The sequence below is a fragment of the Lysinibacillus sp. RC46 genome, assembly GCF_041262385.1.
Classification (GTDB): Bacteria; Bacillota; Bacilli; order Bacillales_A; family Planococcaceae; genus Lysinibacillus.
On the sequence record NZ_JBGCCF010000008.1, the window covers coordinates 1 to 115,343 of the forward strand.

The window sequence follows — 115,343 nt, forward strand, 5'->3', positions numbered from 1 at the left end:
TTGATGTCCAAAATTTTGTTTCGTTCACTAACTCAAGGTTAGCTACTAAAAACTTTATTGATTACGTTTTGCTTGTTCAGTTTTCAAGGTTCATTTTTTTAATTACTGCGTCACCTCTTGGCGACTTATACATAATAACATCGATTATTCATGAAAGTCAACATTAAATCATAAGTTTTTTTAAGAACTTTATTTTTCCGTATCAATTATGCCTCGACATTGCGTCCGGAATCGGCTTTTTACTTGCACAAAGAACTCCTTTCCGATTCCGTGACATCCGCCGGAGGCATTAACTTCTGTAGCTGACGCTTTGCTTTCGCTACAAAAGACATTTGTAGCTGACGTTTCACTTTCGCTACGAAAACATTTGCTGAAAGAAGTTAAAAATATAGAAACGAGGTCGTTATGATGGTTCGTAAAACGTTGATTTCACTGTTTTTAATCTTAATACTGTTTATCTTTATAAAGCCGATAAATTCTACTATGATTTCTGTATTCAACATTGCAGATGCTCCAGCAGTTGTAACAAAAGGGCATTATGGTACATCACTTATTGTCGAAATTTCTTTCTCTGATGACAACCTGGTGGACTGGCTTAAAACTGTAAAAGAACCTTATCCGCTTCTATTGTTAGATGCTGCATGGATTGAACGTTCACCTGAGCACCTAAAAATCATTCAAGAGCGAAAACTACCTACAGGATTATTAGGGCCTGAGGATTCAGTGGATAAGCCAATTGATCTTGCCGTCGTTCAGAAAGATATTAAAATTTACGAAAAGCATTTTCAAGAAACACCACTTTGGTTTGCAACACAAAATCACCAGTATTCGCAGGATTTACAAAATAACTTATTTCAACAGCAGATGAATATACTTTCTCCCTCTCTAATCTGGAAAGGTGAAAAGACACCTAAATTACAAAAGGGAGATTTTGTTTTTATGTCTTTACACCAAAATAATAAAATCTCGTTTAAAGAGCTGAATACATTTCTACAACAAAATAAATTTATGTCGATTGAGGAAAATATATTCGGCTATAAAATTCAAACTAAAAAATCACCATAAAGTGAAACTTTAATCAGTGGGGATTTTCTTCATCCCCACTGATTATTAGTCTTCACCAATCGGACTTTTACGGGCAGTTGATCTCCCACCTATCTCTTTACTTTCGCTAAATTTTGCGACAGGAGTCTTGTACCTGACGTTTCACTTTCGGTAATTACTGCCCGTTAATGCGGGATAAAAAAGAAGTTGCCTCAACTAATAGAGGCAACTTTTTTTATGCGTTTTTAGCTTGTTCACGACGTGCTTTGCGGCGTGCTTCTAATTTTTGACGATCTACTTCGGATTTTGCATTATATTTTGGTAATACTAATAATTGATAAGCATTTACAGCGAGTAATGGGAATAGTAAAAGTGCAACATACTCGTTAATATTTTCATCGCGACCCATTAATGCAATTGTCCATTCCAGTGTTGTAACGACAATCATAAAAAATAAAGCCGAAATGAACACATGTTTTTTCCCTGTTAATTTTACTTTTTGAATAGCTGTTGCTATAGCACCTACTATTAATACAATTAACAAACCAACATAGAATAACCAGCTTTGTCCATCTTTTACACCTGGTATAAAGCGGAAGAATATAATATCAAAAATAGTAAAAGCAATTAATAATAGCTGTACCCAATTCCATAATGTAAGTGTTCTAAAAATATTTACTCCCACTTGATGGAGCGTTAAATAAGCAAAAAAGCCCGCTTGTGCAATAACACTCATTGTAAATCCTAAGAAAACCATCCATAAAAGTCCTGCTAAAAATTCACCCCAGTGACCGTTTGTTATGTATGGTTGAAAGAAGTCCCATCGAATAAATAAACTGCAAATTCCGTTGACTGCGCCACCAACGAGCATTGCAAAGAAGAAAAACTTTGCCCAATTTCGTATCGTCACAACTAAAAGTCCCCCAATTTCTCAATATAATCTGTACTTATTTTAACAATGCATTGTTAAAAAAGCTATTTCTCATCGTAACCAATACATAAAGTCATCATAAATGTGAACAATAATTGAAAGAGTCTATTTATAGAAAGGACTGATGATTGATGCGAAAATTCTTCTTACTACTAATCCTAATGCTTTTTCTTTCTGCCTGTTCACAAGATAAAGCCACTACCATGTCCTATGATGAAATAAAAAAAATAATGATTGACTCTTTACAAACCGAGGATGGTAAAAAGGCGTTGCGAAAGCTTTTAGAGGAACCAAGCTTCCGTGAATTATTGGTGTTGGAGCATGATGAAGTCAAGAAAGCTACCGAAGCTACCTTGCTTTCCAAAGAAGCAGAAGACTTTTGGAAGAAAACATTCGAAGATCCAAAATTCAAGGAAACTGTAGCTAAAAGTATGCAAAAACAACAACAGGATATTATGAAGGAATTAATAAAAGACCCCTCTTTCCAAAAAGATATGGAAGCTTTCTTTGGCCAGCCAGATATGCAAAAGCAGTTAGAGACTATTCTAAAATCCTCCAATATGAGAAAACAAACAGAGGAAATCGTCAAGGAAACGATTGAAAGTCCGCTTATGCAGACAAAATGGCAGGAGCTTATTAGGAAAAGTGGTGGCGAGGCAGGTAAAGCTAGCGGCGGCAAAAAAGAAGCTGGCGGTGGTGAAGGTAATGAGCAAAAGGGCTCTGAGTAACCATTCATATATGCAAAAACGGATTTCCTCCATTGTTCGAGGAAATCCGTTTTCATTTATTTATTTAATTTATTAATGATGTTCGTCGCGATATCTAAATATATTTGTCCTGTTGTATGTTTTTCAGCATAAACAGAAGGTGCAAAATCTTCCTCTGACCAGTCAGGCTGACCAAGAGGAATTTGACCAAGTAGCTCTGTACGTAGTTCTTCTGCTAACTTAGGACCTCCACCTTGACCGAATACGAATTCACGGTCACCTGATTTCGATTCATACCATGCCATGTTTTCAATAACACCTAAAATTTCATGATCTGTTTGTAAAGCCATTGCACCTGCACGAGCTGCAACGAACGCTGCAGTTGGATGCGGTGTTGTTACAACAATTTCTTTTGAAGAAGGAAGCATTTGGTGAATATCTAATGCAACGTCACCTGTACCTGGTGGTAAATCCAATAGTAGATAGTCTAGTTCACCCCATTCTACATCACGGAAGAACTGATCTAACACTTTACCTAACATCGGTCCACGCCATACAATCGGTGCGTTATTTTCAACAAAGAAGCCCATTGAAATCATTTTCACACCTAAACGATCAACAGGGAAAATTCGATTATCTACCACTTTAGGCATATCTGTAACACCCATCATATCAGGCACACTGAAGCCATAAATATCAGCATCAATTAAGCCAACCTTTTTACCTAGACGAGCTAATGCAACAGCTAAGTTAACTGATACTGTAGATTTCCCTACACCGCCTTTACCAGAGGCAATTGAAATAACTTGTACTGTGCTAAGTGGAGATAAAATATCTTGTGCCTCAGCCTCAGTTGCTACGCCACGGAAGCCCTGTAGTTTTTCTGCTGACAGCTCTTCGAAACGAATACCAACTGTATTTGCACCTGCTTCTTTCAAAGCTTCAACAATTTTCATTTGTAGCTGTAATTGTTCAGGTGTATTTGTTTTAGCAATCGCAATTTTTACACTAACGTGATTCTTCTCTTCTTTTATTGCTACATTTGTAATACCGCCTGTTTCTGCAAATGATTTATGTAAAAATGGATCTTGTAGTTGTCCTAATATTTCTCGTACTTGTTGTTCAGTTATCACGACGAACACTCCCCTTATATTATCTCAATGTTAGTATATCATAATGACTTGATTTACGTTGTGTAGTTGCTCTATTCAATTTTTGCTAATAAATACTCTTCTATACCTTCAACAATAGCATCTCCCATTTTTTCTTGGTATTTCTTATCAGTTAATAGTGCACGTTCCTCATCATTACTTATAAATCCTGTTTCTACTAGTGCAGCAGGTACTTCAGCTTTTTTCAGTAAATATATTTGTTGTATAGACATTGCTTCTCGGTCTGTATTTTTCAAATTAGTGCGAATGGAATCTTGAATGCTCTTTGCTAATAATTCACTTTCAGCATGTCCTTCTTTATGATAAAACACCTGTGCTCCACGCCATTTTGTTTCAGGAATGGCATTTGCATGAATTGTAATAAAAAGATCCGGTTTTTCATTTTCTACTATGTCTTTTCTTAAAAAGATGTCCTGCTTTTTTCGTTCTCTCAATGTTCCATACTTTTCTGATGACGCGTGCTCATCGATAACATCGCCATCTTTTGTTCGTGTCATTACGACTGTTGCGCCTTTTTTCTTTAATTGCTTCTCCACATGCTGCGCAATTGCAAGTGTAATATCCTTTTCAATTACTTCGCCCTTTGAAGCACCTCCATCCTGACCTCCGTGTCCCGCATCAATGACAATTTTTATGCCACCAAGTGGGTCCGGTAAGAAGAAGTTACGGTTCGAAGCATTCGTTTCATATGCCACGACCACTATACTCATTAGCATAATTACTCCTAGTGCAAGCCAGCGCTTCACCCATATCCACCACCCTTTTACAGATAGTGTACGAAGTTAGTGATTGAACTATGCCAGAAAGTAAAAAAAACTCTCAAGTATTAAGATTGAGAGTTTGAGCTTGTAATGGAAGATACTTTTTTAGTAATACTAAAACGGCATTAATCCATTAATAATACATGGATTAAAGCCGTTAATTTTTATTTTAGTGTAAATTCTGGTTTAAACTTACCTGCATAAGGTTCATGCTCAACAAATACTGTTGTATCCTTACCGTCTTTATCTTTACCAGTTCGGATATATGTGAATTTCTTATTATTTAGCTCAGTAATTTCGAGCACAGCCCCATATTTATTGTCACCAATTGAAACATGAGCTCTTAATTTATTTCCATCGATCACATTAAAGTATCCATAGTCTCCACGACTTTTACCTGTTTCAGGATTGAAAAATTCATATTTATTCGTATTAGCATCATATTTCGCAATGCTAATAAAATTTGTATTATATGATGTTACATCATTTTTGTTTGCATCTAATACAACTGTTCCTTGCCAAAGCGTACCAGCTAAAATTTTATCTCCATCTACGTCCTGAACAATAGGGCCCGTAGAATTATTTAATTTTTTATCTGGTGCAGTAAATGTTAAGTGTCTTTCCTTATAAGGGACATGATCAACGAATACCTCTACATCGCTACCATTTGCATCTTTCCCCATTCGTTTATAAGTAAACATTTTATTTGTTAGCTTAGTAATATCCACAATTTCTTGGTAATTTTTCGTTTCTGAGATCAATATTCTATGCTTTCCATCATTCGTAAAAAAGAAAATCCCTTTATCGTCGATGCTTCCAGCTGTATTTGGATCGAAGAATTCATAGCGTCCTGAATCAGCGTCATATTTCGCAAGGCCCATTAAATTTGAATTTTCTGCTGTTAAGTCTTTATTATTTTTATCGTAAACTTTTGTGGCTTGCCAATCTGAACTACTAAGAATTTTAGCCTTTGCTTGACCGTCTGTTATTTCTACCTGTCTTTGATTTGCATTATTTCCTGTTCTTACTTCTTCAGTTTTTTTCACGTCAGTTTTATTCCCACATGCACCAAGAAGCGCCATTGCCGTAATTGATAATATTAATAGCCTTTTCATATACTGACCTCCATTTTCAGAATAAACAACCTGAAAATAGTATCAGCCATTTCTATATAAAATACACATCGCAATTGCTATTTATACAACAACAGTGCAGTAGGATATTTTGAAACACTTGAACTTGAAGTATCAAAGCATTTGCCAAATAAAAAAAACCCTTCTCGAAAATTCGAGAAAGGGCTTGTAAACGTTGATATAACAACGATATTAACGTTTTGAGAACTGAGGTGCACGACGAGCGCCGCGTAGACCTGGTTTTTTACGTTCTTTCATGCGTGAATCACGAGTAAGTAATCCAGCAGATTTTAATGCAGCACGGAAATCTGGGTCTACTTGAAGTAGAGCACGAGCGATACCGTGACGTACAGCACCAGCTTGACCAGTGTATCCACCACCGTTAACGTTTACGTGGATATCGTAGCTTCCTGTAGTTTCAGTTGCTACTAATGGTTGTTTAATTACTTCACGTAATGCAGCGAATGGTACGTATTCTTCGATTTCACGTTTGTTGATAACAATTTTACCTGTACCTGGTACTAAACGTACGCGAGCTACAGAGCTTTTACGGCGACCAGTGCCGATGTATTGAACTTGTGCCAAAGTAATATCCTCCTCTTAATTTATATTATCCGCGAAGCTCGTAAGCTTCTGGTTTTTGTGCAGCATGTGGATGCTCTGTTCCAGTGTAAACGTTAAGTTTAGTGAACATTTTGCGACCTAAAGAGTTTTTAGGAAGCATTCCTTTAACTGCTAATTCGATCATTCTTGTTGGGTACTTATCTAGCATTTCACCAGCAGTACGAGTTTTTAAACCACCCGCAAATTGAGTATGGTGACGGTAAAGTTTACCCTCTAATTTGTTACCAGTTAAATGGATTTTGTCAGCGTTGATGATGATTACGTGATCACCTGTGTCAACGTTTGGTGTGAATGTTGGTTTATGTTTACCACGTAAGATAGCAGCTACTTCAGAAGCTAAACGTCCAAGAGTTTGGCCTTCTGCATCAACTACTAGCCATTTACGGTCTACTTCGTGACCTTTAGCCATGAATGTTGTACGCATGTATATATCCTCCTAATCGATTCGATTACCGTTATTTTTCATTAAACTACACTATAAGTTTTCGGGGCTTATTTGTGGTGGTAATGAAAATACCATCTGTTATCATATAATGAATGACTTTTAAAGTCAAGCAATTTCAATAAACACCTGGAGAAGTTGTTCAGATTCCTTGATTGTTTAAATTAGGGCATTTGAGAGCCTTCATTTTGTTAAATATACAAAAAATTCCCCATCAAGAATTCTATAACATTCGCCAACTGTTCTCCTTCATAACTTGTCATCAAAAGCTGGGGATGACATTTGTTAAAACCTATTCAATTTATATAAGTTGATTGGAGTGGAGGCTGGGCGACTCCTTGGGGATTAGCGTCACAGATGAGACCCTGGAGCGAGCAACGCGAGTGAAGCGGCTCATCGGACGCCCCCAGGAAGCTTTGCTCTGTGCGAAAGCGAAGCGTCAGCAACAAAGCGCCCAGTCGGAACGGAAATCAACCACACGTTATGGTGATAAACCTTTTTAATAAAAGACTTTCTCAAGATACAGACCTTGTGGAGGTGCAGTCTTGCCCGCCTTATCGCGATTCATAGATTTAACGACTAACTCCACGTTCTCAATGTCACGACGTCCTATACCAACTTCCCAAAGTGTGCCTGCAATGATACGTACCATATTATATAAGAAGCCATTTCCTTCGATCACCATATGAAGCTCTTCACCGTACCATTCAAATTGTAGTGTAGTCACTGTACGGACCTTATCTTTGACACTTGTATTGGCTGCACAAAAGCACGTAAAGTCATGTGTACCGATAATAGCCTTTGCTGCCTCCTGCATTGCCTCAACATTCGGTTTCACACCATTTGTCTCTACAGTGTATTGTCTGCGGAATGGACTCTGTACAGGCTCACATGACCATATATATCGGTACCGCTTTCCTGTTACACTGTAGCGCGCATGAAAATCAGCAGCTGCTTCTTCTATCGACATTACCCGAATATCTCTTGGCAGTTGAACATTTAACGCCTTCATGTATTTATCTACTGGAATCGCGAGTGGTGAATCAAAATGCAATGTTTGGCCTGTTGCATGCACCCTTGCATCTGTACGTCCACTAGCTGTTACCTTTATCTTTTCCCCTTTATGCATAATGGCTAAAACACGCTCAATCTCAGCCTGTACTGTGCGTTCTCCAGGCTGTACTTGATACCCAGAAAATTGCGTTCCATCATAACTTATAATTGCTTTTAATCGTCGCATAAAGCTTACTCCTTTTAACTTCTATAGAAGAATAGTAAAACGGCCATCGCTACTAATAACACAAGTGAAAATGTATCACTCATATCCCATTTTAGCTTTCGATATCTCGTACGCCCTTCGCCTCCACGGTAGCCTCTTACTTCCATAGCTGTTGCTAAATCTTCGGCTCGTTTAAAAGCACTTACAAAGAGAGGTACTAGTAATGGCACAACCGCTTTAATACGATCCTTTATTGGTCCAGAAGATAAATCCGAACCACGTGCCATTTGTGCTTTCATAATTTTATCTGTCTCATCCATTAATGTTGGAATAAAGCGCAATGAAATAGACATCATCAAAGCTAACTCATGTACTGGCACTTTCACCGCTTTTAATGGATTTAGCAGCACTTCAATGCCATCCGTAATGGAAATTGGTGATGTTGTAAGCGTTAAGATAGATGTCATAAACACTAGCACTAGGAAACGTATCGAAATAAAGACCCCTTGTCGAATACCTTCTTCGTAAATGGTAACAAACTTCCACTCAAATATTAGGGCACCTTCTTTCGTCATAAAAATATGAATTAAGAAGGTAAATACCATTAAAAAAATTACTGGCTTTAGACCATTAATTAAAAAATACAGACGAATATTTGATATTAGCACAATGAGTAAGGTAAAAGCTAATAGCAAGGCATATGTCACTGTGTTGTTTGCTAAAAAAACAATAATAATGAATGCAAACACAAATATAAGCTTTGATCGTGGATCGAGCTTATGAACTGGAGAATTTCCGGGAAGGAAACGACCAAATATCATTTTCTCCATCATGACTGTCCACGCTCCTCTCTTAGTAACCGGGCAATTTCAGTTGCTAGCTCCTCTTCGGTTAAGCAGATCTTTGAGAGGGATTTGTTTATCATTGTTTCGATTTTTTGTTGAAAGCGTACGATACGAGGTGGTTCTAAGCGGAAATTTTTTAATGTCTCTACATCTTTGAAAATTTCTTGTGGTGTGCCACTTAGTACATTTTTCCCTTCATGCATAATGACAATATTGTCTGCATAACGAGCTGCGTCCTCCATACTGTGCGTTACAAGAATCGTCGTTAGGCCGCGTTCCTTGTGAAGCTTATAAAACATATCCATAATCTCTTTCTGACCGCGTGGATCAAGCCCTGCAGTTGGTTCATCTAAAACAATAACTTCAGGTTCCATCGCTAAAACGCCAGCAATTGCTACCCTGCGCATTTGTCCCCCTGATAAATCAAAAGGTGATTTTTCAAGTACGTTCTCTGGTAAGCCAACTAAGCCTATAAGTTCTTTTGCTCGTGCTTCTGCCTCTTGCTCTGATACACCAAAGTTCATAGGGCCAAACATAATATCCTTTAATACGGTTTCTTCAAACAGCTGATGCTCCGGGAATTGAAACACAATACCAACCTTTTGACGTACAGCCTTTAAATCCTTCGCCTTTTTTCCAGCTACAACAATGCGTTCTCCAATATGTACTTCCCCAGAGGTTGGTCTTAGAAGTGCATTAAAATGCTGAAGAATTGTCGATTTACCAGAACCCGTATGTCCGATAATTGCCTGATACGTATGTGAAGGGATTTCAAAATCTACATCGAATAATGCACGTTTTTCAAAAGGTGTACCCTGTGAATAGGCATAGCTTACTTGTTGAAGTTTGATGTCCATAAATCATTCACCAACTCTTCTTCTGTCATATGTTGTCCCATTAATGGAACACCTTCCTTTTGCAATAACTTTGATAACTTCATGGCAAATGGTAAGTCTAGTCCAAACTCAACTAGCTTGTCCCCAAGTGCAAAAATTTCACCAGGTGTACCCTCAGCAAATTTCTTTCCATCATTCATAAAGAGAACACGATCCGCAAGCATAGCCTCCTCTAAATCATGCGTAATAGATATTACCGTTAACCCTGTTTCAGCACGTAAAGTTTGCACAGTGTGTAATACCTCAGCACGCCCCTGTGGATCTAACATAGAAGTAGCTTCATCTAAAATAAGGAGCTTTGGTTTCATTGCAAGTGCGCCTGCAATGGCAACACGCTGCTTTTGACCACCAGATAAGTGGTGTGGCTCATGGTCTAAAAAATCGCTCATTTTTACTTGCTCAAGTGCTGCATGTACACGGTCTACCATCTCTTCAAACGGTACTCCGTTATTTTCAAGAGCAAAAGCAACATCATCCTGCACTGTCGCTCCGACAAATTGATTGTCTGGATTTTGGAAAACCATGCCTATCTGTGAACGGCTTTCCCATAGGTTTTCTTCACTTAATGGTTCACATAATATACGTACATCGCCTTGCTGTGGGTATAACAAACCATTCATAAGCTTTGCAATGGTGGATTTACCAGAACCGTTATGGCCAACAATGGCAATCCATTCCCCTTCCTGAACCGCAAAACTTACATTTTCAACAGCATTGCGGCTTTCATTTTCTTCTGGTGTATATGAAAATGTCACATTATTTAATGATAAAATTTCTGGCATTTCTAGAACTCCTCTCTACATGCTCAGCTCTACTAACTAACTTACACTTTTTTATGTATGAATTCTACTACAATCATTATGTCGATAAAAGAAAAGTGCTAAAATCACTTTTCATTATTTTTTTAAAACAAATAGGCTAAATATAATTTATAGAATACATCAAATATTGGAGTGAAGCACCCAAAACATTCCAGTGACTGCCATTCTATAAATCAGCCTATAAAAAAAAGCACCACTAAATTGGCGCTATCATACTTCCCTAAAAAATAAAAAAGCGCGCACCTCATTCGATAGAAATGCGCTAGTCGTTACATTTTCAAGAAACACGGGTGCTCAAGCCCTTGTTCCATTTGAATGAGGTGCGGAGAGCTAAACGAGACGCCACACAACAGTGTCCGCTCATCATAACGCTCAGCTTAATTATTTGTCGTATAAATCGTTTATAAAAGAAAGAGGGTGGTGATTCCACCCTCTTCACCACTTGTCTTCTCTTATGATTAAACTAATTCAATCACTACAACAGGTGCACCGTCACCACGACGAGGACCTACTTTAAGAATACGAGTGTAACCACCTTGACGCTCTGCATAACGTGGTGCAACATCATCAAATAACTTTTGAAGTGCAAATGAAGTTGTTTCGTTACCTTCTGCATCAGTAGTTGTTACTAGTTCACGACGGATGAATGCAGCAGCTTGACGGCGTGCATGTAAATCACCGCGTTTACCTAAAGTAATCATTTTTTCAACAGCTTTACGTACTTCTTTAGCGCGAGCCTCAGTAGTTTCGATACGCTCGTTGATGATTAAATCAGTAGCTAAGTCACGTAACATCGCTTTACGTTGAGAACTTGTACGACCAAGTTTTCTGTAACCCATGGATGTTTCCCTCCTTTATAAAAAAATATCTGATCTTATAAGTTTTGTTTAAATCGCTTAGTCTTCTTTGCGTAACCCTAAACCAAGCTCTTCTAACTTCGCTTTTACCTCTTCAAGTGACTTACGTCCAAGGTTACGAACTTTCATCATATCGTCTTCTGACTTATTCGCAAGTTCTAGTACTGTGTTAATACCAGCGCGTTTTAAGCAGTTGTAAGAACGAACAGAAAGATCAAGTTCTTCGATAGTCATCTCTAAAACTTTTTCTTTTTGATCTTCTTCTTTCTCGACCATGATTTCAGCTGTTTGAGCCTCGTCTGTCATGCCAACGAAGATGTTTAGATGCTCGGTTAAAATTTTTGCTCCGAGCGAAATCGCCTCTTTCGGACCGATGCTACCATCTGTCCACACATCAAGAGAAAGTTTATCGTAGTCAGAAGACTGACCTACACGAGTATTTTCCACTTGGAAATTGACGCGTGATACTGGAGTGTAAATAGAGTCGATCGGGATCACGCCGATAGGAAGATCCTCACGTTTGTTTTGATCAGCAGGAGTGTAACCACGGCCGCGTTGTGCGTACATACGCATACGTAAATGACCGTTTTTAGCGATTGTTGCAATATATAGATCCGGGTTTAAAATTTCTACATCACTGTCATGTGTAATGTCAGCAGCTGTAACTGTACCATCGCCTTTTACATCAATCTCAATAACTTTTTCTTCGTCAGAGTAGATTTTAAGAGCTAGTTTTTTCACGTTCAAAATAATTGAAGCTACATCCTCTACAACGCCTTCTACAGTTGAGAATTCGTGAAGAACACCGTCAATTTGAATTGAAGTGACAGCAGCTCCTGGTAATGAAGACAGAAGGATACGACGTAAAGAATTACCCAAAGTGTTTCCATATCCGCGTTCAAGCGGTTCTACAACAAACTTTCCATATTTGGAATCTTCGCTGATCTCCACCGTTTCAATCTTTGGTTTTTCAATTTCGATCATTTTATTTACCCTCCTTCAAAACATCGAATGTATAGGTTCTTTCCATCATAGATTCGATCGTCAATGACGTATCGTTTATTATCTGCACAAGACAGTCTGTACAAAAAATGATGTTCTCATACAATATGAGACGCACCCATTACACGCGACGACGTTTTGGCGGACGGCAACCATTATGAGGAACTGGAGTAACGTCTTTAATAGCAGTTACATCTAAACCAGCAGCTTGAAGTGCACGAATTGCAGCTTCACGACCTGCACCAGGACCTTTAACAGTTACTTCCAACGTTTTCAGACCATGTTCAAGGGATGCTTTAGCAGCAGTTTCTGCAGCCATTTGAGCAGCGAATGGTGTAGATTTACGTGAACCACGGAAACCAAGAGCACCAGCACTTGACCAAGATACAGCGTTACCTTGCATATCTGTAATCGTTACGATTGTATTGTTGAATGTAGAACGAATGTGTGCAATACCAGATTCGATATTCTTTTTCACACGACGTTTACGAGTTTGTTGTTTACGAGCCATGTTAAGAAGGAACCTCCTTTACTGATTATTTTTTCTTGTTCGCTACTGTTTTACGAGGACCTTTACGCGTACGCGCATTGTTCTTCGTATTTTGACCACGAACAGGTAAACCACGACGGTGACGGATACCACGGAATGAACCGATTTCCATCAGACGTTTAATATTTAATGAAGTTTCGCGACGTAAGTCACCTTCAAGTTTGTATGAGTCTAATTGTTCACGGATTTTGTTTAACTCATCTTCAGTTAAGTCGCGTACGCGTGTATCTTCTGAAATACCTGCGTCAGCTAATACTTTCTGAGCTGTAGTTTTACCAATACCGTAAATGTAAGTTAATGAAATTACCACGCGTTTGTCGCGAGGAATGTCAACACCAGCAATACGTGCCATGTACGTTGTGCACCTCCTTTAGAATTAACCTTGTTTTTGTTTGTGTTTAGGATTTTCACAAATTACCATTACTTTACCGCGTCGGCGAATTACTTTACATTTTTCGCAGATCGGTTTTACAGATGGTCTCACTTTCATCTAACCTAACCTCCTTAGTAGTCCGGAGCGCAAAAGATTATTTAAAACGGTATGTGATACGACCGCGAGTTAAATCATAAGGAGATAACTCGATAGTAACCTTATCTCCAGGTAGAATACGGATAAAGTGCATACGAATCTTACCAGAAACGTGTGCTAGAATCACATGTCCATTTTCTAATTCTACCTTAAACATCGCGTTTGGCAAAGTCTCAACAACTGTCCCTTCGACTTCAATTACATCATCTTTCGCCATCTACTCTGTCTCCTCTCTATATGCAAATTAAAGTTCTCATCGTTACATCAAACGGATATCTGCTGCAACTATAGAAGCAACCTCGTTTCAACATATGTTTGGATTGTATGAGAGATGTTTGAAAGACGCTCGTCTGGTTTCGCTTCACACAATCCACGGAACATACAGAACCATTAAGGGAACTGAACCTCCCATGTTTACACGAATACCGGAATGTCTTTGATGAGATATTCATACCCGTTACACAGATGCTTCCACGAAACCCATTATACTCTTTCAAAAGTAATGTTGCACTTTTTAAAAGAAATATATACCGGGCACAATATGCTTTTGCAACTCTCAAAAAATTATGTTTCGTTGTTGCTCCCGCATGCCTCCCGCGGAAGCAGTATTCTGCGCCCGGAGCCGGGTATCAGCTGCGGCTGCCCTGTAATAGAGCATCAAGATCAGCAAACACTTTGTTAATATCTTGCTGTCCATCTATATTTGTTAACACACCTTTTACTTCATAGTAGTCAAGTAAAGGTTGTGCTTGTTTCATATTTACTTCCAGACGGTTTGCAACCGTTTCAGGATTATCATCCGCACGCGTATAAAGCTCGCCACCATCTTTATCACATTTTCCTTCCTCAGCTGGAGGATTGAAAACAAGATGATAAGATGTACCACAAGTTTTACAAATACGACGACCTGATAGACGAGCAACTAGCTCATCTTTTTCAACTTGGATGTTAATTGTATGTTCAATAGCTTTACCAAGATCAGCAAGAATGCTGTCTAAAGCTTCAGCTTGAGGAACAGTACGTGGGAATCCATCTAATAAGAAGCCCTTTTCACAATCATGTTTAGCAAGTCGTTCACGAACAATACCAATCGTTACTTCATCCGGCACTAGAGCACCTTGATCCATAAACGATTTAGCCTGCAAGCCTAGTTCTGTACCATCTTTAATAGCAGCACGGAACATATCGCCTGTAGAAATATGAGGAATCGCGTACTTCTCAACAATTTTATCTGCCTGTGTACCTTTACCAGCACCTGGCAGACCCATTAAAACGATATTCATACGGAAATAATCCTCCCACAAAAGGTTTGCTGATTTCAGGAAACGATAGAACGTTCCCTAAAAACCAACATTACTTCATAAAGCCTTTGTAGTGACGTTTAACAAGTTGAGATTCTAGCTGTTTCATCGTTTCCAGCGCTACGCCGACTACGATAATAATACTAGTACCACCGATCTGCACTGTGGCAGGTAGTTTCATAATGTTCATGAGTATAATCGGCATTACTGAAATAACAGTTAAGAAAATCGCACCGACAAATGTCAGACGATATAACACGCTTGTTAAATACGTTTGCGTACTTTCACCCGGACGAATACCCGGAATGTAAGCACCTTGCTTTTTCAAGTTATCTGCCACATTTTCTGGATTCACTTGTACGAATGCATAGAAATATGTGAACGCGACGATCAATACAATGTAAATAACCATCCCAACAGGATTAGCATTATTAAACGAGTGTTCAATGAATGATGCTACAGCACCTTCACCAAAGAATGGAGCTAACACACGTGGTGTCGTCAGAAACGCTGATGCAAAGATTACCGGAATAACCCCTGCAGCATTTACTTTTAACGGTAAATGCGTTTGTTGAGCACCTGTTTGTTGGTTGCGTCCAGTAACTCGTTTAGCATACTGAATTGGAATTTTACGCAGTGCTTGTTGCACGTAGATAACTCCAACAACAACTGCAAGCATAACTAAAACAAGCAATCCAAGAATAACTAGATTGATAAATAGTTTATCCCCAGCACCCTCGATTTGCTGTGCATAGATTTGGTTAACGGCATTCGGTAATGCCGCAGTAATACCTGCGAAAATTACAATAGAAATACCATTTCCAACGCCATGTGCAGTAATTTGTTCAGCAAGCCATACTAGGAATGCTGTACCCGCCGTTAATACAATAGAAATCGTAACATATGTTAAAACTCCTTCTTCTTTAATCAATGATCCGCCGTACATTCTGTTAAAACCAAATGACATTGCGAAGGATTGGATAAAAGCAAGAATAATTGTAAAGTAACGAGTAAATTGTGCAAGTTTTCGTCTTCCGACTTCACCTTGCTTTGCCCACTCAGCAAATTTCGGTACTACGTCCATTTGCAATAACTGAACAATAATTGAAGCAGTGATGTAAGGCATAATTCCCATCGCAAAGATAGAGAAGTTACTCAAAGCACCACCGCCAAAAGTATTTAGGAAACCAACGAGACTGAACTCATCAGTTGCCTTTAATACATTAGCGTCAACGTTTGGTACCGGTACAAACGTACCAATACGGAAAACGATTAACATTAAAAGAGTGAAAATGATTTTATTTCGTATATCTCGAACACGCATAAAGTTAGAGATCGTCTGAAACATTAAATCACCTCAGTAGTTCCGCCGGCATTCTCGATTGCTTCTTTAGCTGAAGCTGAGAATTTATGAGCTTTTACTGTAAGCTTTTTATCAAGAGTTCCGTTTCCAAGAACTTTAATTCCAGCTTTTTCATTGCTCACTAAACCTGTTTCAAGTAATAATGCAGTTGTTACCTCTGCACCATCTTCAAAACGATTTAATGTGTCAAGATTAACGATCGCGTACTCTTTACGGTTAATGTTAGTAAAGCCGCGTTTCGGTAAACGACGGAATAAAGGGTTTTGACCACCCTCGAATCCTGGGCGTACACCGCCGCCAGAACGAGAGTTTTGACCTTTATGACCTCTACCTGCAGTTTTACCGTTACCAGAACCGATACCGCGACCTACGCGGTTACGTACTTTACGGGATCCTTCTGCTGGTTTTAACTCATGAAGTTTCATATTGGATGGCACCTCCTTGTTCGTTAATTAAAAATTAGTTTTCTTTTACAGTAACTAAGTGAGCTACTACATCAATCATACCGCGAGTTGCTGCATTGTCAGCTTTCTCAACAGTTTGGTTTAATTTACGTAAACCTAGAGCTTCTACAGTTTTACGTTGTGCTGGTTTAGAACCAATCACAGATTTTGTAAGGGTGATTTCTAATTTGTTAGCCATTATCTTTCCCCCCTTATCCTAATATTTCTTCCACTGATTTACCACGTAATTTAGCTACGTCCTCTACGCGTTTTAATTCAGTTAAACCTTGAATAGTTGCACGCACCATATTGATTGGTGTGTTAGTTCCAAGTGATTTTGAAAGAATATCAGTAATACCAGCAAGTTCTAGTACGGCACGTACTGGACCACCAGCGATAACTCCTGTACCAGGAGCAGCAGGTTTAATTAGGATTTCTCCTGCACCAAAGCGACCTTGCACTAAGTGTGGAGTTGTTCCACCTACGCGTGGCACTTCGATTAAGTTTTTCTTCGCATCTTCAACAGCTTTACGGATAGCATCTGGCACCTCTTGAGCTTTACCAGTACCGAAACCAACGTGACCGTTTTTATCGCCAACTACAACTAATGCTGTGAAGCGGAAGCGACGTCCACCTTTAACAACTTTAGCAACACGGTTAATAGTAACTACGCGTTCTTCAAGTTCTCCAAGTTTGTTTGCGTCAATTCGACTCATGAAATGTGTCCCTCCTTTTTATTAAAATTGTAAACCGTTCTCACGTGCAGCTTCAGCTAAAGCTTTTACACGTCCATGATATAAGTAACCACCACGGTCAAATACTACAGCAGTAATATTTTTTTCCGTAGCGCGTTTTGCGATTGTTTCACCGACTTTAGTTGCAGCATCAACATTGCTACCAGCACTTTCAAAACCATTTTCTTGAGAAGATGCGCTAACGATTGTTACGCCTGCTACGTCATCGATAAGTTGAGCGTAGATGTTCTTGTTAGAACGGAATACGTTTAAGCGTGGACGCTCAGCAGTACCCGAAATTTTAGAACGTACGCGTGCATGACGTTTTTTACGAACCTGATTTTTATCTTGTTTCGTAATCACAAGGGTCACTCCTTTCTAATGCTTAAGCAGCATTATTTACCTGTTTTACCTTCTTTACGACGAACGTATTCGCCTTCATAACGGATCCCTTTACCTTTGTAAGGCTCTGGTGGACGCACGTCACGGATGTTAGATGCAAGAGCACCAACACGTTCTTTGCTGATACCTTTAACGATGATTTTAGTGTTTGAAGGAACTTCAACTTCTAGACCATCTTCAGGTGTGAACTCAACTGGATGTGAATAACCTACGTTAAGAACAAGTTTTTTACCTTGTAATTGCGCACGGTAACCAACACCGATAAGTTCTAATGATTTTTCGAAACCTGCAGAAACACCAGTAATCATGTTCGCTAATAGCGCACGAGTTGTACCGTGGTTTGTGCGGTGTTCTTTTGAGTCAGAAGGACGTGATACAGAGATTACGTTACCTTCTTGCTCAATTTTCATATCTTGGTGGAAAGAACGAACAAGTTCGCCTTTAGGACCTTTAACGGTAACTGAGTTGTCAGCTGCAACAGTAACAGTTACGTTAGCTGGTACCTCGATAATTTTTTTACCTACACGAGACATTTAGTTGCACCTCCATTCATTTATTGCTAATTACCAAACGTATGCTAGAACTTCGCCGCCAACTTGTTTAGCGCGAGCTTCTTTATCTGTTAATAAACCTTGTGAAGTTGACACTAAAGCGATACCAAGACCGTTCAGTACTTTAGGAACTTCATTTGTTTTTGCATATACTCGTAGACCAGGTTTAGAAATACGTTTTAAACCAGTGATAACGCGCTCGTTATCTTTACCGTATTTTAAGAAGATACGGATGATACCTTGTTTGTTGTCTTCCACGTATTCTACGTCACGTACGAAACCTTCACGCTTTAAAATTTCAGCGATTTCTTTTTTCACGTTGGAAGCTGGTACTTCTAACTTCTCGTGACGAACCATGTTCGCATTACGAATGCGAGTAAGCATATCTGCAATCGGATCAGTCATTGTCATTACATTTACCTCCTTCCCAAATTAGGGGATTACCAGCTGGCTTTTTTCACGCCAGGAATTTGTCCCTTATATGCAAGTTCTCGGAAACAAATACGGCAAAGTTTGAATTTGCGATATACAGAGTGTGGACGACCACAGCGTTCACAACGTGTATATTCTTGCACTTTAAACTTTTGCTTACGTTGTTGTTTAACGATCATAGATTTTTTAGCCACGTTTTCGCCCTCCTTGTTTAAATTACTTTTGGAACGGCATACCGAATTGTGTCAATAACTCGCGAGCTTCTTCATCAGAATTCGCTGTCGTTACGATCACGATGTCCATACCGCGTACTTTTGAAACTTTATCGTAATCGATTTCTGGGAAAATTAATTGCTCTTTAACACCTAAAGTGTAGTTACCGCGACCATCGAATGCTTTTTTAGAAACACCACGGAAGTCACGTACACGAGGTAGTGAAATTGAGATTAATTTGTCCAAGAATTCATACATACGCTCACCGCGTAATGTAACTTTTGCACCGATAGGCATACCTTCACGTAGACGGAAACCTGCAATCGATTTTTTTGCTTTAGTTACAACTGGTTTTTGACCAGTGATAATTGTTAATTCTTCTACAGCTGCGTCTAATGCTTTTGAGTTTTGAACTGCGTCACCAACACCCATGTTGATAACGATTTTCTCAACTTTCGGCAATTGCATAACTGATTTATATCCAAACTTGCTCATAAGAGCAGGAGAAACTTCATTTAAATATTTTTCTTTTAGGCGGCTCATTTGTGTACCTCCCTTCTTTTATAGAAATTAGTCGATTACTGCACCTGATTTTTTTGCAACACGAACTTTTTTACCGTTTTCGATTTTATAACCTACACGAGTCGGCTCGCCAGATTTAGGATCGATTAGCATTACGTTCGAAATGTGAATTGCAGCCTCTTGGCTTACAATACCACCTTGTGGATTCAATTGGTTAGGTTTTACGTGTTTTTTCACGATGTTCACACCTTCAACAAGAACGCGATCTTGTTTAGGGTAAGCAGCAAGAATAACGCCTTCTTTGCCTTTATCCTTACCAGTGATAACCTTAACCTTGTCACCTTTTTTTACATGCATGCTGTCGCACCTCCTTGATTGGCACTGTCATGAAATTAAAGAACTTCTGGAGCTAGAGAAACGATTTTCATGAAGTTGCTGTCACGTAATTCACGTGCAACAGGTCCGAAAATACGAGTTCCGCGTGGTGATTTATCATCACGAATAATTACACAAGCATTTTCATCAAATTTGATGTACGTACCATCTTTACGACGTACGCCTGATTTAGTACGAACGATAACAGCTTTAACAACGTCACCCTTCTTAACAACGCCACCTGGTGTTGCTTTCTTAACTGTACAAACAACGATATCACCGATGTTAGCAGTTTTACGGCCAGAGCCACCAAGGACTTTAATTGTAAGAACTTCACGTGCACCTGAGTTGTCAGCAACTTTCATACGACTTTCTTGTTGGATCACTTAGGTTACCTCCCTTCGGAAATTGGTTGTTCCGAAATAGTTATTAAATAATAACCGCTTTTTCTACAACTTCAACTAGACGGAAACGTTTAGTAGCTGATAGCGGGCGAGTTTCCATGATACGTACGATATCACCGATTTTCGCTGTGTTTAACTCATCATGAGCCTTAAACTTTTTTGAGTATTTTACACGTTTACCATAAAGCTTGTGCTTTTTGTGAGTTTCAACTAAAACAGAAATAGTTTTGTCCATTTTATCTGAAACAACGCGGCCCGTGTAAACTTTGCGTTGATTACGCTCAGTCATACTTGAAAACCTCCTTTATCAGTTATTTGCACTGATTTCTCTTTCACGAATAACAGTTTTCATACGCGCGATTGCTTTACGCACTTCACGAATACGAGCTGTGTTTTCTAATTGACCAGTCGCCAATTGGAAGCGAAGGTTGAAAAGCTCTTCTTTCAGTGATTTCACTTTCAATTCTAATTCAGAAGTGGCAAGGTCACGGATTTCATTAGCTTTCATTAGATTCACCACCAGTTTCTTGACGTTTTACGATCTTACATTTAACAGGAAGCTTATGTGATGCTAAACGAAGTGCTTCACGTGCGATCTCTTCAGATACACCAGCGATTTCGAACATTACTTTTCCTGGTTTTACTACTGCAACCCAACCTTCAGGAGAACCTTTACCAGAACCCATGCGGACTTCTAGAGGTTTTTTAGTGTAAGGTTTGTGCGGGAAGATTTTAATCCAAACTTTACCGCCACGTTTCATGTAACGAGTCATCGCGATACGTGCAGATTCGATTTGACGGTTAGTAATCCAGCTAGCTGTTTGAGCTTGTAAGCCCCATTCGCCGAAAGATACTTCTTTACCGCCTTTCGCTTCGCCACGCATGTTTCCGCGGTGTTCACGACGGTATTTTACGCGTTTAGGCAATAACATATTATTTGCCTCCTTCCACAGATTTCTTCGTAGGAAGAACTTCACCACGGTAGATCCATACTTTAACGCCTAATTTACCGTAAGTAGTGTCAGCTTCTGCGTGTGCATAGTCGATGTCAGCACGTAGAGTATGAAGTGGAACAGTTCCTTCACTATAGTGTTCAGCACGCGCGATATCAGCGCCACCTAAACGACCAGATACTTGTGTTTTAATTCCTTTTGCACCAGCACGAATTGTGCGTTGGATCGCTTGCTTTTGCGCACGACGGAATGATACACGGTTTTCTAATTGACGAGCGATGTTTTCAGCTACTAGACGAGCGTCAAGATCAGCACGTTTGATTTCGATAATGTTGATGTGTACACGTTTACCAGTTAAATCGCTAAGGTATTTACGAAGATTTTCAACTTCAGAACCACCTTTACCGATTACCATACCTGGTTTCGCAGTGTGAATTGTAATGTTTACACGGTTTGCAGCGCGTTCGATTTCTACTTTAGAAACAGAAGCGTCTTTAAGAGCCGTTTCAATATATTTACGCACTTTGATGTCTTCGTGAAGTAGAGTTGCATAGTCTTTTTCAGCGTACCATTTTGACTCCCAGTCACGAATAATACCAACGCGTAGTCCTATTGGATGTACTTTTTGACCCACGGATTAACCCTCCTTCTTCTCAGATACCACTAGCGTGATGTGGCTTGTGCGTTTGTTAATTGCGCTTGCACGTCCTTGTGCACGTGGACGGAAACGTTTTAATGTTGGACCTTCATCAACGAAAACTTCAGAAACTACTAAAGAGTTGATGTCAAGATCGTAGTTGTGTTCAGCGTTAGCAACTGCAGATTTTAATACTTTTTCAACGACTGGAGACGCCGCTTTTGGAGTATGACGTAAAATTGCAACTGCCTCACCAACTTGCTTGCCTCGGATTAAGTCTACAACTAGACGGACTTTACGAGGAGCAATGCGAACAGTACGAGCGATAGCTTTAGCTTGTGTCATTAGGATTTACCTCCTCTCAAAATTAGCGTCTTGTTTTCTTGTCGTCTGCACCGTGACCTTTGTAAGCGCGTGTCGGTGCGAACTCACCAAGTTTATGGCCTACCATATCTTCTGTTACGTATACAGGAACGTGTTTACGTCCATCATAAACAGCAATAGTTAAACCGATGAATGTCGGGAAAATTGTAGAACGGCGAGACCAAGTTTTAATAACTTGTTTTTTCTCAGAAGCCTCTTGCGCTTCCACTTTTTTCATTAAGTGGTCATCGACAAAAGGTCCTTTTTTCAAGCTGCGACCCATGTAGGAACCTCCCTCCGTGATTCCACCACGGCTCTCACATAGAACCGTAGTTTAACCACTTTATTTTTTACGACTACGGATGATGAATTTATCCGATTTGTTTTTCTTCTTGCGAGTTTTGTAACCAAGTGCTGGTTTACCCCAAGGAGTCATCGGTGATTTACGTCCGATTGGAGAACGTCCTTCACCACCGCCGTGTGGGTGATCGTTAGGGTTCATTACAGAACCACGAACTTCTGGGCGTTTACCTAACCAACGGCTACGACCTGCTTTACCGATGTGTACTAGTTCGTGTTGTTCGTTACCAACTTGACCGATTGTAGCGCGGCAAGTAGCTAACACTAAACGTACTTCACCAGATTGTAGACGAACGATTACGTATTTGTCTTCACGACCAAGTACTTGAGCAGAAGTACCTGCAGAACGTACTAATTGTCCACCTTTACCAGGTTTTAACTCGATGTTATGGATTGTAGTACCCATTGGAATGTTTGCTAATGGTAATGCGTTACCTACTTTAATATCAGCATCTGGACCAGATACGATTGTTTGACCAACCTCTAGACCTTTTGGTGCTAAGATGTAAGCTTTTGCTCCATCAGCGTAGTTGATTAATGCGATATTCGCAGAACGGTTTGGATCATATTCAATAGTAGCAACTTTAGCCGGAATGCCATCTTTTACACGTTTGAAATCGATAACACGGTATTGCTTCTTATGTCCACCGCCATGATGACGAACAGTGATTTTACCTTGGTTGTTACGACCAGCTTTGCGTTTAGTTGGTTCAAGCAATGATTTCTCAGGCTTGTTAGTTGTAATTTCCGCAAAGTCTAAAGACGTCATATTACGACGACCATTAGAGGTAGGTTTATACTTTTTAATCGCCATTGTGTTTCCCTCCTTCTTGATTGTTCAAATCATAAATCCATAAAGGATTACATTTCGAATAATTCGATTTCTTTGCTATCAGCAGTTAATTTAACAATCGCTTTACGACGTTTGTTAGTGTAACCACCGTAACGGCCTACGCGTTTGAATTTACCTTTGTAGTTAAGAACGTTTACTTTCTCAACTGTTACACCAAAGATTTCTTCTACAGCGTCTTTTACTTGAGTTTTGTTAGCGCGAGTGTCTACTTCGAAAGTATACTTTTTCTCTGCCATAAGTTCTGAAGAACGCTCAGTAATGACCGGACGTTTTAAAATATCACGTGCTTCCATTATCCAAGCACCTCCTCAACTTTTTCTACTGCAGATTTTGTGAATACAACTTTTTCATGACCTAATAGATCAAGAACGTTGATTCCATTTGCAGTTAAAACTGTTACACCAGGGATGTTACGAGCAGATAATGCTACGTTTTCATCTAGGTCAGCAGTTACGAATAAAGATTTTTTCTCTAAAGAAAGATCTTTAAGAATTTTTGTGAATTCTTTTGTTTTTGGTGCTGCTAATGTAAGAGCATCAAGAACTAAGAAGTTTTGTTCTACTACTTTAGCTGATAAAGCTGATTTAAGAGCTAAGCGGCGAACTTTTTTCGGTAATTTATAAGAGTAGCTACGTGGAGTTGGACCGAATACGATACCACCACCGCGCCATTGTGGAGAACGGATAGAACCTTGACGAGCACGACCAGTTCCTTTTTGACGCCATGGTTTACGACCACCACCAGCAACTTCAGAACGGTTTTTAACCTTGTGATTACCTTGACGAAGAGAAGCACGTTGAGCTACTACAGCGTCGAATAATACTGCTTCATTTGGCTCGATTCCAAAAATCGCATCGTTTAATTCGATTTCACCAACTGAAGCACCTGTTTGACTAAGTACAGATACTTTTGTCATTCCTGTTTCCTCCTTTCCTTAGGTGATTACTTAGCTTTAATTGCAGTTTTAACTGTAACTAGAGCTTTTTTAGAACCAGGAACATTACCTTTAACAAGTAGTAAGTTACGTTCCGCATCAACTTTCACGATTTCTAAGTTTTGGATTGTAACTACAGTGCCACCCATTTGACCAGGTAATTTCTTTTGTTTGAATACGCGGTTCGGAGCAACTGGACCCATTGAACCAGGACGACGGTGGTAACGAGAACCGTGGGCCATAGGACCACGAGATTGACCATGGCGTTTAATTACACCTTGGAAACCTTTACCTTTAGTAACACCTGTTACATCAATTACATCGCCTTCTGCGAAAATTTCTACTTTGACTTCTTGACCAACTTCGTATTCTCCAACGTTTACGTTGCGGAATTCACGGATGAAGCGCTTAGGAGCAGTGTTCGCTTTTGCTACGTGACCTTGTTCTGGTTTGTTAGAAAGCTTAACACGCTTGTCTTCAAAACCAACTTGGATAGCTTCGTAGCCGTCTGTTTCAACAGTTTTCTTTTGAAGTACTACGTTTGGAGCAGCCTCGATAACTGTTACCGGGATTAAATCGCCGTTTTCAGCGAAAACTTGTGTCATACCAATTTTTCTACCTAAGATTCCTTTAGTCATTTGTCACACCTCCTGTAAGTTTTAAAAAAGTTATATTTTTTACCATTAAAGTTTGATTTCGATATCAACGCCAGATGGTAAATCAAGTTTCATTAACGCATCAACAGTTTGTGGTGTTGGGTTAACGATATCGATCAGACGTTTATGCGTACGCATTTCGAATTGTTCACGAGAATCTTTATACTTGTGAACAGCACGAAGAATTGTGTACACAGACTTCTCAGTTGGAAGTGGAATCGGACCTGATACACTTGCACCTGAACGTTTTGCAGTTTCCACAATTTTCTCAGCAGATTGATCTAAAATACGGTGATCATACGCTTTTAAACGAATACGAATCTTTTGTTTTGCCATTATTTTCCCTCCTTCTCGCCTATTTTCTAGACATTCTCCACGAAAATTTTCCCACACACCGCCATGGCAAAGCGGCCGGGTGTGTCGGCAACCTCTCGTTTCATCGCAGTCAAAGACCAACATTCAACATTATACACAATAAAAAAAGAATAAGCAAGGCTTTTCGCTAAATTCTTTTAAATGTTGCAGATATTCTTACTACTAATATTTCTCGCTTATCTAAGCCGTTTACTAGTATATAAAATTCCCATGAACATTGCAACACATAAGGTTGTTATATCAACGTTTTCGAATATTTCTAACAATAATCAGCTGCAAGAACGTGTTCGCTAAAGCACTGGTGAACTCAATTTGTAGATGATGCACTTTATCCTAGACGAAAACGATGCACTTAATTATGCCACCATTAAGAATCTATAATTTCATAATGACAATAAAAAAAGCAGCCTCTAATAGTTAGAAACTGCTCTTTCTATTACTTATAAGAAAAACACACATGCAATCCAGCCAAATATAATAAGTGGGATGTTAATAAAAATAAATGTTGGCACACATGTATCCCAAATGTGATTATGCTGTCCATCTACATTTAAACCCGCAGTTGGTCCAAGAGTAGAATCTGAAGCAGGAGAGCCTGCATCACCTAAAGCACCTGCTGTACCTATTAGACAAATAATCGCCAAAGGACTCATTCCTAACCCTTGTGCAAGAGGAACAAATAAGGTCGCGATGATAGGTACCGTCGCAAAGGAAGATCCGATTCCCATCGTCACAATTAAACCAATGACCAACATAATCAATATAGCTAGACTCTTATTTCCTTGAAGAATTGTTAAAGAGTTTAAAATTAAGCTATCTACATGACCCGTAGCGTTAATAACAGATGCAAAACCATTTGCAGCGATCATAACAAAACCAATAAAGGCCATCATCTTCATTCCCTCTGAAAGAATCTCATCTGCCTCTTTCCATTTAAGGGCACCAGTAAAATACATCATCATAATTCCTGCAAAAGCACCTACAATCATCGAACCTGTATAAATTTGTGCACCTAGAGAGACAATTAAAGCCACAGTCGTAGAAAAAATAACGAACTTACTGACATGAACATTTAAAGATTCTGTCTCAATATCATTGTTTTGATATTGTCGAGGTTTTCGATATACGAAAAAGGCTACACATAATCCAATTAACATCCCCAGAACGGGTATAGCCATCGCTACTGGTACATCACGTGAAGATGCTTCCATACCTGCCTTGGTTACTTGAGTAGAAACGATATCTTGGAAAATTGCTCCGAAGCCAGCAGGTACGAAACTATACGTCCCTATTAAACCAACAGCAATTAATGTAGCGATAATTCGTCGGTCTACCTCTAGCATATTTAATACCTTTAAAATCGGAGGGATCAATAGTGGGATAAAGGCTATATGAATTGGAATTGCGTTTTGTGAGAAAATAGACATCATAAAGATCAGTAGGAAAATTAAAACCTTCATTAAACCTTTTCGATTACTTGTACCGTTTTTATTTAATATCTTTAAAATCCCTGCAATCATTAATTCAGGAATTCCTGTTTTTGAAATGGCGATAGCAAAACCACCAAGCAACCCATAGCTTAAAGCAATAGTTGCCCCTGCTCCTAATCCTTCTGTAAATGATTTTACAGTTGCTTCAATGCCCATGCCACTTGTTAGACCTCCCGCAAAGGCCCCCAACACAAGAGAAAGAACAACATTGATACGGAGCAAGCTTAATATTAACATGACAGCTACTGCCACAATTACTGCGTTCATTTCAACACTTCACTTTCGTACACTAGATTACTAATACGTTAAACTTTAACCGTCTAATAATTGAAAGTCAAGATATTTTTATGCCCCTATAATAATCTTCCTAATTTAAACGACAAAAAAACAGTATGATCTTAAATAATCATACTGCTTTTAGGTTTCTTCCTATTATAATGATTCACGAATGACTTTTTTATAATAGCCAACGGAAAGTATAGCGAAGATAGCGTATAACGCTATATAGCAGCTCATAGCAATCCACAATGGCGCAGTTAACTCTGAGCCGAATAAAAACCAGCCCGACTTTACAGCAAAGTAACTATGGAGCAGCCCTATTATTAATGGAACACCAAAATTAAAAGCTTGTTTCATATATATGCCTTTCATAATATCTTTTTCAGCAAAGCCAATCTTTCTTAATATCGTATAAGAACCTCGCTCCTCTTCAGCCTCAGACATTTGTTTAAAGTATAAAATACTACCTGTTGTCATTAAAAACGCTAAGCCTAAAAATGCTACTGTAAATATCGTTATTCCTAACGTTTCGATATTCACCTTACGCTCTTCTTCATAGGATTGTATAAAGTTTTCGCCATTTGATTGCATATATAATTTCTCTGCTAGAGCTAAATCACTTTTATTCTTTAGATTTATAGTAGTTTGATTTTGCCACATATCAGGTACATCATGAGCAGCTAACTTTTCAAACAGTGCATCTGGAACTACAAAAATTGGCCCCCCCGGCCCAGAAGTCACAGTACCACTTATAATACTTTCATCTCGAACCTCTTTAACATGAAGCGTTTCTTCCTTAGTCCCCTCTGGACCTCTTGGTGTGACAACTACATCACGATCCTTTTCAAGCGGAAACATCTCTGCCATATAACCACCATAGTTTGTTAATATAACATCATTATCCGAAACGGAAGCTTCAGGAACTAATTGTTGATAATCAGAAAGTGGAATTGTATAAATGATTCCATCTAAACCAAAAAGGGGATTATCCTCATTTTGCTGACTATCAGATAATAATTGTGTAAACGAAGCTGAAACGCTCTGTAATCGGTAATCTCTTTTATCAAAAGCAATATTATTTTCTTCTAGCTTCTTTAAAAATTCCTGGCCCTTATCTTCAAGTAATACATAATCACCAGGCACTTGGCTATATGCCGACGATTCTGATGAATAATACGAAATATATGCTAAAGTTGTAAGCCCAAGTGAAAAACCCGTTAAAACCGTAATAAGCGTTAAGGATTTCGCATTGCCTTTCATACGATGCATAATCGGTGTTAATGCTAATACATCACGGACAGTTAAATGTCCATTTTTCTTAAGACGAATTGAATTTATAATAAATGCTACAGAGAAACGGAAAACAAGGAATGTTCCACCAATGGTAGTTGTTAAAATAATAATCATATTAAGCGTTAAATTACCCTGAGAGTTAATATCGAAAAGCTTCGTTGATGCATAGTAGCCATATGCAATAAATACAAGTCCTAAAAAACCAATAACCATTTGTAATGGGTTGAAACGCTTTACGCGCTCATCGGCTTGCTTGGAAGCACTGAATAATGATAGTAATGATACGCGATAAATCATCCAAGCCATTTGCACAAGTACAATTACTAGCAGAATGGCAAATACTACGATAGACTGCTGTAATGCCTCTGTACTAAATGTCATCGTCACAAGCGCCTCTTTTTCGAGTACCCGCAGTAATATCATTGCAAATAAGCGCGAACTAAAGAACCCTGCAAGCATCCCTAAAACGATTGCTCCTACAAATAAGAGGATACTTTCTACCGCTAATAAGCGTACGATGAGCCCCTTTGTCATCCCTATTAGCTGATACAAGCCTATTTCCTTACTGCGACGCTTCATAAATAGATGGTTGGCATATAGGACGAAAAACAAGACAATAAAGTACAGCATATAGGTTGCCGCAGCAAATCCCGCTTTGGCGGTACCGCTCTTGTCTACTGTAGCCAACACTTCAGCATTATTTTGCAATGTCACAAAAGAAAAATATAAAGTAACACTAAAAATAAGTGCGAAAAAATATAAATAATAATGCTTCATATTTTTCTTCATACTGCGTAGTACGAGTTTACTAAGACTCATAGCCGTCACCGCCTAGCACACTTTGCGTATGCATGATCTCTTGAAAAAATGCTTGTCTCGTTTTATCTCCTTTATATAGCTCACTATAAATAAGCCCGTCCTTCAAAAATAAAACACGTGTACAAAAACTCGCTGCTACTGCATCATGCGTAACCATCATAATCGTTGCTTTTTTTGACTCATTAATACTTTGTAGATTTTTTAAAAGTGCAGTAGCTGATTTTGAATCAAGTGCGCCTGTAGGTTCATCAGCAAATACAAGCGAAGGATTTGTAATTAGTGCCCGAGCCGCTGATGTACGTTGCTTTTGACCACCTGATATTTCGTTTGGATATTTATTTAAAATCTCAGCAATACCTAATAAATGTGTAAGCTCCTTTACACGGCTCTCTGCAACAGCCTTTGGTAGCCTCCCAATAGCTAATGGTAGTAAAATATTTTCTTTCACCGTTAGTGTATCTAATAAATTATAATCTTGGAAAATGAATCCCAATTGTTCACGACGGAAATTAGCTAACGCCTTCTCCTTCATACCACGTAAGTTTTGACCATTTATTTCAATAACACCTTCAGTTGCAAAGTCAATTGAACACAGAACATTTAAGAGTGTTGTCTTCCCAGAGCCTGAAGGTCCCATAATGCCAACAAATTCACCTTGATTCACTTCTACATCAATACCCTTTAACACCTCTTGGGCTGTTGATTTTTTACCATATACTTTTTTTACTTTACGACCAATTAAAACCGCCACTTGTAAACGCCCCTTTCTATAGTTCAAGTGTACCCTGTCTATGTCGTTAATTCGTGCGTTTTACATGACAATATAAAAAGGTAGGTGACAATTTCGTCATCTACCTGTTAGTTTGACATATTCATTTTGCAATGGAAAACGCAATGTAAATATCGAGCCTTCACCAACACTGGATTGAACAGTAATACGAACACCGATTTTCTGCGCCACATTATAGGCTAAATATAAGCCCATACCTGTCGATTGTGCTGATTCTCTTCCGGCTGTCCCAGTATACGATTTATAAAAAATTCGAGGTAGATCCTCCTTACGAATGCCAACACCTGCATCTTTTATATGTAGTAGTGTTGCTCCAGTTACATCTACTTCCGTAAAAATCGATACCTCTGAGTTTGTAGGACTATATTTAATGGCATTAGACAGAATTTGTCGGATTATAAAGGCTAACCATTTACCATCCGTCATCACTGCCTCTGTTAACTCTGCAACATCGAAACCAATACCTTTTTCAATACACCATGCCTGCATAGCTCTTATTTCCTTATAGACCACAGTTCTTAACTCGACCTCTGACATATAATTATCTTTTTCAATAGAAGCTAAACGTGTTTGGTGCAGCTGCTGATCAACTAATAAATGTAGTCTTAACCACTCAGTCTCCAATTTACGACGTAGTGTCAAATCTTCTACGTGATCCAGCATTAAATTAATTGAAGTCAAAGGTGCCTTTACTTCATGAACCCACGCTAGGAGTTCATCCGAATATTCCTGCAGCTGTACCTTCGCTTGATTTAACTCTGTGTTCTTGTCGTAAAAAACATCTTCAATTTTCGTCAGGTATGCTGTTTGAAAAGGTGATAACGACATACTATTGCTATGCACATCATCGAGTTGACTTTCCACATTTCCCAGGAAATCCTTTAGCTGCCTTACTTCTAGTATATATCGCCAAATAAGAAAGACCATAAAACTAATAAGCACACTAACATTCATATACCAAATAGATATTCCCTCTAATCCAGCGTCTAAAGAAAATAAAACATTGATCATAACGATGATAAAAGCGAAAAAGCCTATCCAAGCGAGCCGTTCTCTTAAAAATAGAATTAGCATTGTCACTCACGTCCCTTGTGTTACAGCCATATAACCAAGTCCCTTTTTAGTTAAAATCGCTTCTTGTAAACCTATATCCTCTAGCTTAGTGCGTAATCGATTAACATTTACCGACAATGTATTATCATTGACAAAGCGCTCATCATCCCATAACTTTCTCATTAAATCATCTCTAGAAACTATTTGATCGGCCTTCTCCACTAAAATGCGTAAAATAAAGAGTTCATTTTTTGTTAGCGAAGCAAGGTTACCTCCATACATAATTTCACTGCGTGCATAGTCAATAACTGCACCATTAAACCGTGTGACATCCATGGATTCTTCTATATAATCATATGTACGGCGTAAAATAGCTTGTACCTTTGCTAGTAATACTTCCATATGGAAAGGCTTTTGTACAAAGTCATCCGCACCCATTTGCATTGCCATAACCATATCCATTGGGTGGTCTCGTGAAGATAAAAAGAGAATTGGCACCTTTGAGATATGACGTATTTCACGACACCAATGAAAGCCATCATAGGCTGGAAGCTGAATGTCAATCAATACAAGCTGCGGCTTTTGTTCAATAAAATCATCCATTACCTTTTGAAAGTCTTTAGGACCTACAACTTGGAGTGACCATTGTGCAAAACGTGTCTGAATCATTTCGAAAATTGATGGATCGTCTTCAATCAGCAATATTTTCATCTCCATTTGCAAATTCTCCTTTCATGAAATGTTTATATGTATTAAATAAGCTCATCGTCATAACCTGAGGCTGATTTCCGTTCCGACTGGGGCGTCCGATGGTATTAGCTTTCATCTCTAGCGGTGTAAAAAACGCTATTTGTATTTTTTCGGTATTTCACCCATTATGTATACATAAAATAATCTAATTCAACTAAGATTACCAAATATTCTTTACATATTTTAACACAAAAAAACCAATCTGTAAGCGTCCCTACAGATTGGTTTGAAAATTAGCTTGCGCTAAAATTATTTTTGGATAGAAGCAACTACGCCAGCGCCTACAGTACGGCCACCCTCACGGATAGAGAATTTAGTACCTTCTTCAAGAGCGATTGGAGCGATAAGTTCTACTGTCATTTCGATGTTATCGCCAGGCATTACCATTTCAACGCCTTCTGGTAAGTTACAGATACCTGTTACGTCAGTTGTACGGAAGTAGAACTGAGGACGGTAGTTAGAGAAGAATGGAGTATGACGGCCACCCTCTTCTTTTGATAAAACATAAACTTCAGCTTTGAAGTTAGTGTGTGGAGTGATTGAGCCTGGTTTAGCTAATACTTGACCACGTTGGATTTCTTCACGAGCTACACCACGAAGTAAAGCACCGATGTTGTCACCAGCTTCAGCGTAGTCTAATAATTTACGGAACATTTCTACACCAGTTACAGTAGTAGATTTAGCTTCTTCAGTGATACCGATGATTTCAATTACGTCACCAACTTTAACTTGACCACGTTCAACACGGCCAGTTGCAACTGTACCACGACCAGTGATAGAGAATACGTCCTCTACTGGCATCATGAATGGTTTGTCAGTTTGACGTTCTGGAGTTGGGATGTAAGAATCTACAGCGTCCATTAATTCAACGATTTTTTCTTCCCATTCTGCTTCGCCTTCAAGAGCTTTAAGAGCAGAACCTTTGATTACAGGAAGATCGTCACCTGGGAAGTCATATTCAGAAAGTAGGTCACGGATTTCCATTTCTACTAATTCTAATAATTCTTCGTCGTCTACCATATCACATTTGTTCATGAATACTACTAAGTAAGGAACACCTACTTGACGAGATAAAAGGATGTGTTCACGAGTTTGTGGCATTGGGCCATCAGCAGCAGATACTACTAAGATACCGCCGTCCATTTGTGCAGCACCAGTGATCATGTTTTTAACATAGTCAGCGTGTCCTGGGCAGTCAACGTGTGCATAGTGACGAGTATCAGTTTCATATTCTACGTGAGAAGTATTGATTGTAATACCACGTTCTTTTTCTTCTGGAGCGTTATCGATATCAGCGTATGATTTAGCTTCCCCACCCATTTTTTTAGAAAGAACTGTTGCGATAGCAGCAGTTAAAGTAGTTTTACCATGGTCAACGTGTCCGATTGTACCAATGTTAGCATGCGTTTTTGAACGGTCGAATTTTTCTTTAGCCATTAGAGATTGCCTCCTCAAAATTATATGTTTTAATTTTAAAATTTATAGAATGAATGCTGATAGAGAACGGGCCCATCCTCTATCCCACAATCATAGCTTACAAATTAGTTATACTTTATGCAAGATGAAAATTCAATTATTCACCTTTATTTTTTTTGATGATTTCAGCAGCGATTGATTTTGGTACTTCTTCATAATGATCGAATGTCATTGAGAATACACCACGACCTTGCGTTGCTGAACGAAGAGTTGTTGCATAACCAAACATTTCCGCTAAAGGAACCATTGCACGAACAACTTGAGAGTTACCGCGAGCTTCCATACCCTCTACGCGTCCGCGACGAGAAGTAATGTTACCCATGATATCACCAAGGTATTCTTCTGGAATTACAACTTCTACTTTCATCATTGGTTCTAAAATAACTGCATCACATTGCTTCGAAGCTTCTTTAAGAGCCATAGATGCAGCGATTTTGAACGCCATCTCATTCGAGTCAACGTCATGGTAAGAACCGAATACTAATTTCGCTTTAATGTCGATAAGTGGGTAACCAGCTACTACACCGCGGTCAAGAGAGTCACGAAGACCAGCTTCTACTGCAGGAATGTATTCACGAGGTACTACACCACCAACGATAGCGTTTTCGAATTCAAAGCCTTTACCTTCTTCATTTGGAGAGAACTCAATCGTTACGTCTCCGTATTGTCCACGACCACCAGATTGGCGAGTGAATTTACCTTGAACTTTTGCAGAGCTACGGAATGTTTCACGGTAAGATACCATTGGAGCACCTACGTTAGCTTCTACTTTAAATTCACGGCGCATACGGTCAACTAAGATATCAAGGTGAAGCTCACCCATACCTGAGATGATTGTTTGACCAGTTTCTGTGTCAGTATGAGCACGGAAAGTTGGATCCTCTTCTTGAAGTTTTTGTAAAGCTTGACCCATTTTATCTTGGTCAGCTTTTGATTTTGGTTCTACAGAAAGAGAAATTACTGGCTCAGGGAATTCCATTGATTCAAGAATAACTAGGTTTTTCTCGTCACATAGAGTATCACCAGTAGTAGTATCTTTAAGACCTACTGCTGCTGCGATGTCCCCAGCGAATACTTTAGAAATCTCTTCACGAGAGTTTGCGTGCATTTGTAGGATACGGCCTACGCGTTCACGTTTACCTTTAGAAGAGTTTTGTACGTATGAACCTGATTCTAAAGTTCCAGAATACACACGGAAGAAAGTTAATTTACCTACGAATGGGTCAGTCATAACTTTAAATGCAAGAGCTGAGAATGGCTCCTCATCTGAAGAATGACGTTCTAATTCCTCGTCACCATCAACATCAGTACCTTTGATTGCTGGTACATCTAATGGAGATGGTAAGTAATCGATAACTGCATCTAACATTGGGCGTACGCCTTTGTGTTTGAATGCTGTACCACAGATTACTGGGTAAAATTCTACTGCGATCGTAGCACGACGGATAGCCGCTTTAAGTTCAGCAACAGAAATTTCTTCACCTTCTAAATATTTTTCCATGATTTCTTCATCAACACTTGCAACAGCATCGATTAATTTTTCACGGTATTCTTCAGCTTGTGCGCGGTGTTCTTCAGGAATTTCACCTTCAGTTACTGCTGTACCTTTTTCGTCGCCGTAGAAAGTAGCTTTCATTTCAACTAAGTCAATGATTGCTGAGAACTGATCTTCAGCTCCGATAGGTAATTGGATAGGATGAGCGTTTGCTTGTAAACGTTCGTGTAGAGTTCCTACAGAATATAGGAAATCTGCTCCTGTTTTATCCATTTTGTTAATGAACACGATACGTGGAACGCCGTAAGTTGTAGCTTGACGCCATACTGTTTCAGTTTGAGGTTCAACACCAGATTGAGCATCAAGAACTGTTACAGCACCATCAAGTACGCGTAATGAACGTTCAACTTCTACAGTGAAGTCTACGTGTCCAGGAGTATCGATGATGTTTACACGGTGGCCGTCCCATTGAGCTGTTGTTGCAGCAGAAGTGATTGTGATACCACGTTCTTGCTCTTGCTCCATCCAGTCCATTTGAGAAGCGCCTTCGTGAGTTTCACCGATTTTGTGAATCTTACCTGTGTAATAAAGGATACGCTCAGTAGTTGTTGTTTTACCAGCATCAATGTGAGCCATGATCCCAATATTACGAGTATTCTCAAGAGAGAATTCGCGTTTCATAAGGTATTTCTCCTTCCATATTGGGCTTATGCGATGTTTAGATTACCAACGGTAGTGAGCGAATGCTTTGTTCGCTTCTGCCATTTTGTGCATATCTTCACGCTTTTTAACTGATGCACCAGTGTTGTTAGAAGCATCAAGGATTTCGTTAGCTAAACGCTCTTCCATTGTTTTTTCACCACGAAGACGAGCGTAGTTAACTAGGTAACGAAGACCTAAAGTTGTACGACGTTCTGGACGTACTTCTACTGGCACTTGGTAGTTAGAACCACCAACACGGCGAGCACGAACTTCAAGAACTGGCATTACGTTGTTTAGAGCAGCTTCGAATACTTCAATTGGATTTTCACCAGAACGTTCTTTAACTAGATCGAACGCACCGTATAAAATCTTTTGAGAAGTACCTCTTTTACCATCAACCATCATTTTATTAATTAAACGAGTTACTAGTTTTGAACTATAAATTGGATCTGGTAACACGTCACGTTTGGAAACAGGACCTTTACGAGGCATGTGTTTTCCTCCTTTCGAATAATTATCGATTTATTTTATAAGAATTACCTTGTCATAGTTGCCAGGCAAATTTCCAATCTGCTAGGAAGGTTGGAAATTTGCGACTACTACTTCACGTCCATTATTAAGCAACGCTCAATAATGTTAAATTATTTTTTTTCTTTAGGGCGTTTTGTTCCGTATTTAGAACGTGATTGTAAACGACCGTTTACACCAGCTGTATCAAGAGCACCACGTACGATATGGTAACGAACACCCGCTAAGTCTTTTACGCGTCCGCCACGGATAAGAACAACACTGTGCTCTTGTAAGTTGTGGCCTTCACCTGGGATATAAGCTGTAACCTCAATTTGGTTAGTTAAACGTACACGAGCGTATTTACGTAACGCTGAGTTTGGTTTACGAGGTGTCATTGTACCTACACGAGTACAAACACCGCGTTTTTGTGGAGATTTAACATCAGTTAAAGATTTTTTAAATGAGTTATATCCTTTGTTTAACGCTGGTGATTTTGATTTCGTGATTTTAGATTGACGAGGCTTACGTACTAATTGGTTAATTGTAGGCATCGGTATTTCCTCCCTTCATTTATTCCTTGTTAATACCACACATCCAGGTGGTTCATTTTTTGGGTAAAAACAAAGTCTTTGTGTTCAATACACAAAAACTACTCTACAGTGATCGCAACTACCGCAGCTCCAACGTGGATTCCACAGGCCTTGCCCAGTTCCTTTTTGGACTCAACAAGAATAACTGGTATACCGATTTCTCTCGCGAAAGATATGGCCGAATCGGTTACCCAATTGTCTGCATCAAGTGCCACAAAAAGTTCTTTCACTGAACCAGCTTGCATTGCTTTTACTGCTTGCTTTGTACCTATGATTGTTTGACTATCCCTTACTCTATCATAAGACATTTTCATATCCTCCGAAGTACAGACAGTTAACTATCAACCTTCAATATATTATCATTACCAATTTCGACTGTCAACTAATATCTTTAAAAAGCCCGAAGAGATGATTAAAATACATCTCTTCGGCACTTATTTTAATGATTATTCAGCAGAAATTAGGTCTTCTGTGTCAAGCTCATCTTTTTCAATACGGATTTGACGGTAACGTTGCATACCAGTACCTGCAGGAACAAGTTTACCGATAATTACGTTTTCCTTCAGACCAAGAAGTTCATCACGTTTTCCTTTAATAGCAGCATCCGTTAACACACGAGTTGTTTCTTGGAATGATGCAGCGGATAAGAATGATTCTGTTTCAAGAGACGCTTTTGTAATACCTAGGATAACAGGACGACAAGTTGCAGGGTTTTTGCCATTTAGCACAGCATCTGCATTTGCTTCTGAGAATTGGTGAATATCTAGTAATGAGCCTGGTAATAATTCTGTATCACCAGCTTCGATTACACGAACTTTACGAAGCATTTGGCGAACCATTACCTCGATATGTTTGTCTCCAATTTCTACCCCTTGCATACGGTATACTTTTTGTACTTCTTTTAACAGGTATTCTTGAACTGTTGAAACGTCTTTAACTTTTAATAATTGTTTTGGATCAATAGAACCTTCTGTTAATACTTGACCACGTTCTACAAAGTCGCCTTCTTGTACTTTTAGACGAGCATTGTAAGGTGCTGCGTATTTACGTGTTTCTACTTCACCTTCAATTGTAATCTCTTTTAGACCTTCGCGGATTTCAGTGATGTCTGAAACAGTACCCGCGATATCAGAAATAACTGATTGACCTTTAGGATTACGTGCTTCAAAAATCTCTTGGATACGTGGAAGACCTTGTGTAATATCATCCCCGGCAACCCCACCTGTATGGAATGTACGCATTGTTAATTGTGTACCTGGTTCACCGATTGATTGAGCCGCAATAATACCAACTGCTTCTCCAACTTCAACCTCTTCACCTGTTGCTAAGTTCATGCCGTAACATTTTTTACATACACCATGTTTTGTATTACATGTGAATGCTGAACGGATTGTTACTTCCTCGATACCAATCTCGATAACCGCACGCGCGATATCTTGATCGATTAAGCCATCTTTTTCTAAGATAACTTCACCTGTTTCTGGATGCATGATTGTTTTCTTCGTATGACGACCGATAATACGTTCATCTAACGCTTCAATTAACTCTGTGCCTTCCATTAACGCACCGATTGTTAAACCACGGTCAGTTCCACAGTCATCCTCACGAACGATAACATCTTGTGCTACGTCAACAAGACGACGTGTTAAGTAACCTGAATCGGCAGTTTTTAGGGCTGTATCGGCAAGACCTTTACGAGCACCGTGAGTTGAGATGAAGTACTCTAATACCGTTAAACCTTCACGGAATGAAGATTTAATTGGAAGTTCGATGATACGACCAGCCGGGTTGGCCATCAGACCACGCATACCAGCTAACTGTGTAAAGTTAGATGCGTTACCACGGGCACCTGAGTCAGACATCATAAAGATTGGGTTTGTTTTCTCAAGCGACTTCATCAGCTTTGATTGAATTTCATCTTTCGCAGCACTCCAGCTTGAGATAACGCGATCATAACGCTCCTCTTCCGTGATGAAACCACGACGGAATTGCGCTTGAACTTTATCTACTTTTTCTTGAGCTACCGCTAAAATTTCACCTTTGTCTGGTAATACGACGATGTCAGATACACCTACAGTGATACCAGCACGTGTTGAATATTTGAATCCTAAGTTCTTCATGCGGTCAAGCATTTTAGATGTTTCAGTGATGTGGAAACGTTTAAATACTTCAGCAATGATATTACCTAAGAATTTTTTGCGGAATGGGTTTACAACTGGTACTGATGCAAAGTGTTTATGCAGTACAGCTGTGCGTTGTGCATCAACTTTACCTTTTTCATCAAGCCCATTATAAGTAGCATCTGCTTCAAGTTCTTTTAACGTTTCTTCATCAATTGTTAAATTAACAAAGTATTTGTCTGGTGTTTCTTGTTCTAAGTTGAATGCAGTTGGCTCATTAATGTATGGGAATGATTTAGGCAAGATTTCGTTAAAGATTACTTTACCAACAGTCGTTAATAGGAACATATTATTTTGTTCCTCAGTAAATGTTGGGTTATTTAACGAACTTGCTTTAATCGCAATACGAGTATGCAAATGTACATGACCTGTATCATATGCAATTAATACTTCGTTTGGTCCATAGAAAGTTGTTCCTTCGCCGCGAGCTGTTTCACGCTCAAGTGTTAAGTAATAGTTACCTAATACCATATCTTGAGATGGTGTTACAACCGGTTTCCCGTCTTTCGGGTTCAGGATGTTTTGTGCAGCAAGCATTAGAAGACGAGCTTCTGCTTGTGCTTCTGCTGATAATGGTACGTGAACCGCCATTTGGTCACCATCGAAGTCAGCGTTATAAGCTGTACATACTAATGGGTGAAGACGAATAGCACGACCCTCAACTAGTGTTGGTTCAAACGCTTGAATACCAAGACGGTGAAGCGTAGGTGCACGGTTTAGTAATACTGGATGCTCACGAATTACATCTTCTAAAACGTCCCATACATCGTTGTTTAAACGCTCGATTTTACGTTTAGCAGATTTAATATTATGAGCAAGACCACGTTCTACTAACTCTTTCATTACGAAAGGCTTAAATAGCTCAATTGCCATTTCTTTCGGTAGACCGCATTGATACATTTTTAAGTTTGGACCTACTACGATAACCGAACGACCAGAGTAGTCAACACGTTTACCAAGTAAGTTTTGACGGAAACGACCTTGTTTACCTTTCAGCATATGTGAAAGTGATTTTAATGGACGGTTACCAGGACCTGTTACAGGACGACCACGACGACCGTTATCGATTAATGCATCAACAGCTTCTTGTAACATACGTTTTTCGTTTTGTACGATGATACTTGGAGCACCAAGGTCTAGTAAACGTTTTAAACGGTTATTACGGTTGATTACACGACGATATAAATCATTTAAGTCAGAAGTTGCAAAACGACCACCATCTAATTGCACCATCGGACGAAGCTCTGGTGGAATAACCGGTAATACATCTAAAATCATCCATTCAGGAGAGTTACCTGAGTTACGGAATGATTCAACAACTTCAAGACGTTTAATTGCACGTGTACGGCGTTGACCTTGTGCTGATTTTAACTCTTCTTTTAAAGAATAAGTTTCATCTTCAAGATCAATTTTGCCTAATAATTTTTTAATTGCTTCCGCACCCATAGATGCTTCGAATGTGTTGCCGAATTTTTCGCGATATGCACGGTACTCTTTTTCAGAAAGTAGTTGCTTACTTTCTAAGTTTGTAGCACCTGGTTCGATAACAACGTAAGAAGCAAAGTAAATTACTTCTTCTAGTGCACGTGGGGACATATCTAAAATAAGACCCATACGGCTAGGAATACCTTTGAAGTACCAGATATGAGATACTGGTGCTGCTAATTCGATGTGGCCCATACGTTCACGACGAACTTTGGCGCGTGTTACTTCTACTCCACAACGATCACAAACTACGCCTTTATAGCGTACACGTTTGTATTTACCACAATGACACTCCCAGTCCTTAGTTGGACCGAAAATACGCTCACAGAATAAACCATCTTTTTCTGGTTTTAAAGTACGATAGTTGATTGTTTCAGGTTTTTTGACTTCACCGTATGACCAAGAACGGATCTTGTCAGGAGAAGCTAAACCGATTTTCATATATTCAAATTCATTAACGTCTATCAAGGAGCCTACCTCCCTCTAGTATAGGTCTTTATAAAGACTCTTTTACGCAGCTCGATAATCGTTTGCAAGAATCATGTCTCTTTGGCAAAAGATTAAAAATAGAATGATTTATTGAAAGAAAAAGCCGGGCAGGGCATTAAATCCTGCCCGACTAATTTGAAAAATAACTTTGACCGTGTTCACAAAGGTGTGAACTAACGTTTTCCATTATTCAAAAGACTCTACTGGCTCTTCTTCTTTTTCTTGCTGTGGTGCAATGTTAAGTGCGTCAGCTGGTTGAAGATCTTCTTCTTCGTCTAAGTCGCGAAGCTCTACCTCTTCATCATTAACTGTTAACATTTTCACATCCATACCAAGAGATTGAAGTTCTTTAATCAATACTTTGAATGATTCAGGAACGCCTGGCTCTGGTACACTTTCACCTTTAACGATTGCTTCGTATGTTTTCACACGACCAACAACATCATCGGATTTAACTGTTAAGATTTCTTGAAGTGTGTAAGCAGCACCGTATGCTTCAAGTGCCCATACTTCCATCTCACCAAAGCGTTGTCCACCGAACTGTGCTTTACCACCAAGTGGCTGTTGAGTAACAAGTGAATAAGGACCAGTTGAACGTGCGTGAAGTTTATCATCAACCATGTGAGCAAGTTTGATCATGTACATGACACCAACTGATACACGGTTATCGAATGGTTCACCTGAACGTCCATCATACAGGATTGTTTTACCATCGCGGTTCATACCTGCTTCTTCCATCGTTTCCCAAACATCTTCCTCGTTGGCACCATCAAATACTGGAGTTGCCATATGAACGCCTAAGTAACGAGAAGCCATACCTAAGTGTAGCTCTAAAACTTGTCCGATGTTCATACGAGAAGGTACGCCAAGTGGGTTTAACATGATATCAACAGGAGTACCGTCTGGCATGAATGGCATATCCTCTTCCGGTAAGATACGAGAGATAACCCCTTTGTTACCGTGACGTCCGGCCATTTTGTCCCCTACGCGAATTTTACGTTTTTGAACAATGTAAGCACGAACTAATTGGTTAACACCCGGTGGTAATTCATCGCCATCTTCACGGTTAAATACTTTAACGTCAAGAATAATACCGCCAGCACCATGTGGTACACGTAATGAAGTATCACGAACTTCACGAGCTTTTTCACCGAAGATAGCATGTAATAAACGTTCTTCAGCAGTTAATTCTGTAACCCCTTTAGGTGTTACTTTACCTACAAGAATGTCACCATCACGTACTTCTGCACCGATGCGGATAATACCGCGTTCGTCTAAGTTACGAAGCGCATCTTCCCCAACGTTTGGAATATCACGAGTGATTTCTTCAGGTCCTAATTTTGTATCACGAGACTCTGATTCATATTCTTCAATATGAACAGATGTATAAACATCGTCTTTTACAAGGCGTTCGCTCATGATAACAGCATCCTCATAGTTATAGCCGTTCCAAGTCATGAACGCAACAAGTACGTTACGACCAAGAGCAAGTTCACCATTTTCCATAGATGGACCGTCTGCTAAAATGTCACGAGGTTTCACACGTTCGCCAACTTTTACAAGTGGACGTTGGTTGTATGAAGTACCTTGGTTAGAACGAATGAATTTTTGTAATTTATATTTTGTTAAATCGCCTTTTACCTCTTTACCGTCAACGACTTCAATGCGGCGAACACGGATAGAGCGAGCTTCAACGTGCTCAACAATACCATCATATTTCGCTACTACAGCCGCACCTGAGTCACGCGCATCAACGTGTTCCATACCAGTACCAACGAATGGTGCTTCTGGGTTAAGAAGAGGAACTGCTTGACGTTGCATGTTGGCACCCATAAGTGCACGGTTCGAGTCATCGTTTTCTAAGAACGGGATACATGCAGTCGCAGCTGACACTACTTGTTTAGGAGATACATCCATGTAGTCCATTTGCGATTTGTTAAATACTGTATTGTCCCCACGGAAACGACCTACTACTTCGTCTTTAGCAAATGTACCATCAGGATTTAATAGTGAGTTCGCTTGTGCTACATAGTAGTTATCTTCTTCATCTGCTGTTAAGTAATCAATTTGATCCGTTACTTGACCTGTTTCATGGTCAATACGACGATAAGGTGTTTCAATGAATCCAAATTTATTTACTTTGGCAAATGAAGATAAAGAGTTGATTAAACCAATGTTTGGACCCTCTGGTGTCTCGATTGGACACATACGACCATAGTGAGAATAGTGAACGTCACGTACTTCGAAACCAGCACGCTCACGTGTTAAACCACCAGGTCCTAATGCAGATAGACGACGCTTATGCGTTAACTCTGCCAATGGGTTTGTTTGGTCCATGAATTGTGATAATTGAGAGCTACCAAAGAACTCTTTAATTGACGCAATTACCGGACGAATATTAATTAATTGCTGTGGTACAATCGCAGCTGTATCGTTAATAGACATACGCTCACGTACTACACGTTCCATACGGGATAAACCGATACGGAATTGGTTTTGTAAAAGCTCACCAACAGAGCGTAGACGACGGTTACCTAAGTGGTCGATATCATCTGTTGCCCCTACTTGGTAAAGTAAGTTGAAGAAATAACTTACTGAAGATAATACGTCAGCAGGCGTAATATTCTTCACTTCTTCATCGATGTACGCATTACTAATAATATTGATTTCTTTTTGCGCTTCATCTTTTGGTGCATAAATTTTAATAGACTGGATTGTTACATCGTCTTCAAGTACTCCGCCAACTTGTGATAAAGTGCGGTAACCGATCCCTTTTGATGAATCTTCTAAATACGGTAAGATTTTATCTAAAGTACGACGATCAAGAACTGTACCCTTCTCTACTAAAATTTCGCCTGTTTCTGGGTCTACAAGCGTTTCAGCAATCGTTTGGTTAAATAAACGATTTTTAATATGAAGCTTTTTATTCATTTTGTAGCGACCAACATTCGCTAAATCATAGCGTTTTGCATCGAAGAAACGAGAGTATAATAAACTCTTCGCACTTTCAACTGTTGGTGGCTCACCTGGACGTAAACGTTCATAGATTTCTAAAAGTGCTTTTTCAGTACTTTCAGAGTTATCTTTTTCTAACGTATTACGTAAATATTCGTTATCACCGATAATATCGATAATTTCTTGGTCTGAACCGAAGCCTAATGCACGAAGTAACACTGTTACTGGTAGCTTACGAGTACGATCAATACGCACGTATACTACATCTTTCGCGTCAGTTTCATATTCTAACCAAGCACCACGGTTCGGAATAACTGTCGCTCCGAAACCTTTCTTACCGTTTTTATCAGTTTTATCATGGAAATACACACTTGGTGAACGAACTAATTGTGAAACGATAACACGTTCAGCACCATTGATAATGAACGTACCTGTCTCTGTCATTAATGGGAAGTCACCCATGAAGACATCCTGTTCTTTCACTTCGTCTGTTTCTTTGTTGTAAAGACGTACTTTCACACGTAATGGAGCTGCGTAAGTAACATCTCGCTCTTTACACTCATCAACATCATATTTAGGATCTCCTAATGAATAATCGATGAATTCTAATGAAAGATTGCCTGTAAAGTCCTCGATCGGCGAAATGTCACGGAACATTTCACGTAAACCTTCTTCAAGGAACCACTCGTAAGACGCCGTTTGAATCTCAATCAGATTTGGAAGCTCAAGCACCTCGTTAATACGCGCAAAGCTTCTACGCTGGCGGTGTTGTCCATACTGAACTAGTTGACCTGTCAACTCATTCACCCCTCAATAAAGCGATATTAGGTCTTTGCAAAATCATACAAATAGTGTATGATTTCGAAAGACAAAAAGAAAACGAGTCTTCAAAAAGATCTCATTTTCGGTTAACTAAACTTATCTTGGCAAGTATACCCACATTATAACAATCATATTCAAAAAGGGCATACGACCTCAAAATAATATTTTTGCATTGTATCATGTTATCATAGCCGATTTGTCAAGTCAATAATTTATGCATATTTCACTTATTTTTTCGCGCGTACTATCCAGTACCCTTTTTTCTTCTCCACAACATCGACTTCAGAAAATTTTTCTTCTAAGTAACTTACCGTTGATGGTGCACCTTGCTTCTTCTGTATTACTACCCACAGCTCACCAGATGACACTAGCTTATCATAAGCTCCATCGTAAAAGCGGAAAATTGTTTCCTTTCCTGCGCGAATTGGAGGATTGGTTAAAATAGCTGCGGCGTTTACATCATTGTCAACCATCGATAGTCCGTCACTCACAAATATCCGTACATTTTGAACACCGTTTACTTGCGCATTTTTTTGCGAGAGTGCAACAGCACGTTCATTGATATCCATCATAAGAACGGTACGGTCTGGGTTTGTTTTGGCAATCGATAATCCGATCGGTCCGTACCCGCACCCCACATCAAAAATCGCACCATCAATATCAGGCATTTGAAAAGCATCTATTAAAACACGGGATCCAAAATCTACTTCGCTTTTACTAAATACACCTGCATCCGTTTCAAAGGAAAACGTATGCCCTAACAACTTGAATGTCCAGTGACGAGGTTTACTCTCGGTTTGAGGCTTACTCGTATAATAGTGATCTGACATTTCCACGCCTCCTCAAAATGAAGAAAAAAGCCCGCCACAATGACGAGCTTTCCTTTTGTTTAAAAGTAACGCGAGATTACTTAACTTCTACAGATGCGCCAACTTCTTCAAGTTTAGCTTTGATTTGTTCAGCTTCATCTTTAGAAACGCCTTCTTTAAGAGCTTTAGGAGCGTTATCTACTACTTCTTTAGCTTCTTTAAGACCTAAACCAGTGATTTCACGAACCGCTTTGATTACTTTGATTTTTTCAGCACCAGCAGATGCTAATACTACGTCAAACTCAGTTTTTTCTTCAGCAGCGCCAGCAGCAGCACCTACTACTGCTACAGGAGCAGCAGCTGTTACACCGAATTCTTCTTCGATAGCTTTTACTAAATCGTTTAATTCAAGAACTGTCATAGCTTTGATAGCTTCTAAGATTTGCTCTTTATTCATTATAATTTCCTCCTAATTGGATAATGTTTTATTGTTGCGGTCAGGCCGCGGAAGTTATAGTGCGTATATTACGCGCCTTGTTCTTCTTTTTGTTCTGCAACAGCTTTTGTTGCAAGTGCGAAGTTGCGCACTGGAGCTTGAAGTACAGATAAAAGCATAGAAAGAAGACCTTCGCGTGATGGAAGTTCTGCAAGTGCTTTAACATCTTCAACAGATGAGATTGTACCTTCAATAATACCCGCTTTAATTTCTAAAGCTTCGTTTTTCTTAGCGAACTCGTTGATGATTTTAGCAGGAGCTACAACATCTTCATTTGAGAACGCAATTGCGTTAGGACCAACTAATACGTCATTGATTCCTTCAAGACCAACAGCTTCAGTAGCACGACGTGTTAAAGTGTTTTTGTAAACTTTGAACTCAACGCCAGCTTCACGAAGTTGTTTACGAAGTTCAGTTACTTGCGTAACGTTAAGACCACGGTAATCCACAATTACTACAGAAGCAGCATTTTGAAATTTCTCAGTAATCTCTTGAACTTGTGCTTGTTTGTTTTCGATAACTTTGCTCATGATGACACCTCCTATTAGAATGGGTCATTTATACCGACAAAAGAAAAGCCTCTGGGTCAAATAGACACAGAGGCTGAAAGTCATCATCTTTAAAATAAGATTCCGAATTCCGCTGTCCTCGGTAGGATCATTAAGTGACAAGTCACTCCTACTGTCTACGGTACAAATGGATGATTCACAACAGCAACCATCTTATCATAGATAGACAGCGCCGTCAACAGATTTACATAAAAACTTAAATTATTTTACTACTACGCTTGAAGCATCAACTTTAAGAGCTGGACCCATTGTAGTTGTAACGTTTACAGATTTCATGTAAGTACCTTTAGCTGCAGCAGGTTTCGCTTTTTGCACTACATCGAATACAGTTAAGAAGTTTTCAACTAATTTTTCTGTAGAGAAAGAAACTTTACCGATAGGTGCGTGGATGATACCAGCTTTATCAGCACGGTATTCTACTTTACCAGCTTTAATTTCTGCGATAGCTTTTGTTACATCGAAAGTAACTGTACCAGTTTTAGGGTTTGGCATTAAACCTTTAGGTCCTAATACGCGACCAAGTTTACCAACTTCACCCATCATGTCAGGAGTTGCAACGATTACATCGAAATCAAACCAACCTTGTTGGATTTTTTGGATGTATTCTGCATCGCCTACATAGTCAGCACCAGCAGCTTCAGCTTCTTTAAGTTTTTCACCTTTAGCGAATACTAATACGCGTTGAGTTTTACCAGTACCGTTTGGTAACACTACTGCACCACGGATTTGTTGGTCGTTTTTACGAGTATCGATTCCTAGACGGAAAGCAACTTCTACAGTAGCGTCGAAGTTCACTGAGCTAGTTTTTTGAGCAAGTTCGATTGCTTCTTGAGCGCCGTATAATGCGTTACGGTCGATTAATTTTGCTGCATCTTGCAGTTTTTTACCTTTTTTAGCCATTATATAATTCCTCCTTGATTGTGGTTATAGCGGATTTTACCTCCCACGAATAAAGGTTGCGCGTTCACAAAGAAACTCCGCAACCTTCCAAAAAACAAATACATCATCAAGTAATGGGATTAGTCTTCGATAACAATACCCATGCTTCGTGCAGTACCTTCAACCATTAACATTGCAGCTTCTACTGAAGCAGCGTTAAGGTCTGGCATTTTAGTTTCAGCGATTTCGCGAACTTTATCACGTTTAACCGTTGCCACTTTTTTACGATTTGGTTCACCAGATCCAGATTGGATACCAGCTGCTACTTTAAGTAGTACTGCTGCGGGTGGAGTTTTTGTAATGAAAGTGAATGAACGGTCCTCGAATACTGAAATTTCAACTGGAATGATAAGACCAGCTTGATCTGCAGTACGCGCGTTGAATTCTTTACAGAATCCCATGATGTTCACACCTGCTTGACCTAATGCAGGACCAACCGGTGGAGCTGGGTTTGCTTTACCAGCAGGGATTTGAAGTTTAACAACTTTAATAACTTTTTTAGCCACGAGACACACCTCCTTAAGTCCGTGATGTGGTAATTGGGTTGCCCCTCCCACTCAATATCTGTCTGTCAGCTAATTGCCGATAACATTAAAATTATCATTGCAGACGTCAAACCAAAGTATGACAATCTGACCTAGAAATGATACCACTTTTAATTTTTTTAAGCAAGTAGTAATTAACAAAATCTGCGACATACGTCTTAGACATATGTACTTTAGTTACTAGAACTACATTTTTTGTATTTGCTCAAAATCTAGTTCCATAATTGTTTCGCGACCAAACATATCGACAGAAACTTTCACTTTTCCTTTTTCAGTGTCAATTTCTTCAACACGTCCTTGGAAGTGAGCAAAAGGCCCTTCCAATACTTCTACTGCTTCTCCAACAGAAATATCAATCTCGACAATTTTGTCAGTCATTCCCATTTGTTGAAGTAGACGATCCGCTTCTTCAGGTAATAAAGGTGTCGGTTTTGCACCACCACCAGATGAACCGATAAAGCCAGTTACACCTGGCGTATTGCGTACAACATACCATGAATCATCTGTCATAATTAGCTCTACTAAAACATAACCAGGGAAAACTTTGCGCATCATAGTACGCTTTTTCCCATCCTTCATTTCTGTTTCTTCATGTTCAGGTACAATAACACGGAAAATCTTATCCTGCATACCCATTGTTTCTACACGTTTCTCTAGGTTTGCTTTTACACGGTTTTCATACCCTGAATACGTATGAACAACATACCAATTTTTCTCCATAACTACTAGGACTCCTCGTCCGTCCCTCCCTTACAAATAAGAGTGAAAATGATTCACGATATGCTAAGTGCATTCTTTACTCTTTTCACAAACTGCTCATTAGAAAAACATAGCTTTCGCTAATAGCTAGCGAAAGCCTGATGATATATACCAAATCTAGCATAGTCATCTATCGCTACCCTCATACTATCCCTAGTAGCTTACTTATCATATTGAGAATATTTTACTGCTGTCCACTTCTTCAATTTCGCCTTGGCGTAATTGCCGCTGACGCGCAGATAAACAATGCGTTCGGAGGCTTTATCTTCAACGAAGATAAAACAAACGAAAAAACCCGTTTATTGTAATGACGGGCTATTTCAGAAGTATTAACATGCTATTTACTAAATTATAACTCTAAGTACCAGCGGAATAATGATGAAATACCTAAGTCTACTAACACAAAAAATAAAGCCATAATTACAACAGTTGAAATTACAACGACTGTATATTTCGTCAGTTCTTTACTTTTTGGCCAGCTTGTTTTGCGCATTTCCGACATTACATTGCTGAAAAAGCCTTTAATCTTGCCCATTCTAGCCTAACCTCCGAATCAATCATATCTGTCTATTTACAAATTATTTTATAGCGTTTGTTTATGCACTGTATGTTCATTGCAATGCGAGCAAAATTTCTTTAATTCGAGGCGTACAGTTGTATCTTCCTTAGCTGGAAACGTATAATTTCTCGATCCGCATTTTTCGCAATTTAGAACGACTTTTTTTGCCATATAATCACCTTTTCGGCACTTTGTCTTTTCAAGACTAACACCTATATTTGTCAATGTCAACAAAGGCATACAACCGCTAAGACATTTCTTCAAGAACTAAATGTCGCTCTAATTTACGCTTTACTCGTTGCAAAGCATTGTCAATAGACTTCACATGACGATTTAATTTCTCAGAAATTTCATGATAAGACTGTCCATCTAAGTAAAGCGCTAACACTTGTAGCTCTAATTCACTTAAAATCTCACCCATCTTTTCTTCTAAGTAGCCAAACTCTTCTCTATGAATCATTAATTCTTCCGGATCATCCATAATAGCACCGGTTAACACATCCATTAATGTACGGTCTGACTCTTCATCAAAAATAGGCTTGTCCAAAGAAACATAAGAATTTAGTGGTATATGCTTTTGTCTTGTAGCTGTTTTAATAGCCGTAATAATTTGTCTTGTAATACATAATTCAGCAAAAGCTCGAAAAGAAGCAAGTTTATCTCCCTTAAAATCACGAATGGCTTTATACAAACCAATCATGCCTTCTTGCACAATGTCTTCTTTATCTGCACCAATTAAAAAATAAGATCTAGCCTTCGCTCTCACTAACAAACGGTATTTCGTAATTAAATAATCCAACGCATCTGTATTACCTTGATGCACCATTTCAATAAGTTCTTCATCATTGAATCGTTCAAAATCTTGTGTCACTTGTACAATATTATTTTTAAACATGGTATCACCTCAGCCACAACAGATAATAGGAACAGTATAACGGAATTGGAAAATATGAGTCAATCAATCATTTCAAACCACGCCGCCACTTTTCAAAGGCTAAAGCAACATCCGGCTTAAGCTCCATGCGAGATGGCGGTTTGCTATCATGTTTTTGTTTCACATCATGAGAAATTTTATGTTGGATAATACCCATCTCAATTTCTAGCTCTCTTGCCGATTTTCGCAGAGCACCATTACCAAAAATAACATTTTGCTCTGCCATATCAGAGGTTGCTACGTGAATCTGTACATTTCTAGCTTTTAGTTCATGTGTCATTTTTTCAATACGTTCATCTGCTGTTTCGTTTTTCCGTGTATAAATGATTTCGACATCGTTTTCTAAATAAGTTTGCTCCACACCCGGTACAAGATGCGCGTCAAAAACTATAATTACGCGCCACCCCATAGCTGCCTTATACTCAGCCATAAGCTCAATCAACCTCTTACGGGCATCTTCAAAATTAGTATCACGTAATGGTCGTAGCTCTTTCCAAGCTCCTATCATATTATAGCCGTCAACAAGCAAAATATTGTTCATTGTCAATCATTCGCTTCTTGACGTTTACGATACACTTCGTACATTAAAAGTGCAGCAGCTACCGATGCATTTAGTGATGTGACATGCCCAACCATCGGTAGATGATATAAAAAGTCACATTTCTCTTTTAATAAGCGGCCCATTCCTTTGCCTTCACTACCAATAATAATCGCAAGCGGCAATGTTGCATCCATTTTACGATAGTCTGCAGAACCTTTGGCATCTGTACCTGCAATCCATACCCCTCGTTCTTTTAGCTCATCTACTGTCTGCGCTAGATTATTAACACGCACAACAGGTACATGCTCAATTGCTCCAGTTGATGCCTTTGCCACTACAGCTGTCAAACTCACAGAACGGCGCTTCGGAATAATAATACCATGCGCACCTATCGCATCAGCAGTTCGCATAATAGAGCCCAGATTATGAGGGTCCTCTAGCTCATCTAAAATTAAGAAGAATGGATCTTCTTGTTTTTTTGCCGCTACAGCAAATAAGTCCTCTAGCTCTGCATATCTATATGCTGCAACAGAGGCAACTATTCCTTGGTGGTTGGCATCTGATAATTGATCCACCTTTTTTTTCGGGACAAATTGAACGATGACGCCACGTTCTCGTGCTAAATCTAGGAGTTCATTAACCCCTGATTTTTTCACACCTTCTGCAATCCATACTTTATTCATATCGCGGCCTGAACGAAGTGCTTCTAACACTGGGTTTTTACCGGCAATAATTTCACCATTTTGCTCTGCCATTAATTCGACACTCCTTTTGATTCCTCGATGATTTGAATAGCGTATGCAATGATTGCATAGACGCGTTCTAATTCATTTAATAAATATAAACTACCGAGCACAGCCTCAAAACCTGAGCTATTACGGTATGTTTGAACATCTGTATTTTTGGGCACAGAGCCGGATTTGGCATTGCGTCCACGACGGAACACAGCCAACTCCTCCTCTGTTAAAAAGCCTTCATCCATCATTCGATGTACAATCATAGATTGAGCTTTAGCTGATACGTAACGCGTCGCTTCTCTATGAAGTGTGTTAGGTTTGACACGGCCGGCACGTAATAAATGCTCTCGTATCTTTTGTTCTAAAACTGCGTCTCCCATATAGGCTAACGCTAATGCATTCAATTGCTTAACATCTTCGTTGCGGAGTTTATCCAAGTTGCTTACCCTCGTTTCCATCTAGTTCCTTGTCGCGTATCTTCTAAAATGATACCTTGCGCTTGCAAATGGTCACGAATTTCATCCGAACGAGCAAAATCACGATTTTTACGTGCATCTACACGTTCCTGTAACAGTGCTTCAATTTCTTCGTCTAATAGCTCTTCTTCTTTTGCAAATTCAATACCTAAGACGTCACCTAACACCTCAAAAGTTTCAGTAAAACTTACTAATACTTTTTCATCAGTATTCGTTTCATTTAGATAAATATTTGCGATGCGCGCTAATTCGAATAATACAGAAATGGCATTGGCTGTATTAAAGTCATCATCCATCGCTTCTTCAAAGTAAGCTTTTTGTTCAGCAATTTTTTCAAGCCATTCTTCTGAGTGATCACCTAAGCTCGCAGTTGCTGTTAAACGGTGTTTCACATTGTTGTAGGCAGTACGAATTCGTTCTAACCCATTTGCGGCTGCATCTACTAAATCCTTCGCAAAGTTAATCGGATGACGGTAATGCACAGAGAGCATAAAGAAGCGTAAAACTTGTGGGTCAATTTGTTTACGAATATCATTAACGAGTATAAAATTACCAAGGGATTTGGACATTTTTTCATTATCAATATTAATATACCCATTGTGCATCCAATAACGCGCAAATGTTTTATCATTATGAGCTTCAGATTGCGCAATTTCATTTTCATGATGCGGGAATGTTAAATCTTGCCCACCTGCATGAATATCAATAGTATCTCCTAAATGCTCACGTGCCATTACAGAGCACTCAATATGCCAACCCGGACGTCCTTTGCCCCAAGGACTTTCCCAGTAAATTTCACCTGGCTTTACAGCTTTCCATAGAGCGAAATCTAACGCATCATCTTTTTTCTCGCCTGCTTCTATACGAGCACCAATTTTTAAATCATCCACCGATTGGTGAGATAATTTACCGTAACCATTAAATTTACGAGTTCGGTAATAGACATCACCAGCTGACTCATAAGCATAGCCCTTATCGACTAAAACTTGAATGAATTGAATGATATCATCCATATGCTCTGTTACACGCGGATGTACATCTGCTTTCTTGCAACCTAGCGCTGAAACATCTTCAAAGTATGCGGCAATAAAGCGCTCCGTTAATTCATGAACTTCTTCTCCAAGCTCATTTGCAGCCTTAATAATTTTGTCGTCCACATCTGTGAAATTTGAAACAAATTTCACATCATAGCCTTTGTATTGGAAATAACGACGCACTGTATCGTAGACAATTACAGGACGTGAATTCCCAATATGAATGTAGTTATAAACTGTTGGACCGCAAACGTACATTTTTATTTTGCCTTCTTCCAGCGGTACGAAAGTTTCTTTTTGTCGTGTTAATGAGTTGAAAATTTGAATACTCATTGTGTTTCTCTCTCCTTTTGTAAGCGCTCGATTTCCTGATTCAATGCTGCAATCTGCTTCTCGAAAGCTTGACAACGTTCTTCTACAGGGTCAGGTATATTTTGGTGGTCTAGTTTTTTCTCTAGACGAACCCCATCCTTAATCACTATTTTACCAGGAATACCGACAACTGTAGCATTTGGTGGCACTTCTTTTAAGACAACTGAACCTGCACCAATTTTACTATTTTCACCAATTGTAATAGAACCTAAAACTTTTGCACCTGTCGCAACTAGTACATTATCCTCTAATGTTGGGTGGCGTTTCCCCTTTTCTTTTCCTGTACCACCTAAAGTTACACCTTGATACAACGTTACATTATCACCAATCTCACATGTTTCACCAATTACAACGCCCATCCCATGGTCAATAAAGAAACGTCGACCAATTTTCGCTCCAGGATGAATTTCAATTCCAGTAAAGAAGCGACTAATTTGTGAAATGGTACGGGCTATAAAATAAAAACGCTTTTTAAAGAACCAATGGGCAACTCGGTGTGACCAAGTAGCGTGCAAACCTGAGTATGTTAGTATAACTTCGAATACACTACGCGCTGCTGGATCATTCTCAAAAATTGTTTCTACATCTTCCTTCATTCTTTTAAACACAAAAAGCTCCCCCTTTTCATTTTGATCTGCTTTAATTCCACACAACCACTTGCATCCCTGGCCATTGAAATACTATAGCTGACGTTGATTTCATCACAGAGTTAATGGAGTAGAATCCGGCGCATCCATCGCTTCAATTCACTGTCCAGAAAATAAAAAAGCGCCCCTATCATCCCAAAAAGGAATGACAGAGACGCTAAATTTGCGCGGTTCCACTCTGATTGAAGGCGAAAGCCTTCCACTCTGGACGTTCTGTAACGGGAACGAATCGATAAAGCCTACTAGTTGTTCAGCTTTATACTCAAAGGTGCATTTCAGTTTTGCCTAGGCTCAGACCACTTTCAGCCGGTGATGGTCCTCTCTTTGGAGCATGCGCCACTTACTTCTCCTTATCAACGCTTTCTCAATGTAAATACATTTTACAACGAACTAATAAATTGTCAATCAATTTCTACTTATTGTGCAAATTTTTCTACACGGTCAATTGTTTTCTGTTTACCAATTAAGCAAATCGCGTTAGGAAGTTCTGGACCATGCGTTTCACCTGTCGTTACGACGCGGATTGGCATAAATAGATTTTTACCTTTGTGACCTGTTTCTTTTTGAACAGCTTTAATAGCCGCTTTGACAGTATCAGGTGTAAATTCCTCTAAACCTTCAAGCTGTGCTTTAAATGCAGCCATTACCTCAGGTACTTGCTCCCCTGCTAAAACTGCTTTTGCTTCTTCATCATATTCAATATGATCGTTAAAGAATAGGCGAGATAGTTCTACAATTTCAGCACCAAAGCTCATTTGTTCATGATAAAGTGCGATTAAATCTGTAGCCCATGCACGTTCTTCTTCTGTTAACTCTTCTGGTAATAAACCAGCTTTTTGTAAGTGCGGTAAAGATAATGCTACCACTTCTTCTAAAGATAGTTTTTTAATGTATTGGTTATTCATCCAAGTAAGCTTTTGTTTATCAAACATAGATGGTGATTTTGAAAGACGTTTTTCATCAAAAAGTTTAATAAATTCTTCTTTTGAGAAAATTTCTTCTTCCCCTTCAGGAGACCAACCAAGTAATGCGAAGAAGTTAAACATCGCTTCAGGTAGGTAGCCTAAATCTTTATATTGCGTGACGAATTGAATAATTGATTCGTCACGTTTTGATAATTTTTTGCGGTTTTCATTAATGATTAATGTCATATGACCAAAGCGTGGATATTCCCAGCCAAATGCATCAAAAATCATCATTTGTTTTGGTGTATTCGATAAATGCTCTTCACCACGGAATACATGTGAAATTTCCATAAAGTGATCATCTAGCACTACCGCGTAGTTATACGTTGGGATACCGTTTGCTTTAACAAGAACCCAATCACCAATATCTTTTGACTCAAATGCTACTTGTCCACGTACTAAATCTTCAAATTCATATGTTACATTTTCAGGTACGCGCATACGAATTGTATATTGTTCACCAGCAGCTTCTTTAGCCGCAACTTCCTCTGCTGATAAATGACGACAAGTGCCATCATAAGTTGGAGCTGCAACACCTCGTGCTTTTTGTTCTTCACGAGACGCTTCTAATTTCTCAGAAGAACAGAAGCATTTGTAAGCTAAACCTTGTTCTAGTAGCTTTTCAGCGTGCTCTTTATAAATATCAAGACGCTCCATTTGGCGATAAGGTGCATATGGTCCACCAATATCGATCGACTCATCATACTCAATACCTAACCATTTTAAATTATCTAGCTGAGATGCTTCTCCGCCCTCTACATTACGCTCAATATCTGTATCCTCAATACGTACGATGAATTTACCGTCATGATGTTTTGCATATAAATAGTTAAATAACGCTGTACGCGCTCCACCGATATGTAAGAAACCAGTAGGGGATGGCGCGTAACGAACACGAACTTCTTTCGCCATAATTAAAAGCCTCCTAAATTTTCGTTCAAAAAATTGACTTTGTTCATTTTACCACTCTGTTACAGGAAATAAAAGCGCTGAGAGCCTGCTTTTACTTCTTAATCAATAGGATTGTCGCCATAGCCGCAATCCCTTCCTCGCGACCTGTAAAACCTAAACGTTCAGTTGTTGTTGCTTTAACATTCACTTGAGAAGGCTCTGCATGAAGTAATTCAGCAATACGATTTTGCATTTGTTCAATATATGGTGCCATTTTCGGACGTTGTGCCATAATCGTACAATCCACATTGCCTAGAACATAACCCTTGTCCTCAACAATCTTCCAAATATGCTCTAATAATTTTGCTGAATCAGCATCTTTGAACGCGGGATCTGTGTCTGGGAAATGACGACCGATATCTCCCTCACCAATAGCCCCTAACGCTGCATCTGTTACAGTGTGTAATAAAACATCTGCATCCGAATGCCCTACTAACCCTTTTTCATGAGGAATTGTTATACCACCAATAATTAATGGACGCCCTTCTTCAAATGCATGCACGTCAAATCCTTGTCCCACTCGAAACATATGATTTTGAGACTGTCTAATAAGATAAATAAAATCCACCACATGAAGCCTATTTACTTCAAAAAATATGCAGACTTAAAAAGCGTCTATTCAGCTCATAAGGCAGTCTCATTCACCTTCTTTCACTTTTATATTTACTCTATATTATACCCTCACATTTTAACATATTTCCTAGGAAATGAGTGTCTCGACTAAGTTATATACTATTGGACTCTCATTTCCCTCGTATTTTTTGTTATGCTTGCATTAATCTAATACGAATACGATAAGGCGGGACTGACATGAACATCAATACTTTTGAAAAGCAATTTAAAAAAGTAATTATACAGCGTGGACACGATTATTATGTAAAAAATCATGTCATTGATATTATGCAAATTGACAATAGCAATTGGCAGGCAGAGGTTGAAGGAACTGAACCGTATACTGTAGACGTCGTCATCACATCAAATGGCGATATTACATATGCGAATTGTGACTGCCCTTACGATGATGATTGCAAGCATATTGCCGCTGTGCTATACGCGATTAAGGAACAACTTAACAATCCTCCTGTACCAGTATCTAGATCATCTAAAGTCAAAAAATCAACATTACAGCAATTGCTAACAACACAAACAAAAGAAAATTTAATAAGCCTAATTCTAACAGTTGGGGAGAACTCCCCTAATTTTTTGCAAGAATTAGAAATGCGACTAATGGAGCCAACAGATATAGTAAAGGCCGCTAAAAAAATGATTGTCCAGCATCTAAAAAGCGGGCAGGAGGGGCGTAGCGGTTTTATCCCACGTCATCGGGCATCGAAAGCACTAAAAGGTGTCTACTCAACACTTCAACACGCTAAGGAGCATATTGACGAAGAGAATTATATTACAGCTATTGAGCTTAGTTTTCTGTGCCTTCAATACACATTAGAGGCACTACAATATGGTGATGATTCCGATGGTCATTTCGGTGATGCCATAAATGAAAGTCTTGAATTAATTAGTCAAGCGATTGAAGAAGGAGCTAGTCTTTGGTCAAAAGAGCAGTATGAAACAGTCTATGAACTTGTTATTCAAAAAGCAATGCAACACGAGTTAGATGGCTGGGTAGACTGTCGAATTCATTTACTCCATGCCTGTGTTCCTCTTTGTGTGGATGATGCGATTGAGGAGCAATTCAAAACCCTAATTCATTCGATGGAAAGTACATCAGATGATTGGAATGCACAATATATAAACAAAGAGTTAAATCAAGTTGAGCTTCACTTATTACAGAATAAATACAGCAGTAAGGAAGTAGAGGCATTTTTGGAGAAGCATATTGAGGACTACCATATGCGTGAACAAATTATTCAATCTGCCATTAACCGCGGTGAATATGAAAAAATATTACAATTAACAGCAGATGGGATCCAGCAAGATCAACAACTCCCAGGAATTGTGAGCATGTGGCAACGCTATGCCTTTCTAGCTCATCAGCATTTAGGGCATACAGAAGAGATGCGCGAATTAGCTTTAACGCTATTACAACAGGGTGATTATGATTTTTACAAGGAGTTCAAAGCTCTTCACTCTACTGAACAATGGCCGGAGGTTCTGGAAGAATTATTAAACAGCCTTACCAATTCACAATTATATGCAAGACTTATTGTAGAGGAACAGCAATCTAAACGTATTCTAGACTATTGCAAAGAATACCCAACACGAATAGAGGACTATTATCAATTCATTAAAGAGCAGTACTATGAAGAAGTTTGTGCACTCTTTATTGACGCCGTCACTATCGATGCTCAATCTTCCGCTAATCGAAAAAATTATAAAGATGTCTGTGGTTCTATCAATATTATGCGTAAGGCTGGCTATACCGTAGAAGCTGAACGGTTGATTACTGATTTACTGCAAACTTACCCAAAGCGCCCTGCTTTTATAGAGGAATTAAAGAGTATTATGAAATAGTGGATTTTCTCTGCAAAAAGAGTTTCTTAACAGCTTTACATTTTGAGGAATTGAAGCATTTAAGAACATAGCTGAAAGAAGTTAAAATAAAATCCCATAAGAAGTTATAGTGCTACTTCTTTACGGGATTTTGTATAGCTGCTCTAGCCGCTACCATTTTAATTTACCTAATATATCTCACTTCAACTATTCTCATACAAAGCACGTTTACGCAATATCGCTTCACCGAAAACTAGATCCTCTTGCGTTGTCATCTTTACGTTCTCGTAGCTGCTTTCTACAATATGCACCTCATGTCCGAGACGTTCAACAAGCATTGCTTCATCGGTTCCAAGGAAGCCTACCTTCTCAGCGACATCCTCCGCCTCGACAATCAAATCAAATTGAAATGCTTGTGGCGTTTGAATCATCCATAAGCTTTCTCGATCAATTGTCTCTTCAATAATACCATTGCGTACTTTTTTCATTGTATCCTTCGCACGAACTCCCGCAATCGCAGCGCCAAATCCATGCGCACTTTGTACAAGATTCGCAATAATATCATGCGTAATAAATGGACGCGCAGCATCATGCACAAGCACAATATCAACCTGCTTCATTTCTTTCATGCACGAATGGACGGAATGCTGTCGCTCTGCACCACCATCAGGTAAACCTTTAACTTTAGTAATTCCATACCTCTCTAGCATTTCTTGAATAAATACACGCTCTTCAGGCTTCACTGCAAGCCAAATACCTGTACACTGGCTATCCTGTTCAAATACCTCCAGCGTGTGTATGAGGATCGGTTTTTCTAAAAGATTTAAAAACAACTTATTTTGCCCTGCACCCATTCGCTTTCCGCTTCCCGCAGCAGGCAACACTACTTCATATTGCACATTTCCCACTTCCTAGTCATCCTTTGGTTTAGCAAAAATCATACGACCTGCTGATGTTTGAAGAACACTTGTTACGGTTACTGTAATTGCCTGTCCTATATAGCTACGTCCACCTTCAACAACGATCATTGTGCCGTCATCTAAATAGGCAACCCCTTGATTATGCTCTTTGCCATCTTTAATGACCATCACTTGCATATCCTCACCTGGAATTACGACAGGCTTTACTGCATTTGCTAAATCATTGATGTTCAGCACTTTAACGTGGTGGAGCTCACAAACTTTGTTCAGGTTAAAGTCGTTCGTCACAATTTGTGTATCGTGCCCCATTTTCTTTGCAAGGCGTACTAGTTTTAAGTCAACCTCTTGCACATCCTCAAAGTCCTCTTCCGAAATCTGTACCTTCGTCATACGTTCATCTTGTAATTTCTTCAAAATATCTAAGCCGCGACGACCTCTTGTACGCTTTAATGTATCCGAAGAATCAGCAATATGCTGAAGCTCAGTAAGGACAAATTGAGGTACAACTAGAGTACCTTCTATAAAGCCTGTTTCAGAAATATCTGCAATACGACCATCAATAATAACACTAGTATCTAACAGTTTATAGCTGCCTCGTACTTCTTGAGGCTCTACACCTTCCGCTAATTTTTTCTTCGTATTATTACCACGTAACGTAAATAGCTGGATTAATTCATCTCGCTTTTTAAAGCCTACACGGAACCCTAAATAGCCAAGCACAAATGACAGTATAACTGGTAAAACCTTTGTAAATTTCGGTAAATCCATACTATCAATTGCAAAGCCTAAAAAATAAGCAACGATTAGCCCGATAATAAGTCCCAGTGTACCAAATAATAAATCTCCAACAGGTACTTTAAATAGCACCTCTTCCATCCAACTAATAAGCCTTACGAAATAATCCGAAAAGGCAAACGATAGTGTAAACAGTAAAAGCGCTCCTAAAGCTACTGATACGTAGGGATTATCAAGCCAAGGATTAGATGATAAATGAAGCAATTCGTATAATGGCGGTAAGAAAACAAGGCCTAATGCTCCTCCAATCAGTAAAAAAGCAATTTGAACAAATTTTTTCATAAACTGTCACCTCCCATTTTTAATATATAATTATACATAGTTTACTGTAGAAAATCTTTTATGAACCCACCAAAGCATCATTATATCTCTTCTTTTGAACAATCATTTCGATTCTAATGAAAGAGGAAACCAATTACCGAAATCCTTCACACTCAAATTAGAAATGCTTAAGCATCTGCTGGGCATTAAAGGAGCCTTTTCACAGACGTTATCTTAGACGCCGTTTCCCCTCTTAGAGTTTCCTACCTTCTATCTCTGAATTACAAAAGTTTGCAAATCAATTATGCCTCGGCATAATTGCGTCCGGAATCGGCTTTGTGCATTCACAAAGAACTCCTTGCCGATTTCCGTGACATCCGCCTTAGGCTTTAATTTATTTCAGCGGGTGTTTGTACACCCGCTGAAATAAATTAAAAGTGCATGTCAGAACATTGTCCAACATGCACAAGCTTCTTTATAGCTCTCTAAAGCAAGCAGTCAATGCATCCTTTATCGTTTCCACACCAACTACCTCAATACCTTGCGGGAAATCCCATCCACCGATATTCGAAGCCGGTATGAAGACCCGTTTAAATCCGAGCTTTGCTGCCTCAATCACACGTTGTTCAATACGAGATACACGACGCACCTCGCCTGTCAAACCTACTTCCCCAATCAAGCAGTCCGTTGCTCTGACAGCTTGATCCTTAAAACTTGAAACGATGCTTGTTAACACAGCTAAATCAATTGCAGGTTCATCAAGCTTCACGCCGCCAGCAACTTTAATATATGCATCCTGAGCCTGTAGCATGAGGCCCATTCTCTTTTCAAGAACGGCCATAAGCAGTTGTACACGGTTTTGATCGACACCTGTTGCCATTCGTTTCGGATAATTAAAGCTTGTTGGTGTTACAAGTGACTGAATTTCAACTAGAATTGGCCGTGTACCTTCCATTGAGGCTACGATTGTTGACCCTGCCGCTCCCTGTGAACGCTCCTGTAAGAACAACTCAGACGGGTTTAACACTTCCTTTAAGCCCCCCTGGAGCATTTCAAAGATAGCAATTTCATTCGTAGAGCCAAAACGGTTTTTTTGACTGCGTAAAATACGGTGATTATGATGGCGTTCTCCTTCAAAATACAATACTGTATCAACCATATGCTCCAAAATACGTGGTCCTGCAATTTGTCCCTCTTTTGTTACATGTCCAACTAAGAAAATTGCAATTCCTTTCGTTTTTGCAATCCGCATAAGTTCTGCTGTACATTCACGCACTTGTGATACACTACCAGGTGCACTCGTTACTTCCGGATGAAAAACAGTTTGAATAGAATCGACAATAACAAACTTTGGCTGCACATCGTCAATGGTCTGATTTAAAAACTCTAAATTCGTCTCAGAATAGATATACAGCTCTTGTGATACCACTCCTAAACGTTCTGCACGTAGCTTTGTTTGACGGATGGATTCCTCACCAGAAATATAGAGCACACGATGCCCTTTATTCGATAGCAATGCAGATACTTGTAATAACAACGTCGACTTCCCAATCCCAGGATCTCCCCCAATTAACACAAGAGAACCCGGCACGATGCCTCCACCTAACACTCGGTTAAGCTCACCCATTTCTGTTGCAACTCGTGATTCCTCAGCAGCTTCAATCTGCATAATAGGGAGAGCCTTTTGGGTAACCGTAGCAGAATGTTGGAATGCCCCACGTGGCCCTTTCGCGACGACCTCCACCTCTTCAACCATCTTATTCCATTCCCCACACCCTGGACATCTTCCCATCCATTTTGCAGATTCATAGCCACAGCTTGAGCATACAAATTTTGTTTTTTTCTTTGCCAAATTGCATCCACCTCGAATATTTGTTCTTATATTTATTATTGTACATAAAAAAAGACAGCTTGGCACTTAAAGCCTCGCTGTCCTTTTTAAATAAACATTTAACGGGCAGAGGGGAGATGGAGAAGCCCCCCACAGATGAAGATTATTTAGAAGTAGAAACTTCCTCTTTTTTCTTCACAACAAACTCATCATTTACGTAATCAATGATAACTTGGTTGCCCTTCTCTACATTGCCTTTCAGCAGTTCTTCCGATAATCGGTCTTCTACTTGTTTTTGCAATGAACGACGTAGTGGACGAGCACCGTATTGAGGATCGTAGCCTTCCTCAGCAATTTTCTCGAGTGCCGAATCCGTTAACTCTAACGAAATGTCTTGCTCTTTTAGACGTTTTGTTAAAGCATTCGCCATCATTGCTACGATTTCTTTTAAATGTTCTTTTTCTAGTGAGTGGAAGACAATCATTTCATCGATACGGTTTAAGAACTCTGGACGGAATGCTTTTTTCAATTCCTCAAGCATTGTACCCTTCATATCTTTATACTTCGTATCAGTACTACCTACATTGAAACCAAGGTTTTTACGATATTTTAAAGCATCTGCACCAACGTTTGATGTCATAATAACAACTGTATTGCGGAAATCTACTACTCGACCTTTAGAATCTGTTAAACGGCCATCTTCAAGTACTTGAAGTAAGATATTGAAAACATCTGGATGAGCCTTCTCAATTTCATCTAGTAATACTACTGAATACGGTTTACGACGAACCTTTTCTGTTAGTTGACCGCCATCATCAAAGCCTACATAGCCTGGAGGTGAACCAACTAAACGTGAAGTCGAATGTTTTTCCATGTACTCAGACATATCAACGCGAATCATTGCGTCCTCATCACCAAACATAACCTCAGCTAGTGCTCTAGCAAGCTCTGTTTTACCAACCCCTGTAGGGCCTAAGAAAATAAATGAGCCAATTGGTCGTTTCGGATCTTTCAAACCAGCTCTTGCACGACGTATTGCGCGAGAAATTGCCTCTACCGCTTCTCCTTGACCTACAACTCGTTTGTGTAACTCTTCTTCAAGTTGTAATAACTTAGAAGATTCTTCTGAAGCAATTTTTGAAACTGGAATTCCAGTCCACATAGATACTACCGCTGCTACATCATCTACTGTAACTTTTGACTCAGCTTTACCCTGTTCTTCCTTCCAATTTTTTCTCGTAGTTTCAATTTCATCTTTTAGCTTTTGCTCTGTATCTCTTAATGACGCTGCTTTTTCAAATTCTTGACCTGAGACAGCAGCATTCTTTTCAGAGCGCACATTTTCAAGCTTATCTTCAAGTGCCTTTAAGTTTGGTGGCACTGCGAATGAACGTAAGCGTACTTTAGAACCCGCTTCATCGATTAAGTCAATCGCCTTATCTGGTAAGAAACGATCAGAAATATATCGATCACTCATTTTTGCTGCCGCTTCAATTGCTTCATCTGTGATTTTCACACGGTGATGTGCTTCATAACGATCACGTAAACCTTGAATAATTTGAATCGCTTCTTCTACAGTTGGCTCATCAACTTGAATTGGTTGGAAACGACGCTCTAATGCCGCATCCTTCTCAATATATTTGCGATACTCATCTAAAGTTGTTGCACCAATACATTGAAGCTCGCCACGGGCTAAAGATGGTTTTAAAATATTCGACGCATCAATGGCACCTTCCGCACCACCTGCACCGATTAATGTATGCAATTCATCGATGAATAAAATAACATTTCCTGCTTGGCGAATTTCATCCATTACTTTTTTCAAGCGATCCTCGAATTCACCACGATATTTTGTTCCAGCAACAACTGTCCCCATATCAAGTGTCATAACACGTTTATCACGGAGAATTTCTGGCACTTCATTATTAATGATTTGCTGTGCTAAGCCTTCAGCAATAGCTGTTTTACCAACACCTGGCTCCCCAATTAATACAGGGTTATTTTTTGTACGACGTGACAGAACCTCAATAACACGTGTAATTTCTTTGCTTCGACCAATGACTGGATCTAAAGTGCCTTCACGAGCAATTTGCGTTAAATCACGCGCAAGGCTATCTAATGTTGGCGTATTGGCAGCCTGTGCAGCTTGTTGACCAGATTGAGCATTATCGTTATTGCCTAATAACAATAGCACTTGCTGACGAGCCTTATTCAATCCGACACCAGCATTATTTAATACACGGGCCGCTATACCTTCACCTTCACGAATAAGCGCTAATAGTAAATGCTCTGTGCCGATATAGGAATGACCTAATTTACGTGATTCATCAACGGATAGTTCTATTACCTTTTTAGCTCGAGGTGTGTAGTGGACAATCGGACCAACATCCTCTTTACCTTTCCCTACAAGCTCTTCAATACCTGCTTCAATCATTTGAGGACTAATATCAATGGCTTCTAATGCTTTTGCAGCAATACCGCCACCTTCACGGATAAGGCCTAATAGAATATGCTCTGTTCCAATTGATTCGTGTTTCCAATGAATTGCCTCTTCTTGTGCAAGCTGTAATACTTTTTGCGCGCGTTGTGTAAAACGATTAAACATCAAATGAATCCTCTCCTTTTCCCCGAATAATAGGCTTACTCATATTTTCTCGAGATAGTGCCTCACGAAGCATTTCCGCTCGTACGCGATCTCGCTCAGTAGGTGGCAAAACGTCACCTGCGTAATTCTGTAAAAATCCAGGTTGCATACTAACTACACATTCGTTTAATTTAGTCGCTTTAATACCTTCAATTAACTGTAAATCTACCCCTAAACGAACATTAGATAAACAGGTAGCAGCCTCCTCACTCGTTAAAATTCGAGCATGAGTTAATGTCCCTAAAGCACGGTATACACGGTCTTCTAAGGCAAGCTCTGCTTTTTCCATTAACTTACCTCTTGCATGCCGTTCTTTTTGAATTATTTTTTCAGCGACACTTTGGATATCGGCTAAAATATCATCCTCTGTTTTTCCTAGTGTAATCTGATTTGACACTTGGTAAACATTCCCTATATTTTCGCTACCCTCCCCATATATTCCTCTTACGGTCATTCCTAATCGTGTCATTGCATTAATGATTTGATTCATCTGACCCGTAAGTGTAAGGGCCGGCAGGTGCATCATGACAGATGCTCGTAAACCAGTACCAATATTTGTTGGACAACTTGTTAAATAACCAAATGTATCTCGAAATGCGTAAGGCAATGCTTTCTCTAGGGTACGATCAATTTTATTAGCTTGCTCGTATGCCTTTTGAAGTTGAAAACTCGCTGTCATACATTGAATGCGTAAATGGTCTTCTTCGTTCACCATAATGCTAGTTGATTCGTCATCAGATAAGAGCATGGAGCCAACTCGCTCTTTTTTTACAAGCTGAGGACTAATCAAGTGCTTTTCCACAAGTATTTGACGCTGTAAAGACGTTAAGTCTTTAATAGCAAAATATGAATAATTTTCTCGAAGTTCTGTACTATCCTTAATTGCATGTGTAACTGCCTGTTCCACCTGTAATGCTTCATCCTCTGTAAAGGCTAATGGAAAACGATAACCATCTAAATTTCGCGCAAGGCGGATGCGTGTACTTATGACAATATCTGAATAATCGTCCTCTACACTCATCCATATTGGTGTAGCACGCTCTAAAAACGACTCAATCATCACGACACATCACCACCTTCAAATTGTAGCTGTTTCTCAAGTTCCTTCGCTTCATCACGAAGCTTTGCTGCATCTTCAAATTGTTCTTCATCTACAGCAATTTTCATACGTTTACGAATATCTTCAATTTGCTTTTTGATGACATGAACATTGTTTCGAGCACCGGGCATTTTCCCTATATGTTGAGGGCCAGCCTGAATACGGTTAAAGAGCTTCGGCAAATGCTCGCTAAAGGTGTCATAGCAGCTAGGGCATCCAAATTTACCTTCTTTTAAAAATTGTTTATAGGTAAATCCACATTGTGGGCAAGTTTGCGGTTGTGGTGGTGCCTGCTGTTTTTCACCCACTTGTTGTTGCTGCCATGTAGGGGAGCCAAACCAATTAGATAATAGCTGTTGAATAGATACTGGCTCTTGCTTAAATTCAGCATGAAATGGATGGAACTGCGAGGCGCAGACGTCACAATAATGATGCTCCACTTTTTGGCCACTTTGAACTTGTGTTACGGTAACTGTCGCATTACGCTGCTTGCAATGTTCGCATATCATTTCCATCACCTCTTTTATTTTTGCTGTTCATATTTAATCGTTGTTAGCATCGCTCGTAAAATTTTTGCTCGAATGTTATCCCGTAACGGGAGTTGCAAATCGATAGTTGAGCGATCAACTGCTGCTAACATTATTTTCGCTTCTCGCTTTGAAATTACCTGCTCATCAATTAGTCGATACACTAAATCTTCTGCCATTATTTGCGATGCCCCACCTTCTATTTGCCTGAGGACATCATCGATTAAATCAATTTGTGAATTCGCGCGGACACGTAAAATTCGAATGTATCCACCACCACCACGTTTGCTTTCAACAAGGTAACCTCGTTCGGCAGTAAATCTTGTATTGATTACATAATTTATTTGTGAGGGCACGCATTGAAATTTATCTGCGATTTCACTACGTTTTATTTCAATATGCCCTTCTCCACCTAATTCAAGTACTTGCTTTAAGTAGCCTTCTATGATGTCTGATATATTACGCATTTTAGGAATACACCTCGCTTACTCCACTGACTTTGACTATCTTTGACTTTCTTTGAGTATATTATACAAAACGCTTGAAAATAATTGCAATTAATTCGCACATAGAAAAATTAAAGTGCCCTGCCCTTAGTTATAAGATACCCGTTTCAGCAATAGAAAAAACGCAAGCATATGCAACTAGCATATACTTGCGTCTATAAAAATTATACCCATCGACCAACAATTGGATAACGCCAAGGCTCATCAGATAAAGCCTTCACAATACCAATAATTGGCGCAATAAAATACATAATACCAAATACAATCAAGAACGGTATCCCAATGAGTAGGACGCTGAAAATACCCGAAATTGTAAGTAACACTATCATCACAACTTGGAACAATAAAGCTTGCACAGAGAGACTCTTTACCTCTTCATCCGAGCCAATTAAGAAAAATATAATTGGTACTAACCATGGCGCAAAAAACGCACTTGCGTGTATGATTACCTTAGACCATTTAGTTTCCATTTATATCAACCCTTCCATTTGATTTTTTATTTTATGTACTACTATTTACGGACCTACTCCTTAAATAGTTTCAAATATAAATTGGATTTTAAAAATTTTTTTGAAAGGCATGTGATACCCGATGGAATTTAATAACAAACTTGCAAACGAATACGAAAAAGGTATTCGTCGCACGCTCCCAAGCTATGATGCAATGCTACGTTTGACACAAACCTTTTACCAATCTGCGTTACATGAAAAAGCTGAATTTTTAGTAGTTGGCTCCGGAAGCGGCAATGAAATTTTACAGCTCGCTGAGAAAAGACCTCATTGGTCATTTGTTGGCTTAGATCCGTCAGAATCGATGCTGCAAATAGCTAGTGAACGTTTAAAATCTCTACCTAATAATATTTCTTTATATCAAGGAACTATACTGGACACTCAGCTACCTACAGAGAAGTTTGATGCAGCAAGCTGTTTATTAGTGCTTCATTTCATACAAGATGATCAAGAGAAGCTTGCAACATTAAAAGAAATAGCGAATAATTTAAAGCCCGGTGCTCCATTTGTCCTCGTCTCAAAATACGGGCAACCTGGTTCCATAGAAACTGAGCTACAATTTGATCTATGGCGTGCTTATTGGCTACAACATACAAAGCTATCACCATCAGACGTAGCGGAAATGGAGAAATCCATACGTTCTCTTTCATTTATGCGTGAAGAGGACATTTTATCACTATTACAGCAGGCAGGCTTTACAAAACCATCTAGGTTCTTTGCTACGACTTTATTTGGTGGTTGGATATGTTATAAAGAAAGTTTCTTTTGAAGATATATACACCTGTTAGGATAGAATGAACAGGATTGAGGTGAATGCTGTGATACGCACAATTGGAATTACAAAAGATCAAAAGCTTATAAAGGATTTTCCGCTTGAAGATATATACAAAAACGAATTTGAATGGTACTGGGTCGACTTTAATTGTCCGACCGATGAGGAAGAACTACTGTTAGATACATTTTTCCACTTTCATCCACTCGCTATAGAAGATTGTTTAATGCGTTTACAGCGGCCAAAGCTCGATTTTTATGATGATTTCCATTTCTTTGTTATCCAAAGAGTTAACGAAGAATTAACAGCTGAGGAAGTAAACATTTTTGTTTCTAATAAATTTATTGTCACATTTCATAAAAACGGAGCTCCGGAAATAGATCGAGTACAAATGATGTTAGAAAAACAGCCAAAGAATTGGGAACGCGGCACAGTATATTTAACATACCAGGTAATCGATAAAATCGTTGATAGCTATTTCCCGCTTGTCTATAAGATTGAGGATCATTTAAATGCACTAGAAGATGAGCTTACTTATCAAAGTAACCCCAATGCTATGAAAGTTGTGTTTGAATTCCGTAGTGATTTGCTTGATCTACGACGCACCATTTTACCAATGCGCGATCTATTATATCGTATCCTTAACTCTTACCGATTTTCACTAAAGAAATCAGAGCGAGCTTATTTCGGAGATATTTACGATCATCTACTTAAACTCACCGAAATGATCGAATCCAACCGTGAGCTCACGGCGGATATGCGTGATAGTTATATGGCGATGAGCTCTAGTCGCATGAATGGCATCATGATGACCTTAACAATTGTTTCAACAATCTTTATTCCTCTGACATTTATTGCTGGTGTTTATGGAATGAATTTTGACTATATGCCAGAGCTACACGGGAAATTTAGCTACTTTATTGTACTCGGAATTATGATTCTTATCGTTTTATTTATGTTGGGAGTCTTTAAACTTAAAGGATGGTTCGGTTTATTTAAATCTTAAAATGATAGTTTATTGCTAATAACTCCTTTGGGACCAACATCACAGATCGAAGCCAAGCAATCAGCCAGCTATTCTTTTGTCGACAAGCTAAAGGCACCTTAGAGATTTTTCTAAGGTGCCTTTTTACTGTCAGTAAGGGCCACGATCATCAATTTTATCTTCGCCTTGCTGTGGAAATAAAAAGTAAGCGAGTACCCCAGATACTAATGTTGCACAGACAGTAATTAATAGTTGATCTAAGTCTGGTACTTCAGCATAGTAGTTTCGTAACATGTAAACCGATCCAATTGCTACAATTACCATAACCGGAATAACAAATTTGAAACGTTTCTTTTCCATGTAATACCTCCCCAAAACTATTGTTACGTTCAACCTAAACAGTTCGTATTTTACAGGTTTCCTATTTCAAATTCAATTTACCTATTACCTTTTTAATAGTCTATTTCATGTCTTTTAATCGACAGTCATCTATAATACCTATAAAAAAATAAAGAAATAAAGTAAAATTTTAACCAAATTTACTACAAAAAATAGTAGAATAGACTAAATACCATATATTTCGAAAAATTAACAGACTAAGCAATTCGATTTTTTATATACTTACTATGCATTTATAAAGAATGGAGCAAACGACAATGAGTTGGTTTACAAAAAAGAACGATTCTAGCTACTCAATTACATTAGCACCTGAAAATTATAAGCACAATGTACAATTGGATGTATCAAATCATCCAAGACTTCTAAAACAGTTGCAGCTTTTAGATTTAACAATTGAGGATTTAGCCATCATTAAACAACTACAGCCTTTAGCTAAGGATTTAGTTCCTGAAATGGTGGATCAATTTTATGCAGCCATTAGTTTGAGCCAAGATTTGTTAGATATTATAAACAGAACGTCACAAATCGATCGTTTAAAAGTTACTTTACATAAGCACTTGAGTGACATTTTTGAAAGTCATATTAATGACTCTTATATTGATGAACGGAAGGCAATCGCCGAAGTCCATGTTCGAATTGGTCTACAATCGAAGTGGTATATCGCCTCATTCCAGTCATTAACAACGACATTTACACGCTTTACAAATGAGTTAGATTTATCGAAACATGATGCCATACGTGCTATCAATGCCTTCTGCAAAATCATTAACTTCGAGCAGCAGCTTGTAATCGAAGCCTATGAAAAAGAAGAGGAACGCATTCGAGCAGCAGCTGATGACACAAAACATGCACTTGTTACGACCATTCAAAAAACGGCAGAGGAACTCAATGGGATTAGTGAAGAAACAGCAGCTTCTTTATTAGTCATTTCTTCTCAAACGGACGATATCGCAGTAGCTACTAAGCAAGGCTTAACCTTCGTTGCTGATACACAGGAAAAATCCAGACGCGGACAGCAGCAGCTACAAGATCAAAATGATTTAATACAGGTTATTTTGCAAAGTGTAAACAGTCTCGAAGTTACGATGAACCAGTTACGCACATCTTCTCAAAAAATATCAGAGATTGTAGGGCTAGTTACAGGGATTGCCGATCAAACTAACTTATTAGCATTGAACGCTTCTATCGAGGCAGCTCGTGCAGGTGAGCATGGTAAAGGTTTTGCTGTTGTAGCAGAGGAAGTCCGGAAGCTTGCAGAAGAAACAAAAAATGCTGTACAAAATGTTTCTCATCTCATTAAAGAAACAGAAAGTAATATTACAACAATGTCGAATTCAGTTATTAACGTTGATCAAAAGATTCAACATAGCGTAGATACTCAAAACAGTTTATCTAAATCATTTAATGATATCGCCGATGCTGTTTCTGGAATTCAACAGCAGTATGTAAATACATCAAGAGATATTTCAGCAATCTCTAACCTGATTACTGAACTGTCACAAGGAGCTACACTAGTCTCTTCTTCTTCCGATTCACTTATTAATGTGGTAAATGAGTTAAAAATGTAAGCACGAAAAAGGGAAATTGACAGTATTCGTCAATTTCCCTTTTCACTGTTAATGCGGTAATTCCCGTTTTTGTTTACGATGTTCTCGTCTTGCAGGGCCGGTTTCAAACAGACGTTTTTCTGCATCTGTTTCAGGATAAATTGCAGGAACTGGCTTAGGTTTACCGTCATCATCAACTGCAACCATCGTTACAAAAGATTCCGTCGTTAATTTTTCCTCACGAGTTTCAATGTTTCGTGAAATAACTCGAACGTAAACTTCCATTGAAGAACGTCCAGTTGACGAAACAATACTTTCAATTTCTAAAATATCCCCTACATGTGCTGCCGATAAAAAATCAACCGAATCAATAGAGGCTGTAACTACATGCCCTTTCGCATGCTTCATTGCCGTAATAGCAGCAATTTCATCAATATAAGCTAACACTCTTCCACCGAAAATGGAGTTGTGATTATTTGTATCTGGCGGTAATACGAGACGCGTTTGAACAGTACGTGACTGGCCCATCGGTATTGCGTTGTTTGTCATAGTTCTTGCAACTTCCCTTCATGAATGTTCTTTCGTCATCGTATCGTAGAAAAAGAGTTGATGCAAATTAGAAAGATTTTTTCATCGTTATAAATTTCATATCTGTCATTTCCTCAATTGCCCACTTAATACCTTCGCGTCCGTAACCACTCATTTTTACGCCACCGTATGGCATATTATCAACCCTAAATGTCGGAATATCATTAATAATAACAGCACCTGCCTGTATTTCATCAGCTGCACGTAATGCATCAGGTAACACATTCGTGTAAATTCCAGCATTTAGGCCAAGTTCCGACTCATTCACTAGTCGAATAGCGTCATCTAATGTTTCATATGAAACAATTGAGACGATTGGCGCGAATGTTTCCTGACAAACAATTTTCATATCCGCCGTCACATTCGTCATAACAGTTGGCGTTAAAGCACGTTCTGTGAATGTCCCTCCTGTTGCAACTACCGCACCTTGTGACTTTGCTTCCTCAATCCACTGACGAATACGTTCAACTTCTTTTGGATTAATCATTGCACTAACATCAGTATTTGTATCTAGCGGATCACCTACCACTAATTTTTCTGTCTCAGCTACAAACGCCTTTGTAAATTCATCAATTATAGATGCGTGTACATAAATACGTTGTAAAGAGATACAAACTTGGCCAGCAAAATTAAAGGCACCGCCGACACAACGCGAAATAATTTTATCAATTGGTGTCGATGGCTCGACAATTACTGCAGCATTGGAACCAAGCTCTAAAGTAACTTTACGCAAGCCTACTTTTTCTTTAATGCCCAATCCAACCTTACCACTTCCCGTGAATGTCACCTTTTTCACAAGTGGGTGGGTCACAAGTGTATCACTTAGCTCCCCTCCGCTACCTGTAATAATTTGAAGCGCACCATTAGGTAGACCCGCTTGCTGGAAAATTTCCGCCATCACGATAGAACTTAATGGTGTTTGCGTAGCTGGCTTTAAGACAACCGTATTTCCAACTGCAAAAGCAGGACCTAATTTATGTGCCACTAAATTAAATGGAAAGTTAAATGGTGTAATGGCTGAAATTACACCTAGAGGTTCTCGTTTTGTCCAGCCGATACGATCTCCTGCCCCGGGTGCAGCATCCATCGGTACCGTTTCACCCTTTGCTTGCTTAGCACCCTCCGCTGCAAATTGATAGGTTGCTATTGTACGTTCTATTTCAGTTAAACCTGCCGATATTGGCTTACCTGCCTCTAAGGCCAAAATTTCCGCTAACTCCTCTTTCCGCTGGCGCATGATGTCGACCACTTTATATAATATTTCGGCACGTTCGTAGGCTGTTGTCTTTTTAAACGTTTGGAATGCCTCCTGTGCACCTTCTATTGCTTGCTCAACGTCAGAAATCGACGCCTTAGCTACCTTTGCAATAACCTCACCACTATAGGGCGATCTCAACTCATATGTTTCCTTTGCGTTCTGCCACTGGCCATTCATCCAAAGCTTTGTTTCCTTCATCCTTCAAATGCACCTCCAAAAATCAAGTTCTTCTTTATTTTATCACGAAGAACTTGATGCTACAGCTGCTGCACCCACTGCCGCGAACATCGCTGCTTGCTGTGCTTGAATCAATAATTCAATAGATGACATGATCGTCATTGATAAGGATTGTTGCACCTGCGCCATATCATAAATAGCAATTTGAATGGCCATAAATAACACAAATTCACGATGCCATTTTAGAAGTTTCATACCCTTTAACTCATGATATAAATCAACAATCTGTTGAAGCTGTGCTTGATTCACTTCAAGGATTGCTAAAAAGCCAAGTAAAGGATAGTGCATCGTCTTGACCTTTACATCCTGATTCTTTAGTGTGTCACGGATTGTCACAACACTTGGCACTAGTTTCTTATCATATTGAGCTGATAAGAAAGTCAGTACTTGCGATAGCCATTGAAGCTCATTACCCGCATTAAAATTATACGTACGTAATTCTTTATAATAACGATTCATTGTTTCCGCACGTAGCTCAACATCATCAGAGGGGCTGCTTAACAATACTGCATAAGGAATATCATCGTATGACGTTAAAAACTTATGATGTTTACGGATTGCATCAAATAATGCACGTGCTGCCTGTGCATGTGCACGCTTCTCACTGTCCTCTTCAGTTAAAAACTGTGCACCAATAAAACTAAAGTTCCCACTTCTAAATTTTGCTTCCTTCATTATATTAACGTTATTCAGTAAACTTTTTACTGCTTGTTCTGTATCTTCTTGCTCCAATAAATTTGCAGCAATACTATAACCTACCGTTGTTCTTAACGGAGATGTCCATGAAGTTTGCTTTTTCATTTCTTGTAATACTTCTTTATATTTAACAGAATCAAAAGGTTTTCCAGATGCCACATATTTGCTAGCTATGGCTAACACAATTTTACGATCCACTGTCCGTCCAACAGCCTTTGAGACATCCTCCACCATATTTGTAAACTGATTTTCAATCATAACAAAATCCATGTTTAACACGCTCCTTTTCCATATTTACGTAATTAAACAAAAAAGGATTCATCCATTTTGGCTCATCGTCATAACGAGCTTTGTAGCTGCCGCTTTGCTTTCGCTACAAAAAACATTTGTTGCTGTCGCTTCGCTCCAGGGTCCCGGCCAGCAGATGTTTTTTGCGCGAAAGCGTAGCGGCAGCGGCAACAGCACCGATGCTGGTCACGAGGGCGTTATCACAGGACGTGATGGTTTTAGCCTTCGTTCCTCTATTGCTGATCCCCAAGGAGTCGCCCAGCCGTAACGAAGATCAACATTTATACATGGTATACGTTTTTACAAATGTCATACCCACCTTTTAGTAGCGAATCCCCATTTTGCAACAATTAACCTATAAAGCGTTAACGGAATTTATGTGTTACTCAATACGAGTAGTTTAATGGAAATAATTAAAATTGAATGGAGGGGCTGACACTGTTTGAAATGACCAATAGAAAGTAGATCGATTACGATTATTTTTGAGATTACGCAACTCTCCAAGAAATATAGCCTTACACACATTCTCCCAGAAAAATTAACATAAAAAAACAGCGGCAATACTTTTTGCCGCTGTCACTAAAGCTTTAAATTAACCCTAATTCCTTTAACTCCTCTGTTGAAAAGGCTCTTGATCTTGTTAAGAATCGTTTACCTTCAACGCCTTCAAGTGAAAACATACCGCCTCTACCATCGACAACGTCCAAGATTATTTGTGTATGCTTCCAATAGTCATATTGATTTTTATGCATATAGAAGGGAGCACCACTAATCTCTCCTAGGCAAACATCTTGATCACCTAATAGTAAGTCGCCCTCTGGATAACACATTGGCGAAGAGCCGTCGCAGCATCCACCTGATTGATGAAATATAACGGGACCATGCTTTTCTTTCAATAATTCGATTAGTGCTAGCGCTTCTTCTGTTGCTATAACACGCTCAACCACGCTCATGCACCTCCTTATTGATTAGAAGAAACCAAGTTTGTTTTCACTATAGCTAACTAATAGGTTTTTCGTTTGTTGGTAGTGAGCTAACATCATCTTATGGTTTTCACGACCAACACCCGACATTTTATAGCCACCGAACGCTGCATGTGCAGGGTAAGCATGGTAGCAGTTTGTCCAAACACGTCCTGCTTGAATACCTCGACCGAAGCGATAAGCTGTATTCATATCACGTGTCCATACACCTGCACCTAAACCATATAATGTGTCATTCGCAATTTCTAACGCTTCTTCTTTTGTTTTGAATGTTGTTACAGCAACAACTGGTCCGAAAATTTCTTCTTGGAAAATACGCATTTTATTGTGTCCTTTGAAGACAGTTGGCTTAATGTAGTAACCATTTTCAAAGCCTGATCCTACATTATTTTTCTCTCCTCCAATTAGACATTCGGCACCTTCTTGCTTACCAATATCTAAGTAAGAAAGGATTTTTTCCATTTGCTCACTTGAAGCTTGCGCACCCATCATCGTATTCGGATCAAGTGGATTCCCAACTTTAATCGCTTCAACACGCTGTAGAACACGCTCCATAAATTTATCGTAAATAGATTCTTGTATTAATGCACGAGAAGGACATGTACATACTTCACCTTGGTTTAATGCGAATAATACAAAGCCTTCAACTGCTTTATCTAAAAAGGCATCATCTTCGTCCATAATATCCTCAAAGAAGATGTTTGGCGATTTGCCGCCCAATTCTAATGTAACGGGAATAAGATTTTGTGAAGCATATTGCATAATTAAGCGACCTGTCGTTGTCTCACCAGTAAAGGCAATTTTACCGATGCGTGGATTCGATGCCAGCGGCTTCCCTGCCTCTAAGCCAAAGCCATTGACAACATTTAGTACACCTGATGGCAATAAATCTTCTATTAATTCAACGAGCACCATAATCGAAGTTGGTGTTTGCTCTGCAGGTTTTAACACTACACAGTTTCCAGCTGCAAGTGCAGGTGCTAGCTTCCAAACAGCCATTAATAACGGGAAGTTCCAAGGGATAATTTGACCTACTACCCCAATTGGCTCATGGAAATGATAAGCGACAGTATCATTATCGATTTGGCTTACTGCGCCTTCTTGTGCACGTAAAGCTCCCGCAAAATAACGGAAATGATCAATTGCAAGAGGGATATCTGCATTTAATGTTTCACGTACCGCTTTTCCGTTATCCCATGTTTCGGCAACGGCTAGCTTTTCTAAGTTTTGTTCTATGCGGTCCGCAATTTTAAGTAAAATGTTTGCACGCTCTGTTGCGGATGTTTTCCCCCATGCATCTTTTGCGGCATGTGCTGCATCAAGTGCAAGTTCAATATCCTCAGCAGTAGAACGAGCTACTTGTGTAAAAACTTGTCCAGTAACAGGTGTAACATTGTCAAAGTATTGTCCTTTCACTGGGGGTGTCCATTCTCCACCAATGTAATTATCATATTTCTCTTTGAATTGAACTACCGATCCTTCAGTGTTTGGAAATGCATAAACCATTTTACTTCTCCCCTTTACACAAAATAATGAGAAAATAATCTACAAATATCGTCATTTTTTATCGAAATAACAATATTTTCATAGATACCCTCTTACACAATATATTGTCAGAAACGAAAAATAATTTCAACTTTTTCAAATTTTTTTAGATTAATATTAAAATCTTTTTATTGAATAAGAAAATAGGCTGGTATGAAAGCATAAGGAACGAAGTATGAGCGACGGGGTTGCCCACGAAAATCGTTTTCCTGGAGTGAGTTATATTTGGTAGAAAAGCTTCTAGGATTCACGGTGTGACCAACTATAATGTATACTTAAAAATAATATAAATGTATAGGAGAACAGTATGCGCATTAATAAATATTTGAGTGAAACAGGCATCGTATCTCGTCGCGGTGCGGATAAATGGGTAGAAGAAGGTAAAGTAACAATTAATGGTGAACTTGCTACAGTCGGTAGTCAAGTAGAAGCTGGTGATCTGGTTTGTGTTGATGGAAAAGAGGTAAAGAAAGAAGAACAGCTCGTATATATTGCCTTAAACAAACCAGTAGGAATTACAAGTACAACGGAACGTCATATAAAAGGAAATGTCGTTGATTTTGTCAATCACCCTCTTCGCATTTTCCATATTGGACGACTAGATAAAGAGTCAGAAGGGCTATTATTACTGACAAATGATGGTGACATCGTCAATAAAATTTTACGTGCCGAAAACCATCACGAAAAAGAATATATCGTACAAGTCGATCAACCTATTACGGAGCAATTCATCAAAAAAATGGGAGCAGGTGTAGATATTTTAGATACTACAACCCTACCTTGTTATGTTGAAAAAATATCTGATAAAGTCTTTAAAATCATTTTAGAGCAAGGTTTAAATCGTCAAATACGTCGTATGTGTTCAGCACTTGGCTACTCCGTTAAGCGCCTACAACGCATTCGTATTATGAATATTAAACTTGGCAATTTAAAAGTTGGACAGTGGCGTGATTTAACAGATAAAGAACGGACAGAACTATTCAGACTACTTAAATACACACCAAAATAAAGCACTTTAAGGGGATAGAACTATGCTGTCAATTCAAAGTACTGTGCAGTTAACTGGAGCACGTGTTAGCGGGGATTTTTGGGATTTAGATGAGCTTATTAATGCTATTTACAAAATAACTGGTGATGAAAACAAGTATTATGATTATCAAGGAGCGCGCCTTCGCATTCTTAGTGTTTGTTATAATCTACGCCAAGCCGCCAAGGGGGAGCATCAGCTTGAGTTTGTTAGCAACGGACTCAATAAAAGTGTTTTGACACAGCATGAACTAATTTTCCCAAACAAAAATGTTTATTTCGCAGCAGAGATTCTTTGGCCAGAGCTGATCTTTACTGCTATCGCTTTAAACGATTTCATTCGCCTACATCAGGAGCTAATTGATTCTTCTGATTGGAGTATTGACGTTGCCGCCATTCGTAAATTCCAGGCAGCGGTTGCTAATTGTTTAGAGCAGGAGCTTAATGAAGAAGAATACTTAGTATTTTTAAGAATGCTGCACACTAAAAGTCCATTAACATTCCGTTATGCAACACAGTACGTCGATGTTTTGAACTTAGAGTATATTCAATTAAGCTTGGAGGAACGTAAAGCTCATTTAGCAGCATTTGCTCTCCGATTAATGTTAGAAGACGATGAATATGTAATGCTAAAATCACAACTCATGGAAGCGGCGATTACTACAAAAAAATCGTTACATGAAATCGAAATTAAAGCTAAATATCCTGAAACTATTTTGTGGTAAATAGGAAGCGCCGTCTCAACTACTTTTGAGACGGCTACTTTTATTCTAATCAATTATGCTTTGGCATAATAGTACCCGGAGGCTTTAACTTATTTCAGCATGCTGAAATAAGTTAAATTTTCGTGTAAGCCATTTTTCGGATAACTTCCTCGTGCTGTGGATAGTCGGCTAAAAGCTCTTCTTGTGTAAATAATTCGAAGTCTTCAAAATCAAAGCCTGGTGCAACCATACAGCCTACTAAACTAAATGCATCTGCATCCTCTACGGATGAGCCAAATATAGTATTTTTCGGTACTGCTATTTGTGGTACCTCCCCTGCCTCAACATTTAATCCAAGCTTCTTCGCCTCATATGTACCATCTGGGAAAATCATATGGACTGTTAGCGGACTGCCAGCATGATAATACCAAAGCTCGTCCGATTTTAAACGATGCAAATGCGATATATCCTGTGAACGAAGTAAGAAATAAATACTCGTATAAATTGGTCTCTGTACATCTCTTACAGCCATATCCTCAGCTGCTCGAAACGAGGATATGTAATACCCTCCCTCAGGATGCTCTGCTAAATTTAATTTCTCAATAAAATATTGTGCTGAATACTTCATAAAACATCACTCCTTTCGTCCACATTACCAAATAATAAACGACGAATGCTACTGCTATTTCGTCGATTTGATCATTCTACTTCGATTTGGCCGTTCTTTCCGTCACCTTGGCTGCTCTTTCCGTCGCTCTAGTCTTTCCATCCGTCGCTTTGACTTCTTTCCGTCACTTTGATCATTCCATCCGTCGTTTTGCCCCTTCTTTCCGTCACCTTGACCGCTCTATCCGTCGCTTTGATCATTCCATCCGTCGCTTTGGCTTTTCTTTCCGTCGCTTTGAATTCTTTCCGTCACTTTGATCATTCCATCCGTCGTTTTGCCCCTTCTTTCCGTCACCTTGGCTTTTCTTTCCGTCGCTCTAGTCTTTCTTTCCGTCGCTTTGAATTCTTTCCGTCACTTTGATCATTCCTTCCGTCGTTTTGCCCTTTCTTTCCGTCACCTTGACTGTTCTATCCGTCGCTCTAGTCTTTCCATCCGTCGCTTTGACTTCTTTCCGTCACTTTGATCATTCCATCCGTCGTTTTGCCCTTTCTTTCCGTCACCTTGACCGCTCTATCCGTCGCTCTAGCCTTTCTATCCGTCGCTTTGACTTCTTTCTGTCGCTTTGCCCTTTCTTTCCGTCACCTTGACTGTTCTATCCGTCGTTTTGCCCCTTCTTTCCGTCGCCTTAGCCTTTCTATCCTTCACTTTAACTGGTCTATCCGTCTTTTTTACTCCCTTCGCTCATAAAAAAAACGCCTCGAAAATTGAGACGTCTTCTCCCTCTATAAACCGCCTAAATAAGCAGCCTTTACTTGTTCACTCTCTTGAAGCTCTTTTGCTGTACCTGATAATACTATACGTCCTGTTTCAAGTACGTACGCACGATTTGCTACTGATAAAGCCATATTGGCATTTTGCTCAACAAGTAATACGGTTGTACCTTCTTTGTTAACTTGCTCAATAATATTAAAAATATTTTTTACCATGAGTGGCGCAAGTCCCATTGAAGGCTCATCCATTAATAACAACTTCGGTTTTGCCATTAATGCACGCCCCATCGCTAGCATCTGTTGCTCACCACCAGATAATGTACCTGATTGCTGTTTACGGCGCTCCAAAAGACGTGGGAATAATTCATACACATGCTCTAGATCTTTTTTGATGCCTGCTTTATCGTTACGGAGATATGCTCCAAGCTCTAAGTTTTCTTCAACGGACATATTGGCAAAAACACGGCGCCCCTCTGGAACATGTGAAATGCCTGATTTTACAATTGTCTGTGCAGCTTTCCCTGCGATAGAGAAGCCTTCATATTCAATGATGCCACCCTTTGGTTTTAATAAGCCTGACAATGTTTTTAATAATGTACTTTTACCAGCACCATTTGCACCGATTAACGTTACAATTTCACCCTCATTTACTTCTAAAGAGAGGCCCTTTAATGCTTGAATGTTACCGTAAAATACATCTATATTTTGTACTTTTAGCATTAGCTGATAACCTCCTCGCCAAGGTAAGCTTCAATTACCTTTGGATTATTGCGAATTTCTTCTGGTGTCCCATCAGCGATTAATTGACCGTGATCGAGCACGTATATACGTTCACAAATCCCCATAACTAAGCTCATATCATGCTCAATTAAAAGAATTGTTAAGCCAAATTCTTTACGAATAAACGCTATTAATTCCATTAAATCATGCGTCTCCTGCGGGTTCATCCCTGCTGCAGGCTCATCTAGTAAAAGTAGCTTAGGTTTCGCAGCTAGAGCACGAGCAATTTCTAATCGGCGTTGCATCCCATAAGGTAAATTTTTCGCAAGCTCATCCTTATAAACATCTAAGCCAAAGATTTTTAGAAATTCAATAGATTGATGCTCCATTTCTGCCTCACCTTTAAAATGATTCGGCAAGCGGAAAATGGAAGACCACATGGAATGCTTTGCAAGTGAATGGTTCGCTACCTTAACATTATCTAAAACAGATAGCTCTTTAAATAAACGAATATTTTGGAATGTACGGCTAATACCTTTTTGTGTTACTTGATATGGTGCAAGCCCATTTAACTTTACACTGTCAAATGTAATCGTGCCCTCAGTTGGCTTATACACCCCAGTAAGCATGTTAAAGCTCGTTGTTTTACCAGCACCGTTAGGCCCTATAAGACCTACTAGTTCTCCTTGATGTAGGTACATATTAACGCCCTGTACCGCCTTTAAACCACCGAATTGAATGCCCATGTTTTCAACATTGATAAGAAGGTTTCCAGTCATTATTTTGTACCTCCTTTTTTACCAAACTTAAATAAATCCGTAACTTCTTTTGTTCCCATCAAACCTGTTGGACGGTACAGCATTACGACTATTAATACTAAACTGTAAATAATCATACGTGTTTCTGGGAAGTTTGCTAGATATGCTGAGACGACTGTTAAGAAAACCGCAGCTATGACAGATCCTGAAAGACTTCCTAAGCCACCAAGAACTACATAGATTAAAATATCAAATGATTTTAAGAAACCGAAAGTTGTCGGTTGAATAATGTAAAAATTATGTGCAAAGATGGCCCCTGCAAGACCGGCGAAGAAGGAACCAATTGCGAAAGCTACAACTTTATAGTAAGTTGTGTTAATACCCATTGCATCTGCCGCAATTTCGTCCTCGCGAATCGAAATACATGCGCGTCCATGACGAGAGTTCGTAAAGTTCGAGATTACTAAAATTGTTAGAACAACACCTATGAATGCATAAGTCCAATTCGATAAATATTCAACCTGCATCCCTGCTGCGCCACCAACATAATCCGTATTTAAAAAGATAATACGAATAATTTCCGCAAAACCGAGCGTTGCAATTGCTAAATAGTCCCCCTTTAAACGTAACGTCGGGATACCTACAATTAAACCGGCTACTGCTGCTGCAAGTGCCCCTAAGAAAATTGCTAATGGGAACGGAAGCATTAATTTAGTTGTGATGATGGCAGAAATATATGCCCCTACCGCTAGGAAGCCTGCATGCCCTATCGAGAATTGACCAGTAATACCAATGACAATGTGCAAGCTGACCGCAAGCATGATGTTAATACACATTGTGATCAACATATTTTGATAGTAAATATCGAGAAAGTTCGTTGAAATAAGCACCTGTACAACTGCATAGATGACTAGCGCTAATACGGCATAACCCCAAAAAACTTTAGACTTTTTCATAATCACCGCTCACCTACACTTTCTCACGGGCATTTTTACCAAAGATACCCGATGGTCTGAAGATTAAAATTAAAATTAAAATAACGAATGCTGCTGCATCACGCCATAGAGAGAAACCAAGTGCACTTACTAATGATTCCACAACACCGAGCAACATACCGCCAACCATGGCACCAGGAATAATACCAATACCGCCAAGTACTGCCGCGATGAATGCTTTAAGCCCTGGAATAACACCCATTAATGGATCGATTTTTGTGTAATATACCCCAAAGATAACACCTGCTGCACCCGCTAAAGCTGAACCAATTGCGAAGGTTGCTGAAATTGTATTATCTACATTAATGCCCATTAAACGTGCTGCATCGGCATCATGAGAAACCGCACGCATCGCTTTCCCGATTTTTGTTTTATGTACGATGAATTGTAAAAGAACCATCAGTACAATTGAGACAGATAAAATTAATATTGATATACTACTGATTTGAACACCGAAAATATCAAATGATTTATTTTTAATGACATCAGGATATGCCGCAGGTTGCGCACCTCTGAAGAAAATAGTTGTATATTCAATTAATAGCGATACACCGATTGCAGTAATTAAAGCCGCAATACGTGTGGCATTTCGCAAGCGCTTATAAGCAATACGTTCAATTAAAACACCAAAGATTGCACAGACTGCCATCGCCAATAACAGTGCTGGAAAGAAGCCAAGCTCCCATTTAGCAATTGCATAAAAGCCAATAAATGCCCCGATCATAAAGACATCGCCGTGGGCAAAGTTAATCAGCTTAATAATCCCGTATACCATCGTATACCCCAGCGCTATTAATGCGTAGATACTACCTAGTGAAATACCATTCACAAGCTGCTGTATCCATTCCATGAGCGTTCACTCCTTTTTATTTTTTGAAAAGTGCAAAAATAGGACTTACTTCTACATGTTATTATTGAAAATAGAGTAAATTGTGTCCTCTTAAAAAATTTTTTTGTTCTATCAATTTCGCCTTGGCGTAATTAGGTGTTTGGACACTGTAAAGGAACCATATCCGTATTCATCTCACCACCTTCAATGGTGGGAGCCTTTACTGAATGAAGATAAAACATAAAAAGGAAGGCGTGTTTCCCCGCCTCCCCTTGCCTAAAAAACATTAAGGATTAACTTTAGAGTTGAACACTTGTTTACCGTCTTCAAATTCAAGAACTGTTGCTGTTTTAATTGGGTTATGATTTTTGTCAACTGAGAAAGTACCTGTTACTAAAGAAAGATCTTTTGTGTCAGCTAAAGCCTTTTTAATAGCTTCCCCATCCGTAGAGCCTGCACGCTTAATAGCATCAGCAATGTAGTAAATTGAGTCATAGCCAAGTGCATTGAATGCATCTGGTGCTTTATCCTTGTTCGCTGCTTTAAACGCCTTTACGAAATCTTGAATTTTTTGATCTGGGTCTTCTGCAGAGTAGTGGTTTGTGATGTACGTGTTATTCAGCGCTTTCGCACCAGCTAACTCTACTAATGTTGGTGAATCCCAACCGTCAGCCCCCATCAGTGGTACATCAATACCCAATTCACGCGCTTGTTTTACAATTATACCTACCTCTTCATAGTATCCTGGAATAAAAATAAAGTCTGGCTTCTCTCCTTTAATATTAGTTAATTGTGTACGGAAATCAGTATCCTTCGCTACATACGCTTCTTCCTTTACAACTTTCCCACCATTTTTTGTAATTGTTTCTTTAAATGATTTTGCTAAACCTTTTGCATAATCAGATGCGTTATCCGCAAAAATAGCTACATTTTTAGCTTTTAATTCATTAGTAGCAAAGTTTGCTGCTACGATCCCTTGGAATGGATCGATAAAACAAGTACGGAATGCATACTCATTAATGCTACCGTTATCATTCACTGTAATGTTTGGAGCAGTACCAGAACCAGTAACGATTGGGATTTTATTTTTATTCGCAATTTGAACGGTAGCAACTGTATTACCAGAAGTTGCTGGGGCTAACATTGCTACTACTCTATCTTGCGTTGCTAGTTTAAGAGCTGCTGCAGTAGCCTCTGAGTTGTCAGACTTATTATCTACTTTAATAAGGTCAATTTTTTTACCGTCGATTCCGCCATTATCATTAATTTCTTTTACCGCAAGGTCTGCACCTAGAGCAATCGAAGAACCATAGGAAGCTACGTTACCCGAAAGCTCTAAGTTTGCACCGATTTTAATAGTATCACCGTCAGAAGAACCGCCACCGCCTGATGATGATCCTCCTCCTGAACTTGAACTATCTCCATTACCACAGCCAGCAAGAACGCCTGCAAGTAGTGAAGATGCAACTAGAAGTGAGCCAAACTTTTTAAGTTTTTTGTTCTCTCTCATAATTTATTCCCCCTAAGTTTTTTCAAATATTAGATATTTCTGATAATTATAAACAATCCACAGCATTTCCTCAATAACAAAAATAACCAAAATGACAATTCATAACTATCTATTACTAAATCAATATATTATTCAATTAAACCTTTTACATTGTAAAACATTCTTTATTTTTAGTCTAGAGTGATTTTTCTGTATAATTAGTAATTTAAGAATTATCTATTAATTTAGAACAAACATTAATATAAAACTATCATATTTGATTATTTTTTTACGATAAAATCTCGTTAAAAGAAGTCCTTTTTTCGAAAATTGCAAGATCTAAAATATAAAGCGTTCTGGCGAAGTATTAATTTGGAATTACCAATAACTATTTATTCCCAGGGAAATACAGTACTTAGAGGGCGCAATCGGAGTAAGATTTTTTAAAATTTGTCATAGTCGAATCTTATTAAAAAGCTTAGAGCTGGGTTATTTCTACAGCTCTAAGCTTTTTTCAATGCAAACACACAAAGTCGTTCGTTAATATTTGTTTCATTTTCAAGATGAACCTCATGGATTAATTCAAAAGGCGTCCCATGATGTAAAAACTGTAAATAATCATATGGTGGGTAATATAAAATAACATGAATTTCACGCATATGCTGTTCATAAGACTTCCATATATTATGAATAACCGTACGAAAAATGTGGATTGAAAATGGATTAAAAAAAAAGAAAACCGTGTCGCTTGGTTGAATAGCATAGTCCTCCGCTATTGAATGCATAAAGGAAACCGGAGATTGAGCACTCTTTTTTTGAAGATAGTTCCTTTTATTATTCTCAGCCTCTGCATAAAAACCTGCATCCATTTCTACCCCTATTGTCGGAATATGAAATTTATCATGTACATAAATAGGGACTCTCCCTTTTCCACATCCAATATCGATAAACACTGGATTATCAGGCATCTCATACTCAGAAAATAATTGTTCTAATCCAGCATATGGTGTTGGCTCATAACGATGGTAGTGAGCTAATTTAGGAAACCCATACTGTTCACCGACCGTATTAATATGCAAAAGCTTATCAAATTGTTGTTCATTCATATTAGTAGACTCCTCAAAAAAGAATGCTTTATTTTAGCACGATAAAAAGCAAAAACCATACCCAAAAGTTTTGGATATGGTTATTTTTTTAACGACCTCTTCTATTAAATTTTAAAACAAAGAGCAGTGCAACTATTAACAAGACAAAGCAAACAGCCGCTGTAAGAATTGTATTTTTATCGATAACTGTTCCTTGCTTTAGTTGCTCATCGCCTTGGTTTGGCCACATAGGTCCTCCATTTTTGTCAGGTCGTTGCATTGGACCACCACCATTTGGTCTGTCTCCCTGCTTATCACCGTTTTGATTAAATGGAGGGGCTTGTGAAGGATCAAAGTCATCTGGTCTTTGCATCGGAATGTTCATGTCACCCATTTCGCCTGGATTAGGCATTGCCATATTCCCTTGTGTTGTTGCTTCCACAACAAGTTCCCCTGACAGTTGCTTTAAAATAGATTCGGAGCGCTGTTTTGCAAATTCAGGAAGACTTTTTTCCCCTTCTACCGCTTCTATAAACTGTTCTGTTGTAGAGAATTTCGTAGGGTCTGCTTCCACATACGTCGTTAATAACAATGCTAATTTTTTGGTAATGTTTTGTATGTTTTCTTCTGTTAAGTAATTAGTCGCTATCTCTTCTAAATAGCCTTCATATTTAGCACGATACTCTTCATTTGAGAGTAAGGCATTTAATAGCGGGCTATCCTCTAATGTTGTACCAGATACTGGGGTAGTCACACTAAAGTTAATAGCGCTATCTGCCATAAGATCGCCGGACATACCCATCCCCATATTGATTCCACCCTTATCGAGGCCACCATTAGGACGTTCTCCTTGCTGTTGTTGAACACCATTATTCGGAAACTCCATGTCTGGTTTATCTAATTGCTCATTCGTCTGTGCATCTTCTGGTGCTTTCATATTGGCATCGGCTGGCATTTGAATATTGCCACCCATTCTACCACCTCCACCAAAGCCACCAAAGGACATATTATAATCCCAAGGTATGATAGAAAACACACCATCCTTCTCATACAAATAGTAATTGTGTTTCATATTGCTCTGATAACTATCAAGATTTACAATTGCCGTGTTCATAGCAAAATAACGCAGCATTTCATCGACATCAATATATTTTTCGATATTGCCGCCATTATTGATAGCTTTAATCATGTCAATGAATTTTGATTGATCGACATTACCTTCGTTCGTTTTTAAGCCAATTCCCGTATAATCAGCAATATCATCACTAATATATTTTAAATCACTGCCTGTCCCATCTGGCTTAAACAAAAATCCATCATTAGAGCCGTAGTTATTTGCCAGGAATGTTTCATCCACGGCTTCTACCCCTAAAAATAAACCTCTATCCTCACCATTCACTGTGACATACATATATGAATGAGCGGGTGTAGGTAATCCCATTTGTTCCATCAGCTCATAAGAAATATATTCTCGCATTAACGTTGAATCACTGAAATTATTATTTAAATTTAATTTTTTCAAGCCGTATAAGCTTTGTGTATCATCGTAATAATCGAAATCTATTTTTAAGCTATATCGATCCGAGTCGCTATTTGCAACCGAGTTCAGTGATGAACTTCCTTTTGTACGAATAGCTACATTCTCTATTCTCTTGCCATCTACTGTGATATTAGCTTGCTTCAACTCCTTATCTGTTGCACTTTCTAGCATGTCAGCCCAATCTTCCTCGGCTATTTCAATATCTACTGTTGTTACTTTATTTTTATTAAACACAATAGACTCATAGGAAAACTCGGTATTTTTTGTTTCAATGCCGGTTTTTGGGAGCACTGCAGACACAACAACAAAGAGGAGTAGCAGAATTGCCATACTAATATAGACAACCCGTGTTTTAATCATTATCAGCACCTCTCTTCATAGTTAGAAAACTCCTCTAGAGTGGTTACTAAGCAGTGAAATTACCATCATAACTAAGCATTACTGCTGATTTTACTCCAGGTACTTTTGTAAGATTGTCCATCAATTTTGTATCATTTTGTTTAACACGAATTTCATAGGTTGTTTCGATTTCAACATCCGACATAATAGATTTTGATTTTAAAGCGAATTTTTTAGACTGTGCCGCAATAATATGCTCCACTTCCTCACAAGCAAAATCTTCTTCAAATTTCACAATTAAAAGATATGGATTCTCCACAGTAATTTTGTTCACTAACACGAGTAGTACGAGACCAATTAGAACGGCACCGATTATAACAAGTGGAATAAATCCTGCACCGCAAAGAATCCCAGAAACTATTGCCCAGAAAATATATACTAAATCCATAGGATCTTTAATAGGTGTACGGAAACGCACGATTGATAGTGCACCAACCATACCTAACGATAACAGCACATTTGAACTTATTCCCATAATCACTAGTGCTGTTGCCATTGTCATAATGAGTAGCGAAATATTGAAGGAATGCGAGTAAATTACTCCGTTAAAGGTTTTCTTGTATACAGCGTAAATAAACAGGCCTACAAAGAATGCTACAACTAACCCTAAAAGTGAATCTATTAATGAAAATGATGTTGTTTTCTCTAAAAAGCTGGATTTAAAAATATCGTTAAATTTTATAGTATCCATTGTTTAATTCTCCTTTATACATACATACGACTAAGCTGATATTTCGAATATGCCTCAGCACGTGTATCTACTGATTGTAATAAGTACTTAATAATATCCGGCAAGTACTCATCGTATTTCACTTCTAAAATAACTAAGTTTGGCTCAAGTACATCAACCATCGGTAGCTTCGGATTAAACATATCTGTATTACGTAGGCTCGACTGTACTTTACTATCAAATGTGACACGCACATTTCCAAAGGGATAGATGTAAGCCTCACGCTCGTAATCGACAACTGTCATTGGTTTCAATTGGTGATACTTCATGTCCTTATATAAATCTTGAATTAACGCTCGTTCGTCTTCCTCCATCCAAGCATTATCCCCACCACGCATTTTTTCATATTCCTTTTGGGATATGGCACACTTCGTTTTAAAGGTTAAATTATTTCGTTTGCTTTTTCGCTCCAAATTTATAGTCGTAGTGGATTTACCGTAAATTCGTACTCGATATTTATCTCGATTGATATAACCCTCTTTTTTTTCATTTAGAACTTTGTTTTCAAAATTATCAAAGTATGTGCTGCGAATTAAATACTTACCATTCATCCCAGCATGCTTATCTCGCTGCATTACATGCTGTAGCTTAGTTTTTAGCAATGTATAGTCCGGATAGGAGATAGCCTGTTTAATCTCCTTTCGACCGTTAGGATTAAACGAGGTAAGAGTAGGCATATAGTTCACTCCTTACATTTTTTCTATTTTGTATTGCTCTTGTTTATCAGCTAACCAAGATGCGTATTCCTCATTTATGCGATCCTCCAGCACAGTCGCATAAACTTCATCTTTTACATCCTCGAATACGGCCTCTTCTGCAGGTACTTTTTCGGTTACTTTAATGATGTGATAACCTTCTGACGTTTGAACAATATCACTGACGCTACCTTTTTCAAGGCCAAATGCGGCTTCTTCAAATTTCTCATCCATCTGTCCTCGACTAATATAGCCTATTTCCCCACCAGCCTCATTCGTTGATGAATCGATTGAATATGTTTTTGCTAGCTCCGAAAAATCCTCACCAGCTTTTATTTTTGCTAGCACATCCTTTGCTGTTGCCTCATCCTCCAATAAAATATGGCTAGCTACAATCTCTTCCTTTTGTCCATAGCTATCCTTATTGTTTTCAAAATATTGAGCTACTTCCTCATCTGATATGTCAATGCTTTCAGCAATTACATTTTTGGTAAGTTGATATATGCGAATATTATCCTTCACACTCTGCTCTGTCAGTCCGTTCACCTCTAGTGCCTCTTGTAATGATTCTTCCCCACCATACGACTCGGCTAACTCCTTATACTCTTCCTGAATAGAGTCCTCGGATACAGAAACACCCACTTTCTTCGCCTCTAGTTCAACTATTTTATTGGTAATTAGTGTCTCTAGCACCTCTGTACCGTATTGTTCACGCAATGCGTCATCTAGTTCTGTTTGTAAAATCTTTTCACCATCAACCTTCGCCACATAATCGCTACTCTCACCACAACCGACTAGTAGTATTAATAATGCTGCAGGTAAGGTTATCATTTGGAAAAACCTTTTGTTTCCGGTCATCCTTGATCCCGTCCTTTCTTTTGGTTTCTCGTTTACAATGCTTACTATAAAGGCCTAATGTGTCAGTCAGATGTCAGCTTTACATTTCCTTCAAAAAAACTTTACAAAAAAAAGCTACCACGCCTTTTAGAGCGAAGTAGCCTTTTTCAGTGTTATTTCAAAGCATGTTCCTGATGAATTACTGTCAATTAGTCGTAAATCACCGCCTATAGATTGCGCCATCATTTTACTAAGTGATAATCCTAAGCCTAAGCCTCGGACCGCATATTTTTTATTTTCGCCTCTATAAAAACGTTCAAAGATAAATGCCTGATCTTCCTGAGGGATACCATGTCCTGTGTCCTTTACAGTAATGAAGACAGCATCCTCTTTTTCCACCAGCGTAATGATGACAATCCCTTCCTGCATTGCTTGCTTTGCATTCGTCAATAAATTAGTAACTATTTGCTGTATACGTACAACATCCGCCTGAACATCAACGGAGTCTGCAAGGAAATCCATTTGTATTTTAACATTTTCGTCATCCTGCATTACTTCCCATTGAGCTACAGCATCACGCACTAACTGATTAACATTCATTGTTTCAAGCTTTACTGGAATTGCATCTACCGCAAAATGATTATAAGCTAGCAAATCACCGACCATCGTTTTCATTTTCGTCGTTTCTACTAATGCCATTTGAATAAATTCACTAGCATCCTGACCTGTAACGACTCCATCTTTCACCGCCTGCAATAACCCACTAATTGACGTAACCGGTGTTTTTAGCTCGTGGGTGACGCCCGCTAATAATTCTGTTCGAGTCTTTTCTAATTGTTCTAGCTTATTCGCCATTTCTTTAAAAGAAGTAACGAGCTCATAAATTTCTTCTTCCTTACTATTTTGAGGCAAATCAAATGTATAGTTTCCTTCTTGCACTTGCTTTGCAGCTTCGGCAACCTGTTTTATTGGGTGTGCTAGACGTTTGGATAAAAAATAAATAGCACCCCACCCCAATACAGCAAGTGCTCCAATAAGTAATGCCAGTAGCCCGTATGCTTGGTTAACCTTCGTTAAATTCTCCTTTTTCTCTAAGACAAGCACCCAGCCAACTTCCTTATTGTCCCTTTCAAGTTTTCTTTTTACGACATATTGAACTAACTCTTGTCCCTCACTCGTTACAGTTATTTTCTTTGTCCCTTCTTCACCATCCAGTATGTTGGCAACATTTTTTTCACTTCCTGGAGGCATCGGTCGATTGCTACTTACTATATTACCCGCCGTATCTACAACATATAAAACGGGATCAATTTCTCGCATAGTAGATCGCTCACGGTTACCAATAAACCCTGGAATACCAATCATAGGTCCATTATTTTGGCCAGAAGTATCTGTTAGGCGAAATACAGTCTCCTCAGCTATAAATTCCATCATCTCTAGTCGATTTTGAAACGTCGTATGCCGAATCCATGCCGCAGAAATAAAAGAGATAATAGCTAGACCTACAAAGAGAGTTAATAAATAGCGGCTTGTCCAATAGTTGCGTAAAGATATTCGCTTATTTTTTTTGAACACTTAGCTGATACCCCAATCCACGTAGTGTCTTTATTTCTCCCTCTTCCTCATCCCATTCCTTAAGTACCTTTCTTAGTCGCTTCACCGCTAAATCCACCGCTCTATCACTACCTTCATATTCCCAGCCCCAAACTTGATCAATAAGTTGGTCACGTGTAAAGGTTTGGTTTGGATGCTCGGCCAAAAATAAAAGTACAGATAAATCTCTAGGCGTTAAGATGATTTCTTCTCCCTTAAGTAGCACTCGATGGGCTTTCATATCAATCTCTAGCCCACCAAAGCGTTTTATTTCTGAAGATTCACGGCTCCCTTTACCGCGCCTTAAAACTGCCTTGACTCTTGCCACTACCTCATCAGCTATAAATGGCTTTGCAATATAATCGTCTGCTCCTTGATCGAAACCCTCTAATCGATAATTTACATCGCCTAATGCCGTTAGCATGATCACTGGACAAGAGCTAACTTCTCTAATTTCCTTTAAAATTAACCAACCGTTTTTTTCTGGTAACATAATATCAAGTAATACTAAATCAGGCTGAACCTCTTGAAATATATCCAATGCCTGACCGCCATTAAAACATTGCATAACATCATAGCCTACTTTTTTCAAATATGCCTTCAAAACTTGGCTAATTGCATATTCGTCTTCTACTACTAATATTTTTGCCATGCCCTTTCACCTCGTCACCAGTTCATTCGTATTTTCATTATATCATCGGATTATGTCAGTTAAATGTCAGGGTCTAATGAGACTGTTCATACTTATAGTGGTGCATCAAATATCGAGCTATTTGCAATTTACATGGCTCTTCTATTGACAATGTCTTCCTAGGCGAATTATCATTGATTGCGAATGATAATCATTGATAATTCATTCGTATAGTTAACTAAAAAATGATTAGGGGGGAAAGCATGATTATTGTTACAAATCGTATTCAAGTCAAACCCGGCTTTGCTGCAAAAATGGCACCGAACTTTACAAAACCAGGACCTCTACAGCAGTTTGAAGGTTTCCATAAAGTGGAGGTATTAGTTTCAACTGATGATCCCACTTATGACGAAATGAGCGTCAATATGTACTGGGAGTCTAAAGAGCATTTCCAAGCTTGGCGTAATAGCGATGCATTCGCCGCAGCTCATCACCGTTCTGGACAAAGTGCTGAGGGAGGAAAACCTGAAAACAGTCCACTTATCGGTAGCAAAATAGTTATAGCTGAATTAGCTTCTTCGATTGAAGCATTACGCTAATTTTTAACTTCTTTCAGCAGGCTGAAAGAAGTAACAACTAAAATATCTTCTGATTCTATCTAAAAAAGATCCTGCATTTTTGAAAATGCAGGATCTTTTTGAATTATTGCATGAAAATAACTAAAACATAGCCAAGTATTGATAAGCAAACCGAACCGATAAATCCTGCAATAAACGCTTTTACGCCTAATTGTTTAAAGGTTTTTATGTCTACATTTAAACCTAGTCCAGCCATCGCCATCCCAATTAAAATATAAGCGATATTTACAAATGTTTGCGCTACATTAGCTGGTACAATCCCTAACGAATTAATAGCACTCATCGCTAAAAACCCAAGGATAAACCATGGAATTATCGACAGTGAAAATCCTTCTTTTTCCTGCCCCTTATCAATTCTTCGATATAAAATACCGATGACTATGGCTACTGGTACAAGCAATGCGACACGTGTTAGCTTCACAATAACTGCCATATCAATAGCTTCATTTCCACCAGCTGAGGCTGCTGCAATAACATGAGCAATTTCATGTAGAGTGCCTCCCGCAAAAATACCATATTCAGTAGGAGTTAAGTTAAATACAGAGTATAACACCGTGTAGACTAATGTGAATACAGTCCCTAATAATGCGACTATCGCTGCGCCCACTGCCGTTTCTTTTTCATTCGCTTTAATTTGAGGAGCAATAGCGACAACAGCAGCAGCCCCACAAATAGCTGTACCACAAGCTGTTAATATGCCTAGCTTCTTATCTACATGAAATACCTTCGTTAAGCCATATACAACCACTAAAGCAAATACTAGATTAATAAAAGCAATAAGAAAAACACTCGCTCCAGCATTGTAAATATCCGCTAAGTTTAAACGCATACCCAGAAAAATAATGCCGAGGCGTAATAATTTTTTACTTGAAAATGTTATGCCTGTTTGCCAAGAATCCTGCACCTTAAAGGCTGCTCTCCAAGCCATACCTAATATAATGGCAATGACAAGCTGCCCTAAAATTGAGAAGAAAGGAAATGTCGAAATATATTTTGCTACTAAGGCAATAATGAGTGTCAACAAGATCCCCTTCATAAACGCTGGGGTTAGGAAACTTTTTAACCTCTGCTGGCCATTATCCATGTTGTTCACTTCTTTCATCCTTGATAATTATTACTTTATTAAAAAGTTAATCATCAGTAAAATACATATATATAATCGTAATTATTAATATTTCTAATAATAGGAGTGGTAATATGCAATTTGATGCTTTAAAAACGTTCATCACACTGGTGGAGGTCAATAATTTTACGAAAGCCTCCGAAATACTTCATATTTCACAGCCAAGTGTCAGTTTACACATTAAAAACTTAGAACAAGAATTTCACACGACTTTATTTATCCGTTCACCAAAATCTGTACAAATCACACCAACTGGAGAAATTTTATATAAACGAGCAAAGCAAATGATGGCCATTGCCGAGGCAGCAAAGGAAGATATTTTAACCTATCACCATGAAATTCAAGGTACACTTGTGATTGGCGCTAGCTTTACCATTGGGGAATATATATTACCTCCTATCATTGCCAGCTTGCAACAGCAATTCCCTCAGCTAGAGCTTCAAGTTATTATTGGCAATACGAAAGAAATCATTCAATATACAAAATTATTACAAGTCGATATCGGTCTTATTGAAGGACAAGCACACGACCATGAACTTCTTATTAAACCGTTTATGCAAGACGAGTTATTTATTGTCAGCGCGAGTAATCACCCTCTTGCAAAGGAGTCAACGATTACAGTTTCGGACTTACAGCAGCAAAATTGGGTTGCACGTGAAGAAGGCTCTGGCACACGTTATTATTTAGATCATTTATTTAGAGCAAATGGGCTCCAAGTACGTTCACTTCTTACTATTAGTAGCAATCAAGGTGTGAAAGAAAGCGTTATACAGGGGCTTGGACTTTCATTACTGTCCGCTAGTGTCATTGAGCGTGAATTAAAAAATGGCGATATAAAAATCTTACCCCTCGAGGAACAGCATTTTATCCGAACATTTTCTTATTTGTGCTCGCCTACAATAAAAAATAAACGCAATGTCGACATTCTTTTAGAGGCACTATTAAAAAAAGCTTAGCGACTAGTAATTCGCTAAGCTTCATGTTGTTGAAAAGCTATTATGTGTCAGAAGATATATACTATGTGAAGTGGTTGATTGGAGTGGAAACTGGGCGACTCCTTGGGGATCAGCAATAGAGGAACGAAGGCTAAAACCATCACGTCCTGTGATAAAGCCTTCGTGACCAACATCGTGTTGGCCCGAGACCCTGCAGCGAAGCGGATGTTTTCTGTGTGAAAGCGTAGCGACAGCAACAACAAATGTTTTCTGTAGCGAAAGCAAAGCGGCAGCTACAAAGCGCCCAGTAGAACGGAAATCAACCTCTCGTTTTGCAGAAGAGCCATACTTTATTTAATGTGACAAAGATTCCCTTCACCATTTTGGTTTTCAACACTACTCGCTAAGCTCACTTTATAATTCTTGGATTTAGACGTTTACGCTCCTGCTTATGCTCAATAATTTCTACAAATTTCAACGCTGCTCGAGATAAAGGTACGCTTTTCAAATAACACATGCCAATGCTCCGATTTGGTATACTTTCTGTTAATGTTAGCTCATATAAAAATCCTCGCTGCAAATAATCTTTAGAAAATTCTTTCGTTACACAAGCAATTCCTAAATTACTGCGTGCAAATTCCAGCACTAGATCATGTGAACCAAGCTCAAACTCAGGTTCAATGAAGATCCCTCTTGCAAATAAATAATCTTCTACATACTTTCTTGAATTTGATTTTTTCTCTAAAAATACAAGTGGAAACTTTAACAGATCCTCAAAGCTTAAGCTTTTTGATGCCAAGGTTTTGTACTTTTCGCCGCATACAAAAATATCCTGAACCTCGGTGCAAGCTGTTAACTGTAATGTCTGATCTTCTATCGGAAAATTACAAAGTCCTATATCAACCTCACCAGATTTAATAAAGTTACAAATTTCCGAAGTCGTTCCATTTAACATTTGTAATTTGATATTTGGATACATTGTATGAAACGTCTCTAGATAAGGCATTAAAAAGAAACGAGAAATAGTGTCCCCTACTCCAATTTTCAATTGACCTGTTGTTAAATTTTTAAATTCTAGCAGCTTCTCCTCACCAGCATCTAAAAGGCCTAACGCTGAATTTGTATACTCATATAAAAGTTTACCCTCAGTTGTTAACGTCACCCCTTTAGGTGTACGGTTAAAAAGACGTGTACCTAGCTCCTTTTCTAATTGCATCATGGCTTGGCTAACAGCTGGTTGAGTCATATATAAATCTTTAGCTGCACTTGAAAAGCTATTATTTTTAGCGACAATACTAAAAACGCGATATAAATCTAATTTCCCTATCATATAAGCACCTCTTATAGCTATTATACGAACTATTAATTTTACTTATATCACTAAAGGAGCGTATAGTAAAACTATATTGGTTTTATTTAACATACATTTACCTATTTAATAAGGAGAGATTATTTTGGATCGTGTAGTTGGTACAGTAGTAAGAGGTCTTCGTGGTCCAATTATTAACGAAGGCGATAATATTGAGCAAATCGTTGTTGATACAGTATTAAATGCAGCAAAGATTGAAGGCTATTCCATTGAAGATCGTGACATTGTCACAGTAACAGAATCTGTCGTTGCGCGTGCACAAGGTAACTATGCATCCATTGATGATATCGCAACTGACGTAGCTGCTAAATTTGGCGATGATACTGTTGGTGTTATTTTTCCAATTCTAAGCCGTAATCGTTTCGCTAACTGCTTACGTGGTATTGCAAAAGGCGTAAAAAAGGTTGTTCTTATGCTTAGCTATCCATCTGATGAAGTTGGGAATCACCTAGTTGATATCGATGAGCTAGATGTCAAAGGGATTAATCCTTGGACAGATACTTTAACTGAGGTTGAATTCCGTGAGCATTTCGGCTATAAAAAACATACATTTACAGGTGTAGATTATATCGAATATTATAAAGAGCTGATCGAAGCTGAAGGTGCTACTTGTGAAGTTATCTTTTCAAATAACCCAAAAACAATTTTAGATTTTACGAAGAGTGTTTTAACTTGTGATATTCATACACGCTTACGTACGAAACGTATTTTAACGGCAAATGGCGCTGAAAAAGTATACAGTCTTGATAATATTTTATCTGTATCTAATAACGGTTCTGGCTTCAATGCGGAGTATGGTCTACTTGGTTCAAATAAAGCTACTGAAGATAGCGTAAAATTATTCCCACATACTTGCCAACCAATCGTTGATGGCATCCAAGCAAAACTCAAAGAAGCTACTGGTAAAACAGTTGAAGTAATGGTTTATGGTGATGGTGCATTTAAAGATCCTGTGGGCAAGATTTGGGAGTTAGCTGACCCAGTTGTTTCACCAGCTTTCACTGCTGGATTAGATGGCACGCCAAACGAAGTAAAGCTAAAATACTTAGCAGATAATGATTTTGCGGATCTTCGCGGCGAAGAATTAAAAGCAGCAATTTCTGAGTATATCCAAAACAAAGACGAAGATTTAACTGGGCAAATGGCAGCTCAAGGTACAACACCTCGTCGTTTAACAGACCTAATTGGTTCACTATCTGATCTAACTTCTGGTTCAGGTGATAAAGGAACACCAATGATTTATATTCAAGGTTATTTCGATAACTATACAAAGTAATTTCCAAAAAAAGTGCGAGCTAGTTGCTCGCACTTTTTCTATTGAAAGATTCATTAGCTATAATATTAATTCACTTTTGAAACACTAAATATTACACCAGCAGCTTGATCATATTTTAAATTATAACGAATCTTATTTTTCTCTACAGTTGTTTCATTCTTTTGATATTCATAACTTTCGTCAAACAAACGTAAATCCTTCAAAACAGCGCCAATCTCGTTTTGGTTTAAGATGGGGTTTGTCATACCAATTAACAACCCCATAGAAAGTATGATATCCATCCCTTCGCCTTGCCCCACCATAACCAACTCATGTACTGCGCCTTTTTCATCAATATTTTCAATTAAAGTAATATCCTTACCCAACTTCGAAGTAATTGTTTCTTCTTCTTTTTTTATATTTTCAAGAGAATACGAGAAGTCTAGTTTTTTAATTTCTTTATTGAATGCCTCTATAAATTCTTCTTGGTTACTATAAAGAGGCAGCGTTGTTGCCATTCCAATTATCATCGGAGAGACAAAGTAGACACCGGCTATTGCGGTAGCTATAGTACGTTTCATTTTAGTAAGACGTCCCTGTTTCCACATAAGAAATACACCCAAAGGAGGAAAAATAATTAACCAAAACCACATAAACCAAGCTGTTTTAAAAATCGGGGTTCTAAGTTTTAACTCTGATTTATGCAGCATCTTTCTTTCCCCCTTTTAACAATTCTTCAATGTTAACATTAAATATAAATTTCCTAGCATTATCTGTACCCTCATGTAAGGAGTCTTTTAATATATTTACAATATTTTCATCATAATGTGAGTTGTTTTCATCTTCCATTAAATGATTAAAAAGAGACGTCCCTTCAAAATCCGTTGTCTTAATATCAAAACTTTTTAGTAGTAATTGTTCGCCTTGTATTCGCTGGATTTTCTTTTGATATTGTGAGATTAATGTTGGCGTTTCTGTTTTTTTGACCAATAATTTATAAAGCTTTTTAGCATCCCCATACTGCTTTTGGTGAAATGCTTCTTCTGCATCACTCGTTAAAGACTCTACCGTTTCATTATAAAAAGATTTAATTTTATCTAAATCTTTTATCTTCTGAGCCTCTTGGATAAAGCTGAAAGTTTTTTCGTACTCTTTTTCATCTCTAGCATTTGTTGCTTTATAAAGCAATTCATTGATTTTCTCGTTCTCTTCTATTTGTTTTAATAAACCATTAGCCTTTAGCTTATTCTCGTCGCTAGCATGTCGATTTTCTTTTATATAAATCGCATAATCTTTAGCTATTGAATAATCCCCTGCATTACTCTTAGATTCAGCCAACTGATAAATAGCATTCATAGAATTTTGAATAAGGCTATCTGTCTTACTACTACTTTTATTCAATTCATAAATCTTTTCAAGTTCAGTAATAGCTTTCTTATAATCTCCACTATTATATAAATCCGCTGCTGTTGTGTAATAGTTTTCCGCCTTCACTTGATCCTCATCCACTTTTGGCTCTGGCGTTGAGGTTACAGATTTTGTTGGGGCAGGCTTTGATGTACTACTGCTACCACTGGATGTTCCACTACTACCGTTGGATGTACTACCGCCATTATGATAATGATACTCTCCATTTTTTAATCCCCATTTTGCGCAGTTAGTTCGACAGGTATGTCCTCCATTGCTATCAGTTCTGCCTGGATGGGCACTTGCTGTATACGGTGGCAGAAGTAAAAAACAGCATGCTAAAATACTAATTATCGACAAATAACCATTTCTCACCATTTTTACCTCCAATCTATAATAATTGCTATATTTTATAATATCATATTACCCCATTACGTATAGTACGATTTCGCTATTCTCCATTCCGATCTAAAAAATCAAATAATACAAGTGAGAAACTGGAGTGCGTTTAGTTTTTGAGGGGAAAATCTAAAATATGATAGATATACTAAATTATTTATTTAAAATTACCTATGGAGCAGGGGGGTATTTTATCCTGTTCATAGAAAAACCCCCTAAGTATCCTTTTTACATCGTCTACTTAGAGGGAACAAATTCTATTATGTCATTTCATGTGAGGGTGACAGGAATCGAACCTGTAAATCCCTATAAAGGGACACGCTGCCGCTGATTACTTCCTCAAATTCATTATATATTATTAATTTCATGTTAAAGAATTATTTTTTCCTCAGTCCTTTTGTTTTATAGTAGGTATACCTTACCTTTTCAAATCATACTTATTTCAACTGATTAGGGATTGCTTCTTCATTTAACTAATGTTCGCTTATTCTGCATAATGGACTGTTTTCATACATATATATTATAAAAAGCTCCACATATTTGGACCAGCTCTGGATTAGTGAGATAAATTGCTCTTTTGAGATTTCGCCCAGGCTACTTCATGTACATTATGAACCTCTTCTACCCCTCCCCCCATATTAGAAACTCTATATCTCCTCTCAGTTTTCCCATTATCACTATCGGAACTTTTCTCTTTCTTTGTTTTTTTTTGATATACAAAATAAAAAAACAACATCAAAATAATAATATATAATTTTCACACAACACAACGTTTTACCTATCGTGAATACCCGGCGTTCCTATTCAATATTTGTCGCACCAACAATAAAAATTTGACTTTCAGCAACATTCGAACACTCACATAAAACACGGAATACTATTCGCGATTTCTACCTCTCAGCGTCACCAAGTAACTCTTAACGCCCATCGCATCACTTGAAAGAATAAGCGCATTTTCGCTTTTCGCTAGACCCTTAACCAAGATTATTTTTGAGGTTCGAGGGATAAAATGATGTAAGTTAGGTATGTCATCCGTTAAAACGTATACCATGAATATAAGTTGATTGGAATAGAGGCTGAGTAACTCCTTGGGGATCAGCGTCACAGATGAGATCCTAGAGAGAGCAAATGGACAACTCCTTCGCGACCAACATCGTGCTGTTGCCGCTGCCGCTTCGTTTTCACACAAAAACATTTGTTTGCTCAAGCGGCTCATCGGACGCCCCAAGAAAGCGCCCAGTCAGAAAGGGAAACAACCTCACATTATAATAAAAAATCACATGCTTAAAAGGGGAGAAAACAGGCTACAAAAAAGGGCTGTTCCAACTTTTTCGGAACAGCCTTTTTTATTAAAAAATTGATTTTCTCTTATAACTTTATTATATCATAAATTTGCCAAAATTACTAGACTATACTTCTTTCTGAAATAGCTGTATGATAAATTTCCCGATTCTAAATCCATATTGAAAGGAATGTGAGTAACATTGGAAAAGCAATATGAATGGACAGAAGAAAAACAGTATCTTGCTCTTTGTTTAAACACAGTTGATCATAAAAAAGAGGAGTTACTACAAAAAGAAAAGGCTGTTAAAGACAATGTTTTAGCGTTAAAGAAAACCTTTTGGGACGACGTTAGAGTGAATTTAGATACGCCTGAGGATATAGACGAAACCTTTTATGCTATCAAACAACAGGCAGAGCTCTTATCTGATTCCCAGCATGCTCAGCAACGTGTCATCAAGGATGTAAAAATTTATGACCGTTTACTGCAATCACCCTATTTCGCTCGCATTGATTTTTTACAGGATGATCATAACGAACCTTTAAAGATTTATATCGGTGTAGCAACCTTAATGGATGAAGAGAATGAAAACATACTAATTTACGATTGGCGAGCCCCTATATCAAGTATGTATTATGATTACACCCCTGGCCCCGCTACTTATGAAACGGCGACTGACGAAATTCAAGGTGAGATGCTTTTAAAACGGCAATTTATCATTAAAAATGGCCAATTACAATCGATGTTTAATACAGGTTTAACGATCGGTGATGACTTATTACTCGATATTCTCGCTCAAAATGCAAACGAACATATCCGCAGCATCGTAGCAACGATTCAAGCTGAGCAAAATAAAATAATTCGACATGTCAGCACTCCTTATCTAATCGTAGAGGGTGTCGCGGGTAGTGGAAAAACGGCTGTTGCTCTCCAACGTGTTGCTTATTTGTTATATCATTATCGAGACCAAATTACTGCTGATCAAATTTTATTGATTACACCTAATCAGCTCTTTAATCAATATGTTCATACCGTTTTACCGGATTTAGGTGAAGACAATATGCAGCAATTAACCTTCTCCGAATATGCAACAAAACGTTTAGGTCGACAGTTCCAATTGGAATATCCTTATGAGCAATTGGAGTCACTTTTAACAGAGCAAGATGACTCACTCTACCAAATGAAGCTTTCGATTATTTCTTTTAAAGCTAGCCTCCAATATCGAGAATTGATGGACAAATATATTGAGCACCTTACAAATGAAGGTTTGCTGTTTAAAAATATTGTTTTTCGCGGAGAAAGAATTATTACAGCTCAAGAAATTGCTGAATACTTTTATTCGTTCAACGCCACAATGCCTATCCCAAATCGACTGCAGTTAGTGAAAGAATGGTTATTACAACGATTATCGAAAATTGAAAAAGCAGAACGGGCAAAAGAATGGGTAGAAGAAGCCAGTGAACTTTTAGACATTGAAGAATATACAAAAACCTATAGCGAGCTTTTACATGAAGGTCGATTTTCAGAAAATTCTTTTGATGATTTCGAGCAAGAACGCAAGAAATTAGCCATCCAAATTGTCAAAAAACAGTTCAAGCCACTTCGTCAATCTGTGAAACAATTAAAGTTTGTTCACATATTAGGCATTTATCGACAATTGTTTGAGATGAACTATACGATTCATCAGCAATTACAGAACTTTTTGCCCGACCATTGGGAAGAAATCTGTCAACATACACTCCCTAATTTAGCAAAGCGCATTATTTCATATGAAGATACCGCTCCATTTTTATATTTGCAGGACAAAATAGAAGGTCAACGAACAAATACGATGATTCGCCATGTTTTAGTTGATGAAGCACAAGACTATTCTCCATTTCAGCTATTTGTATTACAACAATTATTCCCACGTGCACGTATGACTATATTGGGCGATGGACATCAAACCATCCATCCTCATACCTTTAAAAACCCTTCCCTGCTAACGCCACAATTGTATGGTGAACAAGCAGAAAAAATGATATTGACGAAAAGTTATCGCTCAACAAAACAAATTATTCAACTAACTTCGAAGATTTTACATGAAGGCGCCAAAGTAGAAGCCTTTAATCGAACTGGTCCCGAACCGACTATCACGATTGTTCCAAACGAAATAGATTTAATTGAACAGCTTGTCGAAAAGATTAACAGTTTGTCCCTAAAGTTCGAAACAATTGCAGTCATCTGTAAAACAGAGCAAGAATGTACAATGGTTTTTGATCAAATGAAAGACCAAGTAGATCTTCAACTCATTACCCATGATACAAATCAATTTAAAAAAGGAATTTTACTGTTACCTGCTTATATGGCAAAAGGAATTGAATTTGATGCTGTCTTGCTATACAATGCTTCCGCAGCTAATTATTCTAGAGAAACAGAACGTAATTATTTCTACACAGCTTGTACACGAGCTATGCACGAATTGCATGTCTACTCAATTAATGAGTTAACACATTTTTTAAAGCTTTAATTTCAAAAAAGAGAATCCACAAGCTTCCATGGAAGGCTTGCAGATTCTCTTCTTTTATCATCTAAGTTAAATGTAGTAAGTATAATCCTCTGGAATAACACGTTTTAAGAATTTTTTCGTGCGCTCCTCTTTCGGATTAACAAATATATCATGAGGATTTCCTTCCTCTACTACGACACCACCGTCCATAAAAATCACCCGGTTTGCTACGTCTTTTGCAAAGCCCATTTCATGTGTGACCACAAGCATTGTTGTTCCTTCTGCTGCAATGTTCTTCATAACCTGAAGGACTTCTCCTACTAGCTCTGGGTCAAGTGCAGAAGTCGGTTCATCAAATAAAATAATATCAGGATTTAATGCTACTGCTCGTGCAATACCGACTCGCTGCTGCTGACCTCCTGACAATTGACTTGGATAGGCATCATATTTTTCTGATAAGCCTACTTTATCAAGCGCCTTTTTGCCAACTTCAATCGCTTCTGCCTTCGGAATTTTACGTCCTATAATAAGCCCTTCTGTCACATTTTCTAGCGCTGTTTTATTCGTGAAAAGATTGTAGTTTTGGAATACAAAGGCTACACGCTGACGAATCGAATGTACGTCCTTCTTCTTCACATTTTGAAAATCTACTTGGATATCACCAAATGTCGCATGTCCTTGGTCAGCCTTCTCTAAAAAGTTAATGCAACGTAATAATGTTGTTTTTCCTGAGCCGCTTGGGCCTAAAATAACAACAACATCGCCTTTATCAATGGCTAAATCGACACCCTTTAAAATTTCATTGTCTCCAAATGATTTATGAATATTTTTAATTTCTAACATACTCGTTCACCCCTTAGGCTTTTGCCACTTTGAATTTACTTAAATGTTTTTCATATCGTTTAAAGATGTATTCAACTGTACTACATAAAATTAAGTACACTATGAAAATATCAATATATGCTTCTACGTAATTGTAGCCAACATTTGCAGCCACCTTAGCCTTTAATGTAATTTCAGGTAAGGACATTGCATAGCCTAAAGACGTCGCTTTAATGAGATTGACTGTAGCCGTACAAATATTTGGCATAGCTACTACTAAAGCCTGCGGAATAATAATACGGCGATAGGCTTGAAATGTTGTTAAGCCTACTGCATGAGCAGCCTCTAGCTGACCTTTTTCAATCGTACTTAAAGCAGAACGAAATACCTCAATTAATATTGCCGTTGTACTAAATGCGAAGACGATAAATGCATACCAAATCGGATTGATTTTATAAATATCGTAGGCAATATTATATTTTTCAAAAATCATTTTAAGTAGTAATGGGATACTACTATAAATAATAAAGATTTGAATGATTATAGGTGTACCTCGGACAAAGGAGACATAAATTTTTGCTATATGATGGATCACTGGGATTTTATTGATTCTTGTTAGTGCTAGTAGAAAGCCAAGTGGTAAAGCAACGAGCATAGCAACAATTGTCACAAGGAGTGCGATAGGTACACCTGATAATGCAACAAAAAATGTTTCAACTAAAAATTGATAATTCATGGTTTCGCCTCCTTACGTTGTTTCTAATGTCTTTTTCCCCTTACCAAAGAACTTTTCTAGCATAGCGAAGAATTTTTCTATAATAATCGACAGCACCCAATAAACAATCGCTAAAGCAATATATATTTCTAATGCATGTGCATTAATGTTACTTGCAATAATTAAATTTGCCTTTCCGACAATATCAATTAAGCCGATTGTATAAGCGAGCGCCCCTTCTTGTAATAAGGCAATCATTCCATTCCCAAAGTTCGGTAAAGCGATAACGAGTGCCTGCGGGAAAATAATACGTCGATAGGCCTGAAATGGCGTTAATCCCACACTAACAGCCGCTTCAAATTGCCCTTTATCAATCGCTAAATAAGCAGAACGAATAACTTCCGACATAATCGCCGCAAACTGCAAAGTGAACGTTACGACTACGAAAATGGCTGTTTCGATTGAATGGAGATTGATGCCGAAGTTTTCCGCTAACGCTGGAACACCATAATATACGAGGAATAATAAGACGATAGATGGTGTACAACGCATAATCGTTGTATATAAGTTCGCTAATTTTCGCAGCAATTTTATTGAACTTAACTTGGCAGCCGCTAATAGTAAGCCAAATATTGTGCCTAGTACAATGGAAGAACCCGCGACTAAAAAGGTAACTTTTAAAAACGGTAATAATACAGGAATTGAGTTCCAAATGTATGATGCATCAAAATACTTCTCCATTTCCTCACCAACTTCTATATAAATGTACAATAAGAGGTGTGTTGATTAGCTATTTTTAATTACTAAAATTAAGTAGAAGACGCTGATTTCCGTTACGGGCTACTTGCTTTCTTGCGGGCGAGCGACGAGCCGCTTCCTTCGCTCCGCTCCGTGCAGGGTCTCGTCTGTCTTGCTTTCCTGCGGGAGTCAAGTAGCCCTTCACTACAATCAGCTAAATATGCTCATATATAAGGCAAATTATCAACAAAAAAATCCCTTTTTCACCCAATAATTAACAAACATTTTTCCCTAATCAACACACCTGATACAATAATTCTCTTTTTATTAATAAAGACTGCTGAGTATACTGACTCAACAGCCTTTTATTTAGTAGTAGCTGCTAGCACTTTCCCTTCTAAAGAGGGGTCTTCTTTGATCAGCTACCGCCTATTAGCGCTTCACAGAATCTAACACTTCAAATAAATCTCGACCGTAAAACTTAGTGCTTAATTCATTTGTTTTCTTTTGCTCTTTAATTTTTGCTATAGCTTTATCGTAAGCATCTGCAAATTCTTGTTCCTTTTTATTGAACAACGGCCATGTTTTGATAACGTCAAATTCGTTGTAAACTACATCATCTTTTAAATTATGATATGGGCCATCTTCTGCTAAAACTTGTTGTTTAAATGGACCTTCAATCATCACACCACCATCGACACGTTTTTCATTTACCCATTGCACGACATCGACAGTAAATGCATCTCCAGCTTGTAATTTCACTTTATTGTCTGGGTTGGCTTTATTATATTCATCTATAATTGTGTATTGGGCATTATTCGCAGCAATTGGTGCTAATGAATAACCTTTTTTCGCAAAGTCGGCTAATGTTTTCACACCCTCATCTTCTTTACGTAATACTAAGCCCGCACTACTTAAGCCTAAAAATTCTTTAGGGAAAATAAACTTTTCTGTACGTTCTTGCGTAAAGAAGGCATTTTTTATCCCTACTTGATATTTCCCTTGCTCAACACCAATTAGTAAATCATCACTAGTTGTACCTACGAATTCAAACTTATATTCAGGTAACATCTCATCCACTAGCTTCATAACTTCCACATCGTAGCCTGTTGGGTTTCCGTTATCATCAATATAACTAATAGGCTTAGATGCCTGATCATATGCAACCTTCACTGTACGTACTTTCGCGCCATCTTCGGAATCTTTATCTGAAGCTTCACCTGAATTACAGCCCGCTAAAATAGCAAGTGAAGCCAACCCGATTGCTGCCAATTGGAAAATCTTTTTCTTTTGTTTAAACATATGTCATTTCCCCTTATTCTCCATTGTTTTGTAATTGATGTTCAGTCGATTTTTGTTGTTCAATTGCTGCCTTTGCCAATTTAATAATTGTCATATCATCCATCGGTGGATTATGAAGTCCTGCACGAACATTTCGATAGTAGCGCTGTAATGGGTTTGTTAATTGTAGGCTTTTAGCTCCTACTACACGCATTGCCTTATCGACGATTTCAATCGCCAAATTTGTTACCGTATGCTTAGCAACTGCCATTTCATTTACCAAAAGCTCACGTCTAGCTGGGTCATCATAAGCTTCGGCAACCCCATACAGTACAAAGCGCGCTTGATATAGCTTCAATTCAATATCACCTAGAAGTTGCTGCACATTTGGTAATGTACTAATTGGAGCATTTAAACTATTAGGTTGATAATGATTGGCAAAATGCAGTGCATAATCACGAGCTGCCTGCGCAATCCCTAAGTATGTTGCTGGTATATGTAGCATCCAACCATTTATCTTGCCACCACTTGGGTGACCCGGTAACTCTACTAAATGATTTGAAGGGACTATCACATCTTTTAAAACTAGGTCATGACTGCTTGTGCCTCGCATTGCAGACATTTCCCAGTTTTCTTCAATTGAAAGCCCCTGGGCATCTTTATGAATAAGGAAGTAACCAATTTGATTTTTCTCCTCAATCCACGCTGATGTTAAGAAGTAATCTAGTACCGGGGAGGCTGTCGTAAAGATTTTACGTCCATTTAAGAGCCAACCTGCCTCTTTTGACACAGCATTTGTTCCTGGTCGCCCTCCACGTGTTGGACTACCAGTTGCCGCTTCACTCGCAGCCCTATTTATAATTGCTCCGTTCTTTATTTCCTGAGCAAATGAACTTAGTAAATCGTCTGTCCATAGCTTTTTCTCATATAGTTCGCCTATAACACCTAATGTCCACCCTAGTGAGAGTGAAGCATTTTCGTCGTAGCTTGCTAACGTTTCTTGAACGAGTACCAAATCATAGACTGATAATCCTTCACCGCCATATTCTTTCGGTAAAGTTAGTTTTGGATAACCAATTTGCAGAAGTAGTTTATGTGCTTCGAATGGAAAACGAGATTGTTCATCTACTTCTTTAGCCTCAGCCTTGATTGGCTCAGAAATAGATGCTAGCTGATCTAGCCAATACTGCTGCTGCTTTGTTTTAATAAATAAATTCTTCAAGAAAATCTCCTTCTTCCCAAAATGTATAAAACATATATACTTACTAAGAATTAAAGTTGTAAAAAAATCTCTAACTACGTATTAGTAGCGAGAGGATGCGTGGTACTGAATTTTCTGATTCGTTGACATTTATGATACTTTTCACATTTAAAAATGTCAATGGGTTAATTACAAGTTTTTTTATAAGCTTTATATCCATTACTAACACGTCTTCCTTTTTCACCAAGCCATGTTTACAACATATGCTAAAACTAAAGAAAGAGGTGCATGTATGACTAATAATATGAATCCATCCTTAAATAATATGCCTATTTCAACTATGACCCCTCAGGTTATTCAGACGAAATTTGGAGATATTAATGGAGATGGCTTACTTGAAACTGTTCTTTTGATGGGGACTAAAACTCCAGATAGCCCTTTGTGGAAAGACCTAACGCTTGCTATTTTTTACGGACAGACGCACCAATTCGAAAAAATAATGCTAAAACAAAGCGTTGGCTATAATCCAACTATATTTTTAGGTGACTTTACAGGCAATCACCTAGAAGATATTCTAGCTATTTCTGACACAGGAGGTAGTGGAGGCATTATCAACGGGGAAATATTTGCCTCAATAAACGGCAAAATTCGCTCAATTTTTGATGCAATTTCTTTTAATAATAAGCTAAAGTACAGCGTTAATTATCAAAATCAATATAAAGTAGCCGTTCGTAGCATGAATCCCCAAAAGCAATATATCATCGATTTACAATACAAGGGTCTGGATTATTTAGCAGAAATTTATAATCAAGACGGTACACTAAAGCAGCCTATTGAAGGATGGGTTGATCCAATCAGCGGATTGTACCCAGTGGACTATGAACGTGATGGCATATATGAGATTTTAGCGTATCAGTCTATAGCAGGCCGATTTCATGCCGATGGATTAGGGTATGTAGAAAATATTTTGAAATGGGATGGCCATGAATTTATCGTTGACCGTCAAACTGTAGGGATTTTTGGAGAAGATATAAAATAAATTACGTGCACTTATATAGGGGAAAAAGCAAAAATCTGTCCGATTTCCGCATAGAATAATCGAAATTGGACAGATTCGAACTTACTTTTTCTACTGATGGGACAAGGTTTATTTTTCTACTAATGCAAAATAATTATTTTCGTGATCAGCAAAATTAAAAACCCTACCCATTGGCATCATTACTAAATCTCCTACTTTAACGCCCTTTGCTTGAAAATCCTGATATAAATTTTCTATATGATCGGCATAAAACATAATAGAAGGTGTCCCTAAATTTAATTCAGGCTGCATTTTCGCAATGATTTCTTTGTTGTGTAGAACAAGGGTAGTTTGAGCTTCTTTAGTTGGAGCAATTTCAATCCAACGTACTCCTCCCTCTTCCTGGTCAGCAACTACAACAAATCCAACTTTTTCTGTCCAAAACTTCACAGCAGTTTCCTGATCATTTACATATAACATCACTTGTCCAATTTGTCGAATCATGAAAACAATCCCCCCTCTTTTGAGCATTAGTATATATCAAAAAGTAGCTTTATATGTCATCTAATGATTATCGTTTCAAAATATTATTTCTTATATCTACAATTAATGAACAGTTATTACAAAATACTTAACTTTTATTTTATTTTTGATAAAATGAGCCTAGTCGTCTATTATTTGCCTTAATCGGTAAAGTATATACTTTTCACCATACATAGGGTGTCGATTATCCGATGAACCTCTTAGGACAATAGGAGGTTGGTCACAAGGGCGTTATTACATCCAATTTTCGGTGATAAGACAAAGTATCAAATACTAAATTATAGTGAGGATAATTCAAGTGAAACAACTAAGTTTAAGGAAAAAGCTCATTTTTTCATTTTTAGCAATGCTTCTCATCCCAACACTGTTAATTGGAATTGTGTCTTACCAAAGTGCTGGAAAACAAATTTCAGAAGAACAACAAGCAAGCGCAGCCGAAAGTGTGCGCATGCTTAATACGAATATTACTAACACGATTGAGCCAAGAGTGAAGGACATTCAATATTTTACTAAAAAGCTCAATCAATCTTATTTACAAGAAGGTAAAATTCCAGAACTTAAATCTCTTTTCAAAGAATACATCAATATGCATCCAGAGGTGGAGCTGATTTATATTGGAACCTCTGATGGCAGACTACTAGATGAGCCTGCTCAAAAATACCCTAGTGGGTTTGATCCGCGTACGAGACCTTGGTATAAGCAAGCTTTAGATAACAAAAACCAAGTATCTATTACAGCTCCATACATTACACAAACTACAGGTGATATCGTTCTTACGATTACTCAGGCTTTACCAGATGGCTCAGGGGTAATCGGGTTAGATTTAAATATATCTAAACTTAGTACCATCACGAATGATATACGCATAGGAGAAACTGGCTTTGCTTCACTTTTAGATGGCAATAAAATTTATATTGCCCAACCAGATAAAGAAAGTGGCTCTGAAGCAACAGAAAGCTATATTACTAAAATCTATGAACAAGATAGTGGTAGCATTATAGAAAAAGATCGTCAGCTACAATTTGTTACAAATAAGCTAACAGGTTGGAAAGTTGTTGGTACAATGTTTACAGCCGAGGCTGCAAAAGCCGCTGCTTCGACCTTTAATATCAACTTAATAATCATCGCTGTTTCTATTATTGTTGGTATTATTTTTATGCTATTCATGATAAAATCGATCGTTAATCCGATCAATCGACTTAAACAAAGCGCTATAAAAATTAGTGAAGGCGATTTAACAGCGTTTATTGACATTCATTCTAAAGACGAGATTGGACAGCTAGGGGAAGCCTTTATCGCAATGAAGGTTAACTTAAAAAAACTTATTCGCAACGTTGATCAAAGCTCCCAACACGTACAGACTTCAGCACATGGATTATCTGCGAATGCCGAACAAAATATAGCTGCTTCAGAACAAGTTACTAACGCTATGCAACAGGTTGCTATCAGTACAGAAAAACAAACAACTGGCATTGACCAAAATGCTGTTTCTATTGAGGAAATCGCAAAAGGAGTCGTCGAGGTCGCTGATAGCTCTATGCAGGTTTCAGACTTATCTAGCCATGCTATAAAATTGGCCGAAGAAGGTGGCCAAGCAGTCGAACAAACTGTTAATCAAATGATTTCTATTCATGAATCTGTGACGCAATCAGATACGATGATTAAATCACTCTATGATCGAACAAAGGAAATCGGGTCTATTTTAGAAATTATTAGTGCTATTTCAGATCAAACAAATCTACTTGCCCTTAATGCTGCTATTGAGGCAGCGCGAGCTGGAGAGCATGGGAAAGGCTTTGCAGTAGTTGCCGATGAAGTGCGCAAGTTAGCAGAGCAATCCCATCAATCAGCAGAGCAAATTTCTGCACTGATTACTGGCATTCAGCAAGATACGGCTAAATCTGTTCAAACAATGATTAAGGCTTCAGCGGATGTCCAGGATGGTTTACAACTAACAGAAGATACAAGTAAAAAATTTGCAAACATTATTAAGAGTCTACACGATATTGCTCCGAAAATGGAGGATATATCTGCATCCGCTCAGGAGATGTCAGCAGTAGTCGAAGAAGTTTCTGCAACAGCTATCGAGCTATCTGATCATGCTAAATTAAATGCAGCAGCGTCAGAGGAAGTTGCCGCTTCAACTGAACAAACGTTGTCCTCGATGCAGGAAATGGCTGTAGCCTCAAAAGCACTTCTCGACATGGCTGATGAATTACAAAGCTATGTGAATCGTTTTAAATACTAAAAAGAAAAGCACGATGTTAATGGAGATTTTCCAAACATCGTGCTTTTCAATATTAATTTCTTTCAGCAATTATTTTCTGTAGCGACAGCTACAATTATGCCGAGGCATAATTGCTCTTTATTTATTTTCCTCATAACTAAATTGCCATTCTATACCGAATTTATCAGTAAGGGAGCCGTAACATTTACTCCAAAACGTTTCTTGTAGCTCCATTTTAACCTTGCCACCATCTTTAAGACCGTCAAAAGCTTTTCGCAGCTGAGTCTCATCGTCTGAGACAACGGCTAACGTTATATTGTTTCCAGTCATGAATGGATTGCCTGGAAATGTATCTGAGAACATTACAGTGCTACCAAAAATCGAAAGTCGCGTATGCATCACAAGATCTTTTGCTTCCTCTGGTAATGGATAATTTGGGTTTTGTGGTGAATCTCCAAATGTCATAATTTCAGGCTTGTTCGCATTAAAAACTTTCTCATAAAAAGATACAGCCTCTCGACAATTTCCATTAAAAATTAAATAGACCTCTACTGCCATTCCCAACACTCCCTTTGTCATTTTTCGAAACAATTCTATTTTACATGGATAGCAAATAGTAATACAAATTTTAGATAAAACTAATTAAAAACTCCTTTTCCTCTTTTGAAGAATCATAATAGATCTTACTTCCTTACAAAAATTTGCAGAATTTTAACCTTACTTTTATCTTTTTTAACAATTGCTAAAACTTATATTTCGCTTAATTCCTGTTCTTTCCTGTTATTTTTTTATTTATTTAGATAAAAGCTTTGACATTTACTCGAAAATAATGTAAATTACCAAATGACGAACGATTTAAATTAAAACTTAAAAAATATTCGTATTTTAGGAGTGTTTATAATGGATAACGTATTTGACTATGAAGATATTCAACTAATTCCCGCAAAATGTATAGTAGAAAGTCGCTCAGAATGTGATACTTCTGTTACTTTAGGTGATCATACATTCAAACTTCCTGTTGTACCGGCAAACATGCAAACAATTATCGACGAAAGTCTTGCTGCGAAGCTTGCTGAAAACGGTTACTTTTATATCATGCACCGTTTTAACCCAGAGACACGTATCAATTTCATTAAAGATATGCAAGCTCGTGGATTAATTGCATCTATTAGTGTTGGTGTGAAAAATGAAGAATATCCTTTTATTGAAGAATTAGCTGCTGCTAATTTAGTGCCTGAATTTATTACAATCGATATTGCACATGGTCATTCAAATGCTGTTATTCGTATGATTCAACATATCAAAAAACATCTACCAAATAGCTTTGTTATTGCTGGTAATGTGGGTACACCTGAAGCAGTACGTGAACTTGAAAACGCTGGTGCAGATGCAACAAAAGTTGGTATTGGACCAGGTAAAGTATGTATTACTAAAATCAAAACTGGTTTTGGTACAGGTGGTTGGCAGCTTGCTGCACTACGCTGGTGTGCAAAAGCCGCAACAAAGCCAATTATCGCTGATGGTGGTATTCGCACACATGGTGATATTGCAAAATCGGTTCGCTTTGGTGCTTCAATGGTAATGATTGGATCATTATTTGCAGGTCACGAAGAGTCACCTGGAGAAACGATCGAAATCGACGGTAAAACTGTGAAGGAATACTTCGGATCTGCTTCTGAATTCCAAAAAGGTGAACGTAAAAATGTTGAAGGTAAAAAAATGTTTGTTGAACATAAAGGTAGCATCAAAGATACGTTAATTGAAATGCAACAAGACCTTCAATCATCTATTTCCTATGCAGGTGGCAATAAACTTGATGCCATTCGAAATGTAGATTATGTAATTGTGAAAAACTCTATTTTTAATGGAGATAAGGTATACTAACAGTCTAACCAGCATGAAGCTAGCCGAAAATTTTTGCTAGCTTCATTTACTTTTTCTTTATTCGCAAATATACAAATCCCCTATCTTTTCACCCCCTCGTAAACTATTCATAAATTTATTTCATTAAAAACTTAAGTGATATTTTTATTTTTTTAAATAAAATTACTAAAAATAATAGAATAGCTAGAAGAAGGCTTAAATAAACACATAGAAATTTTATTTTTGTACAATAGCTAGAAATTAACCCTAAATAAAAAAGTTCCGTTGGATATTTCATGAGGATAATACTTAAGAAAAGATTTTCTAAATAATCAAATGCCATACCTATAAACGGAAGGACAATGAAATAGTTTACTATTTTATTTTTGATTTTTAGAACTTTAAAAAAGTACGAAATCACTACCGAATAAAAAAATGCATAAGTAAGAGGATAAATAAAATCAATTATAAAAAAAGTTGTTAAATAATAGGATCTCCCTGCTACCCCTTGTAAAAATAAAGTTTCGTAAATCTCTTGTACGGTATAGCTAAAATGTAAATCTAATATGCCTATTCCGCCTGTAATTCCTTTTAAAGTAGAAATTGCACTACGCATAATAAACATAGAACATAAAAAAATTATAAGTAGGATACTAACACTTTTCATATTAGATAATTTATTAATTGCCCCAAACATACTCCCACCCCCACTGGTTAAAATACACATTTGTGTAATTTTCATGTTTTGAAGTATAATTGAGCAAAAATTTGAAGTCAATATAATCCAAGCAAGTGATACAAATCAAGGCTATTCGTGTCATACAGGAGGAAGTTATGGAAAAAAGTAAAAATCCAATATCTATTCGCTCAAGGAAAATAATTATTAATACTTTATTAGAACTAATGAAAGTGAAGGAATATAGTGAAATTACTATTACAGAAATAGTAATTAAAGCTCAACTGGCTCGCAAAACATTTTATCGTAATTTTAAGTCAAAAGATGATGTACTAAATGAATATGTAGACTATTTATTTAATAAATATATTCATAAACTAGCTAATTTAGATAATTTAACAAATTTTTCAGTAACCAAATGTTATTTTGAGTTTTGGCAAGAGCATGTATCATTCCTTAAACTTTTAGAGAGAAACAATTTATTATTTTATATACTAAAAAAATACGAAGAGTACTTACCGGTGATCCATAATCTATTTCCATGTAAACAACAAAATAAAGTTAATGACACGATGCTTAAATATAGCATAGCTTATTCATCCGGTGGGTTTTGGAAGATTCTTTGTAAGTGGGTAGAGGATGATTGTACGGAAAGTCCTGATGAAATGGGTTTAATATATAATAGTTTTATGGGGATACCCAATGATTAACTATAGGTTTTACAGTCCACCTTCTAAGGAAAATTATCGTTATACTTTATATGTTCCTTTCCAACAAAAGAAAAAATGCTACCAATTAAGAGTAGCATTTTCCTAAAGATTATAGCTTGTTAATAACAGCGTGGATCGTTTCTTTTAATTCTGCATCATGATCAGAAAGGTCTACAAGGTTTGCTACACGTTCACGTAATACTGGACGTTCAATTACAAGCTTTTCATCAAGAACTTGTACTAGTAACTCGATAACAAGACGATCACGTACGTTTAATGCTTCCTCTAAACGCTCTGGTGTAATTTTTCCTGTTTTTGCTGCATTAGCCATTTTAAAAACCCCTTTTGAATTTTATATTCATGCACATCTATTTTAGCATACAGCTAATTTATTTTGAAAACTTTCTTTCGCGAATATATAGGCTCATCACCATAACGTGTGGTTGATTTCCGTTCCGACTGGGCGCTTTGTTGTTGCTGTCGCTACGCTTT

The 115,343-nt window shown here is 38.3% G+C and carries 126 protein-coding genes, 1 pseudogene and 2 other annotated features; of the genes and pseudogenes, 19 read left to right on the top strand and 108 right to left on the bottom strand.

Annotated features, from left to right (window positions below; all coding sequences use genetic code 11):
- Positions 1–405 precede the first annotated feature (405 nt).
- Positions 406–1,065, top strand: coding sequence for a hypothetical protein (locus tag ABH966_RS09070; RefSeq protein WP_370077692.1), 660 nt, complete (start codon positions 406–408; stop codon positions 1,063–1,065).
- Positions 1,066–1,279: 214 nt separating this feature from the next.
- Here the strand turns inward: ABH966_RS09070 and ABH966_RS09075 are convergent, their stop codons facing one another.
- The gene (locus tag ABH966_RS09075; protein ID WP_370077694.1) at positions 1,280–1,954 is read right to left on the bottom strand and encodes a KinB-signaling pathway activation protein; all 675 of its coding nucleotides are present in this window, start codon (positions 1,952–1,954) and stop codon (positions 1,280–1,282) included.
- Between the two features lie 152 nt (positions 1,955–2,106).
- Here ABH966_RS09075 and gerD point away from each other — a divergent pair, with 152 nt between their 5' ends.
- Positions 2,107–2,703 carry a spore germination lipoprotein GerD gene (gerD, locus tag ABH966_RS09080; RefSeq protein ID WP_370077696.1) on the top strand — a complete coding sequence of 199 codons (597 nt, stop codon included), beginning with the start codon at positions 2,107–2,109 and terminating at the stop codon, positions 2,701–2,703.
- A gap of 56 nt (positions 2,704–2,759) precedes the next feature.
- Here the strand turns inward: gerD and ABH966_RS09085 are convergent, their stop codons facing one another.
- The 67 genes and pseudogenes from ABH966_RS09085 to ispF form a co-directional block, all read right to left on the bottom strand.
- Positions 2,760–3,815 carry a P-loop NTPase gene (locus ABH966_RS09085; protein WP_370077698.1) on the bottom strand — a complete coding sequence of 352 codons (1,056 nt, stop codon included), beginning with the start codon at positions 3,813–3,815 and terminating at the stop codon, positions 2,760–2,762.
- Between the two features lie 71 nt (positions 3,816–3,886).
- Complete coding sequence (locus ABH966_RS09090) at positions 3,887–4,600, bottom strand: N-acetylmuramoyl-L-alanine amidase (protein ID WP_370077700.1); 714 nt, start codon at positions 4,598–4,600, stop codon at positions 3,887–3,889.
- A 179-nt stretch (positions 4,601–4,779) separates the two neighbouring features.
- Entirely contained in the window at positions 4,780–5,730 is a 951-nt protein-coding gene (locus tag ABH966_RS09095; protein ID WP_370077702.1) for a DUF4822 domain-containing protein, read from the bottom strand.
- Between the two features lie 210 nt (positions 5,731–5,940).
- Positions 5,941–6,333 (bottom strand): 30S ribosomal protein S9, encoded by a 393-nt coding sequence (gene rpsI, locus ABH966_RS09100; RefSeq protein WP_004233744.1) that lies wholly within the window; start codon positions 6,331–6,333, stop codon positions 5,941–5,943.
- A gap of 25 nt (positions 6,334–6,358) precedes the next feature.
- A complete protein-coding gene (gene rplM / locus ABH966_RS09105; RefSeq protein ID WP_004233742.1) occupies positions 6,359–6,796 on the bottom strand; it encodes a 50S ribosomal protein L13 in 438 nt (145 codons plus the stop codon).
- A 517-nt stretch (positions 6,797–7,313) separates the two neighbouring features.
- Positions 7,314–8,054, bottom strand: coding sequence for a tRNA pseudouridine(38-40) synthase TruA (gene truA / locus ABH966_RS09110; protein ID WP_370077705.1), 741 nt, complete (start codon positions 8,052–8,054; stop codon positions 7,314–7,316).
- A 14-nt stretch (positions 8,055–8,068) separates the two neighbouring features.
- Positions 8,069–8,866: an energy-coupling factor transporter transmembrane component T family protein gene (locus tag ABH966_RS09115; protein WP_370077707.1), complete on the bottom strand. Its 798-nt coding sequence runs from the start codon at positions 8,864–8,866 to the stop codon at positions 8,069–8,071.
- A complete protein-coding gene (locus ABH966_RS09120; RefSeq protein ID WP_370077709.1) occupies positions 8,863–9,735 on the bottom strand; it encodes an energy-coupling factor ABC transporter ATP-binding protein in 873 nt (290 codons plus the stop codon). The genes ABH966_RS09115 and ABH966_RS09120 overlap by 4 nt, the downstream gene beginning before the upstream one ends.
- Positions 9,711–10,556, bottom strand: coding sequence for an energy-coupling factor ABC transporter ATP-binding protein (locus ABH966_RS09125; protein ID WP_370077711.1), 846 nt, complete (start codon positions 10,554–10,556; stop codon positions 9,711–9,713). Before ABH966_RS09125 ends, ABH966_RS09120 begins: the two co-directional genes overlap by 25 nt.
- A gap of 497 nt (positions 10,557–11,053) precedes the next feature.
- Positions 11,054–11,434, bottom strand: a complete 381-nt coding sequence (gene rplQ / locus ABH966_RS09130; protein WP_012296051.1) for a 50S ribosomal protein L17 — start codon at positions 11,432–11,434, stop codon at positions 11,054–11,056.
- A gap of 57 nt (positions 11,435–11,491) precedes the next feature.
- The gene (locus ABH966_RS09135; RefSeq protein ID WP_004233733.1) at positions 11,492–12,436 is read right to left on the bottom strand and encodes a DNA-directed RNA polymerase subunit alpha; all 945 of its coding nucleotides are present in this window, start codon (positions 12,434–12,436) and stop codon (positions 11,492–11,494) included.
- A gap of 139 nt (positions 12,437–12,575) precedes the next feature.
- Positions 12,576–12,965, bottom strand: a complete 390-nt coding sequence (gene rpsK / locus ABH966_RS09140; RefSeq protein WP_053482801.1) for a 30S ribosomal protein S11 — start codon at positions 12,963–12,965, stop codon at positions 12,576–12,578.
- A 25-nt stretch (positions 12,966–12,990) separates the two neighbouring features.
- Positions 12,991–13,356 carry a 30S ribosomal protein S13 gene (rpsM, locus tag ABH966_RS09145; RefSeq protein WP_049662875.1) on the bottom strand — a complete coding sequence of 122 codons (366 nt, stop codon included), beginning with the start codon at positions 13,354–13,356 and terminating at the stop codon, positions 12,991–12,993.
- Positions 13,357–13,380: 24 nt separating this feature from the next.
- Positions 13,381–13,494 (bottom strand): 50S ribosomal protein L36, encoded by a 114-nt coding sequence (gene rpmJ / locus ABH966_RS09150; protein ID WP_000868344.1) that lies wholly within the window; start codon positions 13,492–13,494, stop codon positions 13,381–13,383.
- Positions 13,495–13,531: 37 nt separating this feature from the next.
- Positions 13,532–13,750 (bottom strand): translation initiation factor IF-1, encoded by a 219-nt coding sequence (infA, locus tag ABH966_RS09155; protein WP_004233690.1) that lies wholly within the window; start codon positions 13,748–13,750, stop codon positions 13,532–13,534.
- Between the two features lie 86 nt (positions 13,751–13,836).
- Positions 13,837–13,914: pseudogene (locus ABH966_RS09160) on the bottom strand (type I methionyl aminopeptidase); the annotation flags it as partial.
- A 248-nt stretch (positions 13,915–14,162) separates the two neighbouring features.
- Positions 14,163–14,816, bottom strand: coding sequence for an adenylate kinase (locus tag ABH966_RS09165; RefSeq protein ID WP_370077713.1), 654 nt, complete (start codon positions 14,814–14,816; stop codon positions 14,163–14,165).
- 70 nt (positions 14,817–14,886) lie between these two features.
- Positions 14,887–16,182, bottom strand: a complete 1,296-nt coding sequence (secY, locus tag ABH966_RS09170; RefSeq protein ID WP_370077715.1) for a preprotein translocase subunit SecY — start codon at positions 16,180–16,182, stop codon at positions 14,887–14,889.
- Positions 16,182–16,622: a 50S ribosomal protein L15 gene (gene rplO, locus ABH966_RS09175; protein ID WP_323654724.1), complete on the bottom strand. Its 441-nt coding sequence runs from the start codon at positions 16,620–16,622 to the stop codon at positions 16,182–16,184. Before rplO ends, secY begins: the two co-directional genes overlap by 1 nt.
- A 34-nt stretch (positions 16,623–16,656) precedes the next feature.
- Positions 16,657–16,839 carry a 50S ribosomal protein L30 gene (gene rpmD / locus ABH966_RS09180; RefSeq protein ID WP_323654726.1) on the bottom strand — a complete coding sequence of 61 codons (183 nt, stop codon included), beginning with the start codon at positions 16,837–16,839 and terminating at the stop codon, positions 16,657–16,659.
- A gap of 13 nt (positions 16,840–16,852) precedes the next feature.
- Positions 16,853–17,356: a 30S ribosomal protein S5 gene (gene rpsE / locus ABH966_RS09185; RefSeq protein ID WP_053482806.1), complete on the bottom strand. Its 504-nt coding sequence runs from the start codon at positions 17,354–17,356 to the stop codon at positions 16,853–16,855.
- Positions 17,357–17,377: 21 nt separating this feature from the next.
- The gene (rplR, locus tag ABH966_RS09190; RefSeq protein WP_323654727.1) at positions 17,378–17,737 is read right to left on the bottom strand and encodes a 50S ribosomal protein L18; all 360 of its coding nucleotides are present in this window, start codon (positions 17,735–17,737) and stop codon (positions 17,378–17,380) included.
- 32 nt (positions 17,738–17,769) lie between these two features.
- Positions 17,770–18,309: a 50S ribosomal protein L6 gene (rplF, locus tag ABH966_RS09195; RefSeq protein ID WP_323648588.1), complete on the bottom strand. Its 540-nt coding sequence runs from the start codon at positions 18,307–18,309 to the stop codon at positions 17,770–17,772.
- A gap of 30 nt (positions 18,310–18,339) precedes the next feature.
- Positions 18,340–18,738: a 30S ribosomal protein S8 gene (rpsH, locus tag ABH966_RS09200; protein WP_008181717.1), complete on the bottom strand. Its 399-nt coding sequence runs from the start codon at positions 18,736–18,738 to the stop codon at positions 18,340–18,342.
- A gap of 29 nt (positions 18,739–18,767) precedes the next feature.
- The gene (locus ABH966_RS09205; protein WP_004233656.1) at positions 18,768–18,953 is read right to left on the bottom strand and encodes a type Z 30S ribosomal protein S14; all 186 of its coding nucleotides are present in this window, start codon (positions 18,951–18,953) and stop codon (positions 18,768–18,770) included.
- 22 nt (positions 18,954–18,975) lie between these two features.
- Complete coding sequence (gene rplE / locus ABH966_RS09210) at positions 18,976–19,515, bottom strand: 50S ribosomal protein L5 (protein WP_004233654.1); 540 nt, start codon at positions 19,513–19,515, stop codon at positions 18,976–18,978.
- Between the two features lie 27 nt (positions 19,516–19,542).
- On the bottom strand, positions 19,543–19,851 hold the full coding sequence (gene rplX / locus ABH966_RS09215) for a 50S ribosomal protein L24 (RefSeq protein ID WP_049662858.1): 309 nt from the start codon (positions 19,849–19,851) through the stop codon (positions 19,543–19,545).
- Between the two features lie 35 nt (positions 19,852–19,886).
- Positions 19,887–20,255, bottom strand: a complete 369-nt coding sequence (gene rplN / locus ABH966_RS09220; RefSeq protein ID WP_004233650.1) for a 50S ribosomal protein L14 — start codon at positions 20,253–20,255, stop codon at positions 19,887–19,889.
- A gap of 43 nt (positions 20,256–20,298) precedes the next feature.
- Positions 20,299–20,562 carry a 30S ribosomal protein S17 gene (gene rpsQ, locus ABH966_RS09225; protein ID WP_053482810.1) on the bottom strand — a complete coding sequence of 88 codons (264 nt, stop codon included), beginning with the start codon at positions 20,560–20,562 and terminating at the stop codon, positions 20,299–20,301.
- Positions 20,563–20,580: 18 nt separating this feature from the next.
- Positions 20,581–20,781 carry a 50S ribosomal protein L29 gene (gene rpmC / locus ABH966_RS09230; protein ID WP_049662852.1) on the bottom strand — a complete coding sequence of 67 codons (201 nt, stop codon included), beginning with the start codon at positions 20,779–20,781 and terminating at the stop codon, positions 20,581–20,583.
- Positions 20,771–21,205 carry a 50S ribosomal protein L16 gene (gene rplP / locus ABH966_RS09235; RefSeq protein ID WP_010860599.1) on the bottom strand — a complete coding sequence of 145 codons (435 nt, stop codon included), beginning with the start codon at positions 21,203–21,205 and terminating at the stop codon, positions 20,771–20,773. The genes rpmC and rplP overlap by 11 nt, the downstream gene beginning before the upstream one ends.
- A 1-nt stretch (position 21,206) precedes the next feature.
- Complete coding sequence (gene rpsC, locus ABH966_RS09240) at positions 21,207–21,860, bottom strand: 30S ribosomal protein S3 (protein ID WP_049662850.1); 654 nt, start codon at positions 21,858–21,860, stop codon at positions 21,207–21,209.
- 3 nt (positions 21,861–21,863) lie between these two features.
- Positions 21,864–22,208 carry a 50S ribosomal protein L22 gene (gene rplV, locus ABH966_RS09245; protein ID WP_004233639.1) on the bottom strand — a complete coding sequence of 115 codons (345 nt, stop codon included), beginning with the start codon at positions 22,206–22,208 and terminating at the stop codon, positions 21,864–21,866.
- 22 nt (positions 22,209–22,230) lie between these two features.
- Complete coding sequence (gene rpsS / locus ABH966_RS09250) at positions 22,231–22,509, bottom strand: 30S ribosomal protein S19 (RefSeq protein ID WP_049662848.1); 279 nt, start codon at positions 22,507–22,509, stop codon at positions 22,231–22,233.
- Between the two features lie 60 nt (positions 22,510–22,569).
- Positions 22,570–23,400, bottom strand: coding sequence for a 50S ribosomal protein L2 (gene rplB, locus ABH966_RS09255; protein WP_036124661.1), 831 nt, complete (start codon positions 23,398–23,400; stop codon positions 22,570–22,572).
- A 47-nt stretch (positions 23,401–23,447) separates the two neighbouring features.
- Positions 23,448–23,732 (bottom strand): 50S ribosomal protein L23, encoded by a 285-nt coding sequence (gene rplW, locus ABH966_RS09260; RefSeq protein ID WP_053482811.1) that lies wholly within the window; start codon positions 23,730–23,732, stop codon positions 23,448–23,450.
- A complete protein-coding gene (gene rplD, locus ABH966_RS09265) occupies positions 23,732–24,355 on the bottom strand; it encodes a 50S ribosomal protein L4 (RefSeq protein WP_012296062.1) in 624 nt (207 codons plus the stop codon). The genes rplW and rplD overlap by 1 nt, the downstream gene beginning before the upstream one ends.
- A 26-nt stretch (positions 24,356–24,381) precedes the next feature.
- Complete coding sequence (gene rplC / locus ABH966_RS09270; protein WP_370077722.1) at positions 24,382–25,011, bottom strand: 50S ribosomal protein L3; 630 nt, start codon at positions 25,009–25,011, stop codon at positions 24,382–24,384.
- A 45-nt stretch (positions 25,012–25,056) separates the two neighbouring features.
- Positions 25,057–25,365, bottom strand: a complete 309-nt coding sequence (rpsJ, locus tag ABH966_RS09275; protein ID WP_004233624.1) for a 30S ribosomal protein S10 — start codon at positions 25,363–25,365, stop codon at positions 25,057–25,059.
- A 479-nt stretch (positions 25,366–25,844) separates the two neighbouring features.
- Positions 25,845–27,161 (bottom strand): Na+/H+ antiporter family protein, encoded by a 1,317-nt coding sequence (locus ABH966_RS09280; protein WP_370077724.1) that lies wholly within the window; start codon positions 27,159–27,161, stop codon positions 25,845–25,847.
- Positions 27,162–27,326: 165 nt separating this feature from the next.
- Positions 27,327–29,285, bottom strand: coding sequence for an FtsX-like permease family protein (locus ABH966_RS09285; RefSeq protein WP_370077726.1), 1,959 nt, complete (start codon positions 29,283–29,285; stop codon positions 27,327–27,329).
- Positions 29,275–30,036 (bottom strand): ABC transporter ATP-binding protein, encoded by a 762-nt coding sequence (locus tag ABH966_RS09290; RefSeq protein ID WP_370077728.1) that lies wholly within the window; start codon positions 30,034–30,036, stop codon positions 29,275–29,277. The genes ABH966_RS09285 and ABH966_RS09290 overlap by 11 nt, the downstream gene beginning before the upstream one ends.
- A 96-nt stretch (positions 30,037–30,132) precedes the next feature.
- Positions 30,133–31,149, bottom strand: a complete 1,017-nt coding sequence (locus tag ABH966_RS09295; RefSeq protein WP_370077730.1) for a sensor histidine kinase — start codon at positions 31,147–31,149, stop codon at positions 30,133–30,135.
- A 6-nt stretch (positions 31,150–31,155) separates the two neighbouring features.
- The gene (locus tag ABH966_RS09300) at positions 31,156–31,839 is read right to left on the bottom strand and encodes a response regulator transcription factor (protein ID WP_370077965.1); all 684 of its coding nucleotides are present in this window, start codon (positions 31,837–31,839) and stop codon (positions 31,156–31,158) included.
- Between the two features lie 288 nt (positions 31,840–32,127).
- On the bottom strand, positions 32,128–33,315 hold the full coding sequence (gene tuf / locus ABH966_RS09305) for an elongation factor Tu (protein WP_370077732.1): 1,188 nt from the start codon (positions 33,313–33,315) through the stop codon (positions 32,128–32,130).
- 136 nt (positions 33,316–33,451) lie between these two features.
- On the bottom strand, positions 33,452–35,530 hold the full coding sequence (gene fusA / locus ABH966_RS09310) for an elongation factor G (protein ID WP_370077734.1): 2,079 nt from the start codon (positions 35,528–35,530) through the stop codon (positions 33,452–33,454).
- A gap of 42 nt (positions 35,531–35,572) precedes the next feature.
- Positions 35,573–36,043 (bottom strand): 30S ribosomal protein S7, encoded by a 471-nt coding sequence (rpsG, locus tag ABH966_RS09315; RefSeq protein ID WP_100542814.1) that lies wholly within the window; start codon positions 36,041–36,043, stop codon positions 35,573–35,575.
- Positions 36,044–36,192: 149 nt separating this feature from the next.
- Positions 36,193–36,612, bottom strand: coding sequence for a 30S ribosomal protein S12 (rpsL, locus tag ABH966_RS09320; protein ID WP_010860613.1), 420 nt, complete (start codon positions 36,610–36,612; stop codon positions 36,193–36,195).
- Between the two features lie 98 nt (positions 36,613–36,710).
- Positions 36,711–36,959, bottom strand: coding sequence for a ribosomal L7Ae/L30e/S12e/Gadd45 family protein (locus tag ABH966_RS09325; RefSeq protein ID WP_142509905.1), 249 nt, complete (start codon positions 36,957–36,959; stop codon positions 36,711–36,713).
- Positions 36,960–37,097: 138 nt separating this feature from the next.
- Positions 37,098–40,784: a DNA-directed RNA polymerase subunit beta' gene (rpoC, locus tag ABH966_RS09330; RefSeq protein ID WP_370077737.1), complete on the bottom strand. Its 3,687-nt coding sequence runs from the start codon at positions 40,782–40,784 to the stop codon at positions 37,098–37,100.
- Between the two features lie 207 nt (positions 40,785–40,991).
- Complete coding sequence (gene rpoB, locus ABH966_RS09335; protein ID WP_370077739.1) at positions 40,992–44,567, bottom strand: DNA-directed RNA polymerase subunit beta; 3,576 nt, start codon at positions 44,565–44,567, stop codon at positions 40,992–40,994.
- 242 nt (positions 44,568–44,809) lie between these two features.
- Positions 44,810–45,412 carry a class I SAM-dependent methyltransferase gene (locus ABH966_RS09340; protein WP_370077741.1) on the bottom strand — a complete coding sequence of 201 codons (603 nt, stop codon included), beginning with the start codon at positions 45,410–45,412 and terminating at the stop codon, positions 44,810–44,812.
- 76 nt (positions 45,413–45,488) lie between these two features.
- Positions 45,489–45,848, bottom strand: coding sequence for a 50S ribosomal protein L7/L12 (rplL, locus tag ABH966_RS09345; protein WP_049662812.1), 360 nt, complete (start codon positions 45,846–45,848; stop codon positions 45,489–45,491).
- A gap of 68 nt (positions 45,849–45,916) precedes the next feature.
- The gene (rplJ, locus tag ABH966_RS09350) at positions 45,917–46,417 is read right to left on the bottom strand and encodes a 50S ribosomal protein L10 (RefSeq protein WP_370077744.1); all 501 of its coding nucleotides are present in this window, start codon (positions 46,415–46,417) and stop codon (positions 45,917–45,919) included.
- A 32-nt stretch (positions 46,418–46,449) separates the two neighbouring features.
- Positions 46,450–46,596, bottom strand: a sequence feature (ribosomal protein L10 leader region).
- A 61-nt stretch (positions 46,597–46,657) separates the two neighbouring features.
- Positions 46,658–47,356 (bottom strand): 50S ribosomal protein L1, encoded by a 699-nt coding sequence (rplA, locus tag ABH966_RS09355; RefSeq protein WP_370077746.1) that lies wholly within the window; start codon positions 47,354–47,356, stop codon positions 46,658–46,660.
- A gap of 119 nt (positions 47,357–47,475) precedes the next feature.
- Positions 47,476–47,901, bottom strand: a complete 426-nt coding sequence (gene rplK / locus ABH966_RS09360; RefSeq protein WP_004233593.1) for a 50S ribosomal protein L11 — start codon at positions 47,899–47,901, stop codon at positions 47,476–47,478.
- 225 nt (positions 47,902–48,126) lie between these two features.
- Positions 48,127–48,660 (bottom strand): transcription termination/antitermination protein NusG, encoded by a 534-nt coding sequence (nusG, locus tag ABH966_RS09365; RefSeq protein ID WP_049662801.1) that lies wholly within the window; start codon positions 48,658–48,660, stop codon positions 48,127–48,129.
- A gap of 388 nt (positions 48,661–49,048) precedes the next feature.
- Positions 49,049–49,234, bottom strand: a complete 186-nt coding sequence (gene secE / locus ABH966_RS09370) for a preprotein translocase subunit SecE (protein ID WP_053596042.1) — start codon at positions 49,232–49,234, stop codon at positions 49,049–49,051.
- A 48-nt stretch (positions 49,235–49,282) separates the two neighbouring features.
- Positions 49,283–49,429 (bottom strand): 50S ribosomal protein L33, encoded by a 147-nt coding sequence (gene rpmG / locus ABH966_RS09375; protein ID WP_132362667.1) that lies wholly within the window; start codon positions 49,427–49,429, stop codon positions 49,283–49,285.
- A 76-nt stretch (positions 49,430–49,505) separates the two neighbouring features.
- Positions 49,506–50,153 carry an RNA polymerase sporulation sigma factor SigH gene (gene sigH / locus ABH966_RS09380; protein WP_370077748.1) on the bottom strand — a complete coding sequence of 216 codons (648 nt, stop codon included), beginning with the start codon at positions 50,151–50,153 and terminating at the stop codon, positions 49,506–49,508.
- Between the two features lie 67 nt (positions 50,154–50,220).
- Positions 50,221–50,733, bottom strand: coding sequence for an NYN domain-containing protein (locus ABH966_RS09385; protein ID WP_370077967.1), 513 nt, complete (start codon positions 50,731–50,733; stop codon positions 50,221–50,223).
- A gap of 2 nt (positions 50,734–50,735) precedes the next feature.
- A complete protein-coding gene (rlmB, locus tag ABH966_RS09390) occupies positions 50,736–51,488 on the bottom strand; it encodes a 23S rRNA (guanosine(2251)-2'-O)-methyltransferase RlmB (RefSeq protein ID WP_370077750.1) in 753 nt (250 codons plus the stop codon).
- Complete coding sequence (locus tag ABH966_RS09395; protein ID WP_053482829.1) at positions 51,488–51,907, bottom strand: Mini-ribonuclease 3; 420 nt, start codon at positions 51,905–51,907, stop codon at positions 51,488–51,490. The genes rlmB and ABH966_RS09395 overlap by 1 nt, the downstream gene beginning before the upstream one ends.
- A gap of 5 nt (positions 51,908–51,912) precedes the next feature.
- Positions 51,913–53,313: a cysteine--tRNA ligase gene (cysS, locus tag ABH966_RS09400; RefSeq protein ID WP_370077753.1), complete on the bottom strand. Its 1,401-nt coding sequence runs from the start codon at positions 53,311–53,313 to the stop codon at positions 51,913–51,915.
- Positions 53,310–53,960 (bottom strand): serine O-acetyltransferase EpsC, encoded by a 651-nt coding sequence (gene epsC, locus ABH966_RS09405; RefSeq protein ID WP_323648541.1) that lies wholly within the window; start codon positions 53,958–53,960, stop codon positions 53,310–53,312. Before epsC ends, cysS begins: the two co-directional genes overlap by 4 nt.
- Positions 53,961–54,146: 186 nt before the next feature.
- Positions 54,147–54,365, bottom strand: a binding site (T-box leader).
- Between the two features lie 50 nt (positions 54,366–54,415).
- Positions 54,416–55,876, bottom strand: coding sequence for a glutamate--tRNA ligase (gltX, locus tag ABH966_RS09410; RefSeq protein WP_370077755.1), 1,461 nt, complete (start codon positions 55,874–55,876; stop codon positions 54,416–54,418).
- 91 nt (positions 55,877–55,967) lie between these two features.
- Complete coding sequence (gene ispF, locus ABH966_RS09415) at positions 55,968–56,444, bottom strand: 2-C-methyl-D-erythritol 2,4-cyclodiphosphate synthase (protein WP_370044013.1); 477 nt, start codon at positions 56,442–56,444, stop codon at positions 55,968–55,970.
- Between the two features lie 281 nt (positions 56,445–56,725).
- Between ispF and ABH966_RS09420 the strand changes: the two genes are divergently transcribed.
- Positions 56,726–58,384 carry an SWIM zinc finger family protein gene (locus tag ABH966_RS09420; protein ID WP_370077757.1) on the top strand — a complete coding sequence of 553 codons (1,659 nt, stop codon included), beginning with the start codon at positions 56,726–56,728 and terminating at the stop codon, positions 58,382–58,384.
- A 182-nt stretch (positions 58,385–58,566) separates the two neighbouring features.
- Here the strand turns inward: ABH966_RS09420 and ispD are convergent, their stop codons facing one another.
- From ispD to ABH966_RS09460, 8 genes are all read right to left on the bottom strand, one after another.
- Positions 58,567–59,262 (bottom strand): 2-C-methyl-D-erythritol 4-phosphate cytidylyltransferase, encoded by a 696-nt coding sequence (gene ispD, locus ABH966_RS09425; RefSeq protein ID WP_370077969.1) that lies wholly within the window; start codon positions 59,260–59,262, stop codon positions 58,567–58,569.
- A 12-nt stretch (positions 59,263–59,274) separates the two neighbouring features.
- Entirely contained in the window at positions 59,275–60,360 is a 1,086-nt protein-coding gene (locus ABH966_RS09430) for a PIN/TRAM domain-containing protein (RefSeq protein ID WP_370077759.1), read from the bottom strand.
- Between the two features lie 454 nt (positions 60,361–60,814).
- Positions 60,815–62,191 carry a DNA repair protein RadA gene (gene radA, locus ABH966_RS09435; protein ID WP_370077761.1) on the bottom strand — a complete coding sequence of 459 codons (1,377 nt, stop codon included), beginning with the start codon at positions 62,189–62,191 and terminating at the stop codon, positions 60,815–60,817.
- A gap of 142 nt (positions 62,192–62,333) precedes the next feature.
- Positions 62,334–64,778 (bottom strand): ATP-dependent Clp protease ATP-binding subunit, encoded by a 2,445-nt coding sequence (locus ABH966_RS09440; protein ID WP_370077763.1) that lies wholly within the window; start codon positions 64,776–64,778, stop codon positions 62,334–62,336.
- Positions 64,768–65,877, bottom strand: a complete 1,110-nt coding sequence (gene mcsB / locus ABH966_RS09445) for a protein-arginine kinase McsB (RefSeq protein ID WP_370077765.1) — start codon at positions 65,875–65,877, stop codon at positions 64,768–64,770. The genes ABH966_RS09440 and mcsB overlap by 11 nt, the downstream gene beginning before the upstream one ends.
- Complete coding sequence (locus ABH966_RS09450) at positions 65,874–66,422, bottom strand: UvrB/UvrC motif-containing protein (RefSeq protein ID WP_370077767.1); 549 nt, start codon at positions 66,420–66,422, stop codon at positions 65,874–65,876. The genes mcsB and ABH966_RS09450 overlap by 4 nt, the downstream gene beginning before the upstream one ends.
- Positions 66,423–66,436: 14 nt before the next feature.
- The gene (locus ABH966_RS09455) at positions 66,437–66,907 is read right to left on the bottom strand and encodes a CtsR family transcriptional regulator (RefSeq protein WP_049662772.1); all 471 of its coding nucleotides are present in this window, start codon (positions 66,905–66,907) and stop codon (positions 66,437–66,439) included.
- A gap of 203 nt (positions 66,908–67,110) precedes the next feature.
- Positions 67,111–67,416, bottom strand: a complete 306-nt coding sequence (locus ABH966_RS09460) for a magnetosome magnetite crystal formation protein family (RefSeq protein ID WP_370077769.1) — start codon at positions 67,414–67,416, stop codon at positions 67,111–67,113.
- Between the two features lie 121 nt (positions 67,417–67,537).
- Between ABH966_RS09460 and ABH966_RS09465 the strand changes: the two genes are divergently transcribed.
- Positions 67,538–68,224, top strand: a complete 687-nt coding sequence (locus ABH966_RS09465; RefSeq protein ID WP_370077771.1) for a class I SAM-dependent methyltransferase — start codon at positions 67,538–67,540, stop codon at positions 68,222–68,224.
- 49 nt (positions 68,225–68,273) lie between these two features.
- Entirely contained in the window at positions 68,274–69,233 is a 960-nt protein-coding gene (corA, locus tag ABH966_RS09470; protein WP_370077773.1) for a magnesium/cobalt transporter CorA, read from the top strand.
- 129 nt (positions 69,234–69,362) lie between these two features.
- Here corA and ABH966_RS09475 read toward each other — a convergent pair whose 3' ends face one another.
- Positions 69,363–69,572 (bottom strand): hypothetical protein, encoded by a 210-nt coding sequence (locus ABH966_RS09475; protein WP_370077775.1) that lies wholly within the window; start codon positions 69,570–69,572, stop codon positions 69,363–69,365.
- A gap of 296 nt (positions 69,573–69,868) precedes the next feature.
- Here ABH966_RS09475 and ABH966_RS09480 point away from each other — a divergent pair, with 296 nt between their 5' ends.
- Positions 69,869–71,179 (top strand): protoglobin domain-containing protein, encoded by a 1,311-nt coding sequence (locus tag ABH966_RS09480; protein WP_370077777.1) that lies wholly within the window; start codon positions 69,869–69,871, stop codon positions 71,177–71,179.
- Positions 71,180–71,227: 48 nt separating this feature from the next.
- On the opposite strand, the gene ABH966_RS09485 is transcribed toward ABH966_RS09480, so the two are convergent.
- From ABH966_RS09485 to adh, 5 genes are all read right to left on the bottom strand, one after another.
- A complete protein-coding gene (locus ABH966_RS09485; RefSeq protein WP_053482846.1) occupies positions 71,228–71,707 on the bottom strand; it encodes an acyl-CoA thioesterase in 480 nt (159 codons plus the stop codon).
- Between the two features lie 67 nt (positions 71,708–71,774).
- The gene (locus tag ABH966_RS09490; protein WP_370077779.1) at positions 71,775–73,202 is read right to left on the bottom strand and encodes an aldehyde dehydrogenase family protein; all 1,428 of its coding nucleotides are present in this window, start codon (positions 73,200–73,202) and stop codon (positions 71,775–71,777) included.
- Between the two features lie 42 nt (positions 73,203–73,244).
- On the bottom strand, positions 73,245–74,207 hold the full coding sequence (locus ABH966_RS09495) for a DUF4003 family protein (protein ID WP_370077781.1): 963 nt from the start codon (positions 74,205–74,207) through the stop codon (positions 73,245–73,247).
- Positions 74,208–74,812: 605 nt separating this feature from the next.
- Positions 74,813–75,172 carry a DUF779 domain-containing protein gene (locus ABH966_RS09500; protein ID WP_370077782.1) on the bottom strand — a complete coding sequence of 120 codons (360 nt, stop codon included), beginning with the start codon at positions 75,170–75,172 and terminating at the stop codon, positions 74,813–74,815.
- Between the two features lie 21 nt (positions 75,173–75,193).
- Positions 75,194–76,714, bottom strand: a complete 1,521-nt coding sequence (gene adh / locus ABH966_RS09505; RefSeq protein ID WP_370077783.1) for an aldehyde dehydrogenase — start codon at positions 76,712–76,714, stop codon at positions 75,194–75,196.
- A gap of 346 nt (positions 76,715–77,060) precedes the next feature.
- Here adh and rluF point away from each other — a divergent pair, with 346 nt between their 5' ends.
- Positions 77,061–77,762 carry a 23S rRNA pseudouridine(2604) synthase RluF gene (rluF, locus tag ABH966_RS09510; RefSeq protein WP_370077784.1) on the top strand — a complete coding sequence of 234 codons (702 nt, stop codon included), beginning with the start codon at positions 77,061–77,063 and terminating at the stop codon, positions 77,760–77,762.
- 22 nt (positions 77,763–77,784) lie between these two features.
- Positions 77,785–78,504, top strand: a complete 720-nt coding sequence (locus ABH966_RS09515) for a DUF6904 family protein (protein ID WP_370077785.1) — start codon at positions 77,785–77,787, stop codon at positions 78,502–78,504.
- 112 nt (positions 78,505–78,616) lie between these two features.
- On the opposite strand, the gene ABH966_RS09520 is transcribed toward ABH966_RS09515, so the two are convergent.
- Complete coding sequence (locus ABH966_RS09520) at positions 78,617–79,111, bottom strand: cupin domain-containing protein (RefSeq protein ID WP_370077786.1); 495 nt, start codon at positions 79,109–79,111, stop codon at positions 78,617–78,619.
- A gap of 86 nt (positions 79,112–79,197) precedes the next feature.
- On the opposite strand from ABH966_RS09520, the gene ABH966_RS09525 reads away from it, so the two are divergent.
- Genes ABH966_RS09525 through ABH966_RS09535 form a run of 3 tightly spaced genes read left to right on the top strand, consistent with a single transcriptional unit; the run spans position 79,198 to position 79,837 of the window.
- Positions 79,198–79,407: a hypothetical protein gene (locus ABH966_RS09525; RefSeq protein WP_370077787.1), complete on the top strand. Its 210-nt coding sequence runs from the start codon at positions 79,198–79,200 to the stop codon at positions 79,405–79,407.
- Positions 79,404–79,613 (top strand): hypothetical protein, encoded by a 210-nt coding sequence (locus ABH966_RS09530; RefSeq protein ID WP_370077788.1) that lies wholly within the window; start codon positions 79,404–79,406, stop codon positions 79,611–79,613. The genes ABH966_RS09525 and ABH966_RS09530 overlap by 4 nt, the downstream gene beginning before the upstream one ends.
- Entirely contained in the window at positions 79,610–79,837 is a 228-nt protein-coding gene (locus ABH966_RS09535) for a hypothetical protein (RefSeq protein WP_370077789.1), read from the top strand. The genes ABH966_RS09530 and ABH966_RS09535 overlap by 4 nt, the downstream gene beginning before the upstream one ends.
- 35 nt (positions 79,838–79,872) lie before the next feature.
- Here the strand turns inward: ABH966_RS09535 and ABH966_RS09540 are convergent, their stop codons facing one another.
- The 12 genes from ABH966_RS09540 to ABH966_RS09595 all read right to left on the bottom strand — a co-directional run bounded on the left by ABH966_RS09540 (position 79,873) and on the right by ABH966_RS09595 (position 92,182).
- A complete protein-coding gene (locus ABH966_RS09540) occupies positions 79,873–80,580 on the bottom strand; it encodes an ABC transporter ATP-binding protein (RefSeq protein WP_248717509.1) in 708 nt (235 codons plus the stop codon).
- Entirely contained in the window at positions 80,580–81,359 is a 780-nt protein-coding gene (locus ABH966_RS09545) for an ABC transporter ATP-binding protein (protein WP_370077790.1), read from the bottom strand. The genes ABH966_RS09540 and ABH966_RS09545 overlap by 1 nt, the downstream gene beginning before the upstream one ends.
- The gene (locus ABH966_RS09550) at positions 81,359–82,294 is read right to left on the bottom strand and encodes a branched-chain amino acid ABC transporter permease (RefSeq protein WP_142509935.1); all 936 of its coding nucleotides are present in this window, start codon (positions 82,292–82,294) and stop codon (positions 81,359–81,361) included. The genes ABH966_RS09545 and ABH966_RS09550 overlap by 1 nt, the downstream gene beginning before the upstream one ends.
- Positions 82,295–82,307: 13 nt before the next feature.
- Positions 82,308–83,183 (bottom strand): branched-chain amino acid ABC transporter permease, encoded by an 876-nt coding sequence (locus ABH966_RS09555; RefSeq protein ID WP_370077792.1) that lies wholly within the window; start codon positions 83,181–83,183, stop codon positions 82,308–82,310.
- Positions 83,184–83,448: 265 nt separating this feature from the next.
- Positions 83,449–84,672 carry an ABC transporter substrate-binding protein gene (locus ABH966_RS09560; RefSeq protein WP_370077794.1) on the bottom strand — a complete coding sequence of 408 codons (1,224 nt, stop codon included), beginning with the start codon at positions 84,670–84,672 and terminating at the stop codon, positions 83,449–83,451.
- Positions 84,673–85,154: 482 nt separating this feature from the next.
- Positions 85,155–85,757: a class I SAM-dependent methyltransferase gene (locus ABH966_RS09565; RefSeq protein ID WP_370077796.1), complete on the bottom strand. Its 603-nt coding sequence runs from the start codon at positions 85,755–85,757 to the stop codon at positions 85,155–85,157.
- An 88-nt stretch (positions 85,758–85,845) separates the two neighbouring features.
- Positions 85,846–87,636 carry a CotH kinase family protein gene (locus ABH966_RS09570; protein WP_370077798.1) on the bottom strand — a complete coding sequence of 597 codons (1,791 nt, stop codon included), beginning with the start codon at positions 87,634–87,636 and terminating at the stop codon, positions 85,846–85,848.
- Between the two features lie 46 nt (positions 87,637–87,682).
- The gene (locus ABH966_RS09575) at positions 87,683–88,366 is read right to left on the bottom strand and encodes a DUF4956 domain-containing protein (RefSeq protein ID WP_370077800.1); all 684 of its coding nucleotides are present in this window, start codon (positions 88,364–88,366) and stop codon (positions 87,683–87,685) included.
- 14 nt (positions 88,367–88,380) lie between these two features.
- Complete coding sequence (locus ABH966_RS09580; RefSeq protein ID WP_370077802.1) at positions 88,381–89,082, bottom strand: polyphosphate polymerase domain-containing protein; 702 nt, start codon at positions 89,080–89,082, stop codon at positions 88,381–88,383.
- Positions 89,083–89,094: 12 nt separating this feature from the next.
- Positions 89,095–89,958: a peptidylprolyl isomerase gene (locus tag ABH966_RS09585; protein ID WP_370077804.1), complete on the bottom strand. Its 864-nt coding sequence runs from the start codon at positions 89,956–89,958 to the stop codon at positions 89,095–89,097.
- A 126-nt stretch (positions 89,959–90,084) separates the two neighbouring features.
- Complete coding sequence (locus ABH966_RS09590) at positions 90,085–91,512, bottom strand: HAMP domain-containing sensor histidine kinase (protein ID WP_370077806.1); 1,428 nt, start codon at positions 91,510–91,512, stop codon at positions 90,085–90,087.
- Positions 91,496–92,182: a response regulator gene (locus ABH966_RS09595; RefSeq protein WP_370077808.1), complete on the bottom strand. Its 687-nt coding sequence runs from the start codon at positions 92,180–92,182 to the stop codon at positions 91,496–91,498. The genes ABH966_RS09590 and ABH966_RS09595 overlap by 17 nt, the downstream gene beginning before the upstream one ends.
- 242 nt (positions 92,183–92,424) lie before the next feature.
- On the opposite strand from ABH966_RS09595, the gene ABH966_RS09600 reads away from it, so the two are divergent.
- Positions 92,425–92,760, top strand: coding sequence for a heme oxygenase (locus ABH966_RS09600; RefSeq protein WP_370077810.1), 336 nt, complete (start codon positions 92,425–92,427; stop codon positions 92,758–92,760).
- 103 nt (positions 92,761–92,863) lie between these two features.
- On the opposite strand, the gene ABH966_RS09605 is transcribed toward ABH966_RS09600, so the two are convergent.
- Entirely contained in the window at positions 92,864–93,883 is a 1,020-nt protein-coding gene (locus tag ABH966_RS09605) for a YeiH family protein (protein ID WP_370077971.1), read from the bottom strand.
- A gap of 113 nt (positions 93,884–93,996) precedes the next feature.
- On the opposite strand from ABH966_RS09605, the gene ABH966_RS09610 reads away from it, so the two are divergent.
- On the top strand, positions 93,997–94,878 hold the full coding sequence (locus tag ABH966_RS09610) for a LysR family transcriptional regulator (RefSeq protein ID WP_370077812.1): 882 nt from the start codon (positions 93,997–93,999) through the stop codon (positions 94,876–94,878).
- A gap of 388 nt (positions 94,879–95,266) precedes the next feature.
- Here the strand turns inward: ABH966_RS09610 and ABH966_RS09615 are convergent, their stop codons facing one another.
- Positions 95,267–96,187: a LysR family transcriptional regulator gene (locus ABH966_RS09615; RefSeq protein ID WP_370077814.1), complete on the bottom strand. Its 921-nt coding sequence runs from the start codon at positions 96,185–96,187 to the stop codon at positions 95,267–95,269.
- 124 nt (positions 96,188–96,311) lie between these two features.
- Between ABH966_RS09615 and ABH966_RS09620 the strand changes: the two genes are divergently transcribed.
- Positions 96,312–97,502, top strand: a complete 1,191-nt coding sequence (locus tag ABH966_RS09620; protein ID WP_370077816.1) for a coenzyme F420-0:L-glutamate ligase — start codon at positions 96,312–96,314, stop codon at positions 97,500–97,502.
- Between the two features lie 65 nt (positions 97,503–97,567).
- Here ABH966_RS09620 and ABH966_RS09625 read toward each other — a convergent pair whose 3' ends face one another.
- Positions 97,568–98,191 (bottom strand): hypothetical protein, encoded by a 624-nt coding sequence (locus tag ABH966_RS09625; protein WP_370077818.1) that lies wholly within the window; start codon positions 98,189–98,191, stop codon positions 97,568–97,570.
- Positions 98,181–99,263: a YHYH domain-containing protein gene (locus tag ABH966_RS09630; RefSeq protein ID WP_370077820.1), complete on the bottom strand. Its 1,083-nt coding sequence runs from the start codon at positions 99,261–99,263 to the stop codon at positions 98,181–98,183. The genes ABH966_RS09625 and ABH966_RS09630 overlap by 11 nt, the downstream gene beginning before the upstream one ends.
- A 1,508-nt stretch (positions 99,264–100,771) precedes the next feature.
- Between ABH966_RS09630 and helD the strand changes: the two genes are divergently transcribed.
- Positions 100,772–103,078 carry an RNA polymerase recycling motor HelD gene (gene helD / locus ABH966_RS09635; protein ID WP_370077822.1) on the top strand — a complete coding sequence of 769 codons (2,307 nt, stop codon included), beginning with the start codon at positions 100,772–100,774 and terminating at the stop codon, positions 103,076–103,078.
- 66 nt (positions 103,079–103,144) lie between these two features.
- Here helD and ABH966_RS09640 read toward each other — a convergent pair whose 3' ends face one another.
- The 5 genes from ABH966_RS09640 to ABH966_RS09660 all read right to left on the bottom strand — a co-directional run bounded on the left by ABH966_RS09640 (position 103,145) and on the right by ABH966_RS09660 (position 107,835).
- Positions 103,145–103,900 (bottom strand): amino acid ABC transporter ATP-binding protein, encoded by a 756-nt coding sequence (locus ABH966_RS09640; RefSeq protein WP_370077824.1) that lies wholly within the window; start codon positions 103,898–103,900, stop codon positions 103,145–103,147.
- A gap of 13 nt (positions 103,901–103,913) precedes the next feature.
- Positions 103,914–104,615: an amino acid ABC transporter permease gene (locus ABH966_RS09645; RefSeq protein ID WP_134022231.1), complete on the bottom strand. Its 702-nt coding sequence runs from the start codon at positions 104,613–104,615 to the stop codon at positions 103,914–103,916.
- A gap of 12 nt (positions 104,616–104,627) precedes the next feature.
- Positions 104,628–105,335: an amino acid ABC transporter permease gene (locus ABH966_RS09650; RefSeq protein WP_197142622.1), complete on the bottom strand. Its 708-nt coding sequence runs from the start codon at positions 105,333–105,335 to the stop codon at positions 104,628–104,630.
- Positions 105,336–105,764: 429 nt separating this feature from the next.
- Positions 105,765–106,634, bottom strand: coding sequence for a transporter substrate-binding domain-containing protein (locus ABH966_RS09655; protein ID WP_370077826.1), 870 nt, complete (start codon positions 106,632–106,634; stop codon positions 105,765–105,767).
- A 13-nt stretch (positions 106,635–106,647) separates the two neighbouring features.
- Positions 106,648–107,835: an acyl-CoA dehydrogenase family protein gene (locus tag ABH966_RS09660; protein ID WP_370077828.1), complete on the bottom strand. Its 1,188-nt coding sequence runs from the start codon at positions 107,833–107,835 to the stop codon at positions 106,648–106,650.
- A gap of 271 nt (positions 107,836–108,106) precedes the next feature.
- Between ABH966_RS09660 and ABH966_RS09665 the strand changes: the two genes are divergently transcribed.
- Positions 108,107–108,853 carry a hypothetical protein gene (locus ABH966_RS09665; protein ID WP_370077830.1) on the top strand — a complete coding sequence of 249 codons (747 nt, stop codon included), beginning with the start codon at positions 108,107–108,109 and terminating at the stop codon, positions 108,851–108,853.
- A 108-nt stretch (positions 108,854–108,961) separates the two neighbouring features.
- Here ABH966_RS09665 and ABH966_RS09670 read toward each other — a convergent pair whose 3' ends face one another.
- Entirely contained in the window at positions 108,962–109,336 is a 375-nt protein-coding gene (locus ABH966_RS09670) for a VOC family protein (protein WP_370077832.1), read from the bottom strand.
- A gap of 337 nt (positions 109,337–109,673) precedes the next feature.
- On the opposite strand from ABH966_RS09670, the gene ABH966_RS09675 reads away from it, so the two are divergent.
- The gene (locus ABH966_RS09675; RefSeq protein ID WP_370077833.1) at positions 109,674–111,623 is read left to right on the top strand and encodes a methyl-accepting chemotaxis protein; all 1,950 of its coding nucleotides are present in this window, start codon (positions 109,674–109,676) and stop codon (positions 111,621–111,623) included.
- A gap of 117 nt (positions 111,624–111,740) precedes the next feature.
- Here ABH966_RS09675 and ABH966_RS09680 read toward each other — a convergent pair whose 3' ends face one another.
- Complete coding sequence (locus ABH966_RS09680) at positions 111,741–112,160, bottom strand: VOC family protein (protein ID WP_370077835.1); 420 nt, start codon at positions 112,158–112,160, stop codon at positions 111,741–111,743.
- A gap of 342 nt (positions 112,161–112,502) precedes the next feature.
- Between ABH966_RS09680 and guaC the strand changes: the two genes are divergently transcribed.
- A complete protein-coding gene (gene guaC / locus ABH966_RS09685) occupies positions 112,503–113,486 on the top strand; it encodes a GMP reductase (RefSeq protein WP_370077837.1) in 984 nt (327 codons plus the stop codon).
- A gap of 115 nt (positions 113,487–113,601) precedes the next feature.
- Here guaC and ABH966_RS09690 read toward each other — a convergent pair whose 3' ends face one another.
- Positions 113,602–114,162 carry a hypothetical protein gene (locus ABH966_RS09690; protein ID WP_370077839.1) on the bottom strand — a complete coding sequence of 187 codons (561 nt, stop codon included), beginning with the start codon at positions 114,160–114,162 and terminating at the stop codon, positions 113,602–113,604.
- Positions 114,163–114,299: 137 nt separating this feature from the next.
- On the opposite strand from ABH966_RS09690, the gene ABH966_RS09695 reads away from it, so the two are divergent.
- Complete coding sequence (locus ABH966_RS09695) at positions 114,300–114,851, top strand: TetR/AcrR family transcriptional regulator (protein ID WP_370077841.1); 552 nt, start codon at positions 114,300–114,302, stop codon at positions 114,849–114,851.
- Positions 114,852–114,960: 109 nt separating this feature from the next.
- On the opposite strand, the gene ABH966_RS09700 is transcribed toward ABH966_RS09695, so the two are convergent.
- Positions 114,961–115,182 carry a phosphate-starvation-inducible protein PsiE gene (locus ABH966_RS09700; protein WP_370077843.1) on the bottom strand — a complete coding sequence of 74 codons (222 nt, stop codon included), beginning with the start codon at positions 115,180–115,182 and terminating at the stop codon, positions 114,961–114,963.
- Between the last annotated feature and the right edge of the window lie 161 nt (positions 115,183–115,343).

What these genes read in the sequence shown, in the direction of transcription:
- ABH966_RS09070 (WP_370077692.1), top strand. Translation starts at nt 406, where the DNA reads ATGATGGTTCGTAAAACGTTGATTTCACTGTTTTTAATCTTAATACTG.
- gerD (WP_370077696.1), top strand. Translation starts at nt 2,107, where the DNA reads ATGCGAAAATTCTTCTTACTACTAATCCTAATGCTTTTTCTTTCTGCC.
- ABH966_RS09095 (WP_370077702.1), bottom strand. Translation starts at nt 5,730, where the DNA reads ATGAAAAGGCTATTAATATTATCAATTACGGCAATGGCGCTTCTTGGT.
- rplM (WP_004233742.1), bottom strand. Translation starts at nt 6,796, where the DNA reads ATGCGTACAACATTCATGGCTAAAGGTCACGAAGTAGACCGTAAATGG.
- truA (WP_370077705.1), bottom strand. Translation starts at nt 8,054, where the DNA reads ATGCGACGATTAAAAGCAATTATAAGTTATGATGGAACGCAATTTTCT.
- ABH966_RS09115 (WP_370077707.1), bottom strand. Translation starts at nt 8,866, where the DNA reads ATGATGGAGAAAATGATATTTGGTCGTTTCCTTCCCGGAAATTCTCCA.
- ABH966_RS09120 (WP_370077709.1), bottom strand. Translation starts at nt 9,735, where the DNA reads ATGGACATCAAACTTCAACAAGTAAGCTATGCCTATTCACAGGGTACA.
- ABH966_RS09125 (WP_370077711.1), bottom strand. Translation starts at nt 10,556, where the DNA reads ATGCCAGAAATTTTATCATTAAATAATGTGACATTTTCATATACACCA.
- rplQ (WP_012296051.1), bottom strand. Translation starts at nt 11,434, where the DNA reads ATGGGTTACAGAAAACTTGGTCGTACAAGTTCTCAACGTAAAGCGATG.
- ABH966_RS09135 (WP_004233733.1), bottom strand. Translation starts at nt 12,436, where the DNA reads ATGATCGAAATTGAAAAACCAAAGATTGAAACGGTGGAGATCAGCGAA.
- rpsK (WP_053482801.1), bottom strand. Translation starts at nt 12,965, where the DNA reads ATGGCTCGTAAACAACAAACTCGTAAACGTCGTGTGAAAAAGAATATC.
- rpsM (WP_049662875.1), bottom strand. Translation starts at nt 13,356, where the DNA reads ATGGCACGTATTGCTGGTGTTGACATTCCTCGCGACAAACGCGTGGTA.
- rpmJ (WP_000868344.1), bottom strand. Translation starts at nt 13,494, where the DNA reads ATGAAAGTGAGACCATCTGTAAAACCGATCTGCGAAAAATGTAAAGTA.
- infA (WP_004233690.1), bottom strand. Translation starts at nt 13,750, where the DNA reads ATGGCGAAAGATGATGTAATTGAAGTCGAAGGGACAGTTGTTGAGACT.
- ABH966_RS09165 (WP_370077713.1), bottom strand. Translation starts at nt 14,816, where the DNA reads ATGAATATCGTTTTAATGGGTCTGCCAGGTGCTGGTAAAGGTACACAG.
- secY (WP_370077715.1), bottom strand. Translation starts at nt 16,182, where the DNA reads ATGTTTCAGACGATCTCTAACTTTATGCGTGTTCGAGATATACGAAAT.
- rplO (WP_323654724.1), bottom strand. Translation starts at nt 16,622, where the DNA reads ATGAAACTTCATGAGTTAAAACCAGCAGAAGGATCCCGTAAAGTACGT.
- rpmD (WP_323654726.1), bottom strand. Translation starts at nt 16,839, where the DNA reads ATGGCTAACAAATTAGAAATCACCCTTACAAAATCTGTGATTGGTTCT.
- rpsE (WP_053482806.1), bottom strand. Translation starts at nt 17,356, where the DNA reads ATGAGTCGAATTGACGCAAACAAACTTGGAGAACTTGAAGAACGCGTA.
- rplF (WP_323648588.1), bottom strand. Translation starts at nt 18,309, where the DNA reads ATGTCTCGTGTAGGTAAAAAAATTATCGAGGTACCAGCTAACGTAACT.
- rpsH (WP_008181717.1), bottom strand. Translation starts at nt 18,738, where the DNA reads ATGACAATGACTGATCCGATTGCAGATATGCTTACTCGCATTCGTAAT.
- rplE (WP_004233654.1), bottom strand. Translation starts at nt 19,515, where the DNA reads ATGAGCCGCCTAAAAGAAAAATATTTAAATGAAGTTTCTCCTGCTCTT.
- rplX (WP_049662858.1), bottom strand. Translation starts at nt 19,851, where the DNA reads ATGCATGTAAAAAAAGGTGACAAGGTTAAGGTTATCACTGGTAAGGAT.
- rpsQ (WP_053482810.1), bottom strand. Translation starts at nt 20,562, where the DNA reads ATGACTGAGCGTAATCAACGCAAAGTTTACACGGGCCGCGTTGTTTCA.
- rpmC (WP_049662852.1), bottom strand. Translation starts at nt 20,781, where the DNA reads ATGAAAGCTAATGAAATCCGTGACCTTGCCACTTCTGAATTAGAATTG.
- rplP (WP_010860599.1), bottom strand. Translation starts at nt 21,205, where the DNA reads ATGTTATTGCCTAAACGCGTAAAATACCGTCGTGAACACCGCGGAAAC.
- rplV (WP_004233639.1), bottom strand. Translation starts at nt 22,208, where the DNA reads ATGACACAAGCTAAAGCTATCGCTCGTACTGTTCGCATTGCTCCTCGT.
- rpsS (WP_049662848.1), bottom strand. Translation starts at nt 22,509, where the DNA reads ATGGGTCGCAGCTTGAAAAAAGGACCTTTTGTCGATGACCACTTAATG.
- rplB (WP_036124661.1), bottom strand. Translation starts at nt 23,400, where the DNA reads ATGGCGATTAAAAAGTATAAACCTACCTCTAATGGTCGTCGTAATATG.
- rplW (WP_053482811.1), bottom strand. Translation starts at nt 23,732, where the DNA reads ATGGAAGCACGTGATATTTTAAAACGTCCGGTCATTACTGAGCGTTCT.
- rplD (WP_012296062.1), bottom strand. Translation starts at nt 24,355, where the DNA reads ATGACAAAAGTATCTGTACTTAGTCAAACAGGTGCTTCAGTTGGTGAA.
- rplC (WP_370077722.1), bottom strand. Translation starts at nt 25,011, where the DNA reads ATGACTAAAGGAATCTTAGGTAGAAAAATTGGTATGACACAAGTTTTC.
- rpsJ (WP_004233624.1), bottom strand. Translation starts at nt 25,365, where the DNA reads ATGGCAAAACAAAAGATTCGTATTCGTTTAAAAGCGTATGATCACCGT.
- ABH966_RS09280 (WP_370077724.1), bottom strand. Translation starts at nt 27,161, where the DNA reads ATGAACGCAGTAATTGTGGCAGTAGCTGTCATGTTAATATTAAGCTTG.
- ABH966_RS09285 (WP_370077726.1), bottom strand. Translation starts at nt 29,285, where the DNA reads ATGAGTCTTAGTAAACTCGTACTACGCAGTATGAAGAAAAATATGAAG.
- ABH966_RS09295 (WP_370077730.1), bottom strand. Translation starts at nt 31,149, where the DNA reads ATGCTAATTCTATTTTTAAGAGAACGGCTCGCTTGGATAGGCTTTTTC.
- ABH966_RS09300 (WP_370077965.1), bottom strand. Translation starts at nt 31,839, where the DNA reads ATGAAAATATTGCTGATTGAAGACGATCCATCAATTTTCGAAATGATT.
- tuf (WP_370077732.1), bottom strand. Translation starts at nt 33,315, where the DNA reads ATGGCTAAAGAAAAATTCGACCGTTCAAAAACGCATGCTAACATTGGT.
- fusA (WP_370077734.1), bottom strand. Translation starts at nt 35,530, where the DNA reads ATGAAACGCGAATTCTCTCTTGAGAATACTCGTAATATTGGGATCATG.
- rpsG (WP_100542814.1), bottom strand. Translation starts at nt 36,043, where the DNA reads ATGCCTCGTAAAGGTCCTGTTTCCAAACGTGACGTGTTACCAGATCCA.
- rpsL (WP_010860613.1), bottom strand. Translation starts at nt 36,612, where the DNA reads ATGCCTACAATTAACCAATTAGTACGTAAGCCTCGTCAATCTAAAATC.
- ABH966_RS09325 (WP_142509905.1), bottom strand. Translation starts at nt 36,959, where the DNA reads ATGTCTTATGATAGAGTAAGGGATAGTCAAACAATCATAGGTACAAAG.
- ABH966_RS09340 (WP_370077741.1), bottom strand. Translation starts at nt 45,412, where the DNA reads ATGTCAGATCACTATTATACGAGTAAGCCTCAAACCGAGAGTAAACCT.
- rplL (WP_049662812.1), bottom strand. Translation starts at nt 45,848, where the DNA reads ATGAATAAAGAGCAAATCTTAGAAGCTATCAAAGCTATGACAGTTCTT.
- rplJ (WP_370077744.1), bottom strand. Translation starts at nt 46,417, where the DNA reads ATGAGCAAAGTTATCGAAAACAAACAAGCACAAGTTCAAGAGATTACT.
- rplA (WP_370077746.1), bottom strand. Translation starts at nt 47,356, where the DNA reads ATGGCTAAAAAAGGTAAAAAACTGCAAGATGCAGCAAAATTAATCGAC.
- nusG (WP_049662801.1), bottom strand. Translation starts at nt 48,660, where the DNA reads ATGGAGAAAAATTGGTATGTTGTTCATACGTATTCAGGGTATGAAAAC.
- secE (WP_053596042.1), bottom strand. Translation starts at nt 49,234, where the DNA reads ATGGGCAAGATTAAAGGCTTTTTCAGCAATGTAATGTCGGAAATGCGC.
- rpmG (WP_132362667.1), bottom strand. Translation starts at nt 49,429, where the DNA reads ATGGCAAAAAAAGTCGTTCTAAATTGCGAAAAATGCGGATCGAGAAAT.
- sigH (WP_370077748.1), bottom strand. Translation starts at nt 50,153, where the DNA reads ATGTTTAAAAATAATATTGTACAAGTGACACAAGATTTTGAACGATTC.
- ABH966_RS09385 (WP_370077967.1), bottom strand. Translation starts at nt 50,733, where the DNA reads ATGAACAATATTTTGCTTGTTGACGGCTATAATATGATAGGAGCTTGG.
- rlmB (WP_370077750.1), bottom strand. Translation starts at nt 51,488, where the DNA reads ATGGCAGAGCAAAATGGTGAAATTATTGCCGGTAAAAACCCAGTGTTA.
- cysS (WP_370077753.1), bottom strand. Translation starts at nt 53,313, where the DNA reads ATGAGTATTCAAATTTTCAACTCATTAACACGACAAAAAGAAACTTTC.
- gltX (WP_370077755.1), bottom strand. Translation starts at nt 55,876, where the DNA reads ATGGCGAAAGAAGTTCGTGTTCGTTACGCGCCATCCCCTACTGGTTTC.
- ispF (WP_370044013.1), bottom strand. Translation starts at nt 56,444, where the DNA reads ATGTTTCGAGTGGGACAAGGATTTGACGTGCATGCATTTGAAGAAGGG.
- ABH966_RS09420 (WP_370077757.1), top strand. Translation starts at nt 56,726, where the DNA reads ATGAACATCAATACTTTTGAAAAGCAATTTAAAAAAGTAATTATACAG.
- ABH966_RS09430 (WP_370077759.1), bottom strand. Translation starts at nt 60,360, where the DNA reads ATGAAAAAATTTGTTCAAATTGCTTTTTTACTGATTGGAGGAGCATTA.
- ABH966_RS09450 (WP_370077767.1), bottom strand. Translation starts at nt 66,422, where the DNA reads ATGATATGCGAACATTGCAAGCAGCGTAATGCGACAGTTACCGTAACA.
- ABH966_RS09455 (WP_049662772.1), bottom strand. Translation starts at nt 66,907, where the DNA reads ATGCGTAATATATCAGACATCATAGAAGGCTACTTAAAGCAAGTACTT.
- ABH966_RS09460 (WP_370077769.1), bottom strand. Translation starts at nt 67,416, where the DNA reads ATGGAAACTAAATGGTCTAAGGTAATCATACACGCAAGTGCGTTTTTT.
- ABH966_RS09465 (WP_370077771.1), top strand. Translation starts at nt 67,538, where the DNA reads ATGGAATTTAATAACAAACTTGCAAACGAATACGAAAAAGGTATTCGT.
- ABH966_RS09475 (WP_370077775.1), bottom strand. Translation starts at nt 69,572, where the DNA reads ATGGAAAAGAAACGTTTCAAATTTGTTATTCCGGTTATGGTAATTGTA.
- ABH966_RS09480 (WP_370077777.1), top strand. Translation starts at nt 69,869, where the DNA reads ATGAGTTGGTTTACAAAAAAGAACGATTCTAGCTACTCAATTACATTA.
- ABH966_RS09485 (WP_053482846.1), bottom strand. Translation starts at nt 71,707, where the DNA reads ATGACAAACAACGCAATACCGATGGGCCAGTCACGTACTGTTCAAACG.
- ABH966_RS09490 (WP_370077779.1), bottom strand. Translation starts at nt 73,202, where the DNA reads ATGAAGGAAACAAAGCTTTGGATGAATGGCCAGTGGCAGAACGCAAAG.
- ABH966_RS09495 (WP_370077781.1), bottom strand. Translation starts at nt 74,207, where the DNA reads ATGGATTTTGTTATGATTGAAAATCAGTTTACAAATATGGTGGAGGAT.
- adh (WP_370077783.1), bottom strand. Translation starts at nt 76,714, where the DNA reads ATGGTTTATGCATTTCCAAACACTGAAGGATCGGTAGTTCAATTCAAA.
- rluF (WP_370077784.1), top strand. Translation starts at nt 77,061, where the DNA reads ATGCGCATTAATAAATATTTGAGTGAAACAGGCATCGTATCTCGTCGC.
- ABH966_RS09515 (WP_370077785.1), top strand. Translation starts at nt 77,785, where the DNA reads ATGCTGTCAATTCAAAGTACTGTGCAGTTAACTGGAGCACGTGTTAGC.
- ABH966_RS09520 (WP_370077786.1), bottom strand. Translation starts at nt 79,111, where the DNA reads ATGAAGTATTCAGCACAATATTTTATTGAGAAATTAAATTTAGCAGAG.
- ABH966_RS09540 (WP_248717509.1), bottom strand. Translation starts at nt 80,580, where the DNA reads ATGCTAAAAGTACAAAATATAGATGTATTTTACGGTAACATTCAAGCA.
- ABH966_RS09545 (WP_370077790.1), bottom strand. Translation starts at nt 81,359, where the DNA reads ATGACTGGAAACCTTCTTATCAATGTTGAAAACATGGGCATTCAATTC.
- ABH966_RS09550 (WP_142509935.1), bottom strand. Translation starts at nt 82,294, where the DNA reads ATGAAAAAGTCTAAAGTTTTTTGGGGTTATGCCGTATTAGCGCTAGTC.
- ABH966_RS09555 (WP_370077792.1), bottom strand. Translation starts at nt 83,183, where the DNA reads ATGGAATGGATACAGCAGCTTGTGAATGGTATTTCACTAGGTAGTATC.
- ABH966_RS09560 (WP_370077794.1), bottom strand. Translation starts at nt 84,672, where the DNA reads ATGAGAGAGAACAAAAAACTTAAAAAGTTTGGCTCACTTCTAGTTGCA.
- ABH966_RS09565 (WP_370077796.1), bottom strand. Translation starts at nt 85,757, where the DNA reads ATGAATGAACAACAATTTGATAAGCTTTTGCATATTAATACGGTCGGT.
- ABH966_RS09570 (WP_370077798.1), bottom strand. Translation starts at nt 87,636, where the DNA reads ATGATTAAAACACGGGTTGTCTATATTAGTATGGCAATTCTGCTACTC.
- ABH966_RS09575 (WP_370077800.1), bottom strand. Translation starts at nt 88,366, where the DNA reads ATGGATACTATAAAATTTAACGATATTTTTAAATCCAGCTTTTTAGAG.
- ABH966_RS09580 (WP_370077802.1), bottom strand. Translation starts at nt 89,082, where the DNA reads ATGCCTACTCTTACCTCGTTTAATCCTAACGGTCGAAAGGAGATTAAA.
- ABH966_RS09585 (WP_370077804.1), bottom strand. Translation starts at nt 89,958, where the DNA reads ATGACCGGAAACAAAAGGTTTTTCCAAATGATAACCTTACCTGCAGCA.
- ABH966_RS09595 (WP_370077808.1), bottom strand. Translation starts at nt 92,182, where the DNA reads ATGGCAAAAATATTAGTAGTAGAAGACGAATATGCAATTAGCCAAGTT.
- ABH966_RS09600 (WP_370077810.1), top strand. Translation starts at nt 92,425, where the DNA reads ATGATTATTGTTACAAATCGTATTCAAGTCAAACCCGGCTTTGCTGCA.
- ABH966_RS09605 (WP_370077971.1), bottom strand. Translation starts at nt 93,883, where the DNA reads ATGGATAATGGCCAGCAGAGGTTAAAAAGTTTCCTAACCCCAGCGTTT.
- ABH966_RS09610 (WP_370077812.1), top strand. Translation starts at nt 93,997, where the DNA reads ATGCAATTTGATGCTTTAAAAACGTTCATCACACTGGTGGAGGTCAAT.
- ABH966_RS09615 (WP_370077814.1), bottom strand. Translation starts at nt 96,187, where the DNA reads ATGATAGGGAAATTAGATTTATATCGCGTTTTTAGTATTGTCGCTAAA.
- ABH966_RS09625 (WP_370077818.1), bottom strand. Translation starts at nt 98,191, where the DNA reads ATGCTGCATAAATCAGAGTTAAAACTTAGAACCCCGATTTTTAAAACA.
- ABH966_RS09640 (WP_370077824.1), bottom strand. Translation starts at nt 103,900, where the DNA reads ATGTTAGAAATTAAAAATATTCATAAATCATTTGGAGACAATGAAATT.
- ABH966_RS09645 (WP_134022231.1), bottom strand. Translation starts at nt 104,615, where the DNA reads ATGAATTATCAATTTTTAGTTGAAACATTTTTTGTTGCATTATCAGGT.
- ABH966_RS09650 (WP_197142622.1), bottom strand. Translation starts at nt 105,335, where the DNA reads ATGGAGAAGTATTTTGATGCATCATACATTTGGAACTCAATTCCTGTA.
- ABH966_RS09655 (WP_370077826.1), bottom strand. Translation starts at nt 106,634, where the DNA reads ATGTTTAAACAAAAGAAAAAGATTTTCCAATTGGCAGCAATCGGGTTG.
- ABH966_RS09665 (WP_370077830.1), top strand. Translation starts at nt 108,107, where the DNA reads ATGACTAATAATATGAATCCATCCTTAAATAATATGCCTATTTCAACT.
- ABH966_RS09670 (WP_370077832.1), bottom strand. Translation starts at nt 109,336, where the DNA reads ATGATTCGACAAATTGGACAAGTGATGTTATATGTAAATGATCAGGAA.
- ABH966_RS09680 (WP_370077835.1), bottom strand. Translation starts at nt 112,160, where the DNA reads ATGGCAGTAGAGGTCTATTTAATTTTTAATGGAAATTGTCGAGAGGCT.
- guaC (WP_370077837.1), top strand. Translation starts at nt 112,503, where the DNA reads ATGGATAACGTATTTGACTATGAAGATATTCAACTAATTCCCGCAAAA.
- ABH966_RS09690 (WP_370077839.1), bottom strand. Translation starts at nt 114,162, where the DNA reads ATGTTTGGGGCAATTAATAAATTATCTAATATGAAAAGTGTTAGTATC.
- ABH966_RS09695 (WP_370077841.1), top strand. Translation starts at nt 114,300, where the DNA reads ATGGAAAAAAGTAAAAATCCAATATCTATTCGCTCAAGGAAAATAATT.
- ABH966_RS09700 (WP_370077843.1), bottom strand. Translation starts at nt 115,182, where the DNA reads ATGGCTAATGCAGCAAAAACAGGAAAAATTACACCAGAGCGTTTAGAG.